Source organism: Methylobacterium mesophilicum (assembly GCF_036441335.1).
GTDB classification, from domain to species: domain Bacteria; phylum Pseudomonadota; class Alphaproteobacteria; order Rhizobiales; family Beijerinckiaceae; genus Methylobacterium; species Methylobacterium mesophilicum_B.
Genome location: NZ_MLBW01000007.1, coordinates 1 through 115,343 on the forward strand (window position 1 = coordinate 1; position 115,343 = coordinate 115,343).

General features: G+C 69.8%; 90 protein-coding genes, 1 tRNA gene, 1 other RNA gene and 13 pseudogenes (1 of these 105 running past the window's edge). 63 read left to right on the plus strand and 42 right to left on the minus strand.

Annotation, left to right across the window (positions count from 1 at the left end; genetic code table 11):
* Positions 1-477 (minus strand): SspB family protein (locus tag MMR14E_RS05235; protein ID WP_331313148.1); only part of this gene is annotated, 477 nt, incomplete at its 3' end.
* A gap of 64 nt (positions 478-541) precedes the next feature.
* Positions 542-923, minus strand: a transfer-messenger RNA (tmRNA) gene (gene ssrA, locus MMR14E_RS05240).
* Between ssrA and MMR14E_RS05245 the strand changes: the two genes are divergently transcribed.
* The 6 genes from MMR14E_RS05245 (at position 915) to MMR14E_RS05270 (ending at position 6,015) form a co-directional block, all read left to right on the plus strand.
* On the plus strand, positions 915-1,772 hold the full coding sequence (locus tag MMR14E_RS05245) for a CPBP family intramembrane glutamic endopeptidase (protein ID WP_419539303.1): 858 nt from the start codon (positions 915-917) through the stop codon (positions 1,770-1,772). The two genes, ssrA and MMR14E_RS05245, sit on opposite strands and share 9 nt — an antisense overlap.
* 118 nt (positions 1,773-1,890) lie before the next feature.
* Positions 1,891-2,685, plus strand: coding sequence for a thymidylate synthase (locus tag MMR14E_RS05250; protein WP_331313150.1), 795 nt, complete (start codon positions 1,891-1,893; stop codon positions 2,683-2,685).
* Complete coding sequence (locus MMR14E_RS05255; protein ID WP_331313151.1) at positions 2,682-3,182, plus strand: dihydrofolate reductase; 501 nt, start codon at positions 2,682-2,684, stop codon at positions 3,180-3,182. The genes MMR14E_RS05250 and MMR14E_RS05255 overlap by 4 nt, the downstream gene beginning before the upstream one ends.
* A gap of 282 nt (positions 3,183-3,464) precedes the next feature.
* Positions 3,465-3,695, plus strand: a complete 231-nt coding sequence (locus tag MMR14E_RS05260; RefSeq protein WP_331313152.1) for a protease modulator HflK N-terminal domain-containing protein — start codon at positions 3,465-3,467, stop codon at positions 3,693-3,695.
* 173 nt (positions 3,696-3,868) lie between these two features.
* On the plus strand, positions 3,869-5,410 hold the full coding sequence (locus MMR14E_RS05265) for a DegQ family serine endoprotease (RefSeq protein ID WP_331313153.1): 1,542 nt from the start codon (positions 3,869-3,871) through the stop codon (positions 5,408-5,410).
* A gap of 230 nt (positions 5,411-5,640) precedes the next feature.
* The gene (locus tag MMR14E_RS05270) at positions 5,641-6,015 is read left to right on the plus strand and encodes a hypothetical protein (RefSeq protein WP_331313154.1); all 375 of its coding nucleotides are present in this window, start codon (positions 5,641-5,643) and stop codon (positions 6,013-6,015) included.
* A 4-nt stretch (positions 6,016-6,019) separates the two neighbouring features.
* On the opposite strand, the gene serB is transcribed toward MMR14E_RS05270, so the two are convergent.
* Entirely contained in the window at positions 6,020-6,913 is an 894-nt protein-coding gene (serB, locus tag MMR14E_RS05275; RefSeq protein WP_331313155.1) for a phosphoserine phosphatase SerB, read from the minus strand.
* Positions 6,914-6,927: 14 nt separating this feature from the next.
* Here serB and miaA point away from each other — a divergent pair, with 14 nt between their 5' ends.
* Entirely contained in the window at positions 6,928-7,854 is a 927-nt protein-coding gene (gene miaA / locus MMR14E_RS05280; RefSeq protein ID WP_331313156.1) for a tRNA (adenosine(37)-N6)-dimethylallyltransferase MiaA, read from the plus strand.
* Between the two features lie 130 nt (positions 7,855-7,984).
* Here the strand turns inward: miaA and MMR14E_RS05285 are convergent, their stop codons facing one another.
* Positions 7,985-8,854 (minus strand): NAD(P)-dependent oxidoreductase, encoded by an 870-nt coding sequence (locus MMR14E_RS05285; RefSeq protein WP_331313157.1) that lies wholly within the window; start codon positions 8,852-8,854, stop codon positions 7,985-7,987.
* Between the two features lie 282 nt (positions 8,855-9,136).
* Between MMR14E_RS05285 and MMR14E_RS05290 the strand changes: the two genes are divergently transcribed.
* From MMR14E_RS05290 to MMR14E_RS05310, 5 genes are all read left to right on the plus strand, one after another.
* Positions 9,137-11,197 (plus strand): carbon starvation CstA family protein, encoded by a 2,061-nt coding sequence (locus MMR14E_RS05290; protein ID WP_331313158.1) that lies wholly within the window; start codon positions 9,137-9,139, stop codon positions 11,195-11,197.
* A gap of 8 nt (positions 11,198-11,205) precedes the next feature.
* On the plus strand, positions 11,206-11,427 hold the full coding sequence (locus MMR14E_RS05295; protein WP_273561037.1) for a YbdD/YjiX family protein: 222 nt from the start codon (positions 11,206-11,208) through the stop codon (positions 11,425-11,427).
* Positions 11,428-11,651: 224 nt separating this feature from the next.
* A complete protein-coding gene (locus MMR14E_RS05300) occupies positions 11,652-11,852 on the plus strand; it encodes a DUF3606 domain-containing protein (RefSeq protein ID WP_331313159.1) in 201 nt (66 codons plus the stop codon).
* 118 nt (positions 11,853-11,970) lie between these two features.
* Positions 11,971-12,405, plus strand: coding sequence for a tellurite resistance TerB family protein (locus tag MMR14E_RS05305; RefSeq protein WP_331313160.1), 435 nt, complete (start codon positions 11,971-11,973; stop codon positions 12,403-12,405).
* Positions 12,406-12,783: 378 nt separating this feature from the next.
* Entirely contained in the window at positions 12,784-16,056 is a 3,273-nt protein-coding gene (locus MMR14E_RS05310) for an efflux RND transporter permease subunit (protein WP_331313161.1), read from the plus strand.
* 148 nt (positions 16,057-16,204) lie between these two features.
* Here MMR14E_RS05310 and cynS read toward each other — a convergent pair whose 3' ends face one another.
* Positions 16,205-16,693: a cyanase gene (gene cynS / locus MMR14E_RS05315; protein ID WP_331313162.1), complete on the minus strand. Its 489-nt coding sequence runs from the start codon at positions 16,691-16,693 to the stop codon at positions 16,205-16,207.
* A 376-nt stretch (positions 16,694-17,069) separates the two neighbouring features.
* On the opposite strand from cynS, the pseudogene MMR14E_RS05320 reads away from it, so the two are divergent.
* From MMR14E_RS05320 to MMR14E_RS05340, 5 genes and pseudogenes are all read left to right on the plus strand, one after another.
* Positions 17,070-18,888 (plus strand): annotated as a pseudogene (locus MMR14E_RS05320) (sigma 54-interacting transcriptional regulator).
* 119 nt (positions 18,889-19,007) lie between these two features.
* Positions 19,008-20,255, plus strand: a pseudogene (locus tag MMR14E_RS05325) (EAL domain-containing protein); the annotation flags it as partial.
* 178 nt (positions 20,256-20,433) lie between these two features.
* The gene (tsaE, locus tag MMR14E_RS05330) at positions 20,434-21,996 is read left to right on the plus strand and encodes a tRNA (adenosine(37)-N6)-threonylcarbamoyltransferase complex ATPase subunit type 1 TsaE (protein ID WP_331313164.1); all 1,563 of its coding nucleotides are present in this window, start codon (positions 20,434-20,436) and stop codon (positions 21,994-21,996) included.
* A gap of 19 nt (positions 21,997-22,015) precedes the next feature.
* The gene (locus MMR14E_RS05335) at positions 22,016-22,768 is read left to right on the plus strand and encodes a nucleotidyltransferase family protein (RefSeq protein WP_331313165.1); all 753 of its coding nucleotides are present in this window, start codon (positions 22,016-22,018) and stop codon (positions 22,766-22,768) included.
* A 125-nt stretch (positions 22,769-22,893) separates the two neighbouring features.
* Positions 22,894-22,970: transfer RNA gene (locus MMR14E_RS05340), tRNA-Arg, on the plus strand.
* Positions 22,971-23,564: 594 nt separating this feature from the next.
* Here MMR14E_RS05340 and MMR14E_RS05345 read toward each other — a convergent pair.
* The 3 genes and pseudogenes from MMR14E_RS05345 to MMR14E_RS05355 form a co-directional block, all read right to left on the minus strand.
* Positions 23,565-23,925: pseudogene (locus MMR14E_RS05345) on the minus strand (transposase); the annotation flags it as partial.
* 6 nt (positions 23,926-23,931) lie between these two features.
* Positions 23,932-24,267, minus strand: a complete 336-nt coding sequence (locus MMR14E_RS05350; RefSeq protein WP_331313166.1) for a hypothetical protein — start codon at positions 24,265-24,267, stop codon at positions 23,932-23,934.
* 174 nt (positions 24,268-24,441) lie between these two features.
* Positions 24,442-25,134, minus strand: coding sequence for a hypothetical protein (locus MMR14E_RS05355; protein WP_331313167.1), 693 nt, complete (start codon positions 25,132-25,134; stop codon positions 24,442-24,444).
* 509 nt (positions 25,135-25,643) lie between these two features.
* On the opposite strand from MMR14E_RS05355, the gene MMR14E_RS05360 reads away from it, so the two are divergent.
* From MMR14E_RS05360 to MMR14E_RS05385, 6 genes are all read left to right on the plus strand, one after another.
* Positions 25,644-26,495: a hypothetical protein gene (locus MMR14E_RS05360; RefSeq protein WP_331313168.1), complete on the plus strand. Its 852-nt coding sequence runs from the start codon at positions 25,644-25,646 to the stop codon at positions 26,493-26,495.
* A gap of 120 nt (positions 26,496-26,615) precedes the next feature.
* Positions 26,616-26,936: a curli-like amyloid fiber formation chaperone CsgH gene (gene csgH, locus MMR14E_RS05365; protein ID WP_331313169.1), complete on the plus strand. Its 321-nt coding sequence runs from the start codon at positions 26,616-26,618 to the stop codon at positions 26,934-26,936.
* 239 nt (positions 26,937-27,175) lie between these two features.
* Entirely contained in the window at positions 27,176-27,748 is a 573-nt protein-coding gene (locus tag MMR14E_RS05370; protein ID WP_331313170.1) for a hypothetical protein, read from the plus strand.
* 4 nt (positions 27,749-27,752) lie between these two features.
* Complete coding sequence (locus MMR14E_RS05375; RefSeq protein ID WP_331313171.1) at positions 27,753-28,247, plus strand: curli assembly protein CsgF; 495 nt, start codon at positions 27,753-27,755, stop codon at positions 28,245-28,247.
* Positions 28,248-28,371: 124 nt separating this feature from the next.
* Positions 28,372-29,274 carry a CsgG/HfaB family protein gene (locus MMR14E_RS05380; RefSeq protein WP_331313172.1) on the plus strand — a complete coding sequence of 301 codons (903 nt, stop codon included), beginning with the start codon at positions 28,372-28,374 and terminating at the stop codon, positions 29,272-29,274.
* Between the two features lie 6 nt (positions 29,275-29,280).
* Positions 29,281-30,288 (plus strand): lytic transglycosylase domain-containing protein, encoded by a 1,008-nt coding sequence (locus tag MMR14E_RS05385; protein ID WP_331313173.1) that lies wholly within the window; start codon positions 29,281-29,283, stop codon positions 30,286-30,288.
* On the opposite strand, the gene MMR14E_RS05390 is transcribed toward MMR14E_RS05385, so the two are convergent.
* Positions 30,282-30,752 carry a hypothetical protein gene (locus tag MMR14E_RS05390; RefSeq protein WP_331313174.1) on the minus strand — a complete coding sequence of 157 codons (471 nt, stop codon included), beginning with the start codon at positions 30,750-30,752 and terminating at the stop codon, positions 30,282-30,284. The two genes, MMR14E_RS05385 and MMR14E_RS05390, sit on opposite strands and share 7 nt — an antisense overlap.
* A 429-nt stretch (positions 30,753-31,181) precedes the next feature.
* Between MMR14E_RS05390 and MMR14E_RS05395 the strand changes: the two are divergent.
* Positions 31,182-31,933, plus strand: a pseudogene (locus MMR14E_RS05395) (IS5 family transposase).
* A 456-nt stretch (positions 31,934-32,389) separates the two neighbouring features.
* Here the strand turns inward: MMR14E_RS05395 and MMR14E_RS05400 are convergent.
* From MMR14E_RS05400 to MMR14E_RS05435, 8 genes are all read right to left on the minus strand, one after another.
* Positions 32,390-33,484: a glycosyltransferase family A protein gene (locus MMR14E_RS05400; protein WP_331313175.1), complete on the minus strand. Its 1,095-nt coding sequence runs from the start codon at positions 33,482-33,484 to the stop codon at positions 32,390-32,392.
* A 434-nt stretch (positions 33,485-33,918) separates the two neighbouring features.
* Positions 33,919-34,863 carry a 1,3-beta-glucanase gene (locus tag MMR14E_RS05405; RefSeq protein ID WP_331313176.1) on the minus strand — a complete coding sequence of 315 codons (945 nt, stop codon included), beginning with the start codon at positions 34,861-34,863 and terminating at the stop codon, positions 33,919-33,921.
* A 145-nt stretch (positions 34,864-35,008) separates the two neighbouring features.
* The gene (locus MMR14E_RS05410; protein ID WP_331313177.1) at positions 35,009-37,639 is read right to left on the minus strand and encodes an FAD-dependent oxidoreductase; all 2,631 of its coding nucleotides are present in this window, start codon (positions 37,637-37,639) and stop codon (positions 35,009-35,011) included.
* Positions 37,640-37,989: 350 nt separating this feature from the next.
* Positions 37,990-39,102: a glycosyltransferase gene (locus MMR14E_RS05415; RefSeq protein ID WP_331313178.1), complete on the minus strand. Its 1,113-nt coding sequence runs from the start codon at positions 39,100-39,102 to the stop codon at positions 37,990-37,992.
* Between the two features lie 71 nt (positions 39,103-39,173).
* Positions 39,174-40,838 carry a Wzz/FepE/Etk N-terminal domain-containing protein gene (locus tag MMR14E_RS05420; RefSeq protein ID WP_331313179.1) on the minus strand — a complete coding sequence of 555 codons (1,665 nt, stop codon included), beginning with the start codon at positions 40,836-40,838 and terminating at the stop codon, positions 39,174-39,176.
* Position 40,839: 1 nt separating this feature from the next.
* Positions 40,840-42,846 (minus strand): glycosyltransferase, encoded by a 2,007-nt coding sequence (locus MMR14E_RS05425; protein WP_331313180.1) that lies wholly within the window; start codon positions 42,844-42,846, stop codon positions 40,840-40,842.
* Positions 42,847-43,116: 270 nt separating this feature from the next.
* Positions 43,117-44,421: a glycosyltransferase gene (locus MMR14E_RS05430; protein ID WP_331313181.1), complete on the minus strand. Its 1,305-nt coding sequence runs from the start codon at positions 44,419-44,421 to the stop codon at positions 43,117-43,119.
* Positions 44,422-44,448: 27 nt separating this feature from the next.
* On the minus strand, positions 44,449-45,213 hold the full coding sequence (locus tag MMR14E_RS05435; RefSeq protein WP_331313182.1) for a hydrolase: 765 nt from the start codon (positions 45,211-45,213) through the stop codon (positions 44,449-44,451).
* Between the two features lie 708 nt (positions 45,214-45,921).
* On the opposite strand from MMR14E_RS05435, the gene MMR14E_RS05440 reads away from it, so the two are divergent.
* The 6 genes from MMR14E_RS05440 to MMR14E_RS05465 all read left to right on the plus strand — a co-directional run bounded on the left by MMR14E_RS05440 (position 45,922) and on the right by MMR14E_RS05465 (position 55,037).
* Positions 45,922-46,944 (plus strand): glycosyltransferase family 2 protein, encoded by a 1,023-nt coding sequence (locus MMR14E_RS05440; RefSeq protein ID WP_331313183.1) that lies wholly within the window; start codon positions 45,922-45,924, stop codon positions 46,942-46,944.
* Between the two features lie 183 nt (positions 46,945-47,127).
* Positions 47,128-48,189, plus strand: coding sequence for a glycosyltransferase family 4 protein (locus tag MMR14E_RS05445; RefSeq protein ID WP_331313184.1), 1,062 nt, complete (start codon positions 47,128-47,130; stop codon positions 48,187-48,189).
* A gap of 249 nt (positions 48,190-48,438) precedes the next feature.
* On the plus strand, positions 48,439-49,854 hold the full coding sequence (locus tag MMR14E_RS05450; protein WP_331313185.1) for a lipopolysaccharide biosynthesis protein: 1,416 nt from the start codon (positions 48,439-48,441) through the stop codon (positions 49,852-49,854).
* A 253-nt stretch (positions 49,855-50,107) separates the two neighbouring features.
* Positions 50,108-51,490, plus strand: a complete 1,383-nt coding sequence (locus tag MMR14E_RS05455; protein ID WP_331313186.1) for a polysaccharide biosynthesis/export family protein — start codon at positions 50,108-50,110, stop codon at positions 51,488-51,490.
* Positions 51,491-51,634: 144 nt separating this feature from the next.
* Complete coding sequence (locus tag MMR14E_RS05460) at positions 51,635-53,110, plus strand: hypothetical protein (RefSeq protein ID WP_331313187.1); 1,476 nt, start codon at positions 51,635-51,637, stop codon at positions 53,108-53,110.
* 583 nt (positions 53,111-53,693) lie between these two features.
* The gene (locus MMR14E_RS05465) at positions 53,694-55,037 is read left to right on the plus strand and encodes an FAD-dependent oxidoreductase (RefSeq protein WP_331313188.1); all 1,344 of its coding nucleotides are present in this window, start codon (positions 53,694-53,696) and stop codon (positions 55,035-55,037) included.
* Between the two features lie 122 nt (positions 55,038-55,159).
* Here the strand turns inward: MMR14E_RS05465 and MMR14E_RS05470 are convergent, their stop codons facing one another.
* Complete coding sequence (locus tag MMR14E_RS05470) at positions 55,160-56,305, minus strand: glycosyltransferase (protein WP_331313189.1); 1,146 nt, start codon at positions 56,303-56,305, stop codon at positions 55,160-55,162.
* 1,190 nt (positions 56,306-57,495) lie between these two features.
* Here MMR14E_RS05470 and MMR14E_RS05475 point away from each other — a divergent pair.
* The 3 genes from MMR14E_RS05475 to MMR14E_RS05485 all read left to right on the plus strand — a co-directional run bounded on the left by MMR14E_RS05475 (position 57,496) and on the right by MMR14E_RS05485 (position 60,829).
* Positions 57,496-58,254, plus strand: a complete 759-nt coding sequence (locus MMR14E_RS05475) for a sugar transferase (protein ID WP_331313190.1) — start codon at positions 57,496-57,498, stop codon at positions 58,252-58,254.
* A gap of 318 nt (positions 58,255-58,572) precedes the next feature.
* Positions 58,573-58,797, plus strand: coding sequence for a hypothetical protein (locus tag MMR14E_RS05480; protein ID WP_331313191.1), 225 nt, complete (start codon positions 58,573-58,575; stop codon positions 58,795-58,797).
* Positions 58,798-60,316: 1,519 nt separating this feature from the next.
* On the plus strand, positions 60,317-60,829 hold the full coding sequence (locus tag MMR14E_RS05485; RefSeq protein ID WP_331313192.1) for a hypothetical protein: 513 nt from the start codon (positions 60,317-60,319) through the stop codon (positions 60,827-60,829).
* Positions 60,830-61,092: 263 nt separating this feature from the next.
* On the opposite strand, the gene MMR14E_RS05490 is transcribed toward MMR14E_RS05485, so the two are convergent.
* From MMR14E_RS05490 to MMR14E_RS05525, 8 genes and pseudogenes are all read right to left on the minus strand, one after another.
* Entirely contained in the window at positions 61,093-61,593 is a 501-nt protein-coding gene (locus MMR14E_RS05490) for a hypothetical protein (protein WP_331313193.1), read from the minus strand.
* Positions 61,594-62,486: 893 nt separating this feature from the next.
* A complete protein-coding gene (locus MMR14E_RS05495) occupies positions 62,487-63,578 on the minus strand; it encodes an acyltransferase (protein ID WP_331313194.1) in 1,092 nt (363 codons plus the stop codon).
* Between the two features lie 330 nt (positions 63,579-63,908).
* Complete coding sequence (locus tag MMR14E_RS05500) at positions 63,909-64,916, minus strand: dienelactone hydrolase family protein (RefSeq protein WP_331313195.1); 1,008 nt, start codon at positions 64,914-64,916, stop codon at positions 63,909-63,911.
* A gap of 115 nt (positions 64,917-65,031) precedes the next feature.
* Positions 65,032-66,623 (minus strand): annotated as a pseudogene (gene atzF, locus MMR14E_RS05505) (allophanate hydrolase).
* A 106-nt stretch (positions 66,624-66,729) separates the two neighbouring features.
* Entirely contained in the window at positions 66,730-67,644 is a 915-nt protein-coding gene (locus tag MMR14E_RS05510; RefSeq protein ID WP_331313196.1) for a polysaccharide deacetylase family protein, read from the minus strand.
* Positions 67,644-68,426 (minus strand): ABC transporter ATP-binding protein, encoded by a 783-nt coding sequence (locus MMR14E_RS05515; RefSeq protein ID WP_331313197.1) that lies wholly within the window; start codon positions 68,424-68,426, stop codon positions 67,644-67,646. The genes MMR14E_RS05510 and MMR14E_RS05515 overlap by 1 nt, the downstream gene beginning before the upstream one ends.
* Positions 68,419-69,283: pseudogene (locus MMR14E_RS05520) on the minus strand (ABC transporter permease). The gene MMR14E_RS05515 and the pseudogene MMR14E_RS05520 overlap by 8 nt, the downstream one beginning before the upstream one ends.
* A complete protein-coding gene (locus tag MMR14E_RS05525; RefSeq protein ID WP_331313198.1) occupies positions 69,280-70,230 on the minus strand; it encodes an ABC transporter substrate-binding protein in 951 nt (316 codons plus the stop codon). Before MMR14E_RS05525 ends, MMR14E_RS05520 begins: the two are co-directional and overlap by 4 nt.
* Before the next feature lie 117 nt (positions 70,231-70,347).
* On the opposite strand from MMR14E_RS05525, the gene MMR14E_RS05530 reads away from it, so the two are divergent.
* Positions 70,348-71,244 carry a LysR family transcriptional regulator gene (locus MMR14E_RS05530; protein ID WP_287080272.1) on the plus strand — a complete coding sequence of 299 codons (897 nt, stop codon included), beginning with the start codon at positions 70,348-70,350 and terminating at the stop codon, positions 71,242-71,244.
* A 44-nt stretch (positions 71,245-71,288) separates the two neighbouring features.
* Here MMR14E_RS05530 and MMR14E_RS05535 read toward each other — a convergent pair whose 3' ends face one another.
* Positions 71,289-72,866, minus strand: a complete 1,578-nt coding sequence (locus tag MMR14E_RS05535; protein WP_331313199.1) for a winged helix-turn-helix domain-containing tetratricopeptide repeat protein — start codon at positions 72,864-72,866, stop codon at positions 71,289-71,291.
* 203 nt (positions 72,867-73,069) lie between these two features.
* Between MMR14E_RS05535 and MMR14E_RS05540 the strand changes: the two genes are divergently transcribed.
* From MMR14E_RS05540 to phnE (MMR14E_RS05565), 6 genes are all read left to right on the plus strand, one after another.
* Positions 73,070-74,179 carry an alpha/beta hydrolase gene (locus MMR14E_RS05540; RefSeq protein WP_331313200.1) on the plus strand — a complete coding sequence of 370 codons (1,110 nt, stop codon included), beginning with the start codon at positions 73,070-73,072 and terminating at the stop codon, positions 74,177-74,179.
* A gap of 65 nt (positions 74,180-74,244) precedes the next feature.
* Complete coding sequence (locus MMR14E_RS05545) at positions 74,245-74,757, plus strand: cytochrome P460 family protein (protein ID WP_331313201.1); 513 nt, start codon at positions 74,245-74,247, stop codon at positions 74,755-74,757.
* 187 nt (positions 74,758-74,944) lie between these two features.
* Positions 74,945-75,967, plus strand: coding sequence for a phosphate/phosphite/phosphonate ABC transporter substrate-binding protein (phnD, locus tag MMR14E_RS05550; RefSeq protein ID WP_331313202.1), 1,023 nt, complete (start codon positions 74,945-74,947; stop codon positions 75,965-75,967).
* A complete protein-coding gene (gene phnC / locus MMR14E_RS05555; RefSeq protein WP_331313203.1) occupies positions 75,967-76,797 on the plus strand; it encodes a phosphonate ABC transporter ATP-binding protein in 831 nt (276 codons plus the stop codon). Before phnD ends, phnC begins: the two co-directional genes overlap by 1 nt.
* Positions 76,794-77,603 (plus strand): phosphonate ABC transporter, permease protein PhnE, encoded by an 810-nt coding sequence (gene phnE, locus MMR14E_RS05560; RefSeq protein WP_331313204.1) that lies wholly within the window; start codon positions 76,794-76,796, stop codon positions 77,601-77,603. Before phnC ends, phnE (MMR14E_RS05560) begins: the two co-directional genes overlap by 4 nt.
* Positions 77,600-78,415, plus strand: coding sequence for a phosphonate ABC transporter, permease protein PhnE (gene phnE, locus MMR14E_RS05565; RefSeq protein ID WP_331313205.1), 816 nt, complete (start codon positions 77,600-77,602; stop codon positions 78,413-78,415). The genes phnE (MMR14E_RS05560) and phnE (MMR14E_RS05565) overlap by 4 nt, the downstream gene beginning before the upstream one ends.
* Before the next feature lie 12 nt (positions 78,416-78,427).
* Here the strand turns inward: phnE (MMR14E_RS05565) and MMR14E_RS05570 are convergent, their stop codons facing one another.
* A complete protein-coding gene (locus tag MMR14E_RS05570) occupies positions 78,428-79,849 on the minus strand; it encodes a M20 family metallopeptidase (protein WP_331313206.1) in 1,422 nt (473 codons plus the stop codon).
* A gap of 329 nt (positions 79,850-80,178) precedes the next feature.
* On the opposite strand from MMR14E_RS05570, the gene MMR14E_RS05575 reads away from it, so the two are divergent.
* The 10 genes and pseudogenes from MMR14E_RS05575 (at position 80,179) to MMR14E_RS05620 (ending at position 89,942) form a co-directional block, all read left to right on the plus strand.
* Positions 80,179-81,969: a peptide ABC transporter substrate-binding protein gene (locus tag MMR14E_RS05575; protein WP_331313207.1), complete on the plus strand. Its 1,791-nt coding sequence runs from the start codon at positions 80,179-80,181 to the stop codon at positions 81,967-81,969.
* Between the two features lie 19 nt (positions 81,970-81,988).
* The gene (locus MMR14E_RS05580; RefSeq protein ID WP_331313208.1) at positions 81,989-82,948 is read left to right on the plus strand and encodes an ABC transporter permease; all 960 of its coding nucleotides are present in this window, start codon (positions 81,989-81,991) and stop codon (positions 82,946-82,948) included.
* A complete protein-coding gene (locus tag MMR14E_RS05585; protein WP_331313209.1) occupies positions 82,914-83,846 on the plus strand; it encodes an ABC transporter permease in 933 nt (310 codons plus the stop codon). Before MMR14E_RS05580 ends, MMR14E_RS05585 begins: the two co-directional genes overlap by 35 nt.
* Positions 83,847-83,848: 2 nt before the next feature.
* A complete protein-coding gene (locus tag MMR14E_RS05590) occupies positions 83,849-85,708 on the plus strand; it encodes an ABC transporter ATP-binding protein (protein ID WP_331313210.1) in 1,860 nt (619 codons plus the stop codon).
* A gap of 184 nt (positions 85,709-85,892) precedes the next feature.
* Positions 85,893-86,447, plus strand: a complete 555-nt coding sequence (locus MMR14E_RS05595) for a SiaB family protein kinase (RefSeq protein WP_331313211.1) — start codon at positions 85,893-85,895, stop codon at positions 86,445-86,447.
* 13 nt (positions 86,448-86,460) lie between these two features.
* Positions 86,461-86,850 (plus strand): DUF1987 domain-containing protein, encoded by a 390-nt coding sequence (locus tag MMR14E_RS05600; RefSeq protein WP_012321503.1) that lies wholly within the window; start codon positions 86,461-86,463, stop codon positions 86,848-86,850.
* The gene (locus tag MMR14E_RS05605) at positions 86,847-87,692 is read left to right on the plus strand and encodes a GGDEF domain-containing protein (RefSeq protein ID WP_331313212.1); all 846 of its coding nucleotides are present in this window, start codon (positions 86,847-86,849) and stop codon (positions 87,690-87,692) included. Before MMR14E_RS05600 ends, MMR14E_RS05605 begins: the two co-directional genes overlap by 4 nt.
* 241 nt (positions 87,693-87,933) lie before the next feature.
* Positions 87,934-88,224 (plus strand): annotated as a pseudogene (locus MMR14E_RS05610) (SpoIIE family protein phosphatase); the annotation flags it as partial.
* A gap of 201 nt (positions 88,225-88,425) precedes the next feature.
* Positions 88,426-89,556, plus strand: coding sequence for an L-talarate/galactarate dehydratase (locus MMR14E_RS05615; protein ID WP_331313214.1), 1,131 nt, complete (start codon positions 88,426-88,428; stop codon positions 89,554-89,556).
* Positions 89,557-89,771: 215 nt separating this feature from the next.
* Positions 89,772-89,942 (plus strand): hypothetical protein, encoded by a 171-nt coding sequence (locus tag MMR14E_RS05620; RefSeq protein WP_331313215.1) that lies wholly within the window; start codon positions 89,772-89,774, stop codon positions 89,940-89,942.
* 109 nt (positions 89,943-90,051) lie between these two features.
* Here the strand turns inward: MMR14E_RS05620 and MMR14E_RS05625 are convergent, their stop codons facing one another.
* From MMR14E_RS05625 to MMR14E_RS05635, 3 genes are all read right to left on the minus strand, one after another.
* Positions 90,052-90,984, minus strand: a complete 933-nt coding sequence (locus MMR14E_RS05625; RefSeq protein WP_331313216.1) for a glycosyltransferase family 2 protein — start codon at positions 90,982-90,984, stop codon at positions 90,052-90,054.
* A 4-nt stretch (positions 90,985-90,988) separates the two neighbouring features.
* The gene (locus MMR14E_RS05630; protein WP_331313217.1) at positions 90,989-92,023 is read right to left on the minus strand and encodes a glycosyltransferase family 2 protein; all 1,035 of its coding nucleotides are present in this window, start codon (positions 92,021-92,023) and stop codon (positions 90,989-90,991) included.
* A gap of 143 nt (positions 92,024-92,166) precedes the next feature.
* On the minus strand, positions 92,167-92,322 hold the full coding sequence (locus MMR14E_RS05635) for a hypothetical protein (RefSeq protein WP_331313218.1): 156 nt from the start codon (positions 92,320-92,322) through the stop codon (positions 92,167-92,169).
* A gap of 241 nt (positions 92,323-92,563) precedes the next feature.
* Between MMR14E_RS05635 and MMR14E_RS05640 the strand changes: the two genes are divergently transcribed.
* The gene (locus MMR14E_RS05640; RefSeq protein WP_331313219.1) at positions 92,564-92,785 is read left to right on the plus strand and encodes a DUF6894 family protein; all 222 of its coding nucleotides are present in this window, start codon (positions 92,564-92,566) and stop codon (positions 92,783-92,785) included.
* A gap of 47 nt (positions 92,786-92,832) precedes the next feature.
* Here MMR14E_RS05640 and MMR14E_RS05645 read toward each other — a convergent pair whose 3' ends face one another.
* Entirely contained in the window at positions 92,833-93,909 is a 1,077-nt protein-coding gene (locus MMR14E_RS05645; protein WP_331313220.1) for an acyltransferase, read from the minus strand.
* A 154-nt stretch (positions 93,910-94,063) separates the two neighbouring features.
* Positions 94,064-94,216 (minus strand): hypothetical protein, encoded by a 153-nt coding sequence (locus MMR14E_RS05650; protein WP_331313259.1) that lies wholly within the window; start codon positions 94,214-94,216, stop codon positions 94,064-94,066.
* Between the two features lie 211 nt (positions 94,217-94,427).
* Between MMR14E_RS05650 and MMR14E_RS05655 the strand changes: the two genes are divergently transcribed.
* Together MMR14E_RS05655 and MMR14E_RS05660 are read left to right on the plus strand one after the other, a co-directional pair.
* Positions 94,428-95,165 (plus strand): sugar transferase, encoded by a 738-nt coding sequence (locus MMR14E_RS05655; RefSeq protein ID WP_331313221.1) that lies wholly within the window; start codon positions 94,428-94,430, stop codon positions 95,163-95,165.
* Positions 95,166-95,219: 54 nt separating this feature from the next.
* Positions 95,220-95,450 (plus strand): hypothetical protein, encoded by a 231-nt coding sequence (locus tag MMR14E_RS05660; protein ID WP_331313222.1) that lies wholly within the window; start codon positions 95,220-95,222, stop codon positions 95,448-95,450.
* Positions 95,451-95,753: 303 nt separating this feature from the next.
* Here the strand turns inward: MMR14E_RS05660 and MMR14E_RS05665 are convergent, their stop codons facing one another.
* Positions 95,754-96,593 (minus strand): glycoside hydrolase family 16 protein, encoded by an 840-nt coding sequence (locus MMR14E_RS05665; protein WP_331313223.1) that lies wholly within the window; start codon positions 96,591-96,593, stop codon positions 95,754-95,756.
* A 206-nt stretch (positions 96,594-96,799) separates the two neighbouring features.
* Here MMR14E_RS05665 and MMR14E_RS05670 point away from each other — a divergent pair.
* A pseudogene (locus MMR14E_RS05670) lies at positions 96,800-97,120 on the plus strand (glycosyltransferase family 2 protein); the annotation flags it as partial.
* Positions 97,121-97,212: 92 nt separating this feature from the next.
* Here the strand turns inward: MMR14E_RS05670 and MMR14E_RS05675 are convergent.
* A complete protein-coding gene (locus MMR14E_RS05675) occupies positions 97,213-97,440 on the minus strand; it encodes a hypothetical protein (RefSeq protein ID WP_331313224.1) in 228 nt (75 codons plus the stop codon).
* A 102-nt stretch (positions 97,441-97,542) separates the two neighbouring features.
* Positions 97,543-97,764, minus strand: a complete 222-nt coding sequence (locus tag MMR14E_RS05680) for a DUF6894 family protein (RefSeq protein ID WP_020091195.1) — start codon at positions 97,762-97,764, stop codon at positions 97,543-97,545.
* A 396-nt stretch (positions 97,765-98,160) separates the two neighbouring features.
* Here MMR14E_RS05680 and MMR14E_RS05685 point away from each other — a divergent pair, with 396 nt between their 5' ends.
* Entirely contained in the window at positions 98,161-99,822 is a 1,662-nt protein-coding gene (locus tag MMR14E_RS05685) for a UDP-glucose/GDP-mannose dehydrogenase family protein (protein ID WP_331313225.1), read from the plus strand.
* An 18-nt stretch (positions 99,823-99,840) separates the two neighbouring features.
* Here the strand turns inward: MMR14E_RS05685 and MMR14E_RS29150 are convergent.
* Positions 99,841-100,182 (minus strand): annotated as a pseudogene (locus MMR14E_RS29150) (cation:dicarboxylate symporter family transporter); the annotation flags it as partial.
* Between the two features lie 30 nt (positions 100,183-100,212).
* Positions 100,213-101,040 (minus strand): response regulator transcription factor, encoded by an 828-nt coding sequence (locus tag MMR14E_RS05695; protein WP_331313226.1) that lies wholly within the window; start codon positions 101,038-101,040, stop codon positions 100,213-100,215.
* A 1,863-nt stretch (positions 101,041-102,903) separates the two neighbouring features.
* Here MMR14E_RS05695 and MMR14E_RS29155 point away from each other — a divergent pair.
* Positions 102,904-103,077: pseudogene (locus MMR14E_RS29155) on the plus strand (glutamate synthase central domain-containing protein); the annotation flags it as partial.
* An 873-nt stretch (positions 103,078-103,950) separates the two neighbouring features.
* Here the strand turns inward: MMR14E_RS29155 and MMR14E_RS29160 are convergent.
* Positions 103,951-105,399: pseudogene (locus tag MMR14E_RS29160) on the minus strand (GumC family protein); the annotation flags it as partial.
* Positions 105,400-105,496: 97 nt separating this feature from the next.
* Positions 105,497-106,795 (minus strand): polysaccharide biosynthesis/export family protein, encoded by a 1,299-nt coding sequence (locus MMR14E_RS05705; RefSeq protein ID WP_331313228.1) that lies wholly within the window; start codon positions 106,793-106,795, stop codon positions 105,497-105,499.
* A gap of 347 nt (positions 106,796-107,142) precedes the next feature.
* On the opposite strand from MMR14E_RS05705, the gene MMR14E_RS05710 reads away from it, so the two are divergent.
* The 7 genes and pseudogenes from MMR14E_RS05710 to MMR14E_RS05740 form a co-directional block, all read left to right on the plus strand.
* Positions 107,143-107,691 carry an acyltransferase gene (locus MMR14E_RS05710; RefSeq protein WP_331313229.1) on the plus strand — a complete coding sequence of 183 codons (549 nt, stop codon included), beginning with the start codon at positions 107,143-107,145 and terminating at the stop codon, positions 107,689-107,691.
* Positions 107,692-107,704: 13 nt separating this feature from the next.
* Positions 107,705-108,733: a Gfo/Idh/MocA family protein gene (locus MMR14E_RS05715; RefSeq protein WP_273561109.1), complete on the plus strand. Its 1,029-nt coding sequence runs from the start codon at positions 107,705-107,707 to the stop codon at positions 108,731-108,733.
* The gene (locus tag MMR14E_RS05720) at positions 108,730-109,845 is read left to right on the plus strand and encodes a DegT/DnrJ/EryC1/StrS family aminotransferase (protein ID WP_331313230.1); all 1,116 of its coding nucleotides are present in this window, start codon (positions 108,730-108,732) and stop codon (positions 109,843-109,845) included. The genes MMR14E_RS05715 and MMR14E_RS05720 overlap by 4 nt, the downstream gene beginning before the upstream one ends.
* Positions 109,829-110,860 carry an NAD-dependent epimerase/dehydratase family protein gene (locus tag MMR14E_RS05725; protein WP_331313231.1) on the plus strand — a complete coding sequence of 344 codons (1,032 nt, stop codon included), beginning with the start codon at positions 109,829-109,831 and terminating at the stop codon, positions 110,858-110,860. The genes MMR14E_RS05720 and MMR14E_RS05725 overlap by 17 nt, the downstream gene beginning before the upstream one ends.
* Entirely contained in the window at positions 110,857-111,993 is a 1,137-nt protein-coding gene (locus tag MMR14E_RS05730; protein WP_331313232.1) for a DegT/DnrJ/EryC1/StrS family aminotransferase, read from the plus strand. Before MMR14E_RS05725 ends, MMR14E_RS05730 begins: the two co-directional genes overlap by 4 nt.
* Complete coding sequence (locus MMR14E_RS05735; RefSeq protein WP_331313233.1) at positions 111,990-112,790, plus strand: polysaccharide deacetylase family protein; 801 nt, start codon at positions 111,990-111,992, stop codon at positions 112,788-112,790. Before MMR14E_RS05730 ends, MMR14E_RS05735 begins: the two co-directional genes overlap by 4 nt.
* Positions 112,787-113,374, plus strand: a pseudogene (locus MMR14E_RS05740) (glycosyltransferase family 2 protein); the annotation flags it as partial. The gene MMR14E_RS05735 and the pseudogene MMR14E_RS05740, both read left to right, overlap by 4 nt.
* 459 nt (positions 113,375-113,833) lie before the next feature.
* Here MMR14E_RS05740 and MMR14E_RS05745 read toward each other — a convergent pair.
* Both MMR14E_RS05745 and MMR14E_RS05750 read right to left on the minus strand, forming a co-directional pair.
* Positions 113,834-115,048 (minus strand): annotated as a pseudogene (locus MMR14E_RS05745) (glycosyltransferase); the annotation flags it as partial.
* Positions 115,049-115,063: 15 nt separating this feature from the next.
* On the minus strand, positions 115,064-115,343 hold the 3' end of the coding sequence (locus tag MMR14E_RS05750) for an ABC transporter ATP-binding protein (protein ID WP_331313234.1). 956 nt of this gene lie beyond the right edge of the window; the window shows 280 of its 1,236 coding nt (coding positions 957-1,236); its start codon lies beyond the right edge, outside the window; its stop codon occupies positions 115,064-115,066.

Sequence of the window (115,343 nt, forward strand, 5' to 3'; positions counted from 1 at the left end):
GCCCGCGCCGATCGTGGCGAGCCCGGCGCTCTTGGGCCGCACCTCGCCGGGCTCGGAGCCGGCGCCGCGGGGGCCGGGCTTGGCAGGGGCGGCGTTGGCCTCCTCGGGGGTCTCGCCGGCCTCGCTGAGGTCGAACTTCAGGCCGAACTGCACGGAGGGGTCGAAGAAGCCCGACAGGGCGTCGAACGGCACCAGCAGGCGCTCCGGCACGCCCGAGAAGGACAGGCCGACCTCGAAGGCGTGCTCGGTGACGTTGAGGTCCCAGAACTGGTGCTGCAGGACGATCGTCATGTCCTGCGGGTACTTCTCGCGCAGGGCCTGCGACATCCGCACGCCGGGGGCCTCCGTCCGGAACGAGACGTAGAAATGGTGCTCGCCCATCAGCCCCTCGCGGGCCGCGTCGGTCAGGACCTTGCGCACCACGCCGCGCAGGGCGTCCTGTACCAGGAGGTCGTAGCGGATCAGGTCGTCTGCCATCTGCGGTCGCGCTCTCGCCCGGTCTGCCCGGCGCCCCGCCGCGGATGGCCGGACCGAGGACTGAAGTGGAGGCTTCTGTTGCCAGGCGCCTCCGAACCCCGCCTATGCGGAGCTACCCGCTAGGACTTCAGGTCGATATTGGGGACCGCTTACGCGGCCACCGCCACCGGAGCAAAGTTGTCGTTGGCAACTATTGCAAAGGCCCGATAACGGCGGAACCATGCCGAGCGAAAGCTCAACCTTTACGCCCTCGTCGATCCTATTTCGCCCCCGCCGAAGCCCCGGTTCCGATCACGCCCCTTGCGGCAGCATGTCCTGGGCTCGGGTGGAGGCGCCGGGTACCGCCCCCGGGTCCGATAGGTTTATTGCGAAGAACGTTTATCGCCATAGCCGGCCTCGCGACCGGCTCCCGAGATATAGAGGGGATCGGTCCGGTTTTGAAGCCCGATCGTGTCGCGCCGCTGTCTCATTTGGAGCCTCCGGGCGAGGCTGTTGCCGGAAGTGCGCAGTCGCGCGCCACCGCATCCGACGCGCCGGGGCCCCTCGCGCGGGCCTGGGCCGCGACGTGGCGGCTCGGCGCCCTGGTCGCCCTCGTGGTCGTCTATCTCGGCGCGGCGAGCCTGCTGTCGCTGGCCACGGTGCGGGTCGGCTTCGACCTGTGGCGCGGGATCGACCCGTTCCTGCCCCCCGAGCGGCGCCCGTTCCTCGGCGCGGTGGAGCTCGCCCACCGGGCCTTCGCGATCGACGCCCTGCGCCAAGTCTATCTCGCCGCGCTGGTGGTCGGCGGCGCGTGGTGGCGCGACCGGGACGGCTGGCGGCGGCGCCTCGCCCTCGACCGCGAGCGGCCGAACGGGATGCGGCCGGTCGCGCTGCTGGGCCTCCTGCTGATCTGGCCGGTGCTGCACATCGCCTGGGTCACCGGCACGGCCGAGCTGTTCGGGGCGAGCTTCGGCCAGCACGTGCGGCTGTCGCCGTTCATGAGCCAGGCCGCGGTCGCGGCGTGGCTCGCCTACCTGGCGATCCTGGCGCCGGTGGCCGAGGAGCTGCTGCTGCGCGGCGAGGCCTTCGCCCGCGCCCGGGCGACGGTGGGGCCCGTCGGTGCGATCCTGGTCACCGCGCTCATCTTCGCCGCCGCCCACATCTCGTCCTGGGGGCTCGCCCGGCCGGTCTCGCTGCTGCCCCTCGCCCTGGCGCTGGGCTGGCTGCGCTGGCGCACCGGCCGGCTCTGGCCCGGCATCGCCCTGCACGGCTGGTCGAACCTCGCCCTGGTGACCTACCTGCTCTGGCCGGCGTGAGGGCCTGTCCGGGGGCGCCGCCCGGACGCCGCCCGCGGACCGGCGCCCGGCGCGACGGTGGTGGACAGATCGCGGCGGCGCGCTTGCCGGCCGGCGCGCCGGCGCGCAGGAATGGGCGATGGACGCTTATCACGACCTGCTCCGGCGCATCCTCGACGCGGGCGTCGCCAAGGACGACCGCACCGGCACCGGCACGCTGTCGGTCTTCGGTCACCAGATGCGCTTCGACCTGTCGGCGGGATTCCCGCTGGTCACCACGAAGCGGCTGCACCTGCGCTCGATCATCCACGAGCTGCTCTGGTTCCTGGCGGGCGACACCAACGTGGCCGCGCTGAAGGCGAACGGCGTGACGATCTGGGACGAGTGGGCGGACGCGAACGGCGACCTCGGCCCGGTCTACGGCAAGCAGTGGCGCTCCTGGGAGAAGCCCGGCGGCGGCACGGTCGACCAGATCGCCTGGGTGCTCGGCGAGATCCGGCGCAACCCCGAGTCCCGGCGCCTGATCGTCTCGGCCTGGAACCCGGCCGACCTCGACCGGATGGCGCTCGCCCCCTGCCACTGCCTGTTCCAGTTCTACGTCAGCGAGGGGCGGCTCTCCTGCCAGCTCTACCAGCGCTCGGCGGACGCCTTCCTCGGCGTGCCGTTCAACATCGCGAGCTACGCCCTCCTGACCCACATGATCGCCCAGGTGGCCGGCCTCGGGGTCGGCGACTTCGTCCACACCTTCGGCGACGCCCATCTCTACCGGAACCACCTGGAGCAGACCCGCGCCCTCCTGGCCCGGGAGCCGCGCCCGCTGCCGCGGCTGCGGCTCAACCCGGAGGTGCGCGACCTCTTCGCGTTCCGGTACGAGGACATCGCCATCGAGAATTACGACCCGCATCCCGCCATCGCGGCCCCGGTGGCGGTATGAGCCCGACCGTCTCGCCCATCGTCTCGCTGGTCGCCGCCGTCGCCCGCAACGGCGTGATCGGCCGCGACAACGGGCTCGCCTGGCATCTCTCCAGCGATCTCAAGCGCTTCAAGGCCCTGACCATGGGCAAGCCGATGCTGATGGGGCGGCGCACCTGGGATTCGATCGGCCGGCCCCTGCCGGGGCGCCGCACCCTGGTGCTCACCCGGGATACGGGCTTCCGCGCCGAGGGCGTCGAGACCGTCCACGACTGGGACTCGGCGCTGGCCGCCGCCGGGGCGGAGCTAATGGTGGTCGGCGGCGCCGAGATCTACGCGCTCGCGCTCCCGCACGCCGACCGGCTCCACCTCACCGAGGTCGAGGCGGAGCCCGCCGGCGACGTGCGATTCCCGGCCTTCGACCGCGCCCGCTTCCGGGAGACGTTCCGCGAGGCGCACCCCGCCGGCCCGCGGGACGAGCACGCCTTCGCCTTCGTCGACTGGGAGCGCGCACGCTGAGGCGCGCCGCCGCATTTGCGTTCCGCGCCGGGCATGCCCACCTGCCAGCCTTGACAGCACGGGGCGTGCGCCCGCAGGTGCCTGTCGGGTGCGCGCGCTCACGCCGGGCCTGCACATCCTGCGGGAAGATGCGCGTGCGGGCTCTCGAGGCCTCCAGCCGGGCGCGGTCGCGGTGCGATCGGCCCGAATGGTCGGGACTAGGCGGGCGAGCGTGGCCGTTCAGGCAGGGGGCGCCGGCCGGGATGTGGGCCGGGCGCGGACAGGCAGGAGACGACGGCTAGGATGCCTTGGAGCAATCAGAGCGGCGGCGGGGGGCCCTGGGGCCGGCCCGGCGGCAACGGCGGCGGTCCCTGGGGTGGTGGCGGTGGCGGCGGCGGCAAGACGCCGCCGAACCTCGAGGACCTGCTCCGGCGCGGGCAGGACCGGCTGCGCGGCCTGATCCCGGGCGGCGGCGGCTCGGGCGGCGGCTACGAGACCATGAACGCGGCCTCCGCCGACAGGCCCGCGGCGTAGGCGGTCAGCTGATAGACGTCTTCCTCCCGCAGGTCGACGCGGCCGTCCGGGCGGACGACCCGCTTCCACTTGGCGTCCCGGCGCCCGGGGACTATCGTGCAGGACAACCCGCGGGCGATCGGCCATCGGTCGAGGCCCGCGGGACCGGAAACGCGTTCTTGAAGAGGTCGACCATGCACCCCGTCGCGAGCGCCCCCGAGGCGCCGTTCGGCCGCGCCCCGGCGCGGCCCCGCTCCCGCGCCCGCGCCCTGATGGCCTCGATCCTGATCGGCGCCTCCGTCAGCGTCTCGGTGGTCGCTGCCGCCCTGCCGGTCCCGGCCCTCGCCAAGGGGCCGGCCTCCCTCGCCGACTTGGCCGAGCAGGTCACCGACGCGGTGGTGAACATCTCTGCGTCCACCACCGTCGAGGCCCGCGCCGGCCGTGCCGGGCCGCAGGTGCCCCCGGGGACCCCGTTCGAGGACCTGTTCGAGGAGTTCTTCAACCGGCGCGGCGGCCGCGGCGGCGAGAGCGACGGGCCGCGCCAGCAGCGCAAGTCGAACTCCCTGGGCTCCGGCTTCATCATCGATTCCGCCGGCCTCGTGGTGACGAACAACCACGTCATCGGCGACGCCAACGACATCCAGGTCATCCTGCACGACGGCACGAAGCTGAAGGCCGAGATCGTCGGCAAGGATTCGAAGATCGACCTCGCGGTCCTGCGGGTGAAGCCCCCGGCCGACCGCACGCTGAAGGCCGTCCCGTTCGGCGATTCCGACAAGATGCGGCCGGGCGACTGGGTCATCGCCATCGGCAACCCGTTCGGGCTCGGCGGCTCGGTCTCGGCCGGCATCGTCTCGGCGCGGGGCCGGAACATCGAGTCCGGACCCTACGACAACTACATCCAGACCGACGCGGCCATCAACAAGGGCAATTCCGGCGGTCCGCTGTTCAACATGGACGGCGAGGTGATCGGCATCAACACGGCGATCCTGTCGCCGACGGGCGGCTCGGTGGGCATCGGCTTCGCGGTCCCGTCGGGCACGGCCAAGCCCGTGATCGACCAGCTCCGCGACTTCGGCGAGGTCCGCCGCGGTTGGCTCGGCGTGCGCATCCAGAACGTGGACGACACCACCGCCGAGGCGCTCAACCTCAAGGGCGGCGCGCGCGGCGCCCTGGTGGCCGGCGTCGACGAGAAGGGACCGGCCAAGACCGCCGGGATCGAGGTCGGCGACGTGATCCTGAAGTTCAACGGCGCGCCCGTGAAGGCCTCGGGCGACCTGCCGCGCATCGTCGCCTCGACCCCGGTGGGCCAGAAGGTCGACGTGGTCGTCATGCGCAAGGGCGAGGAGGTGACGAAGCCGGTCACCCTCGGCCGCCTGGAGGACAGCGACAAGCCGCAGCTCGCCAACCTGCGCCAGCCGGAGCCGGAGAGCGCGACCCGGCAGGCGCTGGGCCTCAACCTCTCCGGCATGACCGACGAGCTGCGCAAGAAGTACGCGATCAAGGACACCGTGAAGGGCGTGGTCGTCACCCGCGTCGACCCGAACTCGACCGCTGCCGACAAGCGGATCCAGCCCGGCGAGGTGATCGTCGAGGTCGGCCAGGAGTCGGTCAGCACCCCCGCGGAGGTGACCAAGCGGATCGACGCCCTCAAGAAGGACGGGCGCAAGTCGGTGCTGCTGCTGGTGGCGGGCGCGACCGGCGACGTGCGCTTCGTGGCCGTCGGCCTCGACTGAGCGGCATCATACCGTTTCCGGTTGAACACTGCGGTCGGGGCAGCCCGCTCCGCTCGCAAAGACGGCGGAACCGGCCTGATCAACCGGAACCGGTATCATCTGCAACATCGAAGGCCGTCGCTCAGCGAGGAGCGGCGGCCTTCGTGCATTCGAAGAGCTCGCATTGACGGGGCGCCGAGGGGCGGCACACTGGTGCCGCGAGTCGGTGCGGCTCGGACGATCCTGGACCCATGACAGCCGTTGCGTTCGACACCCTGAAGTTCGCCCGCGCGCTGCGGGAGAAGGCCAAGCTGTCGCCGGAGCAGGCCGAGGGCTTGGCCGACGCGCTGGTCGATGTCTTCGACGGAAATCTCGCCACGAAGGCCGACATTCGTGACGTGCAAGCGGATATTCGGCTTGTCCGCGGCGAGCTGGAGACCTTGAAGGTCCAGACTCACGCCGACATCGAGGCGCTGCGGCTCACGACCAAGGCCGACATCGAAGCCGTCAAGGGCGCCATCGCCTCCGCGAAGGTCGAGACGGTGCGCTGGCTCGTCGGCGCGATCGGCTTTCAGACGCTGGCGGTGCTGGGTGCCGTGGTCGCTCTGACCCGGACGCTCCACTGAGCACTCACCCCGCGAACTCCGCCGCCGCGTAGCCCTGCAGGTACAGGAGCGCGGTGAGGTCGCCGTGCTCGACGCGGACATGCGCCGCGGCCGCGACCGCGGGCTTCGCCCGGAACGCCACGCCGAGGCCGGCCTCGCCCAGCATGGCGAGATCGTTGGCGCCGTCGCCCACGGCGAGCGTGTCTGCCTGACCGAGACCGAGCGTGCTGCGCAACGCCATCAGCGCCGCGCGCTTCTCGGCCTTCCCGACGATCGGGTCCTCCACGCGGCCGGTGAGCCGCCCGTCCGCCACGCCCAGCACGTTGGACCGGTGCTCGTCGAAGCCGATCATCGCGGCGATCGGGCCGGTGAACAGCGTGAAGCCCCCGGAGACCAGGCAGGTCCGGGCGCCGTGCGCCCGCATCGTCCGCACCAGCGTGCGGCCGCCCGGGGTCAGGGTCAGGTGCCCGGCGATCAGTCCGTCGACCGCCCCGACCGGGATGTCCTTCAGGAGCGCGACGCGCTCGCGGAGCGCCGGCTCGAAGGCGATCTCGCCCCGCATCGCCCGCTCGGTGATCGCCGCCACGTGGTCCTTGAGGCCGAGCGTCCCGGCGAGCTCGTCGATGCATTCCTGCTCGATCATGGTGGAATCCATGTCGGCCAGGAACAGGCGCTTGCGCCTGTGGGCGTCGGCGGGCAGCACCGCGACGTCGATCGGCTCGCCCGCCAGCGCCGTCCGCAGCCGCTCCGTGAGGGACGCCGCGGCCGCGGGCTCGGCCGGAACCAGCAGCTCGGCCGCGACCTCGCCGTGCAGGATCCGGGGCTGGTGCTCCGTCCGCAGCACGGCGCGCGCCTCGGCCAGCACCGCGTCGGTGATGGACGGCCGATCCGGGTTTGCTATCAGGACCGCGACCAGCATCGTGGAGTTTCGCCTTGCCGCCAGACCGGGAGGAGGCCGGGGGGCGCCCGGCCGCGATCCTCATCGCAGGGCCCACCGCCTCGGGCAAGTCGGCGCTGGCCGCCCGGCTGGCGGCGCGTCACGGCGGCGCGGTGATCAACACCGATTCCATGCAGGTCTACGCGGACCTGCGCCGCCTGACCGCCCGTCCGGACCCGGCCGAGGAGGCGCGGGTCCCCCACCGGCTCTACGGCCACGTCGACGGCGCCGTGAACTACTCCGCGGGGCATTTCTCGCGGGACGCGGCGGCGCTGCTGGCGACGCTCGGCGGGCGCCTGCCGGTCTTCGTGGGCGGCACCGGCCTGTACTTCCGGGCGCTGGAGCGGGGATTCTCGGAGCTGCCGCCCGTGCCCGAGGCGGTGCGGGCGCGGGTGCGGGACGCGGCGGAGGGGCGCCCGACCGAGGCGCTGCACGGCGAGCTCGCCCGGCACGATCCCGAGGGGGCCGCCCGCCTGCGCCCGAGCGACCGGATGCGGGTGATGCGCGCCCTGGAGATCTTTCTCGCGACGGGCCGACCGATCGCCAGCTTCTACGGCGACCCGGTGCCCGGCCCGCTGGCCGGATGGAAGTGCCAGAAGATCTTCCTGGCACCCGACCGGGCGGTGCTGCGCGCCCGGATCGACGCCCGCTTCCGGACCATGATCGCCGAGGGGGCGCTGGACGAGGTCGCCCGCCTGCGCGCGCGACGCCTCGACCCGTTGCTGCCGGTGATGCGCGCCCACGGCGTGCCGGGCCTGATCGCCCATCTCGACGGGGCGGTGAGCCTCGAGGACGCGATCGTCCGGGGGCAGGCGGACACGCGGGCCTACGCCAAGCGCCAGTTCACGTGGTTCCGCCACCAGATGGGGGCGGACTGGCGCTGGGTGGATCCGGAATCCGCGGAGGTCGAGGCGCTGTTCTGAGGAGGGCGTCCGGCCCGCCGGGCGCGATCGGCTCGCCCGGTGCCGCGACCGGTGCGGCCCCCTCCCGCACGGGGGAGGGAGCCTGCCGCGTCTCACCCTGGCCCCGAGTCCAGGGTGACGGCCGGAGGCGTCAGCGCTCCAGCCGCGCCACGAGGCTCGACGTGTCCCAGCGGTTGCCGCCCATGGCCTGCACCTCGGCGTAGAACTGGTCGACGAGGGCCGAGACCGGCAGCTTGGCGCCGTTGCGGCGGGCCTCGTCCAGCAGGATGCCCAGGTCCTTGCGCATCCAGTCGACCGCGAAGCCGAAGTCGAACTTCCCCTGGTTCATGGTCTTGCCGCGGTTCTCCATCTGCCAGGAGCCGGCGGCGCCCTTGGAGATCACGTCGAGCACCGCCTCGACGTCGAGGCCGGCCCGCTTGGCGAAGTGGACGCCCTCCGAGAGGCCCTGGACGAGGCCGGCGATGCAGATCTGGTTGACCATCTTGGTGAGCTGGCCGGCGCCGGCCGGGCCCATCAGCCGGCAGGCCCGCGCGAAGGACCCGATCGCGCCCTCGACCTTGGCGTAGGTCGCCGCGTCGCCGCCGCACATCACGGTGAGCACGCCGTTCTCGGCGCCCGCCTGGCCGCCGGAGACCGGCGCGTCGATGAAGCCGAGCCCCTTGGCCGCGGCCGCCGCGGCGAGTTCCCGGGCGACCTCGGCGGAGGCGGTGGTGTGGTCCACGAACACCGCGCCGGGCTTCATGCCGGCCAGCGCCCCGTCGTCGCCCAGCACGACGCTGCGCAGGTCGTCGTCGTTGCCCACGCAGGCGAACACGATCTCGGCGCCCTCGGCGGCCTGCCGGGGCGTGGGCGCGGAGGCGCCGCCGTAGGTCTTCACCCAGGCCTCGGCCTTCGGGGCGGTGCGGTTGTAGACGGTGACGTCGTGGCCACCCTTCTTGGCGAGGTGGCCGGCCATCGGGCCGCCCATGACGCCGAGACCCAGGAATGCGACCTTCGCCATTGTCGTGCGCTCCTCGCAGGCCCGGACCGCGCCGGCACCCTTCCTTCTCCGACGGCGGCGGAGCTCGGCAGCCGGTCCGTGAAGGGGGTCGGGGCCGTGCCGGGGACCCGATGTGACAGATTGGGCGTCGTGCCGCCGCCGACGCTGCATCACAGCTCGGATCGCTTGCGTCAACGGCGGACCAATAGGATAACCCGCCCGTGTAGCCCGGGACCACGAAGTCCCAGCCGGAGCCCCCCGCGCGTGGCCCCGCGCGCGAGGCGTTCGGTCAGGGAGTGGGACATGGGCACGGCGATCGGCAGGCACGGGCCCTGGGCCCTCGTGGGGGCGCTCGGCGCCGCGGCGCTGGCGATCGTGGCGAGCCAGCGCGGCGAGACGATCAACGCCCTCTGGATCGTGGTCGCGGCGGTCTGCGTCTACCTCATCGCCTACCGCTACTACTCGCAGTTCATCGCCGACAAGGTGATGCGGCTCGACCCGAAGCGCGCGACGCCGGCCGTGCGCCACAATGACGGGCTCGACTACGTGCCCACCAACCGCGGCGTCCTGTTCGGCCACCACTTCGCGGCGATCGCGGGCGCGGGCCCGCTGGTCGGCCCGGTGCTCGCCGCGCAGATGGGCTACCTGCCCGGCATGCTCTGGATCCTGGCCGGCGTGGTGCTGGCCGGCGCCGTGCAGGACTTCATGGTCCTGTTCGTGTCGATGCGCCGGGACGGGCGCTCCCTCGGCGAGCTGATCCGGGCCGAGCTCGGCACGATTCCCGGCATCATCGCCCTGTTCGGCACCTTCCTGATCATGGTGATCCTGCTCGCCGTGCTGGCGCTGATCGTCGTGAAGGCGCTGGCCGAGAGCCCCTGGGGCACCTTCACGGTGATGTCGACGATCCCGATCGCCATGCTGATGGGCGTCTATTCCCGCTACATCCGGCCGGGCAAGATCGGCGAGGTCTCGATCCTCGGCTTCGTCCTGCTGATGCTGGCGATCATGGCCGGCGGCTCCGTGGCGGCGAGCCCGGTCTGGGGTCCGGCCTTCACCTTCACCGGCCCGCAGCTCTGCTGGATGCTGATCGGCTACGGCTTCGTGGCCTCGATCCTGCCGGTCTGGCTGCTCCTCGCGCCGCGCGACTACCTGTCGACCTTCCTCAAGATCGGCACCATCGTGGGCCTCGCGCTCGGCATCGCCTTCGTGGCGCCGCACATGCAGATGCCGGCGGTCACCAAGTTCGTCGACGGCACCGGCCCGGTCTGGGCCGGCAGCCTGTTCCCGTTCCTGTTCATCACCATCGCGTGCGGCGCGGTCTCGGGCTTCCACGCCCTGATCTCGTCGGGCACCACCCCGAAGCTGATCGCCAGCGAGTCCGACGCCCGCTTCATCGGCTACGGCGGCATGCTGATGGAATCCTTCGTGGCGATCATGGCGCTGGTCTCGGCCTGCGTGATCGACCCGGGCGTCTACTTCACGATGAACTCGCCGGCCGCCCTGGTCGGCACGACGCCCGAGACGGCCGCCGCCGCGGTCACCAAGCTCGGCTTCGCCACGACGCCGGAGGTCATCACCCAGACCGCCGCCGACGTCGGCGAGCACACGATCATCTCGCGGGCCGGCGGCGCGCCGACGCTCGCGGTCGGCATGGCCCACATCATCTCGTCGGCCATCGGCGGCAAGGCGATGATGGCCTTCTGGTACCACTTCGCGATCCTGTTCGAGGCGCTGTTCATCCTCACGGCCGTGGACGCGGGCACCCGCGCCTGCCGGTTCATGGTGCAGGACCTCGTGGCGCTCGCGGTCCCATCCTTCAAGAACACCACGTCGTGGGGCCCGAGCATCGCGGCGACCGCCATCTCGGTGGGGGCCTGGGGCTACTTCCTGTACCAGGGCGTGACCGACCCGCTCGGCGGCATCAACACCCTGTGGCCGCTCTTCGGTATCTCGAACCAGATGCTGGCCGCGGTGGCGCTGACCCTCTGCACGGTGGTGATCTTCAAGATGAAGCGCGAGCGCTACGCGTTCGTGACCATCATCCCGACCGCGTGGCTGTGCATCTGCACCCTCACGGCCGGCTGGCAGAAGATCTTCTCGGCCGACCCGAAGATCGGCTTCCTGGCCCACGCCCAGCGCTACGCGGCGGCCGCCGCGGAGGGCAAGGTCCTGGCGCCGGCCAAGAACGCCGACCAGATGAGCCAGATCATCCTCAACGACCGCATCGACGCGGTGCTGGCGGCCCTGTTCATCGGCCTCGTCGTCGCCATCGCGGGCTTCGGCATCGCCGCCTGCCTGAAGGCGTGGCGCGCGGATCGCTGGACCGCGCTGGAGACCGAGCCGCACATGGTCCCGGCCGAGTAGGAGGTCCCATGCTGCCGTCGTCGAACCTGCGGGACCGGATCCGGACGCTGTCCAAATGCGTCTGCGACGGCGCCCGGCTGATGGTCGGGCAGGGGGACTACGCGGCCTACGCCGAGCATGTCCGCCGCACCCATCCCGACCAGGCGCCGATGACCGAGGTGGAGTTCTTCCGCAACCGGGAGAACGCCCGCTTCGGGGTCGGCAACACCGCGGGCTTCCGCTGCTGCTGACAGGCGGCCGCTGAGGCCGCTCGTCCTTGCGAGCGGAGCGAAGCGATCCGGGCAGCGCTGCGTCTTCCAACGTCGCGTTGCCCCGGGTCGCTTCGCTGCGCGCGCGATGACGGCGGCGTGTCATCGCCGCGGACCGGGCCCCGCCCGCTGCGCGGACCCGTTTCCCTTCGGCCGGCGTTCTCCACGCCGGAGGGCCGCGGGCCCTCGCCGGATGCGGAAGGCCAATGACCGACGACAGCGCGCAGGACTCGAAGGAACCCCGGGCCGTCAACACCGCCCATGCCTGGGAGCGGGCCTACTGGGCGCGCCGGTTCATGGTTCCGGTGGAGCAGGTCGCGGCCGCCGTGGCGGCGGTCGGCGACGACCCGGCCCGCGTCGCCGCCCATCTCGGGCGGGACTGGCCGGGCCACGAGCCCGCCACCTGAGCCGTCCCGCGAGCCCGCCGCGCGCGCCCTCGTCCTCCGCGATCCCGGGCTTAAGCTCGGCCGGATCTTGACTCGGCCGCCACAATATCCGCCATCTCAGGCCCGACGGGAGGTCGGCATGAGCATTTTCCAGGACGCCATCCTTCGGTTCGGCCGCACGATCATGTCGTACGCGGGCGACGCGGTCTTCCTGCAGGCCGCGGTCTCGTCCGCCGCCAACGTCATCGTGGCGGACGGGGACGTGGGCGAGGAGGAGATCGAGTCGGCGATCAGCGGCATCCGCGCCAACCCGATCCTCGAGAAGTCCTACGACACGCTGCGCGTCGAGCAGGAGCTCTACGAGGCGATCGCCCGGGCCAAGACCCGGGCCGGGCGGCTGGAGAACCTGCGCCACGTCGGCGCCATCGCGGAGCGGCCGATCGAGCAGCGCCAGGACGTGTTCCTGATCGGCGCGGACGTGGCCGATATCGACGGCATCAGCGCGGTCGAGCACAAGGCGCTCGACGAGATCGCCGGGGCGCTGCAGGTCGACAAGTCCGCGCTGCTGCGCTGACCCGGCCGGCGCGGCGCCCGGCAGGCCCGGAGTCGGCGCGCCGGGATCCCGCTCCGGCCCGCCCCCGCATCCCGATAGNGGCGGTCTCGATCGCGGCCGGCAGCCGGGTCGCGTCGCTCAGGAACTCCAGGTCGGCGCGGATCCCGCATCCCGATAGGCCGGAGCGCCGCGGAGGCCGCGACGGCGTTCTCCTGCGCGGCCCGCTGACGCGCGTGCCGGGAGGCGGGCGCGACGCGGGGCATGAGGCCCGCCGCGGCCCTGCGGCGACGCGGCCCGTCCTTTGCCTATCCGGACGTGATAGCGAAACATTCCGGGTTTAGCCGGTGAGCCGGTACACAACGCGGAGTTGCCGGCCCGGGGCCGGACGGCGGAGACCGCATGGGCCTCGTCCTCTACGCGCTCAAGTTCCGGATCACGACCTACGTGCTCGCGGTCCTGATGATGCTCGGCGGCGTCGGGGCGATGGTCGTCACCCCGAAGGACGTCCTCCCGGTCGTCGACATCCCGGTCGTCGTGGTGGTCTGGACCTATACCGGACTCTCGGCGCCGGAGATGGAGCAGCGCGTCACGACCTACGCCGAGTACGGCATCTCCAACAACGTCAACAACATCCGCCGCATGGAGTCGACGACGCTCCAGGGCACGGCGGTGCAGCGGATCTACTTCGACCCGTCGGTGAGCCTCGATCTCGCCATCGCCCAGGTGGTGTCCTCGACCAACTCGATCCGCGCCGTGATGCCCCCCGGCACGCAGCCGCCGGTGATCGTGCGCTACTCCGCGTCCTCGGTGCCGGTGATCCAGCTCGCGCTGACCTCGGCCAAGGAGAGCCTCAACCAAGTCTACGACTACGCCCAGTACCGGATCCGCCAGACCCTGGCGCAGGTCCCGGGCTCGACCCTGCCGTCGCCCTTCGGCGGCGCGCCCCGGCAGATCATGGTCGACCTCGACCTCAACGCCCTGCAGGCGCTCGGCCTGACGCCGCTGGACGTCACCAACGCCATGACGGCCCAGAACCTGACCGTGCCGTCCGGCCTCGCCAAGATCGGCGAGCAGCAGTACCCGATCCAGCTCAACGGCACCCCGCCGTCGATCGAGACCCTGAACCTCGCGCCGATCAAGGTGGTGGCCGGCCAGCCCGTGCTGGTGCGCGACGTCGCCTACGTCCGCGACGGCGGCCCGCCGCAGGTCAACGTGGTCGGCGCCGACGGCCAGCAGGCCGTGCTGATGCAGATCATCAAGAACGGCAACGCCTCGACCCTCAACGTGGTCAACAACGTCAAGAAGGCGATGCCGACGATCCGCGCCGCCGCGCCCGAGGGGCTGTCGATCAAGCAGCTGTTCGACCAGTCGGTCTTCGTCTCGAACGCCATCGAGGGCGTGCTGCACGAGGCGCTGACCGCGGCGGCCCTGACGGGGCTGGCCATCCTGCTGTTCCTCGGCTCCTGGCGCTCGACGATCATCGTGCTGATCTCGATCCCGCTCTGCGTCATGACCTCGCTCGCCGTGCTGGCGGCGCTCGGCGAGACCATCAACGTGATGACGCTGGGCGGGCTCGCGCTGGCGGTCGGCATCCTGGTGGACGACGCCACGGTGGCGATCGAGAACACCTACCGGCTGTTCGAGGAGGGCGAGGAGTTCCGCGAGAGCGTGGTCCACGGTGCCGCCGGCATCGCCAAGCCGGCGCTGATCTCGACGCTCGCGATCTGCGCGGCCTTCACGGCGGTCTTCGCGCTCACCGACACGCCGAAGTACCTGTTCACCCCGCAGGCGCTCGCGGTCGTGTTCGCGATGCTGACCTCCTACCTGCTGTCGCGCACCCTGGTGCCGCTCCTGATCGACGTGATCGTGGCGCCGGAATACCGGCAGAAGCACGCCAAGGACCGGGATCGGCACGGGGCTCCCCGGCGGGGCCGCATCGCCCGCGCCGTCGGCGTCGTCGGGGCACCGCTCATGCGGCTCGCCGGCTGGGTCCACGGCGGCTTCGAGCGCGGCTTCGCGCGGTTCCACCGGGGCTATGTCGGGCTGCTGCACGCGGTGCTGCGCCACCGGATCGTCACCCTGGGCGCCGTCGGCTTCGTGCTCGGCATGACCGGCGTCCTGTTCGTCTTCGTCGGCCAGGACTACTTCCCGCAGATCGAGGCGAGCCAGATGACCATGCATCTGCGCACCCGCGTCGGCATGCGCATCGAGACCGCCCGGCAGGTCTTCGCCGAGGTCGAGGACACCGTCCGCGAGGTGATCCCGGCGGCCGAGGTCGACCAGATCCTCCAGAACATCGGCCTGCCGTCGAACAACTACAACTTCGCGTTCTCGGACGGCTCGTTCGTCTCGTACAACGACGGGCAGATGCTGATCAGCCTGAAGGAGGGGCACGGCTCGGTGTCGGGCTACACGAAGCGCCTGCGCGACGTGCTGATGAAGCGCTTCCCCGACGTGATCGTCTATTTCCAGCCCGCCGACATGATCACCCAGATCCTGAACTTCGGCGTCCTCACGCCGATCGACGTGCAGGTCTCCGGCCGTCACAAGGAGAAGGACCTGGAGGTCGCCCAGCGCATCGTGCAGCGGCTGAAGCACACGAAGGGCCTCGTCGACGTCCACCTGCAGCAGATCGTCAACGAGCCGCAATTCTACGTCGACGTCGACCGGCGCCTCGCCTCCGAACTCGGGCTGACCGAGCAGCAGGTGGCGCAGAACATGAACATCTCGCTGTCCGGCAGCTACCAGGTCACGCCGAACTTCTGGCCCGACCCGAAGACCGGGATCCCCTACCAGCTCTGGGTGCAGACGCCCGAGTACCGCAACAGCTCGCTCACCGACCTGCGCAACACGCCCATGTTCGTGCGCGCCGCCGCGACCTCCGGCTCCGGTCCCGGGGTGCTGACCCTGCTGTCGAGCCTCGCCGACATCCGGCGGACGCCGACGCAGACCATGATCAGTCACGTCAACATCCAGCCGACCTTCGACATCTTCGCCTCGGTGCAGGACCGGGACCTCGGCTCGGTCGCCGGCGAGATCGACGCGATCGTCGAGGACGAGCAGAAGAACCTCGAGGCACCCGACAAGATCGTCGTCCGCGGCCAGATCGAGAACATGCGCTCGGCCTTCTTCCGCCTGGAGATCGGCCTCGGCATCGCGCTGATCGCCGTCTACCTGCTGATGGCGGTGAACTACCAGAGCTGGGGCGACCCGTTCGTGGTGATCGCCGCCCTGCCGATGGCGTTCTGCGGCATCACCTTCGCGCTGTTCGTGACCGGCACGCCGTTCTCGATCCCGTCGATCTTCGGGGCGATCATGTCGGTGGGCATCGCCTCGGCGAACTCGATCCTGCTCGTCACCTTCGCCAAGGAGCACCGGGAGGAGACCGGGTGCAGCGCCCTGGAGGCGGCGATCACCGCCGGCGAGACCCGGCTGCGCCCGGTGCTGATGACCGCCTCGGCGATGTTCCTGGGGCTCATCCCGATGGCGCTCGGCACCGGCGAGGGCGGCGAGCAGAACGCCGCCCTCGCCCGCGCGGTCATGGGCGGCATCGCCTTCGCGACGCCCGCGACCCTGCTGCTGGTCCCGTTCCTCTACGTGCTGATGCGCGGCGGCCCGGCGCAGCCGGTGCAGGATTACCTGGGGCCGGAGGGGCGACCGGCGACGGCCTAATCGTCAGCCGCGCGGGTCTCTCCTCCCCCTTGCGGGGAGGAGTTGGAGGTAGGGGTGGTGCAGGAGGCACCGCTGCGCCTCATCCTGAACCACCCCCACCCCTGACCCCACCCCGCAAGGGGGAGGGGAAATGGTCCGTCGAGCCTGCTCACCCCTCCTTGAAGCCGTATTCCGGGGTGTCGTCGTCGTTGCCGTAGTACTTGTACGGCAGGAACTTGCCCGACATGGTGAGCTTCACGCGGTCGCCCTTGTTGTTGGCCTCGCGGGCCATGTCCATGTTGAAGTCGATCGCCGACATGATGCCGTCGCCGAACTCCTCCTGAATCAGCTCCTTGAAGGTCGTGCCGTAGACCATCACCAGCTCGTAGAACCGGTAGATCAGCGGGTCGGTGGGCGGCATGGACGGGATCGAGCCGCGATAGGGCGGCTCGTTGAGCATCCGCTCCTCGGCGGCGGTGAGGCCGAAGAGCTCGGCCGCGCGCTTGGCCTGGGCCTTCGGCAGCTTCATCTGGCCCAGGCAGGCCGCGGTGATCAGGAACGGCGACAGCCCGCCGATCTCCTCGTGGATGTGCTTCCAGCTCCAGCCCTTCTCGCGCTTGATGTCGAGAAGCTTCTCGGTGAGGTCTTCGCGCTTCATCGTCGGCTCCCGGAGTTCGATCTGCGATGGGTCCGGTGAGGCCGCGCGGTCCGCGGCCCCACCCACCCGATGCGGGTGCGCGTCCGGATCGCGACCGGTGAGGGGGGACGGTCGCGTCCGGACGCGGACATCCGCCGGGCATCGTCGCGGCACGCTTTCGGGAGCGGCGCCGGCCGACGGGCGGACAGTCCCCCCTCGGCAAAGGGTGTGCCAGGCGGGGACCCGGGAAAAACGCTCCGTCTGCCAGTGATTTGGCTTGCCGGTTGCCGCTCACGACATCTCGTCGGAAACGAGATATCGTGAGCGGATGACGATATCTCGCGAGTCCCGTGCCGCCGGAACCTTCGGGCCGGTCTTCGAGGCGAGCCCGGATCCGATGCTGGTCCTCGCGCCGGAGGAGGACCGGGTCGCGGACGCCAACCCGGCGGCGGCGCGCCTCCTCGGCTACGGCCGCCCGGCGCTGCGCGGCGCGCGGGCGAGCGCGCTGTTCCCCGCCATCGCCGCGCTGGTCTCGTGCTACGGCCTCTTCGCCGACGCGGCGCTCACGGTCTTCACCGAGGCCGCGCTGGCCAGGGGGCACTGGTGGACGCGCATGCTGGCGCCGCGCGACGCGGCGGGCCGCGACCTGCGGGTCGAGACCGCGGCCTTCCCGCTGCCGGGCGACGCGATGCGCCTCCTCGTGACCCTGGCGGACCCGGACACGCTGCACCGCCGCCAGGTCGACGGCGAGGCCGAGGCCCACATGCGCGCCGGCCTCTCCGAGTGGCAGCGCGTGGAGCGCATCTTCCGCGACATCGAGCGGGGCAACCAGCTCATCCTGCGCGCGGCCGGGGAGGGGATCTACGGCGTCAACGCGGAGGGCGTGACCACCTTCGTCAACCCGGCCGCCGCGCGCATGCTCGGCTGCGAGGCCGCCGACCTCGTCGGCCGGGACATGCACGCCGCCGTGCACCACACCCGCCCGGACGGCAGCCACTACCCCCACCACGACTGCCCGATCTACGCGGCGTTCCGCGACGGGACCGTGCACCAAGTCGATCACGAGGTCTTCTGGCGCGCCGACGGGACCGCCTTCCCGGTCGAGTACACCTCGACGCCGATCCGCGACCGGGGGCGCCTGCTCGGCGCCGTCATCGTGTTCCGCGACATCAGCCAGCGCCGGGAGGCCGAGGCCCGGCTGACGAGCGCGCTCGCCGAGGTCGACTCCCTCCGGGAGCGCCTCGAGCTGGAGAACGCGTACCTCAAGGAGGAGATCCGGGCCGAGCGCCAGCACCAGGGCATCATCGGCCGCTCGCCCGCCATCGCGGCGACGCTCCGGCAGGTCGACCGCGTCGCGGCCACCGACGCCACGGTGCTGATCACCGGCGAGTCCGGCACCGGCAAGGAGCTGATCGCCCGGGCGATCCACGAGGCCAGCCGCCGCAGCGCCCGCCCGATGATCCGCGTCAACTGCGCCGCGATTCCCCGCGAACTGTTCGAGAGCGAGTTCTTCGGCCACGCCAAGGGCAGCTTCACGGGGGCGCTGCGCGACCGGGTCGGCCGGTTCGAACTCGCCGACGGCGGCACGCTATTCCTCGACGAGGTCGGCGAGATCCCCCTCGACCTTCAGGGCAAGCTGCTGCGCGTCCTGCAGGAGCGCTCGTTCGAGCGGGTCGGTGAGGCGCGCACCCGGGCGGTGGACGTGCGCGTGGTCGCGGCCACCAACCGGGACCTGCGCGCCGAGATCCGGGCGGGCCGCTTCCGGGAGGACCTCTACTTCCGCCTCAACGTCTTCCCGATCCAGGCGCGGCCCCTGCGCGAGCGGCCCGAGGACATCCCGCCGATCGCCCAGCACCTGCTCCGGGTCGCGGCGCGCCGCCTCACCGTGCCGGAGCCGCGCCTCACCGAGGGCGACGTCCGCCGCCTGTGCCGCTACCCCTGGCCCGGCAATGTCCGGGAGCTGGAGAACGTGATCGAGCGGGCGGTGATCCTCTCCGCCCGGGGCCGCCTCCGCCTCGACCTGCCCGACGGGGAGGCGGCCGGGCCCGCCGACCACCGAGGCCGAGCGCCGGGCGCGCGACCGCGCCGAGATCGTCGCGGCCCTGGCGCTGGCGGGCGGGCGGATCTCCGGGCCGGGCGGTGCGGCCGCGCTCCTCGGCCTGCGGCCGACGACGCTGGCCTCGCGGATCAAGGCCCACGGGATCCCGCGCGGCTGATCCGGCGAGCCCTTGATCCGATCTTAAGATCGCTCCGCCACGATGCGTGCCGGGCTTCCCCGTCGAAGTCGCAGCGTCCCCGGCCGATGCAGGACTTCTCCGATCCCGTCACCCTCCCGGCCGGCGCCGTCCTGTTCGAGGAGGGGGCGATCGGGCACTGCGCCTACCTGATCCTGAGCGGGCGCATCGCGATCTTCCGGCGGCGCGACGGCGGCGATGCCGTGCTTGCCCGGCGCGGCGCCGGCGAGATCTTCGGCGAGATGGCCATCCTCGACGCCCTCCCGCGTTCCGCCGGCGCGCGCGCCGAGGCGGATTGCGTGCTCGTCCCGGTGGACGCGGTGCAGATCCGCCAGAGGCTCGCCGGCGCCGATCCGATCTTGCGCCTCTGCCTGGAGGGGCTCATCGCCCGGTTCCGCGAGACCCTGCCCCGGCTCGGCCCGGCGGTCGCCGAGGGGGCTCCGGTGCCGCCGTCGCCCACCGCCCGCGCCGATTTCGACGCGACGGTCGCGTCGCTCGCGCAGGAGCGCGCCCTGCGGCGGGCCCTGGCCCGGGACGAGTTCGCGCTGTTCCTGCAGCCGATCGTGCGGCTCGCCACCGGGCGGCTCGCCGGCTTCGAGGCCCTGATCCGCTGGCACGATCCCGAGCGCGGGCTCGTGGCACCCGCGTCCTTCATCCCGGCCGCCGAGGCGAACGGCCAGATCCTGGCGATCACCGCCTGGGTGATCGGCGCGATCGGCCGGATCGTGCCCCGAATCCTGCAGGCTGGCCTGCCCGCGCCCGCCTCCGTCGAGCCGTCCCTGTTCGTGAGCTTCAACGTCACGGCCCAGGATCTCGCCCGCTCGGACATACCGGGCCTCGTCGACGCGATGCTGCGCCGGACCGGCCTCGCGCCCGGCGCCCTCAAGATCGAGGTCACCGAGAGCGCGCTGATGCAGGATCCGGCCGGGGCCGCGGCCGCCCTCGCGCGCTGCCGCGCCGCCGGCCTCGGCATCGCGGTGGACGATTTCGGCACCGGCTACTCCTCGCTCAGCCATCTCAGCACCCTGCCGATCACCACGCTCAAGGTGGACCGGGCCTTCGTCCGGGCGATGCTGGCGGAACCGCGGGATCGCCGGATCGTCCAGACCATCCTGCGGCTCGCCGAGGAGATCGGGGTGGCGGCGGTCGCGGAGGGCATCGAGGGCCGCGCCGAAGCGGAGGCCCTCGCGGCGATGGGCTGCGCCCTGGGCCAGGGCTACCATTTCGGCCGCCCGATGCCGGAGGTCGACGCCCTCGCGGCGGCGGCGGCCTGGAACGCCGAGGCATGGCGCATTGGGCCGACCCGCGGGGCCGGCCGGGACCGGCCGAGGGTCCGCGCCCAGGCCTGAGGGATTTGCGGGCCCCGGCGCGGTCTTTCGCCGCCTCCGCGAGCGTGGTTTCGATGCACCGGGCTGGCGGGAAGCGCGCGGCTCCGGGCGGAAACGCTTGCATCCGGTGCGTGTTTTCGGACCATGCGTCTTCGGGTCTCGGAGGCGGGCTTTGGGCGGAGACGAGCGGGACGGGCAGATGGCCGAAGGGGCTGCGGGGGCATCCGCGCATCCGGCGCCCTGGGAATTCGTGCTGCCGGAGGAGACGGCCACGGAGGATCTCGGCCTGTTCCTGTCCGAGTTCCTGATGCCCGGGGACGTGGTGGCGCTGTCCGGAGGACTGGGTGGCGGCAAGACCACGCTCGCCCGCGCCATCATCCGCGAACTCGCCGGCGACGCGCGCCTGGAGGTGCCGAGCCCGACCTTCACGCTGATCCAGCCCTACGCGGCCCGCGACGGCCGGCCGATCGTCCACGCCGACCTGTACCGGCTGCGCGACCCCGACGAGTTGGTGGAGCTCGGCTTCGACGAGATGGCCGAGGGCGCGATCACCCTGGTGGAGTGGCCCGACCGGCTGCCGCCCCGCGACGGCCCTGTGCTGACCGTGGACCTGTCGCTGCGGGCGGAGTTCGGCGCCGAGGCGCGTCTCGCCCGGATCGACGGCACCGGCGGCATGCGCGCCCGCCTCGACCGGGCCCGGGCGGTGCGCCGCCTGCTCGACCGCAGCGGCTGGGACATCGCCGAGCGGACCCTGATGCAGGGGGACGCCTCGTCCCGCGCCTACGAGCGCCTGACCAAGCCCGACGGCACCAGCGCCGTGCTGATGATCGCGCCGCCGCGTCCCGACGGGCCGCCGGTGCGGGACGGCAAGCCCTACAGCGCGATCGTGCACCTCGCCGAGAGCGTCCACGCCTTCGTCGCCCTCGACCGGGGCCTGCGGGCGCTCGGCTTCTCGGCCCCGAAGATCTACGGCGAGGACCTGACCGAGGGCCTGCTGATCCTGGAGGATCTCGGCACCGAGCCGGTGATCGAGGGGGGCGCCCCGCGGCCCGAGCGCTACGCCGAGGCCGTGCGCGTGCTGGCCAAGCTCCACGCCAACCCCCTGCCCCCGGTCCTGCCCGTGGCGGAGGGGATCGAGCACAGGCTGCCGCCCTACGACATGGAGGCGCTGCTGTTCGAGGCGGAGCTGATGCCCGAGTGGTACGCCCCGGCGATCCGGAACGTCAGCCTGTCGGCGGAGGCGCGGGCCGCCTTCGTCGATCTGTGGCGGGCGGCCCTCCAGGGCGCGGTCCCGGACCGGCCGACCTGGACCCTGCGCGACTACCATTCCCCGAACCTGATCTGGCTGCCCGAGCGCGACGGGCTGGAGCGGGTCGGGCTGATCGATTTCCAGGACGCCGTCATGGGCCACCCGGCCTACGACGTCGCCTCGCTGCTGCAGGATGCCCGGGTCGATTCCAGCGCGGAGTTCGAGCTGCGGCTGCTCGGCCTCTACGCCCGCGAGCGCCGCGGCCGGGACCCGGCCTTCGATGTCGGCGCCTTCGCCACCGCCTACGCGCTGCTGGCGGCCCAGCGGGCCACCAAGATCCTTGGCATCTTCGCGCGCCTCGACCGGCGCGACGGCAAGCCCGGCTACCTCGCCCACCTGCCGCGCATCGAGGGCTACCTCGCCCGCAACCTCGCCCATCCGGCGCTCTCCGGGCTGCGGGCGTGGCACGCGGACCACCTGCCGGGCTTCGTCGCCCCGGCGCCCGAACCCTGACCACCGGATTCCCGACCGCATGAGCGATCCCAGCCCCGCCGTCAGCCGCGCCTTCGTCCTGGCCGCGGGCCTGGGCAAGCGCATGCGGCCGGTGACCGCCACGGTGCCGAAACCCCTGGTCGAGGTGGCCGGCAAGGCCCTGCTCGACCACGCCCTGGACCGGGTCGCCGAGGCCGGGATCACCAACGCGGTCGTCAACGTCCACTACCTCGCCGACCTGATCGAGGGGCACCTCGCGCGCCGGGCCGAGGGGGCGGCCCCGGGACCGGCCACGACCGTGTCCGACGAGCGCGCTGCGCTGCTGGAGACGGGCGGCGGCATCCGCAAGGCGCTGCCGCTCCTGGGCGACGCGCCGTTCGTGGTGCTGAACTCGGATTCGTTCTGGCTCGAGGGGCCGGCCTCCAACCTGCGCCGGCTGATCGACACCTGGGACGGGGACCGCATGGACGGCCTGCTGCTGGTGGCGCCGACCGCCACCAGCCTCGGCTACGAGGGCGCCGGGGATTTCGTCATGGATCCGGACGGCCGCCTGGAGCGACGGGGCGAGCGCGCGGTGGCGCCGTTCATCTACGCGGGCGTGGCGATCCTGGCGCCGGGCCTCTTCGTCGACACGCCGGACGGCGCCTTCTCGCTCAACCTGCTGTTCGACCGGGCGATCGGGTCGGGGCGGCTGTTCGGGATGCGGCTCGACGGCCAGTGGCTGCATGTCGGCACGCCGGAGGCGATCCGGGCCGCGGAGGAGCGCGTCCGCGCCAGCGCCCGGGCTCCGTAGGCCGCGGGAGCCCGAGGCGCGCGCACGGGCCACGAAAGTCGTTGCCCGAAGTGTCTTGCCAAGCCGGATCCGACCCTCTAGAAGCCCCTTCACACCGGCGGGCCGAGAGGCCGCCGCCGTGTCAGGCGCCCGTAGCTCAGCTGGATAGAGCACCAGACTACGAATCTGGGGGTCAGAGGTTCGAATCCTTTCGGGCGCGCCATACATATCAAGTATTTACATAGAAAATCTGCGTGTCGTGCTTCCCGGGAAACCAAATTGGGAAGCGCATGGGAAGCGTTGCGCCGTTGAGACCTCCCAGGGGTTTTTGCGCCCAGGGCTGATTTTTGGCTCAGGTTTACGCTCATGGTACACGCTTCCGAGTTCCTCACGCTGGTAGGCGTTAAGCCCGCTCACCGGCCGAAAATCCCTCTGTAATTTTTCCGCGGCATGGCTTCCGCAGAAAAGGAACCGGTGGTGGGGGTATCGGCAAGGTTGCTTATATGCCGGGCACGTCGGCGCGATTGTGGAGCGCGACCACCGTTTTAGTAGCGGGCCATGGTTCCATCGGCGGGGCGTGGGGCTAAATCGCGGAAGGGGACCCTCGCGCGGCAGGACAGGCGAGTCCGAGTCCGAGGCGCTGGTCGTTCGCGAGATTACCGCGCCGTGCCGAAGTTGCCGAGCGGCAAGGGGCGACGCGTGCTGCTCTTGCGGCCGTTTCCCCCGTGAGCCTCGGCCACTCCCTCGGGGGCGGCCCTCTTTCAAGCCTGGGCCATGCTCGCCCCAGCGCCCGCTTGACCTGCACCACCGACCACGCGCCCAAGGCCAGGACACCGGCTTGCCGCAGGGCCGTGTCGCAGGCCGAGAACAGCACCTCGATCGCAGGATGACGCGCGATCTCGGCCCGGGTGAGCGCCTCGCGGAAGGTCCAGGTCGTCTTGGCGTCCGGCACCGGATCGGACAGCCCCAGCCCGAGGAAGCGCATGTACGAGAGCCGACCCTCGATCAGGATTGGGTCACGCTCGTCCGACAGCGAGTGGCTGGCCTGAAGGATCAGCACCTTGAACATGACCACGAGGTCGAACGGTGGGCGACCGCCCTTCGACCCGTCCGGGCACGGCACGGGCGAGGTTGTCCCGGTACAGCTCGCAGCCGACGATGTGGCTCAACCGCTCCAGCGTGCCTCACTCGAGCTCGATGACGTTCCGGGAGGACGGCTGGGCACTGCGCAGGGATGGCCCGCGGTTGCTGAGGAAATCGCCCGGCGGCGCGGTCGCTGGCTTCGCGGCGGGCGCGCCGCGCACGGACTGCGCCGGCTGTTCGGGCCGGTCGATCGAGGCCGGGTTCGCGACCGGCGGCAGCGGCGTGACGACGCGCCCCTCCGCCTGATCGAGGCAGCGCCGCAGGGCACCGGGATCGGGCAACAGCGTGCAGTCGTTCACCGAGAGCGGGCTTGGCTGGGCGCGGGCCGCCGTCGCGCCTGCCGCGAGGAGCGCGAGCGCGCCGAAGGCGGTTCGCACCGCGCGTCCCCGCGTCAGCGGTCCGGGGTTCATGGCTGCGCCTGCCGGATCCGCGGATTGACCTGTCGGACCTCGATCTCGCTCGGCTCCGACGGCAGCAGCTTGCGCGGGGCGGCCGTCCCGGTGCGGGCGGCCTGCTGCTGCGCCTGGGNTCCTGTCGCTGCTCTACGAGGCCTACGGCTTCGTCGGCGCGCCCGCGCGTGACGGGCAGGATGCGGGGAGCGCCATGCCGGCGCCCCAGGCGGCCCTGATGACCCAGATCGCCAGCGGCATCACGCACGGCGAATTGCCCTGGACCATGGTGCTGATCGGCGCCGGCGCGCTGGCCCGGCCCTGCTGCGCCGGCTGCGCGGGCGCGTCCGCCTTGTCGAGCCGGCCGAGCCGCACCCGCACGTACTCGACCGACCGCTTGGCCGCGTCGAACCCGCACTCGTAGGTCACCCGCACCCACTCCTTGGCGGGACTGAGGAAGCGGATCGAGTCGCCCCGGTAGCGGACCACCGTGGCGCCGCCCTCGGGCGCCTCGGCCTGCTGGAAGATCTTGGCGAAGGGCCGGGAGACCCACTCGAAATCCGTCGGCGCCTGTGCCTCGATCCGCGGCACGCAGATCTGCGAGGCGAGTTCGTTGTTGGCGCGCACGCAGGTGGCGTCGCAGCCCGGAGCGGCGGGGGCGGGCTGCCCCGTCCCGGGATTGGCAGTGTTGGCCTGCATCGGCGCGGCCTGCGCGGGCGCCGGCTGGGCCGGTGCCGGTTGAGGCGGCGGCGTGGGAGCCGCCGCAGATTGTGCCCCGGCCGACAGGATCCCGGCCGACCACACGGTCGCGGCGGCGAGCAGGATCTGCACGCGCGATGGCCCGCGCTGCCTCATCGTAGCCTCCCAATCAACACTCGGCGCAGACGGTTTCCGCCTTGCGCAGACATCGACCGCTCCGTCGCCCTCGAACCCGCGGGCTCACACCCGAGGAATCGCGCCGCAGACGACCATTCAGAACGGTCTTGCTTGCTCAATAGAATACCACTTTCGGCGATGACTGATGTGTCCAATTTAACACGCATATAGCTGCCCGCGAACCGGGTGGCGAAAACTGCCTAATCCGATCCGGGACACCGATTCCTGAGATCGTTAACGCGCCGTCTTAAATGATTGAGAGATTTCAGTTTTCTCCGCGCAGTTTGACAGACCACGTCGCGACTTTGTCGCATGAGACCTGATGAGAAATTCCGACAATTGTATTTTTTGTCTCAACCGGCGCTTGACACTCGTCTTCGGCTTATGGATACGCTTAACAAGCCGTTAAAGCGCCGCGACGACAGAGCGACTGCGATGGCATAGATTGTGTTCAAAAGAGCACATAAAATACAAGAGGGAGTGTATCTATGTTGAAATCAGTTGTTCTGGCTTCCGTCGCCGTCGCTAGCCTGACCGCCTTCGCGACCGGCGCCTCGGCGCAGTCGAGCACCCCTATTATGGGCACCGGCACGACTGCGAATGAAGCGTTCGTCATCCAGCGCGGTGGCGGCGGCGGCAATGCCGCGACTGTCGATCAATCCGGAACTAACAACAAAGCGGGGAAGCTCAACGGCGAGATCGACCTGTCGGTCCCGAATGTGTCGATCAGCAATTTCGATAATCAAGCGAACAACGCTTACACCGTTCTCCAGAACGGCACCGGGAACGAGCTGCACATCACGCAGTCCAATGCGAACAACTCGGTGATGACGACGAACGGGAACGTCTTCGGCAATCCCAGCGTCGGTGCGAACAGCGGATCGTTCCAGCAGGGCGACCGCAACTACGTCGATTCGAGGCAGAACGGAACCAACGGCGTAGTTCAGTTCCAGCAGAATTCCAGCAATAACCAAGCGCGCTTCAGCGTAGACGGCGGTGCCGATAAGACGTACGCGGGTATCTTCCAGTTCGGTGGCAACAGCAACGTTGCGGCCATCAATCAGGGATACGCCGCGAACAATGCGTATGCTGTCGTCGTTCAGGACGGTACGAGCAATAACGGCATCATTACTCAGAATGGCAGCACAAACTACGCTGCACTCCTTCAGGCGGGCAACAACAATACGGCTTCGATCGAGCAGACTGGCTCGTTCGTTGGTGCACTCGGCTACCAGAATGGCAGCTACAATAACGGCACCATCCAGCAGTACGGGAGTTCTGCAAACGCCGCCTTCGCGCAGTACGGCGCTGGCAACAGCATGCGGATCACGCAGCGTTAAGCCAGCAGTGCAGTTTTCTTTTTGCGGGATGTGTTGAGAACAAACGGAAAGGGCGCCCGCGCGGCGCCCTTTCCTAAACGATGTCGATCTTGTAGAAGCGTGCGCAGCAACGGTGCCGACATGCTTAGCATCAATGCCGATCCACCTGTGCTCTGCCGCGTGGTCGAGAACCGTTCGGCCGACGTCGCGCGCTTGGCCCTCCGCATCGAGGCTTCCCGCGGAATCGCGGGTCGATACAATCTTGTCGTGCGCAAGTCCGATCCGGCCGGCACCGCCACCATGCAGCAGGGCGGCGGTTTCGACCTCGCCGACGGCGCCGCCCGAGAGGTCGGTAAGCTGACGATCAGCGTCTGGCCGGACGCTCAGCTGAGCGTCGACGCCTCCGTGCAGGTGGCCGGTCGCAGGATCAGCTGCGCCTACGACAGCACGCAGGACCTGTGACACGCCGCTCGAGCCCTGCAAGCCGACAGGTCGAGCTACGTCATTCCTAATGGGACGAGTGTCTGCGGCTCCATTGACATTGCCGCACCCGAAAGACAGCTGCAGCGCGTCTCAGGCCGCGACAAGTGTGTCCAATTCACAACATAATAGATTTGACCATGTGTGGATAAACCCTGATACTATACAATCACACGGAGCACTGATTTAAAGTAGCCCAAAAGAGGCTAGGGAGGTAGATGATGCGCCGTACGCGTCGCAGCCGCGCTGCAGGTCGAGCGCTGTTCGTCGTCGTCCCGCTCGCCGTCGCGAATGTGGCCGGTTCCGCGGCGGCGCAGGACCGCGTCGCGATCGAGCAGATCCAGGCGGCCGCTCAGCGCCCCGCCGGCACTCAGGGACGGGGGATCCAGGAGAGCGATTACATACTCGGCAATCAGTCCGGCATCCTGCTGCTTAACCCGAGCGGCCCGCCCCAGTCGGCGCAGGCCAATCAGGCCCGGGCCCTGCAGATCGGATCGAACAATACCGGCTCGATCGACGTGGCGGGCTACGCGAACACGGCGATCCAGAACGTGATCGGCTCGCGCAACACGGTGACCCAGCAGCAGACGGGATCGTACAACCAGTCGACCGTGTCGGTCTTCGGCGAGTCCAACACGATCGGGACCCGGCAGGACGGCAGCGGCGCGGCGGCCACCATCACGGTCCGCGGCGACAACAACGCCATCTCGGCGCAGCAGCAGGGCAGCAACCCGACGCCGATCAGCATCACGCGGGTCGGCAACGGCCCCAGCGTCTCGGTCACCCAGAGGTAATCCCATGCGCCAGTCCCGCCTCCTCGGGCCCCTCGTCGGCGGCTGGGCGCTCCTCGCCGCGGCCGGCGCGCAGGCCGGCAGCCTCGTCTACCAGCCGGTCAACCCGTCCTTCGGAGGAAGTCCGCTGAACGGCTCCTGGCTGCAGGCCCAGGCCGCCGCCCAGAACGACGCGCAGCGGTCGGCCCAGCGCGACCAGCAGCTGTTCTCGGCCAACCAGAGCGCCGCCAACACCAAGACCCCGGGCCAGATTTTTGCCCAGCAGTTGCAGACGCAGATCTACAGCTCGCTGGCCAACCAGATCACCCAGGCGCTCTTCGGCGAGAACGCCCAGCAGAGCGGCAGCTACAGCTTCGGCGGATCGCAGGTGACCTTCCAGCGCCTGGGCGGCAACATCCAGCTTCAGATCTTCGACGGCCAGTCGACCACCACCATCGTCGTCCCGGCGACCGCGGCCGTGGGCGGCTCGAGTGGCGCGACGCCGCTCTTGGGCGCGCCCTGAGCGCGGCGCGCAGCGATGATCGTCGAGCATCGAAGGCGGAGCCGGCTCCGCCCTCCTCCGTCGCCCGGTCGGGCGCACGCGCGGGGGGCCGGAGCGCGGAAGCGGAACGGAGACGGCGTTGCCCGTGCGTAGCTTTCTGAAGAGCCTGGCCGGCGCCGTGCTGCTCTGCGCGGGTGTGGCCGCCTGCGCCCCGTGGGACCGAGAGCTGCTCGCGCAGGCGCCCGTGGTGACGCCGCCCTCTCCCACCGATCTCAATCTCGAGACGCTGCCGCCGCCAACCCGCAAGATCGACATCGCGATCTACAATTTCCCGGACCTGACCGGCCAGAACAAGCCGAACGACAACATCGCCGAGTATTCCCGCGCCGTCACCCAGGGCGGCGGCGCCTTCGTGGTCGACGCGCTGCGGCGCGCCGGGCGGGGCCAGTGGTTCTCGGTGGTCGAGCGCACCGGCCTCGCCAACTTGCTGCAGGAGCGGCAGCTGATCCGGGCGACCCGCCAGGAATTCGAGGGCACGGACGCGAAGCCGCTGCCGCCGATCCGCTTCGCGGGCCTGATCGTCGAGGGCGGCATCATCGGCTACGACGCCAACACGGTCACGGGCGGCGCCGGCGCCAACCTCCTGGGTATCGGCGGCGACACCAAGTACCGGCGCGACGAGGTGACGGTGGCGATGCGCATCGTCTCCGTACAGAGCGGCGAGGTGCTCAACAGCGTCACGGTGACGAAGACGATCTACTCGGTCGCCCTCAACGCCAACGCCTACCGCTACGTCGCGGTGGCCAAGCTGCTCCAGGTCGAGGCGGGCGTGACCCGGAACGAGCCGACCCAGATGGCGGTGCGCGAGGCGATCGACCTCGCCGTCTACGCGACGATCATCGAGGGCAGCCGCAAGAAGCTGTGGCGCTTCCGCGACCCGGTGCTCGGCACCCGCCTCGTGGACGAGTATCTCGCCCGCGATCGGCCGACGCCCCTCGAGGTTCCGGGACCGACGGTGGCGTCGGGCCCGCTGGTGGTGAAGTCCTGATCGATCATGGACCGGCCCGTCGCACCGACGCACATGTTCGGCCGCCGCCCGAGCGGTAAGCGGGGTACGCTGGCCCTGTGCCTCGTCGTGTCCGCCGCCCTGACGCCGGTGATCGCACCGCGGGCTTCCAGCACCGCCCGGAGCCCAGCGATCCCGGAGGTCGCCGCCCTCAAGCCGTTCGCGCCGATCGCGGCGCCGCCGCCACTCGGACTGCCGGACGGGCCCGCGGACGGACCGGCGTCACCGATCATCGCGCCGGTGAACGCCGACCTGATGATTCTGGGCCGCGGCGCGTTCCGGCCGATCGAGGCGACCGCCCTGCTATTCCCGCAGGCGGGGGACGGGATGCGCGCCCTGATCACCGCCGCGGCCGCCGCCAACGGCCTGCCCGGCGACTTCTTCCTGCGCCTGCTGCGTCAGGAGAGCGGCCTCAACCCCAACGCCGTGAGCCCAGTGGGGGCGCTCGGCATCGCCCAGTTCATGCCGGGCACCGCCGCGGAGCGCGGCCTGCGCAACCCGTTCGATCCGCTGGAGGCGATCCCGAAATCGGCCGAGCTGCTGCGGGAGCACAGGGTGCGCTTCGGCAATCTCGGATTGGCCGCGGCGGCCTACAACGCCGGGCCGCAGCGGGTGCGCGGCTGGCTCGAGGGTCGCTCGGGCCTGCCCACCGAGACGCGCGACTACGTGGTCCGGATCACCGGCCGCACCGTCGAGGAATGGGCGGCGGAGAGCGGCCGGTCCTTCCTGAGCGCCCCGTCGCTCTTCTCGAACCCTCGCAGTCTCGGCGCTGGCGCCGGCTGGCCCGTCGATTCGTCGGCGCGGCCTTCACCCCTGTTCGGGGCGCGGCCGGTCGCGCGCAGCGTGGCGGCTGCGAGCGACCGGTCAGCCAAGCCGGCTGCCAAGCGGGGTGCTGAGCACCTGTCGGCCCAGTCGCAGCAACCGCGATCCGAGCAGGCCCTCTGTGCGGTCCTGAACGGCCAGGGACGCACCTGTCTGGTCCAGGCGGTCTACTGAGCGGGCGCCAACTGCTCGACCTGGACGGCCTGGGCCGGCGTGGCCGGCCGGCGACTCTGCCGAAGCTTGCGCCGCTTCCCGCGCCGGGACACGCCGGTCGCCGGGATCGGGCCCGCCGCGTCGAGCAGGGATTGGTCGATCACGGGCGGCTGCAGAAAGGCCGCGGGCCGCGGGCCGGGCGCGAGGCGCTGGCCTTCGTAGAGCTCGATGCAATCGCGGAGCGCCGTCGGGTCGCGGATGAAGGTACAGTCGTTGACGTTCGGGACGGGGGCATCTTGTGCCAGGACGCCCGTGGCGCACGAGAAGGATGCGACGCCGAGCACGACCACCCTCAATCTCCATCCCGGCATGACGAACCTCGCGGGCGTGTAGGCGAGGCGCCGCACCGGCGCGAAGCCACATTCATTGACACCTAACAGAACAATGGCTCGATCAACCAGTTCCGAACTGCTGATTTCCGCCACACAGCCGCGCATCAGATCAAATTTCGAGGCTTCTGCCGATCATCTGCGCCCGGCCGATGCCGTCTCATCCTGCTCGGTGCATCGCCGACATATGTGGAGAGCGCCCTCGATCGCGCCGCCCTGAGCGCGAGCTCGGAATGGGCTGACAGCCGGAGGGTGAACGACAGGTGCGCCCTGCTGATGACGGAGCCCTCGGCCGTTACGCTGGAGCAGATAGAACGGAACCGATGTTGACCCGAGCGGTCAAGCGCGGCGACCGCACGGACTCAAGGAGAAGGATCCGTTCGTCCGGAACATGTCCAAGTGATGAGGAATGGCGGGTCATTCCTACCAATTATCTCGGATGATTTTGGACCGTTTTAGCGTCCGGCCCCATGAAGGTGGCGCGGACGGCTCGTGTGTGATTCACGGCTCCTGCGGGAGGGGCCGATGGATCAGTTCTGGCTGACGGACGAGCAAATCGCGGAGATCGCACCGCTTCTGCCGAACGACACGCGGGGCAAGGAGCGCGTGGACGACCGACGCGTGATCAGCGGCATCGTCCATGTCCTGAAGGCCGGCGGACGTTGGACGGACGCACCGCGCGATCTCTACGGGCCGAAGAAGACCCTCTACAATCGCTTCGTGCGCTGGGCGGCCAAGGGGGTCTGGGTCGGCTTGTTCGAGACGTTGGCCCAGGCCGGCGGACCGCCCTCGCAGGTGCTGATCGACTCCACGGCCGTGAAGGCGCACCGCTGCGCTGCAGGAGGCAAAGGGGGGAGCAGAGCCAGGCAATCGGCCGCTCGCGAGGCGGGCGCACGACCAAGATCCACGCCCTCACGGACCGCTTCTGCCGCCCGCTCGCCTTCCTGCTGACCGGCGGACAGGCCGCCGACTAAGGCCGGCGCGCACTTGCTCGAACGCCTACCGACTTGCCGCGTCGTGCTGGCCGACAAGGCTACGACAGCGATGCCATCCGCCGGCAGATCGAGGCGGCCGGGGCCGCGCCCAACATCCCGCCCAAGGTCGACCGCCGCTGGAAGCCGTGCTTCTCGCCCGCGCTCTATCGCGGGCGCAACGCCATCGAGCGCATGTTCGGCCGTCTGAAGGACTTCCGCCGCATCGCCACCCGCTACGACCGCCTGGCGACCAACTATCTCGCCGCCGTCTGCCTCGCCGCCACCGTCCGCTACTGGTTATGAGTCCGGACGCTAAGCTACTTAGCAGCGGGGCCTCAAAAATTATCGAGCCACCACAATGACATAAGTGTTCGCATTTTGTTCGAACTGGCGCGCCATTCCCTTCGGTTTCTTGCGGTTCAGGCTGGATTCGTCACGTCGAGTGCTGCATCGGCGTCAGGGTCGACGAATCCTCGTGTTGGCACTTCATCCTGCTGATTTGGCCCTCCGCACCTGCGCACCCGGTCTGTCCGTCACTTGCTCCGGGATCGGATCGATCAGCATTTCAGGGCCTGCACTGATCATGACGCTTCCTAGCCGCGCCCTTCGCGCGGTCCGGAGCAAAGCGGCGCTCGCCCATTTTGAAGCCGGTCTTCCCTGCAGCGTATCTGCGTTGATGGTACTGAAGATGGTACCGCGGCCGCGTCCGCCACTCTCGCGTCGCGGTCCATCGATCGGGCGGGCGCAGGGGCAAGGCGGTCAGCGTGGACTGCCGTGAACGGGTGAGCGGGGAGGCGATCGCTGCCCGACGGTCAGGGCCTGCACGCTCGCAAAAGATGAGATGAGGCGTGCGATAACAAAGCGCCATGAATTGATGAATCGGACATTGATCGCGTTTGGCAAAGCGGGAGCGATCAGGATCGCGACAGCCGTTGCTGTTCGCCTGAGCGGGCTGTACCAAGATGGGAGCTGCCTGATCGCGTCCACCGCTGTCCTGAACGGAACCCGTTTCCCCAAGATGATGTCTTGATTTATCTGATTAATATTGTAAAAATACATCGATTGAGGTTCTTCGACACGGTCATCTAAGTTGTTTTGTCGCAGCACCGATTTGAGGTGGGTGACACGATCGCTGAATCGGCGTTTATGCTTCTCGAGAAGAGCCAGTGAAAGTCCGTTCTGAACTCCAGATTTGTTCTTGCCATGTATTCGATAGCATCCGAGGGGCCGGTTCAGGCTGACGATGTCCCCAAAGAAGGGGGCCGCTGTGAGGATGACGCCATCGACGGCTGTATCGTAGGATGCGTGTCGCAGCAAAGTGCAGACATCTCTCCTGAATACATTGCCAGATGTCGGCGGCGAGACGTATGTGCCGGATTTATTCACATGCGCCTGGAACTTATCGCGTTCACGTCCCGCCGGGAAAACGGGAAACGCGGGTGCGATCACGGCGCCAGTCTCGTTGATCCGCACCAATTGGAACTGGATTTTAGAAATGCCCGAATCTAATGTATTCACGATCGTGTCTAGAGATCCGGGCAAAAGTTGATCATCGGCATCGAGAAACAGAACAAAGGGCGCGGTCGTCTTCTCAAGTCCTAGAAGGCAGGCGCTGACCTGTCCCCCATTCTCTTTTCGGAACGCGCGAACACCACTCCTCTGTATTATTGACCAAGACCCGTCGGTCGAGCCATCGTCTATGACGACAACTTCACAATCGCGATTGTTCTGGGAAACGACGCTCTGAATTGCGGATTGGATATAGCGTTCATAATTGAAACAATTGATGATGACTGCCAAGGCCGGTGGCCTTGTGCCTGTCGATTCTTTCGCTACAGCCGCATCGCTGCTCATGAATTTTTCGCAAGATCAAAACCGCAATTCATCGACGCGACCGATCTTTCTGCCGCTGAGCGGCTCTCGCCAGTAAATATATAGCGTGCATTTCAAATCAGATTTCGACGGATTTGTAAACCTCGGCCGCCGTGGAAATCTGATTATAGCTGGAACGTTTTTCAGGCGCCTCTATTCCGCGCCCAAGCCGGGAATAGGAACAGTATCGACGCGCGTGATGGCAAGAGTCTATCCCGTCCTTCGCGCTGCGAAGCATCTTTGGCTGATGTGCGGACGAAGTGCCCTGAACCGATCGGGCGCATGAACGGCGCCGCGTCTGACCGACAGTCGCGATTCGTCGCGCGCCGATGCGCTTCGCATCGCTGCCGCCACAGAGTCAGATTGCAGGCACACCTCCCGGCACCGTCGCGGCCGCGCCCGGCTTGCCCATGTGGCTACTCGTACACGCGAAAATAGTCGACGCGCATATGGACGAGCTTCTGATCCTCGGTCAGCTGGGGCGCCGGGACGTCCGTCCGTAACGCCAGTGTGAGAAGCGGCCAGAAGACGTCCCCAGTCTGCTCCATCTCCGACGCGCGGGTGAGTGGCCAAATATTTATCTGATTTGTTTTAGGATTGACGATGGGCTTGCGTTCGAAGAAAGGAATGCATTTGCCGTCTTGGATCAGCGCGCCGTAGCGGCAGTACCGCTCGGTCATGTCGATGGGTGTGGGCACGCCTGTCCCTTCGTTGTGCTCGCCCGGCTGTCCCCATTCATGCAGGTAAGCGCCGTAGAGCTTCGGCTCGAAACCCTTGTGCTCGACGATATCAACCTCTATGCTGCGCTTAGCATTGGTTATCCCGTCTCGATTGAGGAGCCAGAAGGCTGGCCATGTCAGCGGATGCCGTGGAAATCTCATCCGCGCTTCGAAATAGCCTCGGCGCCAGCCAACCGATACGACGCCGCTCCGGCTCCCGGTTTGCAAATTTCCGGAGATCCACTGATAGTCGGGTATGTTGTTGCCATAGTAGTTCACGACGCTCATATGACGTCCGATGTATTTTGCGGAAATCTGGAGGGCCGTGCCTCCCTCGGCATCCGGATCCCCGACGATCTCGTAGGGCTTGAATCCTTCCGCCCCGGCGAGGGGTGCGAAAGCGGAGCGGCCGTAGAATCCGGACGGACCCGTCGTGGCCTTCGGCCCCCCATTCCAGATCCGTCCGTTGATCTCCGCGAACGGCTCATCGAACACGAGCGCGCGGCCTTGCGTCGGATCCGCGGAAACGTCGATCGCCGCGCTCGCGCGGCCGGTAGGCAACAGGGATGCCGCCGCGCAGATCGGCAGATCCCGGAAGCACGATTTCAGCAGATCGCGGCGGATCCAGCGAGATTTGATCATGGCTCAAACTCCGAGTTGCGGCGTGGTCCGTGCTGGAAGACGTCGCGGCAGCGACGCCGTTGTCACTTCGAGACCGTGATCTGAATCGTGATCTGAGGCGCGCGGTTGCGCCGCGGCGCGCCGCCGGAAGTGAGGCTGACCGCTCTCAGGTCCGTGCTCGCTCCTGTGTCTCCGCGCGCAGGACCTCCAGCGCCGTGGCGCGGGCTTGGGCCATCCCGTAGCGGTGACGATACCCGGCCTGCCTCAGACGATCGTTGGGGAAGCGCATGCGCCACAGCGGATTGCGCAGGGGCAATGTCCGGTTGCGCAGGAAATCGTGGAGCCAGTCGACGATGGCGGGCATCGGGATGACCCGGAATCGGCGATCGTGGCTGATCGCGAACGCGCGTCGCATGAAGTCACCGATCCGCGCATCGCGCGTCTCGTGATCGGAGAGATTGAAGACCTGGACCTGGCCGGCGGGCCAAACCCCGCTCAGGGACTGCGTCATCGTCCAGATCGCCGCGTCCGTGACGTCCCGGACGTAGACGTGATGGGAGGGCCGATGCGCTGCGAAGAGGCGTTTCGAGAGCCCCCAGTCGCGCAGGCCGATGAGATTGTGGAGGTCGACCACGACTGTCGGTCGCAGGATCACGTAGGGAAGGGTCGCGGCGACCCGCGAGATGGCTTCCTCGCCGGCGAGCTTGGTTCGACCATAGGCGCGAACGTAGTCGAGAGCCCAGTACTCAGATTTGACGTCGACGCTGCTGGTGAGCACCGGGGCCGTCTCCGTCATGGTCCGCGAGCGGCCGCTGCCATAGACGGAGACGGTGCTCATGTAGCAGAAGGCCCTGACGCCTTCCTGCTCCGCGGCTTCGGCCAGGCGCCGCGTCGCCTCGACATTGATGGCCTGCATCCGGTCCTGCTTCCCGAGCTCGGCGGCGAGATGCATGACGGCCTGGCAGCCGCGGAGAAGGCCGGCGTAATCCTGATCCGCCGTGAAATCGAAGGTCCGCCATTCGACCCGACCCGTGCGCGGCTGCGCCTCGGTCAGCGGCCGGGACGTGACGGCCCGGACTGGGTAGCCGCGTTCCAGGAGGTCCTCCACCAGGATGCGGCCGATCCGCCCCGTCGCCCCCGTCACCAGGACGCGCAGATCCGCCGGGACGGGCGGAGACGCACGGAGGTCGGCGACCACCGTGTCGCGCTGCCCTCGGCCCTTCAGCGTGTCGGCGAGACGTATCGCCAGGGCGACGATCATCTGCGTGGGATTGCAGTGGCCTCCCGTCGGGAACACGGAGCTTCCCGTGACGTACAGTCCGTCGATCCCGTGAACCTGACCCTGCGCATCGACCACGCCCTTGGTGGCATCGTCGGACATGCGGGTGGTGCCGGTTGGATGCGCGACGTCGACGAAGCTGAGCGGGATCGGCGCCTCGTCGCGCACCCACTCCGCCAGCACGGGCGCGGGCAGGCCCAGGCGGCCGAATTCGGAGACGACGAGCCGCGCCGTCTCACGCATCGTGCGGCCCTCATCTTCGTGACTGCGCCAGTCGATCAGCGGCAGCCGGCTGCCCAAGTGGTCCCGCTGATCGGAGAGCATGACCCGGCTGTCGGGATCCGGCCGCTGCTCGACCATGCATTCGAGGCTCAACTCGGAGAGCTTCCGCGGAAAGCCGTTGCGGGCGATGAAGTGATCACGGCAGCCGCGTAGGAGCAGCGGCAGGTTCGACACCAGCGTCACGATGTCCTTCGCGCGCGGCTTACCGACCAGCATCCTCCGGATCGCGTCGCCCGGGTCGTCCGGAGCGAGCGTCTCGCCGAGCCAGACCGCGCAGTTCAGGAGCTGGCGGCTTCGTTGAATGCCCGGGCTCAGGCGGAGCCCGCCTCGGAACAGCCGATCCGCGATGGTGTAGCGGCCGAACCGTCGCTGCAGCGCGCGCGACCGGTGGACGTCGAACTGCGCGACCGGCCCGCGCAGATGATCCATGAGGTAGCGGCCCACGAGGTCGGCCTTGTTCCCGAGGCCGCCCGGGATCTGATGATCGGAGGCGAGGAGAAGCCGCGCATTCTCGATCCCGCCGGCACAGAGGACGACACGGCGCGCCGGCAGCGCGACGGTCGCGCCATCGGGCGCCGCGACCTGCACGCCCTGGACCCGGTCCCCCGCGTCCGTCACGTCGATCGCGACGACGGTGGCGCCGCTGATCAGCGTGACGTTCGCCCCCAGTTTCTCGTCCAGGTTCCGCCCGAAGCGCGTGTACTCAAACGGGTAGGATTCCGCATCGTCGCGGCTGAACTGCCAGAAGAAGGGCAGGAGCATCTGTGGATCCGGCTCGGACCAAGCCGGCTGCGAACCGAACAGCTCCCAGAAGCGCGCGTCGCTGAAATGGTTGCCGTAGGCGAGCCCGAGATATTTGGCGGTCCGCTCGAGATAGGGATCGAGCGCGTCGCGTTGGAACGGCCATCCGCTCTCCGGTACCCAGGGGCGCCGTTCGAAGTCGATGGCGTCGAAAGGCGCGCACCGGCCGCCCCAGGTGTGAGAGCTGCCGCCCACGACCCGGTTCCGGACCGCCCACTGCGTGGCGCGCGGTCGCCCGATATTCACGATGGCATCCAGCGCGTCCGCACGCTCCGTCCGGTCAGGGCCGCCGCTCTCGAGCAGCGCAATCCTCAGGCCGCTGCCGGACAACTCGCGGGCCAGGGTGCTCCCGGCCGGGCCCGTTCCGACAATGCAGACATCGTAAGCCGCATCCAGGAGATTCTCGATGTCACGTGCGGTACGCAGCTGGATCACGGTGGGCGGCTCCCGGGCTCAGTTCGTCGACGAGATCGTCGCGCAAACGGTCGATGCGCGGCGATAAGCTGTCAAAACGTCGGTAAGTGGCCTATTTTACCGGTCCTTTGCTGCAAACAACGGGTCATTGCATTCGGAAATGCCGGTACGAAGCGGCTGTGTGCCAGGGATCGATCCGCCTGCTTCCGGGCGCGATGGATGCGCGCGGTCCCGAGGGCAGCGGTCCATGATGGTCCGCGTCGCGGTCCGGGCGTCGATCGTCGCTGATGCGGTTCTCAGATGCGACGGACGTCTCACGACAAGGACCGACGATGCGCGGGGCCGCTGCTCGGCCAGGGGCAGACCGAGGTTCAGCATGCCGATTGCCGGATCGCGTCAGCGTGGATGTGCACGACCCTTTCGACGCTGTACTGGTCAATGTGGTTCTTCCTGAACTCGGAGAACGACCGTTCCAGCTCGATATTGTCGCAGTAGTACTCCATGGATTTGACGAGTCCGTCCTCGTCGTCGGGCGCGATCAGGCGCCCGAGGCGTTGATCGACCAAGATGTCGCTGGGACCGAATTCACAATCGGTGGATATGACCGGCAGCCCGCACCGCAGGGCTTCGCAGATGGCCAGCGACCAGCCCTCCCATCGAGACGTCGCGACGAAGACGTCGCTGAGGTAGAGCGCGCGCTGTGGGTCGTCCGGGTAATGGACGAGCCGGACGACGTCGGACAGGCCGAGCGTCCGAATCTGCTCGGCCAGCGCCGCTTTGTCAGATCCATGGCCGACCAGGTTGAGGCGCACGTTCCTGCGCCGCTCGTACAGTCTCGCGAATGCGCGAATCAGAAGGTCCTGACCTTTCTGGAAGGCGTAGCGTCCGACGTTCACGAAGGTGATGACGCCGGACTCGGGCCGCATGTCGGCGCCCGGAGCTTCGAAGTGCCGGACCGGATTGGGAACCCAATACATCGGACGCCTGCAATCGAAATCGGCTTCGAACGCTCTGAGCTGCCGCGGTGAAGTCCCGAAAACGGAGGCGATTCGTGGAAGGACATAATATTTCAGGACAAAGAACTTGAGTTTCGATTTCAGGCTGCCGGCTTCGCGCCGCGGGTTGCCGTGCAGATGCATCGTGATCCGCTGCGGAATACCCAGCCGGGCCAGCCAGAAGACGACGGTCGGCTCGATCTGCGGCACGATGATCAGATCGTAGCGCCCTCCTCTGCTCACCTCCCGAAAGATCCGCATCAGGTGCAGGCGCGAGGTGACCGGCCGGAAGATGCTTCTGTACGGTCGCGGCTCGGATGGATAATTCTCGTGTTGCGTCACGCGCAGCACGTCGATGGCGAACTCCGTGCCGCACTTCTGCGCGAGTTCTGCGCCGATCGTGTCGACCACCCGCTCGATGCCGGCGAAGACGGAGGTCCCAGGTTGTAGATAGAGGATCTGGAACGTCTTACGATCTCCGGCCGGCATCCAAACCAACTCCTCCCGTTCAGAGCCCCGACGATCCGGGCGCGGATCCGTCGACGATCCCGTGGCCCGCATCACGCGCGATTGAGAACGGCGCCGATCACGTTCGCGCCGGCACCGATCAGGCCGTTCACCGCGTCCGACAGCTCGTCGACGGTGGTCTGCCCGGCCTCGGCGACGATCACCACGACATCCGCCCGGCGGGCCGCGACGCGGGACTCGGCCGAGACGGAGAGCGGCGGCAGGTCGAGGATGACGTAGCCGCCCCGGCGCATCTGGTCGATGACGCTCTGGAAGACGGAGGAACTCAGCGACACGCCGGTGCCGACCGCCGTGTACGGCGACCGCGACGGCAGGACGGAGACGCCTCCGAAATCCACGAACTTGGCCAAAGCCAGATGGCTCGGATTGATGATCAGGTCGGCGAGACTCGCGCCGACGCCGGCCTTCGAATCCGGGGTCAGGAAGAAAGTCCCGGCGCCGTGAATATTCGTGTCGATCAGCCGCGCGGTCCGACCGCCTTCCTGTAGCAGGCGCGCCAGGCTCAGACCGATCAGGGTCGTGCCCGTGCGCGGCGTGCAGCCGACCAGGGCGATGACCCAGTCGGACTCGTGACCGCGCGCCGAGAGCGCCAGCTGGATCGACGTCCGCAGGTCGCGGACACCCGTGGAGAATTTGACGTTGAGGAACCACGGCGCGTTGACGTTGCGCAGATCCACGGTCTCGCGGCGCCCGTCGGCGGTCTTGCGCAGGACCTCGGGCATCACGGCGAGGCAGGGAAGGCCGGCCCGCTGGACGAGATCCTGCGAAGTCCGGATCCGGCGGTCGAAGGCCTGCAGCAGCGCCACGGCCAGCAATCCGCCCACGAGGCCGATCATCGCGCCGAGCCCGAGGATCAGGGTCTTCCGCGGGGCCGAGGGCTTGAGGGGCTGCAGCGCCGCGCCGATCACCCGCGCGTCGGCATCGGGCGTCGGCGCGTCCGGCAGCGTGCCCTCGGTGACGGCCGCCGCCGCGGACCGGGCCTGAGAAGCGAGGGCGTTGACGCGGCCCTGGAGGAACTCGGCGCCATTCTTGGCGGCGTCGGCCTTGGCCGCGATGGATTGCAGGAGATAGGCCGAGACGGCGGCGTTCGCGATGCGCCGCGCCAGGTTCGGATCTCTGGACGTGTACGAGACTTCAACAACGTACGATTGGCCCACCCGCCGGACGCTAAATCGCTCGGCGAAATTCTCGAACTTCCGCTGCTGCAGGATGGCCGCCGTCGACGGCGGGGCGGTCCGCAGCCCCGACAACTCCGAGGCATTCGGGCCCGGCTCTTTCGGGCTCTCGGTATCTGGAGCGCCGAATTCCGGATTGTTCGCGAGCTGGAGACTGTTGAAGACGTTCGCCAGCAGGCGTTCCGAGCGGAGAACCTGGAGCTCGCTCTCGGCGCGGCCCACATCGAGGCTCGGCAAGAGGGCGCCGTCGGAGGAGCCCGAGCCCACCGGGCGGCGCGGCTCGAGCAGGAGCACCGCGGTCGCCGTGTAGGAGGGGGTCGCGGTCACGGTGTAGAGCGCCGCGCAGCCGATGCAGAAGACCACCCAGATGGCCACCGCCAACTTGTGCCGGCGGGCCGCCTTGAGGGCCGCCGAGATGACGGCCAGCGGGCCGTCCTGCACGCCGACGGACATTGGTTCCGGAAAGTGGGTGACCGGTTGGGATTGGTCGGGCGGGATCCGGCCGGTGTTGTGAATGTTCATCTCACGCTTTCCGCCGGATCTGCAGGGCCCGCTCGGGTTCCAGCCGTCCCAGGAGCACGTCCGCGGCGCCGCGCAGATTGCCGCGCAGCCGGCCGCGCCGGTCGATGAACGGCTCGGGAGCCGGGAAGCGCGTCACGTTGCTGAGAACGTTGCGGGAGATCTGACCGAAGACTTGGGATAAGGTCATCGTGCCTTTTTGCAGCATGTACAAGGGGTTGACGATCTGGGAATAGCCGAGTCGATCGCCCGAGATACGGCCGCCCTTCACGCCCATATGGACGCCGCGGGCCTCCATGCATTTGACAAGCCGGCCGCCCTTGGCCGCCAGGGCCGCGCCGAAATCGCGGTCCTCGAGCCAGCCGTACAGGACGAGCCGCTCGTCGAATCGCAGCGCGCCGACGGCCGAGCGACGGAACGCCATGTTGCAGCCGTACGGGCTGAAGGCCTCGATCGGCGCCGCCGGCTCGACCGGACTCAGTGCGGCGAGCATCCGGTCGACCTCGGTGAAACTCAGCCCGGGCCCCTTGATGCCGTCCGCGATGACGTCGCCCGTCAGGCCGACGATGTCCGGCTCGTCGTGAAAGCGCTGCGCGGCCGCGGCGAGCCAGCCGGATTCCGGGACGAAGTCATCGTCGAAGAAGACTACGATATCGATCGCCTCGGGCAGCGCCGCGAGGGCGGCGTTCCTCTGGGTGGCGAGGCCGGGACGCCCCGTGACCACCGTCACGCCGGGCCACGCCGCCGCCTCGCCGGCGTCGTCCGGGGTGACGCACGAGATCAGGATGGCGGCGGGCTTCAGCGTCTGCCGATCCAGGATCCGCCTGAGAGTGCCGGTCACGACCTCGGGGCGGCCCAGCGTCGCGATGGCGACCGCGATGCTGGGCGGGGACGGCGCCGCCGCGGATCGCGCGACCGGCCGCGCCGTCGGCGCGCGCATGAGATCGAGGTAGCCCTGCGCCGAGGCCTCCCACGAGAAGAGCGCCGCTTGATCGCGACCGCGGCCGATCAGGTCTGATCGGAGGTCCGGGCTCGCGGCCAGGGCGCGGATCTGGGCGATCCAACGGTCCGGCCGGTCCGGCGGTGCGAGCAGGGCCGCCGACCCGCAGATCTCCGGCAGACTCGCGCGGTCGGTCGAAACGACGGGGCAGCCGCGCGCCATCGCTTCCAGGGCCGGTAGCCCGAACCCCTCCGTGAGAGAGGGGAAGGCCAGGCACAGGGCGCGCTCCATCAGGTAGGCGAGGTCGTGGTCGGTCACGAAGCCGAGGTGGCGGACGTTCTCGCCGCGCTGCAGATCCTCGGCGGCGTAGATGGTGGCTTGGCCGCCCGCCACCACGAGGTCGAGCCCGAGGTCGCCCAAGCTGGGCGCCAGTCTGAGCAGCAGATCGAGGTTCTTGTGGCGGGCGCGGGACCCGAGGGCCAGCACGAAGGGCCGTTCCAAGCCGTCGGCGTCCCGGTCCAGGCCCGCCGGTGCCCGGACGGCCTGTCGCGGGTCCCAGGCGTGCACGTGCTCGTGCCCGTTCGGGAGGACGACGATGTCGGAGGCCCTCACGGAGAGATGGTCCGCGATCTGACCGGCGGAGAATGTCGAGACGGTGGCGATCCGCGCGGCACGGCGGGCCAGGAGCGGCTGGAGTGTCCTGTAGAAGGCCCGGAAGGACGCGCTGTAGCTCTCCGGTGCGTTGAACACGTTCGCGTCGTGGATGCAGACGACCTGATCCGCCTTCAGCGCGGGGGCGGTGTTGCAGAGGTTGAGCAGTCGACCGGGCCACGCGCGCGGCAGCACGAGTTGCTCCCAGACATGTCCGCCCGCGGGGCCGGCAGTGCGGAGCGGCGTGCCCGCGAGCCGGGGATCATCCGCGCCGGGCACGGACAGCAAGGGGGCGCTCTCGCCCCGGGCAGCCAGGGCCGCGCTCATCGCCCGGGTGACGTTCATCGCGTAGCGCTGAACACCGGTCATCGGCTGGGTGAGGAACCGACCGTTGATTCCGAACGATCCGACTGCCGTCATGCCGTCGCTCTACTCCCGTCGCAGCCCAGGTTCGCCGATCGAATGCGAGAACAAGAGTGTTCCACCTCTCGCGAGAGCGGCGCGGTCGGGCCCGCGATACCAGGGGGTGGGATCACGCACATCCCCGTTCGCACGCAGAAGTCCCGTATGTAATATATGCAAAAAATCACGGCGCTAATTATTTTATAGCCAGCGCTTAGACTTTCTACAAGAAAATCCGAGTGCAGAAACGGTGGCCCGAGCGCTGCATTCGACGACACGCCGGAGACCTCAGTTCGCACCCGAAGCCTGCCGACGCCACAGAAGCGGCTCCGCGCGCGCCTCGCGCGCCGATTCGGGGCCGCGCTGGAGACGAGTCGTGGCTTCCCTGTGGAGGGCGCGTCCGGCGTAGACGGCCTCGATCACGGGAAGCAGCAGGCGGCCGGCCCGGGGAAAGCAGCGGAGAAGCGCGCCTTCGCGCCAGAGACTGTCGCGGATCTGCTGCACCGGCCGGGTCGGCCCGGGCGCGGCGTACTGCGCGCTCAACTCCACGCGGCCGAAATCCCGGGATCTGCCGCCGAGGCTCAAGGTTGCGACGGCCCGGTCATCCGGCCAGATGACCGCCCTCTTCAGGGCGGTCCACGCCCGCGCGGCATCGTCCGGGATCACCGGCACGCTCTCGGGGCCGAGGCCGTCGATGTGGGCCAGGACGCCGGCGAAGAGGTCCGGCCGCGTCGACGCGATCCGCGCCTCCCAGCCGTCTTCCTGGAGATTGGCCCGCGGCGGCGATCCCGAGGCGGCCTGGGCGAAGGTGCGGACGCTCGGCAGATCCGGTTCCAGGCAGTCCTCGATCAGGTGCCAGAAGCGCAGCACCGACGTGCGGGCGTCCCAGGGCTTGTACCAGTCGCTCTCGACACTCAGGCCGAGGGTCCGGCGGAAATGCGGTGTGGCGAGGCGCTTGTAGTTGCAGCGGGCGAACTGGAGCCCGGACCATGTCCGCTCCGGCAGCCCCTCCTGGAGCATGCGGACCGTGCTGCCGTAGAGCCCGGTATCGATCAGCACGCAGTGGCGCGCCGGGCCCGCGCAGGCATCGAGATGCGCGCGGAACCGGGTATCCTGCCGGGCGACCGCGGCACGAAGTCGGGCCACGCCGGGCTCCTTGCCGGCCAGCAGCGCGGTGAATGTCGCCTCCTCGAAGGGGGCATCCCAGGACGCCGGCAGTCCCAGATCGTCGCGTTGCGCCAGCGCCGCCGCGATCTCCGCCATCGACCGGCCGCTGAACTCCCGGCCGAGCTCGGAGAGAACGCCGGGGCTCGGCGGATCGAACGCCGTGCGGGCGGCCACGAGGCGCGAGACCATCAGGGCCGCGTGCGGGACGTTCTCTGGCAGGCCGGTTTGCCGGAGGAATCGCTCGTAGACGAGTTGCAGGCGCAGGCCGCCCCGCGCGCAGAACAGGAGCACGGTCCTGTCCGGCGCGAGGAAGCGTTCCACGAGCCAGAGGTTCAGGCAGAACTCGGCGAGGATCGGGCCCAGGACGCGCTGCCCGAACGCGACCGCGTCGTCGCCCGCGGCGCGTGCGGCGTCGGTGGCGCTCACGGCCCGGCCCTCCTGGCCCCGCCCCNCTCACGGCCCGGCCCTCCTGGCCCCGCCCCGCGCGGCGCGGATCCAGTGTCGATGCATCACGCGGGCGCGGACGGCATCCAGGCGGCGACGCAGCACCACGTGGCGTGGGCGGAGCAACTGTGCCGTGCGCAGGCCCGCGGCGGCGGCCATCGTCACGTCCGCCAGCGTGTCATCGCCGAGGTGGAGGATCTCGGCAGGGGCGACCTTCTCGCTCCGGAGAACGACATCGAAGAGGGCCCGTGTCCGCTTGGTCGCGTCGTGATCGGCGCTGGTGTAGATATGGGCGACGGGATGACCGGGGGCCAGCGTGTCCAGCAGATGCGCGATCGTCTCGCCGCGGTGGTAGGTATCGCTCACCGCGATGATCCTGCCCCCGGCCTGCGCCCGCCGCTCCAGCCACGTCATCAGCCGGGTGTTCGCGCGCAACTGGGCGAGCTCGACCGTGATCTCGGCCCGGTGCAGGAGCTCCGCGGCGCGATCTTCGAGGCTGAGAACCCGCGTCATGGCCGCGAGCATGTCGGCGAAGCGCACGTCGCCCGAAGGATTGGCCAAGTCGAGCGCGCGGTAAGCCGCCCGCTGGACCTGCAGGCGCGCGGCGTAGATCGCGCCCGGACGGCGCGCCGTGCCGTGCTCCGCCGCGAGCAGCTGCGACGCGACCGTCGCGATATCGTGGAAGCGGCAGCGCTCCGACCGGTGATCGCGATAGAGCAGCGTGTCGAAGACGTCGCAGGATACGATTCGGGTCGCCGTCTCGGGTAGGTGCATGATGGCTAGATCTCTCCCGATCGGTGGCGATCGAACCTGATATCAGGCCGCGGGGCCGCGTCCGGCATGTCCCTTCCGCGATGACGGTGCCGTGTCGGCGCGACGCCGCACGCGATGTCCGTGCCCTGCCCAGTATAACAATAATCTGTCCCGTCGGACATGAATGAAGACGTGCTGCCGCAGCCATAAGCATTGACAAGGCGGCAACGCACCCCCGGAAAGGCGGGTTGACCGGCCCGGCCGAGGAGCCCGTCCTCCGGAGGCAAGGGCCCTTACGAAGCCTGGAAGCGTCCAGCAAGACCGCCGTTTGGTGGAGGCGCGGGGATCAAAGGTGCACCCGCTTCCTCGGAGGTGGGTGGGCGGGCCGCCGTCGCCGGCCGCGACGGATCGACCGGCATGCTTGACGTCCCTGGATGACACCGCGATCTCTCCGCCGGTCGGGCTCCGCAGAACTCCGTCGGCGCTGGTCTCGGCCGATAGGGATGGTCGTCGGCCAATCTGCGATCACGGAGAATTGATTTCAATCCCTGTTTCAATGTCAAACGGTCGGGTATTCAGTAAAAAATTCAGCAATCGGGCGGGTTTTCGCCGCTATTTTGAGGCGTTGATTGTGGATTTCAATCGGTTGCCGTGCTAGCCACCTCGCGACCGGCGCTCGATGCGGTGAGATACGGGAGCGCGGAGCGGCGAGCGAGAAAGACATCTGTCGTGATCACGGATCCTAAACTCGCAGTCATCATTACGTGCTTCAACTACGCAAATTTCATTGGTCGAGCGATCAAGAGTGTCGTCGATCAGTGCAACGACTCTTGTGAGATGGTTGTGATCGACGATGGGTCGACGGACGACTCGTGGTCAATCATCGAGCGGTCTGGCATCACCGCGTTTCGGATCCCGAACGGTGGCCAGAGGGCGGCCTGCCTCTACGGATTGGCCAAGACACGGGCCCCGTTCCTGCTGTTTCTCGATGCGGATGACGAGCTCCTGCCGGGCGCTCTCGACCGCATTCTGTCGGAGCTGGACCCGAGCGTCGCCAAACTTCAGTATTGCCTGCGGTGCGTCGATTCGACGGGGGCGGTCCTGGCAGACCCTTACCCCGCGCTCGAGGCGTTCCGCGGGCAGGACCGAACTGTCAACGACATCCTGCGGTCCGGAGTCTACCAGACCCCGCCCACGTCCGGGAACGTGTTCCGTCGCGACGTCTGCGGCCTGCTCGATCAATGTGACTACGACCAGGCTGTCGACGGTGTAATCCTGCTGGCCGCTCCGTTCATGGGTGAGATCGTCAGCCTGTCCGACAGTCTCGGGCTCTACCGTGTCCATGGCCGGAATGATTCGGGCTTGGGGCGTGTCCCGCAGGCGGCAACCTTCGAGCGGGACCTCCAGCGCTTCCAGTCGCGTTTGACACATCTGCGAAATCTGCTCCGGAATTGGCGCCCGGGAGTCTCGCTCATCGAGCCAGAGAGGACCTACTATTTTCAGTTCCTCGAGTTCTGCATGGCGATCCTCCGGGGCGTCCGGGTCGGTGGCAGACCGTTCCTGAGTCTGCTCGGATCTGTCATGACCGAGCCGCGTTCGCTGAAATGGAAGGTGGCGAATGCGCTCTTCATCGTCGCGACCTTCGTCGCGCCCGTTCGGTGGGCGCAGGCGCTGCTCGCGTTTCGGTTCTCGATCAAGCGCCGGCCGGTCCGACAGATCCTGCGCGCCAGGATCGGTGCGGGGCATTGTTGAAAATCAGTACTTCGTCAGATTTTTCTCTTGCGTCGAGCCGCATCTTTAATCTTAGATGCCTGCTAAATATATAGCGGCTCTCCTGTCCGGCCAGGGTCGTATCGCCCGCCCTCATCAGCGCCGCGGCTTGCGCGGGCTCCAGCGCAGGCCGAGGCTCGGATCCGACACGAGCGCTCGTCCGTCATGCGTATTCTCCACCTGCTGAATCACACGCGCCGGCTGAACGGCCATGTTCACGCGGCCGTCGATCTCGCGTGTCAGCAGGCGCAGGCCGGGCATCAGGTCGCCATTGCCAGCCAGGGCGGGGATTTCGATGCTCTGCTCCGGTCCAACGGCATCGAGTCGATCTTCGCGAGCCACGCGCGCGCGCCGGCCCAGATCCTGAGGTCGCTCGTCGGATGTGGCGGCGTGCTTCGGCGTTGGCGTCCCGATGTCGTCCACGCCCACATGATGACGAGCGCCGTCCTGGCTTGGCCGACCTGCAAGCTGTTGCGCATTCCCCTCGTGACGACCGTCCACAATGAGTTCGAGAAGGGCGCCGTCCTCATGGGCCTGGGAAACAGGGTCATCGCCGTGAGCGGCGCGGTCGCCGCCTCGATGCGGAAGCGCGGGATCGCGAATTCCCGCATCGACGTCGTGCTCAACGGGACGATCGGCTCAGCCCGCATGCGCGGCCGCTCCGAGGAGCCGCAGGTCCTGGATCATCCCGCCATCGTCTTCGTCGGAGGCCTGCATCCCCGGAAGGGCTTGCCCGATCTGCTTCAGGCCTTCGATACGGCGTTCCCCCACAATCGCGCCATGCGGCTCTACGTCGTCGGCGGCGGTCCTCATCAGGACGCCTACGTACAGGCCGCGCGCGCGCTGGCCAGCGCGGACGCCATCACCTTCGCCGGTCCGCGGGACGATCCCTACCGCTGGATGCTGGGCGCCGACATCTTCGTGCTGCCGTCCCACGCCGATCCGGCTCCGCTCGTTCTCTCCGAGGCCCGGGAGGCGGGTTGCGCCATCGTCGGCACCGACGTCGACGGGATCCCCGAGATGCTCGATGGGGGAAGGGCCGGCGTGCTGGTCCCGTCCGGGGATCCGGACAGGCTCGCTCAAGCGCTGATCGCGCTCGCGACCGACCCCGCGGAGCTGAGCGCGTGGAGAGCGAAGAGCCAGATCAACCTGGATCACCTGCGGATCGCGCGGGTGGCTGAGGAAACCTTGGCCGTCTACCGGCGCGCGGCCGGCCTCGCAGGATGATGCGCCTTCCGGTGCGCAGAGGCTGGACGCCGCCGCGCGGCCGCACCGCATCGCGACCGCGGTTCGCTCGCAAGCTGACCGAATTGGCTAGATTGATGCCGCCGCCGGATGCTGCTCCAGGACTCCCTTGCGGTGCGGGTCAGGATCGGAATCGCCATGTTGCCCAGATCCGGATCCTTGTCGTGAGCCCGGGGCGCGGCGTCGCTGCGGGCCGGTGCGGCGCCGGCCATCGCTCCGTGGGACACGTTCATGCTCGCCACTAAGACACTGCGCGGCGCCGGATGGAGTGTCGCTGCACGGATCTCCGCGCGCGCGATCGATCTCGGCACGCTGCTCGTCCTCGCGCGGGTCCTGTCACCCGCCGATTTCGGCCTGACGGCCATCGCCGCGTCCCTGGTCTCGATCGTCGAGATGATCCTCGAGATCCCGCTCGTTCAGGCCCTGTTGCGTCTACAGAAGATCGAGAAATCGCATCTGGACACGGCATTCACGTTGGGGCTTCTCCGGGGCGGGGTGATCGCCGTCCTGATGATGGCTGCTGCGTGGCCCGTCGCCCACATCTACGACGATGCCCGACTGATCCCCATCACGCTCGCGCTCGCGTCGGCCCCGATCGCGCGAAGCCTCTACAGCCCGGCCATGGTGCATCTGTTCCGCAAGATCGACTTCCGTGCGTCGTTCCTGGCGGATTTCTCGGGCAAGGCGATCGCCGCCCTGATCTCCATCGGATCGCTCTATATGGGGGCCGGCTACTGGGCCCTGGTAATCAACCCGGCTGCGTCCGCGATCCTGCCGACTATCGTGTCCTACGTGCTGGCGCCCTACCGCCCGGGGCTCTCCCTGGAGAGACTGGGCGCCTTCTCGGCGTTCACGGGCTGGTTCACGTCCTCTCAGATCCTCGCCGCCTTCAGCTGGCAGTACGATCGCATGTTCCTCGGCTACCATGTCGACAAGGCCGTACTCGGCCGCTACGGGGTTGCGAGCGACTTCTCCGTCCTCCCGACCCAGAGCGTCATTGGCCCCGCCATGCGGCCCGTCATGGCCGCCTTCGCGACCATCGCCGACGACCGCCTCCGCCTGCAATCTGCCTTCCTGAAGGCGGCCCGGCTGACTATGATCATCGCGCTCCCGGCCGGAGTGGGGATCGCACTGACCGCCGACCAGATCGTGAGCGTCGTCCTCGGTTCACAATGGAGTTCCGCGGCCCCCTATCTGCGCTGGCTGTCGCTGGCGATCATGTTCACGGCCTATTATCAACCCGTCTCATCTCTCTGTCTGGCGATGGACGAGCCGAACGTGATGCTCAAGATCACGCTCTTCGAGTCGATGGCGAAGGTCTTGAGCATGACACTGGGATTTTATCTCGGCGGCGTGATGATGATGATCTACGCGCGCCTCGCCACGGCCGTGTTCCATTTCTTGATCAGCGCGATCTATGCGCGGCGTCTGGTCGGCGCGGGGGTGGGGAGGCAGATCCGCAATCTCTGGCAGGTCGGCCTCTCGTGCGCGGTGATGACGGCGGCCGTTCTCGCGCTGCAGGCCGTCTTGAGCCGCGTCGATATCGGGTTGGTCGGGCTTCTGACCGCCATGATCTTCAGCGGCGTGGCGGCCTACGGCGTGAGCATGCTTCTGCTCGGCTTTCGTCTGCGGACCCTGCGTCCTTGAGGCGGATCTCGGGAGCCGCAGGCGTCACACGATGAACGCATCAGCGTCATTGGTCTGGTACAGGAGGCCGTATGCCCTGAACTTCCGGCGGAACGCACGCCAGTGGCGGGGCAAGGCTCCGGCCGCGAGGCAGACCTGGGATCTATAAATCTTGGCTGATCTGACTGAATCCGCTACGATTTAATGCGTCTCGCGGAACTCTGTGCTACAGATACCGTAGGGCGATCGCGGCGCGCGGATCTGTACTCAAGATTTGGCCCTGGTCGAGGAGAATTTGATGCGTCTGCGTCTAGCTGCGGCGGGTTGCATTTTGCTGTTCGGCAGCCCGCTCGCAAATGCGGCCGCCGACGAAGCCGGTCGATACGTGCTCGGCCCCCAGGATCATCTGACGATCCGCGTCTATGATTTGCGTCGCAACACCGGCGAAGCGTACTCGTGGACCGCACTGAATGGTCAGTTCGTCGTCGCGGCGGATGGAACAGTGTCCATGCCCCTGATCGGCCAGATCAGGGCCGCGGGCGGCACGCCGGTCGATCTTGCGAACGCTATCGGGGTCGCACTGAAGCAGGTTGCCGACCTCGCGGAGAAGCCCGCGGCCTCCGTCGAGGTCGCGACCTACCGGCCATTTTACATCATCGGCGCGGTCCAGCAGCCCGGCAAGTACGAGTATCAACCTGGCTTGACCGTACTGCAGGCCGTGAGCACGGCTCAGGGTCTGATGCGCGGCACCGACCCGCGCAGCATCCAGCGCGACGCGGTCACTTCGCGCGGCGAGTTGCGAACCTTGGCCGCAGAGCGTGTCGGTTTGGCCGCCAAGCTGGCCCGCCTCGAAGCCGAGATCGGGGGCACCGAGACGATCGCGTTCGGGGGCGATCTGAAAGGTACGGCGGACAGGACCTATGCGGAACAGGCCGTCCGCGGCGAACAACTCCTGTTCGACACGCGGCGGAACGCGCTGAAAGCCGAGATCAAGACGATTGAACAGTCGATAACCAGCTTCCAGAATGAGATGAGTACGCTGGATAACAAGTCCAAAACGCTGGACCGCCAGATCGAGCTCAGCCGCGGTGAACTCGGCCTGATCAACGATCTGGTTTCGAAGGGCCTCACGATCGCGCCGCGCAAGCTCGCTGCCGAGCAGAGCCAGGCCTCGTTCGAGAGCAGCCGGCTCGACGTGCAGGTTGCCATGCTGCGCGCGCAGCAAAGCCTCACGCGCGCCGAGCGCGACATCATCGATCTCAAGGCCCGTTTTCGCCGCGAAGCTCTGTCGGAGGCCGCGGATGTCCGTCAGAAGCTCGCCTCGATCGACGAGAAGACGCGCACGGCCGAACGGCTCTCGGCCGATGCCGAGTCCCAGATGGTCGGCAACACCGATGACGCGTCCGAAACCTTGAGTCCGCGCTACGAGATCACCCGGAAGCAGGGGGTGAAGGCCGGTACATGGCTCGCGTCGGAGGAGGCTGCCGTCGAGCCCGGCGACGTCGTGCGCGTGACGCTCGTGCGTCAGCCGGCCGACAGGTCCGGGGAGACGCGGCAATCCCCGACGTCGCGGCCCGGGTTGGCGGACGCTCCGGTGAGCCGCGGTCCGGCCGCATCGGATGCGCCGCACCGGCCGACCGACAGCGCCAAGCGCTGAGATGACCCGTGCGGGCGCATCGCATCGATCCTGGCGGCGGTCAGGCACGCGATCACCCGACTTGGTCGCGGCTCGTCGGCCTGGCGATGCATCACCCGAGCGCCACGGCCGATCCGCCGCCGATCATGCCCGGACCAGCCTGACATGAGCTTCGAGCCAATAGGTGCCATCACGGTCGTCGCGGGCCTGTTCTGTCTGCTGTTCGGCCGGGAATCGGTCGTGATCGCTTTCGTGGTCTTCTGCAATCTCGGATCCGCCGCGGCACTTCTGCTGGGCGGCGCTAACGTGCAGCCGGCGCACCTGTTCCTCGTCTTCCTGATGATCGCGACGCTGTTCCACCGCAAGATCTCGACGCTGGTCCTGAGTTCGCTCCGGTTGCCGGAGGCGGGCTTCTGGCTCCTCTGCCTCACGCTCTACGGAGTGGCGAGCAGCTACATCCTGCCACGGCTCTTCGCGGGTCAGACATACATCGTGCCGCTGGGAACCTCGTCGCATCTGATCACCAGCGACGGCGTCGTTCCCCTGGGGCCGGTCTCGAGCAATTTCACGCAGCCGATCTATCTCATCGGTGATCTCGTCTGTTTCAGCGTCATCACCGCTTTCGGCTCCACGAAGAACGGGATCGAGACGCTCGCGAAGGCGCTCATCCTCTACGCGGCCGCCAATATCTGCTTCGGCATCGTCGACGTGCTGACCGCGGCCACGGGCACTCAGGAGGTCCTGCAATTCATCCGGAATGCTCAGTACACGTTCCACGATGAGGAGAGCGTCGGCAGCATGCGGCGGATCATCGGGGCTTGGCCGGAGGCCTCCGCCTTCGCGGGCATGACGCTGGGAGGTTGCGGGTTCACCGGAATGCTCTGGCTGTGCGGCCGCAAGCCCTCGGTGACGGGACCTCTGGCGTTGATCTCGCTGCTGTTCGTGATCCTGTCGACATCCTCGACCGGCCTGGTCGGCGCCGCCGTGCTGATCGCGATCCTCTATACGATCGCACTGATGCGGTGCAGCACGCGTCGGCAGGACCGTTTCAGTGCCGGACTGGTGGTGGCCGGTCCACTGGTCCTCTGCGTCCTCGTGCTCCTGGCCCTGTCCATCGGCGGTGTCGCCGAGCGCGTCTACGATTACGTCGATACGCTCGTCCTGAGCAAAGCCGAGACAAGTTCGGGCGTTCAGCGCTCGGCCTGGAACGCCTATGCGTGGCGGAACTTCGTCGACTCGAACGGCCTGGGCGTCGGCCTCGGGACCAATCGCACATCGAGCTTTCCTCTCGCGGTGCTGTCGAATGTCGGGATCCCGGGAGCCGTCTTCTACGCGCTGTTCCTGGCGTCGGTGTTCGGATTTCGGCGCGGCGCGCCGCGCACCTACGCGAGCGATATCCGCGCTGCCGGCCGCGTCGCCTGCCTCTGCCTGCTTTCCGGCAGCATCATCGCGGGTCCTACGGTCGATCAGGGCTTGATGTTCTACATCTTTGCCGCCACCGCGTGCGCCTATCCCGCGCGTCATCCGGTCGGGTATATCGGTGTTTCGGTGGCTCCGATCGAACCGGCCGCAGCCGCGACGCGGTCGCGGCTCCCTGAACCCGCTCGCCAGCAGCCTCGGCCTGCATCACTCGTCACGTGAGCGCTCCTGGGGCCGATCCGCAGGAACGACGGGACGGTGAACGTCCACAGGCGCGCGGTGGGTTCATCCGTACATGATGCGCAACACGCGGCAATGCCGTCACGCCCAGCAGAAAACTTCTGTCCGCGCAGTCGCGCCGCGACGGCCGTGCTGCACCATGGCATTGGCTCGTAGTCCTACAGGGACGACACAGGATGACGATCGGACTGGAGCAGCGCCCTATAAGTGTTAAGATTATTTCGCGCGCGTTTCGGTATCAATGATGGTTTTTCGCTAAAATATTCGACGCTTGCTGTCTCCCGATATCGCGAAGCGAACAGCGCCGGTCGGATGAATTTAGTTACCTGCAATATCCGTATTTCGACCGCGGGCAATGCCCCGGTCCGCGCGCGATGGCCTGTTTACAAACCCGCAATCTTTGGCAATAGTGATGATTAGATCCTGCCCGGAGTCGATGGCAGCAATGCAGAAATCTCGATGTGATTCGAGCTGTCGACGATGATCACCATTTTCCGGCCGGCGGACCACCATGCTCCGGTATAGTCGTTCATCATCTGACGTCGCCGCCGGCGCGATGCGAGTCATGGCCGAATCTTCAGACTTCGACAGTCGCGGACAGTCGGAGGACGAGTGTTTTGATGCTATTATATTAGGAGCCGGTATAACCGGTCTCGTCTCGGCTTCGATACTTCACGATCTCGGCTGCCGTAGGGTCGCCGTCATCGACGAATTTCAAAATCTCGGCGGCAATCATATAGACCGATCGATCAACGAATATACTTTCGACATCGGAAGTCTCGTATTTCAGGACGATTCTCCTCTGCTGAAATACTTCCCAGAACTACTTGAGCATTACGTCCCGATCAAGCCGACCTGGGGGAAGCTGACGCCTCAGGCTTTCGTGACCTCCTACCCGCTCTCGATCCGTGACGACATCGTCCGGGCCGGTCCGTGGGGAATCGTGAGGATCGTGCTGTCGGCCGCTCTGTCGCGCCTGGCGCGGCGCAAGATCGGGAATGCGCGGGAGTTCGCGCGCTACTGGATCGGCGATTATCTGCTCCGACGGTCCGGCCTCGAGAGCTACATGAAGCGGTTCTTCGGCGTGCCGGCCGACTGGGTTGATCTGGAATTCGCCGAGAAGCGGATGCTCTGGATCAAGGAGCACGCATCGCCCCGCGTCCTGTTGCGCTATGTCCGCCGGCATCGCGCGCCGGGTCCGACCAACCGGCAGCTGGCGCGGCCGCGCGAGGGCTTCAATGCCCTCTACGAGGTGGCCGCGCGGACCCTTCGACAGCGCGGCTCGGACTTTCATCTCGGTCAGCGGATCGTATCGATCACGCGGCGCGGGACGCAATTCGATGTCCGCACGGAGAGCGGACGATTCACCGCCAATCGCCTCATCTCGACGATCCCGATTCCTCGGGCGCTGTCCCTCTGCGGCATTCAGGAGGATCCCGGTCTCGAGTCGGTGACGCTCATCAGCTTGTATTTCAGCTTCAGCGGGACTCGCGGCTTCGACTGTTCGATCCTCTACAACTTCGCCCATGACGGTGCGTGGAAACGGCTCACCATGTACTCCGATTTCTACGGTCGGGTGGAGGGGCGCGAGTATTTCGGAGTCGAGGTCATTGCCGGACATGCGGGCGACTCCGTGACGATCGCCGAGCAGGACTTTCGCGCCCATGTCGCCAAGAACGGGCTCTTCACCGGCGACCTGGTTTGCGAGGGCAGCCAGATGGTGCCCTGTGCCTATCCCATCTACACGGGACAGGCGCATCAGCGGGTGGCGCGCGCGCGCGCGCAACTCAGTGATCTCGGAATCGAGTCGTTCGGACGACAGGGTGGCTTCGACTACCAGCCGACCGCCCGGGTCTCGACCCTGAACGCCGCGGCCCACCTGATGCCGACCGGGACATCGGACGCCTAGTCGAACCGATCCGATTGGGGCGCCGCGTCGCGCTTTGAGATCCGGCGCCGCCCGCTCGTCGATGGTCCCTTCGGCGGCTCCGCACAGCCCCAGAACCGCCGCCCGTTAGTTTCGCGAGCGTCTCACTGAACCAGATAGGCGCGGTTCGGCTCGCGCGGGGAGCGAGGCGTCGTCCGGCGCTCGCGAGCCAGGATTCCGTCGACGAAACGGCTGATCTCGTCCGCGAAGCGATCGACGCCGAAATCGGCGGCGCGGCGAACGAGGCGCTCGGGCTCCATCCCGATCGCCCGGCAGCGCTGAACGGCATCGATCAGCGCGTCGACGGATTGCTCGTGGAAGAAGGTCCCCGTCACCCCGTCGATGACCGTCTCGGTGACACCGCCCTTGCCGAACGCGACGACCGGCCGCCCGCTCGCCATGGCCTCGACTGGAACGATGCCGAAATCTTCCTCTCCGGGGAATATCAGGGCTTGGCACCGTGCGTAGTGGTGCTTCAAGACCTCGAAGGGCTGCGGACCGAGGATCTTGATGTGGGGGCCGGCCATGCTGCGCAACTCGCGCAGCATCTCGCCGCCTCCGATCACGACGAGCGGCTGCTCCAACCGGTTGAAGGCCTGGACCGCCAGTTCTGGCCGCTTGTAGCGGACCATTTCGCCGACCATCAGATGGTAGTCGCCACGCTCGCCACTCGGGGCGATCTCGAAAGCCGCCGTATCCACGGGCGGGTGGATGACCTTGGCTTGGCGGCGATAGTAGGTCTCGATCCGCCGTGCGACCGTGTCCGAGTTGGCGATGAACTCGTGGACCCGGCCCGCCGAGACCGCGTCCCAGTTGCGCACGTAGTGGGCGACTGGCGGCATCAGCAGGCGCGTGAGCAGCCCCGTCCGCTCGCGATAATCGTGGTACATATTCCAGACATACCGCATCGGCGAGTGGCAGTAACAGATGTGGAGGGCGTCGGAAGGCGGGATGATCCCCTTCGCCGGCCCCGATTCGCTGCTGATGATCAGATCGTATCCCCGCAGATCGAGCTGCTCGAGCGCCATCGGCATCAGGGGCAGATAGGATTTGTAACGGCTCGTCGCGAACGGCAACCTGCCGATGAACGAGGTTCTGACCCGGTGCGCCCTGATGGTCGGCGACATGGAGCCGGGCGCGTAGGCGTGCGTGAAGATGTCGGCTTCCGGATAGAGATCGCAGAGGGCTTCGACGACCTTCTCGCCGCCTCGCATCCCGATGAGCCAGTAATGGACGATCGCGACTCTCATCGATCAGACCCTGCGTCCCCGGTCAATGCGCAGATCGGCCTGGGCCACCCGGCAGGGGTTTGGCTGGTCGCTGTCAGGCGGCTGCTCCATAGGCAAGGGACCATGATTGCGATGTTCTCGGCTCGATCGGAAACGGGCGTCATCGGCTGAAACAGGGAGAGCCGAGCCTGGGGCGCTGCCGGGGTCGACGAATTTCGAAGGTCTCAACGGGTCTCACGATATCCCCTGAGGCTCGGCGTTGCAGGCGGGGCGAGCCGGCTTGCCCGATACGATCGGGATCCGCATCAGGCTTTGCCCTCGCCGCGGCCGGCCGAGCAGGCGGAGATCGCTCTGCGCGCCGCTCCGATCGGCATCATGTTCCCTCTCGACGCCTGCATCATAAGCCGCCCCAACCCGTACTGACTTCGGCATTGTGGCCGCTCCTGCACGTTGGATGCCGCTTAGCCATCCGCAGGATACTGACTTCGGCCATCCGGGTCACGCCGATGGACCCGCCGCCATAGTGATTAGTCCTACGGCGTCGGAACATGGCCGCACCTGCGCGTTCTGCTGCGGCGCGGGAGGCCGATGCCGCCGATGCGGCACGCCCCGCATCCCGTCGGCAGCGTCTGACGCACTGTAACGGCGGTCTACCCGTCGAGTCCGCACCCCGCTGTGTCATGGTCGTGTCCGGCGCGGAATTGATTTCGCGGAGTCATTCCGCGGCGATCCCGGCGATCGCCGCGGCGGCGGTGGCCCGGATGCCTGCGCCGGGCACCCTGGATATTGCACAGCGTTCCCCCAGGAGGTCGTCCCGATCCGGATGGACGGCCCGCCCGCGCGGAAAAGCACAGAGGCGGGAGTCGCTCAGCTCTCGACCATCAACCGGTGGAATGCGCGGCCTTCCTCGGCCGCGACGCACGCAGTGCACAATGATCCGCGAGCATCCGGCCAGGGTGGATGTCTCTCGACATTGCGGGGATCGGGGAATCGAGCCGGATTCGTGGCCATGTCGTGAACCAGAGGCGCCGCGCCACTGTACTTCAACCTGCAAGATCCAGATCTATTCTTACAATTTCCATGGAAAAATATACTGACATATAGGCTGTGGCTCAGCTTGAAACAGGCCAGATGATTTGATATCGGAGTGTTAACAATTGATTAACCGTTGCTGCCCCGGCGGCCGCCTGCCGTCACGAGGAGCCCGAACCATGCTGCGCGACGTCGGTCCACCGCTTCAGCCCGCCTTGCGTGCACCGCAGTACGGGGTCGAGCTGGCGGACCAAGTCGGTGAGGCCGCAGAGGCTGTCGCAGAGGCCGTGCTGCCGACGGCGCCGTTCGTGGCGCGCGGTCTGCGACTGGGCTGGGCCGCCAAGCGCGGCCTCGACGTCACGGTGGCGGCCACGGCCTTGCTGCTGCTCCTGCCGCTGCTGCTGCTGATCGCCGCGCTGGTCTATGCCGGCGATCGCAGGGCGCCGATCTTCCGCCACATGCGCGTCGGACGGGACGGGCGCCGCTTCGGCTGCCTGAAGTTCCGCTCCATGGTGACCAATGGCGACGCCGTCCTGGCGGCGCATCTGGCCGCCAATCCTCAGGCCCGGGCCGAGTGGGCGGCCACACACAAGCTCAGCGACGACCCGCGCGTCACCGCCATCGGCTACGTGCTGCGCAAGACGTCGCTGGACGAGCTGCCGCAGCTCTGGAACGTGCTGCGCGGTGAGATGAGCCTCGTCGGTCCGCGCCCGATCGTGCCGGCCGAAGTCGCCCGCTACGGGCGGGCATTCCCCACCTGTTTCGCCGTGCCACCGGGTGTGACCGGGCTTTGGCAGGTCTCGGGCCGCTCGGACACGACCTATGCCGAGCGCGTCGCGCTGGATTTGGACTATGCCACCCGGTGGACCCTGCATCGGGATCTCGCCATCATGCTGCGCACCGTTCCCGCGGTCCTGGCGCAGCGCGGAAGCCGATGAGGGACGGGCGGGGCGGCCCGCGGCCCCGTTCCTCGTCGGATCGCCGCTGGACCTGGGGCGCTCGGAGCGCGGATCGCTCTCCCGCCGCTGACCGTGGCCCGGTTCGACGGCGCAGCCCGAGCCAGGCCGCGCGAGCGGGATCGGTGGGACGACCGTCGAAGGGGCGTGCCGCGCATCCTGGTCCGACGCCGGCGACATCGCGATCGACAGCGGGCGCGGGGCTTGAAATTCGGGTTTCGGCCACGGCAGGACCGATCCCGGTCGACCCCTTGCTACTCCACGAATGAGCGCCGGATCGGGCTGTTGAGGGTTCCAGCGATGGCCGAACATGACCCGTGCCGGCACGAGGATCCGATCTGGTATGACCGGATCGAGCCGGATGAGCCGCCCGGCTGGATCCTCGATCTTCTCGCACGCGCGTATGTGTTGATCGGCGCAGGCCTCGGCGTGGCAGGGGCGCTGTACTGGCTTCCCACTCGGCTGTGGTGCCAGTGCTCGCACTTGATCCTGCGCTGTCGATCCGCCGCGGCGAAGCGCTCCTGACACGCGCACCATCTCCCCAGCCGAACGCCTGTCCGGTTCGAGCGGCGCATCCTGAGGCACGACCATCCGATGGGCCCGTGAGGCGGGAGCCACCCTTCAGGCTCCCGATCGCCGCAGTGATAGATCGGTCCTGCGTCGACCGCTGCCGCGGGTGAGCCAGACCTCAACCGCGGGCGTGATCGCAGCCGGTCCTATCGAGAGCGCCGACGGGTTCGATCGCTCGGAAGCCTGTCCTGTGCCAACGGCCCTGCCGATTACCGGTCGTCGCTATGAGCACTGGATCTCGCGGCTCGATGCAGGCGGCGACCTGCCTTCGATTCGTGACGTCGAGCGGAACTTCCACCTGGGCGCCCGTTCAAGATCGGGCTCCGGGAGGTCCAGGCGCCTCGCGGGTGCACGATCTCCGACGTGCCTCAGCTGGCGTTCGGACCCCGTGGCGCAGTTCAAGCGATATTGACAATATTCGCATCTCGATGTAATTTCTTTATTTGCATCCAGATCTGGCGAAGCGCGACGTATCCTCAATTGGATCCACTGTAATTTGCCGATGCGGAACGGTGTGTGCTTGGATGAGATTTTGGGAGACAGGAGCTTCCGTCCGGCGCTGGCATCTTGGCCGGCCTCTGCGCCCGCGCAGAATGACGGCCAACGAGCGCTCCCTCTCAATCGGTGCCTGCCAAACGTGTGGGGCAAAAGTGGAGAGTTCGAAGATCTACTGCGTTCCCTGTGCCACAAACTATGCCGATTGCGACGTCGCGTATTTTGATCGTTCGTTATTGGTGTTGATCTGGTTTTCTGCCGCCGCGATGCTCTCCGGTGCGGCTTACTATATATTGAAATATCTAAATGTTGTGTCTTAGCGATGCTCTGATTTTCGACCCTGCGCTGCCTTTGCCGCGTCATCGGCTCGGTTGAGTCTGAGGGCGTGTGAAGCGCACGCCGATCGGCGCCGGAGCGCCGCCCGTGGCTTGCTCGAGGCGCCGAGCGTCGTCGATCTCACGTGCGACCGGCCGGCATTGTTGTTGAGACGACTCCCGTCGGAGCGGACCGCCTCCATCCCGTTCGAGCGCGCACGGATCGCGGCGCCGCTACCGGAGGCAATATGGGGCGAGCATCGTCGCGTTGACTTCCGCGCTCGCCGACAGCCCAGGCAAGTGCGCGCGTCGACGGACCCGGCGGGCAGGGTTCGACCATCGATCTGGGAGGTGGCGAATCCCGGTATCGGAAGGCGACCCGAACGATGCTCCGGCTGATCGACGCGCGTAAGCATCCACCGCGTCTGCGAGATCTTGGCTCCGCGACCATGCGCGGGTCAGCGCTCGGATTCCGGGGCTGCGATCCGGTGAGTTCGATATTCCGGTGGATGAGAGGTCGAGGTACCTCTATCGAGTGATGGTCACCGGTCATCGCTAGGTAGGATGTCCGTGGGACCCGCTGTTCAGAGAGTGACCGCGGCTCGCGATATACGCGATACAATTGCGTAGGGTCTGAAAAGGCCACGGGTTGGGGTGAGGGCAGGATGCTCGGCTCGGTTTCGACTGCGGCGCTCTCCGGAGTGTTGACGCTTGTCTTCAGCATGTCCGCCTCGGCGGCCTCCGATATCACGGTCGCTGCCATCACCACCGGCCGGCTCTATGTCGTCGGTACGACCGACCGGCCCAACACGGTGGTCGTCCTGGACAACCGGTTCCGAACCGAGTCCGACGGGAGCAGGAAGTTCCAGTACGAGTTGGTGTACCACCCCGCCAGTTGTGTGGTGTCCGCCGCGATCGACGGGACGATGCACGAGGCGGTCGTCAGCAATTGTGGGCAGCAGGTGATGCCCGGAACGTGGCTGGATCCGAAACCCGCGATGACGAGACCGGCTCTTCTGGAGCGGGTGCTCTCACCGAAGGCCGAACTGCCGTCTGCCGTGTTCTGCCCCTCGGTTCAGACAGAGCGGTCGCAAGATCCCGCTCGCATTGAACTCGCTGACCGCACGCCACCGGTGTTCACCGTCGTGACGGGAATGAATTTCTCGCCGCGCTTCTGAGGTCTCGCCGCGCGTCGAAAAGTGCCGGAGCAGGCTGGTGCGGCATCCACGGCGCGGGCGCGATCGCCGGCATCTTCCGCGGAAAGAATTCGTGGGCAGGCCTCGGGATAGCGTCGGCGACGGGGATCCACGGCGAAAGGGATCGCCGCTTCACCGGCCTGAGGCGTCGCCGGCAGGACGGCCGGGGCGGTGAAGCGTCCCCGTGCTTCCCGCTCGGTCCAGAGACGTCGCCGGTTGCCCGGGGGCTGCGTCCCGGAGGGATGCTAGCAGCCTGAGCAGACGCTCTTCGCAGCGTCGCGGCCGCCCTTCAGGAGCGCTGCCATCGCCGCTTCGCGATTGTATTCCGACATAATCCTCTTCGTGGCGAGCTCTCTATCGAAGCCGGGGATGTTGTCTTTCCGTGTGGCTGAGGTCTCTCCGACGTCGACACCGTTCGCCATCCGGGACAGGCCGGGATAGATCGCTGGTTTCGACAGGTTCTCCGGGTGGAGACTCTTCCAGGTCATGCGGTTGCGAACCGAGGCGTCGAGTGCCGCCAGAGGGTTCACGCCGCGCTGGCCGGTCTCTGCATCCTTGAGCTTCAGCGTGCCGGGGATGACGACGGGCAGGGGACCGATATCGGCTTCAGCACGCGGTGCGGCGGCGTCCACGAGCGCCCCCGTCGATGGGGCTGCGGCCGGCATCGCTGTGGGAGGCGGCAAGGCGCTGTAGGCGGTCGGCATCAGCGGCGCATGCGAGCACGCGCTCGATGTCAGAACCACCATGAGCGTTCCGATCCGTCTGAAAGCCATGGCCGCCCTCGCGCTGCGCCGGGCCATTCTAGCCAAGCTCGGACCCGACATACCAGTGTTGGGCTACCCGAGTCCAACCCTTATAAACTGCTCATAGCAGTCTCCGAAGCCCGCGTTAGCCGAAAGTAGTATGGGGTCCGGAGCGCCGTTCTTCGCGGAAGCAGATTTGCCGAGTGCTGGCCGCCGATATCGAATTCCAAGACTGGTTCCCGATTTGGGCCTTGGCTGCTGCGTTGCTGTAGGACAATCCTAAAAATCGGGATGTGGCCGAACTTTTGAAGGTGCCGAATGGATTCGAGTTCTCCTTCTGCTCGAAGCAGAAAGGTTCGGCACATCGCGGCGGACGATTTCATGTTGGGTGAGAACGGGCCCGCGCGCGGCGGGCGGGTCAAAAGCTGCCCCGATGGGCCGGCTCTGTGTCGAAACACATGCGTGTACTGGCCTCGCTCGGCACGGGATCAGCACTCGTCCGGGAGGCACAGGTCGTGGAGCTGGGAAGGCGATGTGGTCTGCTGGGATGGATGACGCACTGCACACATGCGGAGGGCGCCGGCACGGTCGACGTGCTTGGCGTCGGGGGCTCGTCTACCTCTCGAGGTTTCGACCGGGTCCGAGTTGTCTCACTCGGATGACCCGAGGGCTCCACGCGCGATCACGCTCGGTGTTGATCCCTGCCATCGCGCCATCGAGCGGCTCGGCTCAGCCAGCGCTCAGGGGCGCCACGACGGAGCCCCCGGAAAGAGTTCGGCTCAGCTTCGCGATGGGGATTGTCCCGCGCGCGGCGCCGCTTTCCGGTGCAACAACGCCCCACTCGGATCCGCGCATCGTGCCTGACGCGTGACCGGGGACATCGGCACGGCCGTCTCCTAGCGGAGCCTCGGGAGCAGAACATCCGGGTCGGCATATCCGGCGTTCGGCTGGCGCGCCTCATTCCGATGGACGAAGCGCCGCTCGATACAGTGCCAACTCGCGATCCCGAAGCAGAAAGCGATCGGAATGGTCATGATGATCAATAAAAGCGGCGTGATCCCGGGCATTTTCTGAATGAGGAGATTCTGTGTGGGCCACGCGTAGAGATACAGGCCGTAGCTCGGGTCCGTGCGGTCGACCCACTGGCTCAGATGATTGGCCGGCGTTGCCAGCGCATACCAGAAGATCAGGTATCCGCCGAAGATCGCGAAGGCCGGCTCCGCGAGACGGGGGACAAACAGGAGCCCCGTGCACGCGATCAGCGCCAGAAGAGCTCCGCGGTGCGTCAGACGAATGACGTCCCGCCAGATGTAGAACGCAGATCCCACGAGGAAGATGAAGGTCAGTCGGATCGTTGCGCTCGAACTGCCGAAGATGGGACTTCCGTGCGGTATATCCGGCATCGCGTGACGAAGGCCGTAGAGGACGCCGATCCCGACGATGATCCGGAGGCAGTAACGCCGTCCGGCAAACGTCGAGAGCGCGCCGATCCCGATCACGAACAAGTAGCAGCGGAACTCGTACGAGATCGTCCACATCGACCCGTTGAGGTCTGGATGGGGCAGGCCGGCAAACGCTCCGGGGACGACAGGCAAGCCGAGAATGAAGAGCTTCGTGACACTCTTGACGACCGGAATGTCGCTCAGCGTCCCGCCCGCCAAGCTTCCGAAAAGCAGCATCGAGACGATGAACGCGGCTATGAAACCCGGATAGATGCGCGCGACGCGCCGGGATAGATAAGTCTTCAGCGAGCGTGAGGACTGGAGGCTCTTCGTGATCAGGTAGCCGCTGATCAGGAAGAAGCCGTCAACGGCCAAGTCTCCCGAGAAGAAGCTGCCGGTCATCCGGACCAGGAAGTCGCGCCCGCGATCGCCGTCAATGAGTTCCGGTGCGTGTCCGATTATGACCAGCAACGCGAATGCGATCCGGAGGGAGCCGAAATTATTCCCTCGATCACCTCTCTCGACACGCGGGGTAGGGATACTCATGAGAGAGGGAACTCACATTTCGGTCCGCCGATGATCGGTCGTGTCACGTGGCGCACGGGAACATCCGATCGTCTCAGCGAATGCAGTCAGCCGCGACGATCACCGGATTCCGTGCCGCGCAGAGTCACCTTTTTGGGCGGTTCCGCACTTATGGAGTCACAATTTGCATTAGGTTTGGGCTTTGTGGCCATCGCGTGTCGACGGCCCGTCCGCTCTCGATCCGCTGGATCTGGAGCGGGCTGGCTGGCGCCGGATCCGGGCGCGGTCCCGGATCGACCGGGATCGCCGATGTTCAGACAGGGAATGCTGTCCCCGGTCTGCCAGCGTCGGTCACCGGGCCCGGAAGGCCGCCTCGAGGGCGTCCGACACCCCCGCCAGGGCCGCGGCGCGCGCGGCGGCGTCGGAGCCGATATGCGGGTCGCGCTGCACGCACGGGTCCGCGTAGGTGAACGGCGCGGCGTTCGCGCCCTCCACGAGGACGCCGTCCGCCGCCTCGCGGATCGCGCAGGCGCGGACGGTCTGCGCGCCCTTGGCGACCACGGGCTGGCTCGGCCCGGTCGGATTGTCGAAGACGTGCTGCGCCCCGGGATAGACGGTCAGGTCGACATCGGAACCAGCCGCTTTCAGACGCTCCGCGTAGGCGGCGCAGGTCGCGGCGGGATTGTAGTCGTCGCCGCTGCCCCCGAACATCCGGATCGGCCGGTCCACGACGGCGATGTCGTCGCGGAACCGGATCGAGCAGTCCGGATAGACCGGCAGGTAGAGGGCCGGCGTGACGCCGGAGCGGTTCCAGGCCGCGTCGAAGCGCTTGAGGCTCGCGTAGAGCGCGGCCTGACCGCCGCGCGAGAAGCCCATCACGGCGATCCGCGCCGGGTCGACCCGCGGATGCCGGGCCAGCACGCCCAGCGCCCGGTAGATGTCGAGGATCAGGTTCGTGCGCGCCAGGAGACCCTGGTCGGTGTTGACGCTGGTCAGGCCGCGCCCGGTGAAGCCGTCGATGGCGAAGGTCGAGATCCCGCGCGCCGCCAGCGCCCGCTGCCAGAACTCGATGTTGCCGCCCAGGCCCCCGGAGCCGTGCATCAGGATCACGGTCGGCAGGCGCTCCGTCCCCGCCTTGGCGACGCGCAGGAGTCCCGCGACCGTGACGGGCTTCGCTCCCTCGGACGTGCCGGTGAGGAACTGCCGGTCGGTCAGCGTCAGGCTCTCGAAGGGGTGAACCTCCACGCGGGCGGCGTAGCTGCCGAGATCGGCGACGCCGTCCGGCGCGGGCTCGGCAGAGGCCACCCGCGGGATGCCGGCCAGCAGGCAGGCCGCCAGGAACAGGATCGATCGCCGCATCGGAGCCCTCCGCCACCGTCCGGCAGCCTAGCAGCGGCGCGGGCGCCCTGTCGCCGCGGGAGGGACCGGAACCGGTTTCCCATCGGGGGCCGATGTCAGTCCCGGGGACGCTGGGCTACGCGGCCGCGCGATCGGCCAGGTAGGCGCGCCAGCCGCCGAAGCGCGTGATGTCGGCCGCCCCGTCGAGGCCGGCCGGCTCGACGAGGAAGCCCTTGGGCGCCGTGCCGTCGGCGAGCCGCAGCGTGCCGATGCCGAGCGGCGCCGGGATGGCGGCGACGAAGCGTCCGAACGCGGCGGGCGGCAGGGCCCACACCTCGGTCTCCGCGCCCCGGTTGCGCCGGGCGTACTCGGCGAGGAACCAGCGGCCGCGCTCGCTGGCGCTGATNGCGCGCCCAGGGCGGCGAGCAGCCCGTCCGAGCCGCGCGGCGCCAGCAGGGTGATCCCGGCGGGGAAGCCGTCGGCGCGGGGCCGCCCCGGCACCGCCAGGGCGCACCAGTCCAGCAGGTTGACGAAGTTGGTGTAGGTGCCGAGCTCGCTGTTCGGCCCGATCGGGTCGGCCGCCAGGGCCGCGCAGGTCTGCGGGCGCGGGTAGGTCGGCACGGCGAGGACGTCGATCCGGTCCCAGACCGCGTCCGCGGCCCGGCGCAGCGCCGCGAGGCGGTAGAGGCCCGCGAAGGCGTCCGCCGCGCTGTGGCGCTCGGCGGCGGCGATGACCGCCCGCGTCGTCGGGTGCAGGATCCCGGGGCGCGTCTCCATCACCGGGCGGATCGCCGCGTAGCGCTCGGCGACCCACGGGCCGTCGTAGAGCAGGGCCGCGACGGCGAACATCGGCGCGAGATCCACCGGTGCCGCCGCCCCGGCGAGCGCTTCGAGATCGGCGACCGTCGCCGCGAAGGCCGCCTCCGAGAGCCTGTCGCCGCCGAAACGGAGGCTCGCCGCGTCCGGGAGCCCGAGACGCAGGCCCGGCGGGAGGCCGGTGGGCGCCGCGGGCACCGGCAGGGCCCGCGACCAGGGATCGGCCCCGTCCGGACCCAGCATGACCCGGAAGGCCGCGTCGGCGTCCGCGACGGTGCCGGCGAAGACCGAGAGCGTGTCGAGGGTCCGGCAGGCCGGCAGCATCCCGCGGCTGGAGACCGCCCCCAGGGAGGGCTTCAGGCCGACGACGTTGTTGAGCGCGGCCGGCACCCGGCCCGAGCCCGCGGTGTCGGTGCCGAGGGCGAAGGCGACGATCCCGTGGGCCACCGCCACGGCCGAGCCGCTGCTGGACCCGCCGGGCACGTAGGCCGGATCGATCGCGTTGCGCGGGGCCGGGTAGGGGGTGCGCAGGCCGACCAGCCCGGTGGCGAACTGGTCGAGATTGGTCTTGCCGATCAGGATCGCGCCGGCCGCGAGGAGACGCGCCACCGCGGGCGCGGTCTCGGCGGGGGTGTGGGCGAAGTCCGGGCAGGCAGCGGTGGTCGGCAGCCCGGCAACGTCGATGTTGTCCTTCACGGCGAAGGGCACACCCCAGAGCGGCATCGCCGCGGGGTCGAAGGGCGGGAGCGCCGCCGCGGCTTCCTGCGCCTCCGCTTCCGGGACGAGCGCGAGGAAGATGCCGGGATCGCTGACCGCGGCGAGCCGCCGGTAGGCCTCGGCCACGACGGCGCGCGGGTCGAGGCCGTCGGCGTAGGCCGCGTGCAGGAGCGGGATCGTCGGGAAGGGGGGCACGGCGGCTCCTCGTTCTCAGGTCGGCGGAACAGGTTCGCGAGCGCGACGGGATACGGCGGTGGACCGGACGGCTTTTCTCGCTCGGGGCCCGACGCGGCCGGACGGCTCAGGACGCGTCGCCGGTGGCGCGGTACCAGTCGAGGATCTCGGTCCCCTGCATGAACACCGCGTCGCTGCGCGCCAGGATGGCGTCGAGCAGCCGCTCCAGCAGGCCGATCCGGTGCGGGACGCCGGTGATGTAGGGGTGGATCGCGAAGCTCATCACCTTGGCGCCGCCGAGCGGGCCGGCGCCGGCGGCCTCGGCGGCGAGCCGGTCGAGATGGGCGAGCGCCCGCTCCACGAACTCGTCGGCCCGATGGTGCTGGATGGCCAGAAGCGGGATGTCATTGAGCTCGACCGAGTAGGGGAGGGCGACGAGGTCGCCCGTGCGCGTCGCCACCCGGCAGGGGCGGTCGTCGACCACGAAGTCGCCGACGTACGCGAGGCCGGCCGCGCGCAGGTGGTCGGGCGTGTCGAGGGTCTCGGTGAGGCCCGGTCCCAGCCAGCCGCGCGGCGGGCGCCCCGTGGTCTCGGTGATCGCGGCGATCGTGCGGGCGATCATCTCGGGCTGGTCCGCGACCCTGTGGGTCGGGACCTGGTGGAAGCCGTGGGCCATGAATTCCCAGCCGGCCGCGTGGGCGGCCTCGGCAATGCGGGGATAGGCCTTGCAGACCGAGCCGTTGATCGACAGCGTCGGGCGGATTCCGCGGCGCTCGAACGCCTCGAGGAAGCGCCAGAACCCGACCCGCATCCCGTACTCGTGCCACGCCCAGTTCGGGATGTCCGGCAGCAGGCTGGCCGCGGTCGGCGGCACCAGGATCTGGCGCGGCATCGGGTTATCGATCAGCCAGTGCTCGACGTTGACCACCGGCCAGACGGCGACGTGCTTGCCCCCGGGCAGGGTCAGGCGCGGCCGGTCCACGGCGGCGCGGTAGGCGAGGCGATTCTCGGGCCGGCGGGGATCGTCGGGCGCGGTGTCCATCAGGCGGCGGCCCGCGGGGCGTGGTGGCTGTGGAGCTGGGCCGCGAGCATCCGGCGCAGGTCGTTGAAGGCCGGGCTCGACACGTCGCGCCGCCGCGGCAGCTCGACCGGGTGGATCGCCTCGATCCGGCCGGGGCCGGGCGACATCATCACGATGCGGTCGGCCAGGAAGATCGCCTCCTCGATGGCGTGGGTGACGAACAGGATCGTCAGCCCGGTCCGCGACCAGAGGTCGAGCAGCTCGTCCTGCAGGCGCTCGCGAGTCATGGCGTCGAGCGCCCCGAAGGGCTCGTCCATCAGCACGACCTCGGCCTCGTTGGCGAGCACCCGGGCGATGGCGACGCGCTGCTTCATCCCGCCCGAGAGCTGGTGCGGGTAGGCGTCGGCGAAGGCCTGGAGGCCGACCAGGGCGACATAGCGCTCAGCGATGTCGCGCACCTCGGCGGCGGGCCGCCCGCGGGATTTCGGGCCGAAGCCGATATTGTCGCGCACGCTGAGCCAGGGGAACAGGCCGTAATCCTGGAAGACCATGCCGCGGCTCGGTCCCGGCCCGGCGATCGGTTTGCCCCACATCAGGGCTTCCCCGGCGCTCGGCGCCTCGAAGCCGGCGGCGACCCGCAGCAGCGTCGACTTCCCGCAGCCCGAGGCGCCGAGCAGGCAGACGAATTCGCCCCGGGCGACCGTGAGGTTCGCCTCGCGCAGGGCCTCGGTCCGGCGCCCGCCCGCCGCGTAGGTCTTGGAGACCCCCCTCATGTCGAGGATCGGGATCGTGGGGTCAGCCATGGGTGGGGCTCCAGGCGAGCAGCCGGCGGCCGAGCTGCATGACCAGCCAGTCGGAGACGAAGCCCGCGACTCCGATCACCGCCATGCCGCAGATCACGATCTCGGTGCGCGAGAGCTGGCGCGCCTCCATGATGATCGCGCCGAGGCCGGTCTGGACGCCGGTCATCTCGCCGACCACGATCACCACCCAGGCGAAGCCCAGCCCCAGCCTCAGGCCGGTGAAGATCGACGGCAGCGCCGCCGGCAGCACCACGCGGACGAACTGCGCCGGCCCGGTGCAGCCGAGCATCGCGGCCGCCTCGAACAGGCGCGGCTCCACCGAGCGGACCCCGAACACGGTGTTGACCAGGATCGGGTAGAACGCCCCGAGGAATACGAGGAAGAAGGCCGAGCGCGGCCCCAGGCCGAACAGGATCATGGCGAGCGGCAGCCATGCGGTGACCGGCACGGGCCGCAGCACCTGCAGGACGGGGTCGAGCAGCGCCCGGATCAGGGGCACGCGGCCGATCAGCAGGCCGAGCGGCAGGGCGGCCGCGGCCGCCAGCGCGAAGCCGCCATAGACCCGGCTCAGCGAGGCCGCGAGATGGGTCCAGAGCGTGCCGCTGAAGGCGTCGTCGTTGACGCCGCCGACGGCGAGGTCCCGCATCTCGGCCCAGACCTCCGCGGGCGGCGGGATCAGGCTGTAGGGCCGGCCCGCGGTGGTGACCTGCCAGACCGCGACGAGCGCAGCCGGCACCACGCAGGCGAGCGCCAGCCGGCGCAGGTGGGCGAGCCCGGGCCCGGATCCGGCCCGGCCGGCGGGCGGGCGCCGGCGTCACCGCCGCCGGCAGGGCGCCGGCCTCGATGCCGGTGCTCACGCCCGCCCCAGCGCGTCGACGAAGCGGGTGTCGATGAAGCCGGGCTCCGGCAGCCGCTTGATCTGCTTGAGCGCGAGCATGTGCTGCGCGTAGGCGTCGGCCTGCCGGATCTCGTTCGGCCCGAGGCGCCAGGTCAGCTCGACGTTCGGGGCCGAGAGCTCGAGCGCCTCGCGCTTCTGCCCGAGCTTCGCCACCGCCATGGCGATCATCGCGTCGCGGTCGCCGGCCGCGAAGTCCGTCGCCTTGCGGTGGATCTCCAGCATGGTCCGGACGAGGTCCGGCCGCTCGGCCAACGTGTCGCGGTGGGCGCCGAACACCATGTTCAGCGCGCCCATCTCGGTGCCGTAGGGGTACTCGACGAGCTGGCCGACGCCCGAGGCGAGGCTGACGCCGGGGCCCGGCTCGGCGCCGACATAGGCGTCGACGTCGCCGCGGGCGAGCGCGATGTGCATCTCCGAGAACGATACGCGCACCGGGGTGATGTCCTTCACGGACAGGCCCTCCATGCGCATCCGCTCCAGGACGAAGACCTCCTGGGTGCTGCCGGGCCAGATCGCGACGCGCTTGCCGCGCAGGTCTTTGATGGCGTGGATGTCGGAGCCCTTCTTGGCGATCACCGCCATCCCGCGGTTGCAGGTGGAAGCGATCACCACGAGCGGCTCGCCGGCGGCGGCGCCCAGCGTCGCGGCGGCGATGCCGAAGGTGCCGAAATCCACCGACTTGGTGACCACGGCGTTCTTGCACTCGGTCGGGCTCTCGAAGGGCACCACCTCCACGTTCACCCCGGGCGGGGTGAAGCGCGCGTAGAAGCTCGGCGCGATCGAGTGGATCAGCTTGAGCGAGCCCATCCGGATCGTGACGGGCGCGCCCTGGGCGCGGGCCCGGTCCAGGGGCCCGAGGGCGAGGCCGGCCCCGAGACCGGCCAGGAGGGTGCGGCGGCGGATCATCGAACGGCTCCTGAAGGGTCCCGATGTGCCGACGCTACGGGCGGCGCCTGTTGCGAGGAAGTGCTATTTTTTGAGCGTGCTGTTGCCTTGCGGGCAACGGCCGGGCAGGGTGTGGGCGTGAAGCACCTGCGCACCGTCACCTACGTCGCCGAAGTCGCCCGCGCCGGCTCGATCCGGCGCGCTGCGGAGCGGCTGAATCTGACGCCCTCGGCCCTGACGCGGCAGATCCAGGATCTCGAATACGAGCTCGGCACGCCGATCTTCGAGCGCCTGCCGCAGGGGATGCGGCTCAACGCGGCCGGCGAGCTCTTCGCCCGGCACATCCGTGACCAGGCGGCCGATCTCGACCGGGTCCGCTCGCAGATCGCCGATCTGTCGGGGGTGCGCCGGGGTCACGTGGCGCTCGCCTGCAGCCAGGCCTTCGTCACCCAGGTGGTGCCCGAGGAGGTCGAGGCCTACCGCGCCCGCTTCCCGCAAGTCGGCTTCACCGTGCAGGTCCGCGACCATGCCCAGGCGGTCACCGCGCTCGCGGCCTTTGAGGCCGACCTCGCCCTGATCCTGCAGCCGCCGCCCTCGGCGGAGCTGCACCCGCTCTATTCCGGCCACCAGACCCTGTGCGCGCTGATGCGCCGGGGCCACGCGCTGGCGGCGGAGAGCGGGCCGGTGCGGCTGCGCGACTGTCTCGCGCACGCCTTGGCGCTGCCCGACCGATCGCTCGCCATCCGCCACCACATCGAGCACGCGCTGGCCCGGCGGGGCGTCGAGCTGCGGCCGGTCGTGGAGTCGGGCTCGCTGGAGTTCCTGCGCAACCTCACCCTGCGGGAGGACGTGGTCAGCCTGCAGGTGCCCAGCGGCATCCCGGAGGATCCGCGCCTGCACAGCCGGCCGATCGACACCCGCGACCTCACCCCGATGACGCTGGTCCTGGCGCAGCTGCGCGGGCGCTCGCTTTCGGTGGCCGCCGCCAAGTTCGCCGATCAGCTCGTCGTCCGGCTGAACCGGGAAGGGGCCTGACCGGGAAGAGGCCTCACCGGGACGGGGCCTGACCGGCGCCCCGCTCAGGCGGGCAGGCCGGCTTCGGCCAGCGCCGCGGCGTATCGCTGCCCCAGGGCGGCGACCGGGAAGGGGATCCGCGCCAGGAAGCCCGAGACCGTCAATCCGGGCTCGATCGCCAGGAGCTCGGCGACCGCCTGCCGGGCGCGCTCCGGCTGGCCGAGCCCGACATGGGCCACGGCGAGCGCCCGCAGGGCGACGGCCAAGCGCCGGTTCTGCGCCAGCGCCCGCTCGGCCCACCGGATCGCCTCGGGATAGTCGGCCTCGCTGACCGCCGCGACCGCCATCACGCCCGACATCAGCCAGCCGCGCGGATCCCGCGGGTTGAGCTGCAGCGCCCGCTCGACCATGGCGCGCCCCGCCTCCGCGCGGCCGCACATGGTCTCGATCCAGCCCGCGAGGGTGAGCGCCAGGGCGGAGTTCGGGTTGACGAGCAGCGCGCGGCCGAACAGGTCGCGCGCCCGGTCCCGCCCGGTCTCCGACATGTTCCAGACCGCGAAGGCCGCCATCCACAGCACCTGCGCGTCCCCGGGCGCGCGCTCGACCGCGCCCCAGGCCAGCCGCACGGCCGCCGCGCGCTCCGCGTCGCCCTGCGCGATCCAGCCCTGGACATGGCACTGCGCCCGGCAATAGGCCGCCGCGGCCATCGCCGGTGCGTAGCCCGGATCGAGCGCCAGGGCCTCGTCCAGGTGATCGAGCGCGGCCGCCATGCCGGCGGCGGTGAAGTCGGCCAGCCGGGCATTGGCCCGGAGCAGCCGGTCGTAGGCGTCCGGATGGGCCGGCGCGTCGCGCCCGAGCCGGCCGATCTCCGCCAGCTGGAGGGTGGGCTCGATCGCGGCGGCGGCGCGCGCGGCGACCCGCTCCTGCAGGGCGAAGACGTCGTCGAGCCCGCCGTCGAAGCTGTCGGCCCAGAGATGGGCGCCGGTCCCGGCATCGACCAACTGGCCGGTGATCCGCAGGCGCGACCCGCCGCGGCGCACGCTGCCGGCGACCACGTAGCCGACGCCGAGCTCCTGCCCGACCCGGCGCACGTCGATCGCCGCGCCCCGGTAGGTGAAGGTCGAGTTGCGCGCGATCACGAACAGGCCGCTGACGCGGGACAGCGCCGTGATGATCTCCTCGGTGATCCCGTCGGCGAAGTAGGCCTGATCCGGATCCGCGCTCATGTTGGTGAAGGGCAGGACCGCCACCGCGGGCAGGCGCGGCCCGGTGCGCCACGTGACGTCCGGCTCCGCCGCGTCTTCCGGAGCGATCCCGGGCGAGACCTCCGATGCGGCCTCCCGCACGGCGCCGACGAAGCGCACGCCCTTGCGCGGGAGCGTCCGGATCCAGCGCTGCTCGGTTCCGGTGTCGCCGATCGCCGACCGGGCCGCATTGATCCGGCTGCCGAGGGTCGCCTCGGAGACGATGCGCCCGTTCCAGACCGCCTCCAGCAGGTCGTCGCGGCTGACCACCCTGTCGCGCCGCTCGATCAGCACCCGCAGGAGGTCGAAGACCTGCGGCTCGACGGCGATCTCGGCGCCGTCCCGGCTGAGCTCGCGCCGGGCGGCATCTAGGGTGAAGGGTCCGAACCGGTAGATCACGGGGCGTTCCTGGGCGGGGCCATGTCCGCGTTCCGCGCCCTGCTCACCGAACCGGTCTCCGCGGCGGAGGGCGCTCTAGCACGGGCCCGGGCGGGCATAAATCATGGGCCTCTGAAGGTGTCCTCAAGGCCCTCTCAAAGCGCGGTGTCGAGCATCGGGATAGGTTTCGCTCCATCGAAGTCTTTCCGACGAGGGAGCCGTCCATGGCCCGCGAGACCGATCCCGACACAGCCGCCTGGAGCCGCCGCCGCCTCCTGAAGAGCGCGGTGGCCACCGCCGCCCTCGCCGAGCTCGGCCTCGGCGGGACCGCGCGGGCGCAGGGTGCCCCGGCCCCCGGCGCCCCGGTCCCCGGCGCCCTGGTCCCCGGCGCCCTGGTCCCCGGCGCCCTGGTCCCCGGCGCCCTGGTCCCCGGCGCCATGCCGGGCGTCCTGAAGCAGGTCGAGGCCGGCGTGCTCGACGTCGGCTACGTCGAGGCCGGTCCCGCCGACGGGCCGGCGGTCATCCTGCTTCACGGCTGGCCCTACGACATCCACGCCTTCGCGGAGGTCGTGCCGATCCTCGCGGCGGCCGGGCACCGGGTGATCGTGCCGTACCTGCGCGGCTACGGCACCACCCGCTTCCTGGCATCGGACACGGTCCGGAACGGCGAGCAGGCGGCACTCGCGGTGGACGTCATCGCCCTGATGGACGCCCTGAAGATCCCCCAGGCCGTCCTGGGCGGCTTCGACTGGGGCGCGCGGACGGCCGACATCGTCGCGGCGCTGTGGCCGGAGCGGTGCCGGGCGCTGGTGGCGGTCAGCGGCTACCTGATCGGCAACCAGGAGGCCGGCAAGAAGCCGCTGCCGCCGCGGGCCGAGCTGTCCTGGTGGTACCAGTTCTACTTCGCCACCAGCCGGGGACGGGCCGGCTACGAGGCCTACCGCGCCGACTTCGCCAAGCTGATCTGGCAGACCGCCTCGCCGCGCTGGCGCTTCGACGACGCCACCTTCGCGCGGAGCGCCCCGGCCCTCGACAACCCGGATCACGTCAGCATCGTCATCCACAATTACCGCTGGCGGATGGGCCTCGCCGAGGGCGAGCGCCGGTACGACGCGCTGGAGAGCCGCCTCGCGCAGGCGCCCACGATCGGCGTGCCGACCATCACCCTGGAGGGCGACGCGAACGGCGCCCCGCATCCGGACCCCGCCAGCTACGCGGCCAAGTTCACCGGGCGCTACGCGCACCGGCTGATCACCGGTGGGATCGGCCACAACCTCCCGCAGGAGGCCCCGCGCGTCTTCGCGCAGGCCGTGATCGACGCGGCCGCGGCCTGACCGCGCCGGCGCGGCCGGATCATCCCCGGACACACGATCATCCCGAGACGATGACGGAGGTTGCCATGCGGTTCCTGGCTGTCGCGCTGCCGGCCCTGCTCGCTGGCGGCCTGCTTCTGGAAGGCTCCGCGGCGCGCGCCGTGGATCCCGGGACCGCCCCGTCGGCCTCGCCGATCTACGGCGTCACCGTCCCGGACGGGTACCGCGACTGGCAGCTCGTCGGCGTCGCGCAGGAGACCGGGGCCCTCGACGAGCTGCGCGCCGTCGTCGGCAACGCGCGGGCGCTGGACGCCTACCGGTCCGGCACCCTGCCGTTCCCGGACGGGACGGTGCTGGTGAAGCGCGCCTGGTCCCGGGTGCCGTCCGCGGAGTTCGCCCCGGCCTTCGTGCCCGGTGGCGCCACGACGGTCCAGGTCATGGTGAAGGATTCGCGGCGCTACGCGGCGACGGGGGGCTGGGGGTTCGGCCGCTTCGTCGACGGCAAGCCCGCGGACGCGGCCCAGCACGAGACCTGCTTCGCCTGCCACAGCGCGAATGTCCGGGACCACGACTACGTGTTCACGCGGCTCGCGCCCTGACGCGGGCCGCCGCCCGGACGGCCGCAGCGGCCTGTCAGCGCGCCGCTTCCCTCAACTTCCGCTCGATGCCGCGCCTTGCGTCTCCCGTCAGCCGGCGCCTACACCTTTGCCGGCTCAAGCTCGGCCCGGACCGGGCGGGGACATGACGGCGCCGGCCCGAGGCACGGCCCCGCAGGGAGGATAGCGCGTGACGATCGCCCGATATGGCGCAGCCCTGGCGCTGCTCTGCGGCTTCGGTTCCCTCTCGCCCCTCAGGGCCGACGAGTGCCCCAATCGCGGCCAGCTCGACGACGCCTACTGCGACGCCAACAAGGACCTCGTCGCCGATGTCCCGGCCAAGACCCGCGACCCGAGCGTGATCGTCTTCGCCTACACGCCGGTGGAGGATCCCGCGGTCTACGAGAACTCGTTCAAGCCGTTCACGACCTACCTGAGCCAGTGCACGGGCAAGCGCGTCGTCTACTACCCGGTCCAGTCGAACTCGGCCGAGATCGAGGCGATGCGCTCCGGCCGGCTCACGGTGGCGGGCTTCTCGACCGGGCCCCTCGGCTTCGCCGTGAACATGGCCGGCGCGGTCCCGTTCGCCGCCAAGGGCACCGAGAAGGGGCCTGAGGGCTACAACCTCATCGTCGTGGTCAAGGCGAGCAGCCCCTACAAGACGCTGGCCGACCTCAAGGGTAAGCGCGTGGCCCACACGGCGCCGTCGTCGAATTCCGGCAACCTCGCGCCCAAGGCGCTGTTCCCCGAGCAGGGGCTGAAGCCCGGCGAGGACTACACGCTCATCTACTCGGGCGGCCACGACAAGTCGGCGCTGGGCGTCGGCACCGGAGACTACGACGCCGCCCCGGTGGCCTCGGACGTGTTCTACCGGATGGTCGCCCGTGGCACGATCAAGGGCGACGATTACCGGGTGATCTACACGAGCGAGAAGTTCCCGACCTCGGGCTTCGCCTACGCCCACGATCTGAAGCCGGAACTCGCCGAGAAGCTGAAGCAGTGCTTCTACGATTTCCGGTTCCCGCCCGACATGGTCAAGGATTTCGAGGGCGACGACCGGTTCGCGCCGATCACCTACCTCAAGGACTGGGCGATCGTCCGCAAGGTCGCGGAGGAATCGGGCACGCCGTACAACAAGGTCGCCTACGAGCGCGAGGCCGCCCGCGAGGCCGAGGCGGCCCGCAAGAAGGCCGCGGGCGCGCCCAAACCGTGATGCAAGCGGTGACGGCGGGGAGTGCGGCGCGCGCGGTCGCGGCCGGACCCGAGGGCGATCCCCGGGCGGAGGATCCCCGCGCCCTGGTGATCCGCGGGCTGACCAAGGCGTACCGGGCCGGCCAGCCGGTCCTGAAGGGTATCGACCTCGTGGTGCCGGGCACCGGGCTCACGGCGATCATCGGGCCGTCCGGCACCGGCAAGAGCACCCTGATCCGCTGCATCAACCGGCTGGTCCAGCCGACCTCGGGGGAGATCCTGTTCCGCGGGGAGGACCTCGCCCGGCTCTCCGGCCCCGCCCTGCGCCGGGCGCGGCGCCGGATCGGGATGGTGTTCCAGGAGTACAATCTGGTCGAGCGCCTCTCGGTGATGGAGAACCTGCTCTGCGGCCGCCTCGGCTACGTGCCGGCGTGGCGCGCGTGGCTGCGGCGCTTCCCGGAGGCGGACGTCGCCCGCGCCTTCGACCTCCTCGACGCGGTCGGCCTAGCGGGCTTCGCCACCCGCCGGGCCGACGCCCTGTCGGGCGGGCAGCGCCAGCGCGTCGGCATCGCCCGGGCGATCATGCAGGAGCCCGAGATCGTGCTCGCCGACGAGCCGACCTCGTCCCTCGACCCGAAGAGCTCCGTCGAGATCATGGAGATCCTGTCCCGGCTCGCGGCCGAGCGCGGCGTACCGGTGGTGGTCAACATCCACAACGTGGCGCTCGCCCAGCGCTTCGCCGCCCGGGTCGTCGGCATGTCGGGCGGGCACGTGGTCTATGACGGGCCGCCGGACCGGCTGAGCGAGGCCGACCTGCGCGGCATCTACGGCGGCGAGAACTGGCTCGAATGAGCGCGCCCGCCCGCCCGGCCTCCCCGGACGCTTCCCCCGACCGCGTCGCGTTCCGGCCCAACTGGACCGCCCGCGCCGGCTGGGCGCTCCTCGCCGTCTACGCGGTCTACGCGGCGACCCAGCTCGGCTTCTCGCCCGAGCGCTTCGCCGGCGGCCTCGCCCACGGGCAGCGATTCCTGGCCCGGATGTTCCCGCCGAACTTCTCCCGCTGGGAGCTGATCCAGTCGGGTATCGTCGAGAGCCTGCAGATCGCCGTGATCGCCACGGTGGCCGGCATCGCGGTCGCCCTGCCGATCGGCTTCATGGCGGCCCGCAACCTGATGCCGGCCTGGGTGACGTGGCCGACCCGGATCCTGATCGCGCTCTGCCGGTCGTTCCACCCGATCATCGTGGCGATCCTGTTCGTGAAGGCGATCGGCTTCGGGGCGCTCGCCGGCGTCATGGCGCTGATCGTCGCCTCGGTGGGCTTCATCGCCAAGCTGTTCGCCGAGGCGATCGAGGAGATCTCCCTGAAGCAGGTCGAGGCGGTGCGGGCGACCGGCGCCGGCTTCCTGTCGACCCTGATCATGGGCGTGCAACCACAGGTGCTGCCGCGCTTCATCGGCTTCGCCACCTACCAGCTCGATTCCAACCTGCGGAACTCGACCATGGTGGGCATCGTCGGCGGCGGCGGCATCGGCGCGACGCTGTTCACCGCCTACCAGCGCTTCGACTTCGACGTGGTGCTGGCGATCCTGATCGTCATCGTCGCCCTGATCATGGTGGCCGAGATCGTCTCCGGCTGGGCCCGCAAGGTGTTCCAGTGAGCGTCGCCCTCGCGTCCGCTCCCGCCCCTCCGCGCCGCTGGCAGCGCTTCCCCCTGTGGAAGCGACTGGCGCGGCTCGCCTTCACGCTCTGCGCGGTGGCGGCCTTCGTGGCGAGCCTGCGCACCATCGAGGTGATCCCGGAATTCCTCTACGACGCCCCCGACCAGCTCGCCGACCTGTTCGGCCGGATGTGGCCGATGGATGCCGGCTATGTCGGGCCGACCCTGCGGGCGCTGGTGGAGACGCTCCACATCGCGACGCTCGGCACCCTGATCGCCATCGCGATCGCGGTGCCGATCGGGCTGATGGCGGCCCGCAACGTCACGCCCAGCCGCGCGCTGAACCTGTTCGCCAAGTTCGTGTTCGTGACCTCGCGCTCGGTGAATTCCCTGGTCTGGGCGCTGCTGTTCGTGGCGGTGTTCGGACCGGGGCCGCTCGCCGGGACCCTGGCGATCGCGCTCCGCTCCGTCGGCTTCACCGGCAAGCTGTTCGCCGAGGCGCTGGAGGAGGCCAATCGCGGCTCGATCGAGGCCCTGCAGGCCGCGGGCGCCGGCCGGATGTCGACGCTGCTGCTCGGCTACTGGCCGCAGGTGAAGCCGGCCTTCTGGTCGATCGCGCTGTTCCGCTGGGACATCAACATCCGCGAATCCGCCGTGCTGGGGCTGGTCGGCGCGGGCGGCATCGGCGTCGCGCTCGATACCGCCCTGAACCTGCTCTACTGGGACCAGGTTGCCGTGGTGCTCGCCGCGATCTTCGGCGTCGTCATCCTGGCCGAGATCGTCGTGACGGCGCTCCGCGCCCGGACACTCTGAGCCGCCACCCCGTCAGCGCCCCAGCGACATGCCGAGGGGCGGCTCGACCTCCGGCGGCAGCGGCGAGACGTAGCCCGCCGCGCCGACCCGGCGGGCGAGGTCCGCCTTGGCGGCGTCGCGCAGGGCCGCGTCGGTCACCGCCCGGGCGCCGGTCGCGGCCATCGCCTTGGCGACCTGCACCATCGCCTTGTGAGCCGCCGGGGTCTTCCCCTGCGCCACCACCTGCCAGGTGTGGAACGGCGTGCCGATCGCCACCGTGGGCGCGTGGGCCTGGACGGTCGGCACGACCCAGCTGACGTCGCCGACGTCGGTGGAGCCCACCGCCGGGTTGCGCGGCGCGTCGAGGGGCACGAGGAAATCGGCGAGCGGTGCCTCGGTGCGGGGCATCCCGATGGCGCGGAACACGGCATCGAGGTCGCCGTCGGTGAGCGTCGCCCGGATCTTGCCGGCGAAGGCCCGGTCGGCTTCATCGAAATGCGGTGGCCCGAGCTCCTCCATCACGCCGTGCAGCGCCCGCTCCAGGGGATCGTTGCCCAGCAGGTTCGACACCGCGCTGACGATCCGCACCTCGACCGCGGTCTCGGTCATCAGGGCGGCGCCCTCGGCGATCTTCTTCACCCGCTCGACCAGCGCCAGCATGCCCGGCAGGTCGCGGGCCCGGATCGAGTAGCGCACCGTCGCGCCGGCCTGAACGACGTTCGGCGCGATGCCGCCGGCGTCGAGATAGGCGTAATGCACCCGCGCGTCGGACGGCATGTGCTCGCGCATGTAGTTCACGCCGACGCTCATCAGCTCGACCGCGTCCAGCGCCGAGCGCCCGAGATGGGGCGCGGCCGCCGCGTGGGCGGTGCGGCCGGTGAAGACGAAGTCGGCCCGGGTGTTGGCGAGCGCCACCGGCGGCGCCACCTCCCAGAAGCTGCCCGGATGCCAGGTGATCGCGATGTCGGCATCCGCGAAAGCGCCGGCGCGGACCATGAACGCCTTGGCGGCGCCGCCTTCCTCCGCGGGACAGCCGTAGTAGCGCACGCGGCCGGGCGTGCCGGTCTCGGCGAGCCAGTCCTTCAGGGCGGTGGCGGCGAGCAGCGCGGCCGAGCCGAGGAGGTTGTGCCCGCAGCCGTGGCCGTGGCCGCCCGCCTCCACCGGCCGGTGCTCGGCGACGCCCGCCTCCTGCGACAGGCCCGGGAGGGCGTCGTACTCGCCCAAGAAGGCGATGACCGGCCCGCCGTCCCCGGCCTCGCCCATCACGGCGGTGGGGATGCCGGCGACCGCTTCCGTGACCCGGAAGCCCTGGTGGCGCAGCTCGGCGACGTGCTCGGCGCAGGAGCGCTCTTCCGTGTAGCAGACCTCCGGCATGCCCCAGACCCGCTCGGACAGGGCGATCAGTCGCTCCGACTGCGCGTCGACGTGGCGCCACACGGCGTTGCGGTTGTCCATCGTGTCGTCTCCGGGAAGGCCGGTGGTCGGCTTCGCGCCACCATAGCGGGCTCGGCGCCGTCATCGCGAGCGCAGCGAAGCGACCCAGGGTTGCGCGCCCTCGGGAAGCGTGGCGCTGCTGGATCGCTTCGCTCCGCTCGCAAAGACGGTGGTGTGGCGCTTCGGGCAGAGTGCCGCATCGGGTCCGCGGACGCAGAGCCGCGGCCATCCGACCATCCGGATCGGATCCCCGACATCACGTTTCGGTTGAACCGTCACTGGCCCGCCCCTTGCCAAGGCCGCCACCGGAATGTTGCTGTGCCGCGCGTGGCGGTCAACGGGATGCGTACATGGACGAGCGGGATCTGCGCGGCCTCATCGGGCGGGTGAAGGACGGCCGCCTGTCGCGGCGCGCCTTCGTGCAGCGGATGGTGGCCGTCGGCCTCACCGCGCCGATGGCCGGTCTGATGCTGGCCGGGAACGGCGTCGCGATGGCGGCCGATATCCGGGCCGGCTACAAGCCGGCCAAGGCCGGCGGCGGCGGCGCACTCAAGCTGCTCTGGTGGCAGGCGCCGACCCTGATCAACCCGCATTTCGCCGTCGGCACCAAGGACCAGGACGCGTCGCGGATCTTCTACGAGCCGCTCGCCGCCTGGGATCCGGACGGCAACCTCGTGCCGGTGCTCGCCGCCTCGATCCCGTCCAAGGAGAACGGCGCGCTCGCCGCCGACGGCCGCTCGGTGGTCTGGACGCTCAAGCCGGGCGTCAAGTGGCACGACGGCAAGCCGCTCACCGCCGACGACCTCGTCTTCACCTGGGAATATGCCCGCGACCCCGCCACCGCGGCGGTGACGGCCGGCTCCTACAAGGATTGCAAGGTCGAGAAGATCGACGACCTCAGCGTTCGGGTCCTGTTCGACAAGCCGACGCCCTACTGGTGCGACGCTTACGTCGGCATCGTCGGGATGGTGCTGCCCAAGCACCTGTTCGGGCCCTACAGCGGCGCCAAGTCCCGGGACGCGCCCCAGAACCTCGCCCCGGTGGGCACCGGCCCGTACCGGTTCGTGGAGTTCCGGCCCGGCGACATCGTCCGCGGCGCGCTTAACCCCGACTACCACCTGCCGAACCGGCCCTACTTCGACACGGTCGAGATGAAGGGCGGCGGCGACGCGGTCTCGGCCGCCCGGGCCGTGCTCCAGACCGGCGAGTACGACTACGCCTGGAACATGCTGATCGAGGACGAGGTGTTGAAGCGCCTGGAGACCGGCGGCAAGGGCCGGGTCGACGTGGTCTACGGCGGCAAGCTCGAGTTCCTGCTCCTCAACGCCGCCGACCCGAACGTCGAGGTGGACGGCGAGCGCGCCGCGATCACCACCAAGCACCCCGCCTTCTCCGACCCGAAGGTGTGCCAGGCGATGAACCTGCTGGTCGACCGCAAGTCGATCCAGACCTACATCTACGGACGCACCGGCAAGCCCACCGCCAACACGGTCAACGGCCCGGAGCGCTTCGTCTCGAAGACCACGAGCTTCGCCTTCGACCCGGCCAAGGCCAACGCGCTCCTCGACGAGGCCGGCTGGACGAAGGGCTCCGACGGCATCCGCGCCAAGGACGGCAAGAAGCTTAAGCTCCTCTTCCAGACCTCGATCAACGCCCCGCGCCAGAAGACCCAGGCGATCATCAAGCAGGCGGCCGCCAAGGCCGGCATCGAGATCGAGCTGAAATCGGTGACCGGCTCGGTGTTCTTCTCCTCCGACCCGGCCAACCCCGACACCTGCACGCATTTCTACGCCGACATGGAGATGTACGCCTACAGCATGACGCAGGCCGATCCGGCGATCTGGCTGCTCATGTACGCCTCCTGGGAGGTGGCCCAGAAGGCCAACAAGTGGCAGGGCCGCAACGTCGTGCGCTGGCGCAACGCCGCCTACGACGAGGCCTACAGCGCCGCCCAGAGCGAGCTCGACCCGGTCAAGCGGGCGGCGCTGTTGATCAAGTGCAACGACCTCGCGGTCTCCGAGAACGTGCTGCCGCTGATCCACCGCGCCGAGGTCTCGGCGGTGGGCGCGACGCTCACGGCGCCCCGCAGCGGCTGGGACAACGACCTGTCGTTCCTGCCCGACTGGTATCGGGAGGCCTGAGCGGCAGGGGAAGCGCCCGATGGGCGCCTACATCCTGCGACGCCTCCTGATCGCGATCCCGAGCCTGCTCGGCATCAGCCTGATCCTGTTCACCGTCCTGGCGCTCGCGCCGGGCGACCCGTTCGGCGAGCTCGCCAGCAACCCGAACGTGCCCCCCGAGGTCCGGGCGGCGCTCCGCGTCAAGTTCGGCCTCGATGACCCGATCCTCACCCGCTACCTGCACTGGCTCACCGCCATGCTGCAGGGCGACTGGGGCTTCTCGTTCGCGAGCCGGGTCAACGTCGACACCCTGATCCTGCAGCGGCTGCCCACGACCCTGTTCGTGGTCGGCTCCTCGCAGGTCCTGGCGCTGCTGATCGCCGTGCCGGTGGGCCTCTACGCCGCGCGCCGGCCCTACTCGCTCGCCGACCAGGTCGCCAACACCCTGGCCTTCGTGGGCTTCTCGCTGCCGACCTTCTTCACCGGCCTGCTGTTCATCCTGCTGTTCTCGATCAAGCTCGGCTGGCTGCCCTTCGTCTACCAGGCCGACCTGCCGGGCTCCGGCCTGCCCTGGATCTGGGCGAATGTCCGACAGGCAATCATGCCGGTGGCGGTGCTGGGCTTCTTCCAGGCCGCCTCCTACACCCGGTACGTGCGCGCCTCGGCGCTGGACGTCGCCCGCCTCGACTACGTCACCACGGCCCGCGCCAAGGGCCTGACCGAGGGCACGGTGACCCGCCGGCACATCGCCCGCAATGCGCTGATCCCGGTGGTGACGCTCGTCGCCCTCCAGATCCCGGCGGTGTTCGGCGGCGCCATCGTCACCGAGCAGATCTTCCGGATCCCCGGCATCGGCTCGCTGCTGATCGACGCGATGCTGGCCAACGACACGCCGGTGGTGATGGCGGTGACCTTCGTGTTCGCCGGCCTTGTCATCCTGTTCAACCTCGTCGCGGACCTGCTCTATGGCTGGCTCGACCCTCGCATCGCCCTCCGATGAGGCGGTGCCCGTCGCCCGCGCGCCGGCCTCGCCGGGGCGGGAGACGTGGCGGCGCTTCCGGCGGCACCGGCTGGCGCTCGCCAGCGTCGGCGTGCTGGCGCTCCTCGTCGCCGGCGTGGTGTTCGGCGGCCTGATCTGGCCGGTCGCCATCGACGACATCGACTTCGCGGCCCAGCTCCAGGGCCCGTCCTGGGACCACCCGTTCGGCACCGACGATCTCGGCCAGGACCTGCTCGCCCGGATGATCTACGGCGGCCGGATCTCGCTCGCGGTCGGCTTCGCCGCGATGGCGGTGGCGAGCCTGATCGGCGTGCTGGTCGGCGCGCTCGCCGGCATGTCGCGCCGGTTCCTCGACCCGGTGCTGATGTGGCTGACCGACCTGTTCCTGTCCCTGCCGCAACTGCCGCTGCTGCTCCTCGTGATCTACCTGTTCCGCGACAGCCTGAAGGCCGTGTTCGGCAGCCAGGGCGGCGTGTTCCTGATGATCGTCGCGGTGATCGGGGGCCTGCGCTGGATGCCGGTCGCCCGGCTGGTGCGGGCGCAGTTCCTGAGCTTGCGCGAGAAGGAGTTCGTGGAGGCGGCCCGCTCGCAGGGGGCGACGACCGGGCACCTCGTGCGCCGCCACATCCTGCCGAACGCGCTGGGACCGGTGATCGTGGCGGCCTCGATCGAGGTCTCGTCCGCGATCATCGCGGAATCGACGCTGTCCTTCCTGGGGCTCGGCTTCCCGCCCGACATCCCGACCTGGGGGCGGCTGCTGTTCGACGCCAAGGACCACCTCGACGTCGCGCCCCACTGGGCGCTGTTTCCCGGCGGCGCGATCTTCCTGACGGTGCTGTCGATCAACTTCATCGGCGACGGTTTGCGCGACGCCCTCGATCCGCGGCGGGTCCTCTAGCGATGGCAGATCCGGTGGACCCGATCCTCTCGGTCTCCGACCTCACCGTGTCCTTCCGCTCGGACGGGCGCTGGCGCGAGGTCGTGCACGGCGTCTCGTTCGACGTGGGCCCCCGCGAGACGGTGGCGCTCGTGGGCGAATCCGGCTCCGGCAAGAGCGTCAGCGCCCTGTCGATCCTGCGCCTCCTGCCGCGGGACGCGAGCCGCATCGGCGGGCGCGTGCGCTTCGAAGGCCGCGAGCTCCTCGCCGCCCCCGAGTCCGAGATGCGGCGGGTGCGCGGCGATTCCATCGCCATGATCTTCCAGGAGCCGATGACCTCCCTGAACCCGGTCCTGACCATCGGCTTCCAGATCGCCGAGGCTCTGATCCGGCACCGGGGCCTGTCGCGGAGCGCCGCCGAGGCGGAGGCGCTCCGGCTCCTCGACAAGGTCCGGATCCCGGCCGCCCGGTCGCGCCTGCACGAGTACCCGCACCGCTTCTCGGGCGGCATGCGCCAGCGGGTGATGATCGCCATGGCGCTCGCCTGCCGGCCGAAGCTCCTCATCGCCGACGAGCCAACCACCGCGCTCGACGTCACGATCCAGGCCCAGATCCTCGACCTCATCAAGAGCCTGCAGGACGCGGAGGGCATGTCGGTCCTGTTCATCACCCACGACATGGGGGTGGTCGCCGAGATCGCCGACCGCACCGTGGTGATGTACCGGGGCCGCGCCGTGGAGGCCGGCCCGACCGCGCGGATCTTCGACGCCCCCGCCGAGCCCTACACGCGGGCGCTGCTGGCCGCGGTCCCGCGGCTCGGGACCATGGCGGGCCGGCCCCGCCCGATGCGCTTCCCGGTGGTCGACCGGGCCACCGGCCTGGCCGCGCCGACGCCCGAGACCCCCGACACCGTCAGGGCCGCCGAGCGCCCGGTGCTGGAGGTGCGCGACCTGACCACCCGGTTCGACATCCGCTCCGGCCTCCTCGGCCGCGTGACCGGCCGCGTGCACGCGGTGGAGCGGGTCTCGTTCAGCCTCGCGGCCGGCGAGACCCTGGCGCTCGTCGGCGAATCCGGCTGCGGCAAGTCCACCACCGGCCGGTCGATCCTGCGCCTCGTCGAGCCGCTCTCGGGCTCGGTCCTGCTCGACGGCGAGGACGTCACCGGCCTCGATCCGAAGACCCTGCGCGCCCGCCGCCAGCGCATGCAGATGATCTTCCAGGACCCGTTCGCCAGCCTCGACCCGCGCCTGAGCGTCGGCGCGGCGGTGGCGGAGCCGCTGCTGATCAACCGCCTCGCGCCGCCCCGCGAGGCCCGGCGGCGGGCGGAGGACCTGCTGGCCCGGGTCGGGCTTCCCCCCGAGACCGCCGGGCGCTTCCCGCACGAGTTCTCCGGCGGCCAGCGCCAGCGCATCTGCATCGCCCGGGCGCTCGCCCTGAATCCCCGCCTGATCGTCGCCGACGAGGCGGTCTCGGCGCTCGACGTCTCGGTGAAGGCGCAGGTCGTGAACCTGATGCTCGACCTCCAGGCGGAGTTCGGCCTCGCCTACCTGTTCATCTCGCACGACATGGCGGTGGTGGAGCGGGTGAGCCACCGGGTGGCGGTGATGTATCTCGGCGAGATCGTGGAGATCGGCCCCCGGGCCGCGATCTTCGGCGACCCGCGGCACCCCTACACCAAGAAGCTTCTGGCCGCCGTGCCGGTCCCGGACCCGGCCCGGCGCGGCGAGCGGCACGCCCTGCCGGACGACGAGATCCGCAGCCCGATCCGCGCGCCCGACTACGTGGCGCCGGAGCGGCTCTACCGGGAGGTCGCGCCCGGCCACGTCGTGCAGGACTGCGGCGACGACTGGGACGCGGGTTCCCGCCAGGGCGCGGCCGCCTGAAGCCGGCGGCCCGGAAGCACGCCCGGCGACGGGACCCATCGTAAAGCTTGCGGTTGTGCTCGATATACGTGCAATCTTGCTCAGAAAGCGATCAGTACCAGTAAGAAATCTTTGATTATTTCCGCATTAATGTAGGCGCTACACACGCGGTGTGTTGCCGCGATCGAGCGGTCGAGAGGCTTCCTTGCGCGCGAGCGATTTCAGATCCTTCCACGAGGCGTCGAAGCGCAGCGGCGTGATCCTGTCGTTCGGCGGAGATCTGTCGGAGAACATCCTGTTCTCGCTCGGGGAAGTGCTGAAGCTGCGCATGCGGCACGAGGAGACCGACGCTGCCGTCGCCAAGCGCGTCTTCTCGATCTTCGTCGAGCAGGCCCAGAACGTGATCCGCTACTCGGCCGACAGGGTCGCGCCCGCCGAGCCGCCGGGCCCCGCCCGGGTCAGCGCCGGCATGATCGCTGTCGGCACCGAGGAGGGCCGGTTCTTCGTGGTCTGCGGCAACGAGGTCGGCAGGACCGAGGTGCCGCGGCTGCGCGAGCGGCTCGACGAGATCGCCACCCTGTCGAGCGACGAGCTCAGGAAGGTCTACCGCGAGAAGCTGCGCCAGCCGCCGGACGAGGGCAGCCTCGGCGGCAGCATCGGGCTGATCGAGATCGCCCGCCGGTCGAGCGCCCCAGTCGAGTACGACTTCCAGGATCTGGGCGCGGAGCGCAGCCTGTTCTGCCTCAAAGCCTTCATCTGAGGACCGCACGGACATGGACCGCATCACGCTGCCCCGGACCGAGCGCTCGCCCGAGGTCGATTTCGACTTCGCGTCGGGGCGGCTCGTCCTGCGCGGCGAATCCTACCCGGAGGACGCCGCCGCGTTCTTCGGCCCGCTGCTGCAGGCCCTGCGCGGCCACCTCGCGGCGACCGAGGCGAGCCCGATCACCTTCGACGTCGCGCTCGCCTACTTCAACTCGTCGAGCGCCAAGGCGCTGATGAATCTGTTCATGCCGCTCGAGGACGCCGCCGCCGAGGGGCGCCCGGTGACGATCCGCTGGATGTTCGGCGCCGACGACGACGTGATCCAGGAGGCCGGCGAGGATTTCGCGGCCGACTTCGCGCATGCCCGGTTCGAGATGATCGCGAGCGTCCCCGCGTGAGCCCGCACCGGGCGCCGGCCCACGATCTCCTGTCCGAGCCCGCGGATGCCTTCAGCCTGTTCGACACCGAGGAGGCCGTCCTCGGCCGGTCCGAGGTGATGCTGGCCCGCCTCGCCGAGGTCGGTGACGGGGTGCGCGAGCTCGCCGGCGCCTACCGGCGCAGCTACCACGAGCAGCGCCGGCTGGTGCGGCTCAGCGACCGGATGCAGCTCGACCTGCACCGCGCCAACCAGCGCCTCGCCGAGCAGCAGCGCGCCCTGCGCCACCTCAACGACGCCCTCTCGGCCGAGATCGAGCACCGGGCGCGCCTCGAGGGCGAACTCCGCCGCCTCGCCGACACCGACCACCTCACCGACGCCCTGTCGCGCCGCCGCTTCCTGCAGATCTGCGAGGAGGTCTGGGCCCGGACCCAGTCGGGCGACACGCCCTCCAGCGTGCTGATGCTCGACCTCGACCGCTTCAAGCTGATCAACGACCGCTACGGCCACAGCGCGGGCGACACGGTCCTCAAGGCCTTCGTCGAGACCTGCCGCGACAGCCTGCGCGCGGTCGACGTGATCGGCCGCATGGGCGGCGAAGAATTCGCCATCCTCGTCACCGGCACCGTGCTGGCCGAGGCGCAGGTCATCGCCGAGGCGCTCCGCCACGCGGTGGCGCAGCGGCCGGTGCGCCTGGAGCACGGGCCGCTGCCGATCTCGGTGAGCATCGGCCTCGCGGCGTTCGGCCCGAGCGAGTCGATGTCGGCGACGCTCCGGCGGGCCGACGCGGCGCTCTACGCCGCCAAGCATGCCGGTCGCGACTGCGTGCGCTGCGCGGCAGAGCCGGGCGCGTCCCTGACCTGAGGCGCCGCCCGTCCCTCGCGCGGAACCGCTGTGACATGGAGTGACGTCGCGTGAGCGGACCTGACACGGCCCTGGACAGCCCGCGTCCCGTCGGGGGGCTCCGCGGCGCGCGACCCCTGCGGACCGGGGATGCCCTGGCGCGGCTCGGCTTCGCCGACATCGACCCCGTCCCNCGGGCACGCGGCTGTCGTTCTACGGCCATGTCGGTGACGGCAACATCCACTTCAATCTGCTGGTGCCGGAGGACGTCGTCGCGGACATCGCCGTGCCGGTGGCGGGCGCCACCTTCTACCTGATGACGGACGGCATCACCGACCAGATGGGCCGCGCGGCGCCGGACCGGGCACCGCGACTCCTCGGCCAGCGCGGCGTGGCCGACAGCCTCCTGCGCCACGCCGCCCTGCCGCTCGCCGAACAGGCCGCCGCCCTCGAGGCCGATCTCGACGCCTATCGCGGCGCTGAGGCCCGACGGGACGACATGACCCTCGTGGCATTCCGGTTTCCCTCCGAGACGGCGACGGCCGCCGGCTGAGACCGGCCGTCTCCCCGGCGCCATTGATGCCAGGTGCGCATCGATCGATCCAACGATGGCGTTGGACAGGCCGTCCGGCCTGCGCCACTCCTGGTCCCGGTCCCGGGAGAGCCGTCGCGGTCGCCGCCGAGAGGCACCGCCAAGAGCCGCCTCCGGAGCCTCCGGCGCGCGCCCGCGCGCGGACAAGACGTGGAGGAAGCCATGGCCGAGGACGCCGTCACCGGGATCCGCCTGCGGTCCGTCGCCCTGCCGCTGAAGACCCCGATCAGCGACGCCAAGGTGCTCACCGGCCGCCAGAAGCCGATGACCGAGATCGCGATCCTGTTCTGCGAGGTCGAGAGCCGAGAGGGCCATCGCGGCCTCGGAATCAGCTATTCCAAGCGCGCCGGCGGGCCGGCCCAGTTCGCCCACGCCCGCGAGATCGCCCCGGCGCTCCTCGGGGCGGATCCGAGCGACATCGCCAAGGCCTGGGACACGCTGGCCTGGGCCGGCGCCTCGGCTGGCCGCAGCGGCCTCGCCGTCCAGGCGATCGGCGCCTTCGACGTGGCCCTGTGGGACCTCAAGGCGCGGCGGGCCGGCCTGTCGCTCGCGAAACTCCTCGGGGCGCAGCGCGACTCGGTGCGCTGCTACAACACCTCGGGCGGCTTCCTCCACACGCCGCTGGAGGAACTGCTCGTCAACACCGACCGCGCCCGGGCGAAGGGCATCGGCGGCATCAAGCTGAAGGTCGGCCAGCCGGACTGGGCCGAGGATATCCGCCGGGTCACGCGGGTGCGCGAGCATCTGGGCGACGCCTTCCCGCTCATGGTCGACGCCAACCAGCAATGGGACCGGCCGACCGCCACGCGGATGGGCCGGACCTTCGAGCGCTTCAACCTGATCTGGATCGAGGAGCCCCTCGACTGCCTGGACGCCGCCGGGCACGCGGCCCTGGCCGCCGCCCTCGACACGCCGATCGCCACCGGCGAGATGCTGACGAGCGTCGCCGAGCACTGGGACTTCATCCGCCAGGGCGGCGCCGACTTCCTGATGCCCGACGCGCCGCGGGTCGGCGGCATCACGCCCTTCCTCAAGGTGGCGGCGCTCGCCGAGTTCGCCGGTCTGACGATCGCGCCGCACTTCTCGATGGAGCTGCACATCCACCTCGCCGCCGCGCTGCAGCGGGAGCCCTGGGTCGAGCATTTCGAGTGGCTGGAGCCGCTGTTCAACGAGCGGCTGGAGCTGGAGGACGGCCGCATGCGCGTGCCGACCCGGCCGGGCCTCGGCCTCTCCCTGAGCGAGCAGGCGCTGGCCTGGACGCGCGAGACCGCCGGGTTCGGCAGTCTGGGCTGAGCGCGCGGGGAGGGGCCCGGCGCGACGCGCCTATGACGGCGCGCCCGTGGAGACGATCCCGCCCTGGCGCCTCGCCTTCCCGTTCGCGGCGGCCGAGGTCGCCCGGATCGGCCTCGACGGCATCGGTCGGGGCCTCGCGGCCCGCGACCGGGCGTCTCCACGGGCGCGCCGTCATAGGCGCGTCGCGCCGGGCCCCTCCCCGCGCGCGGGCCGACGTGGCGCATCTCGCCGACCGGGCCTACCCGACCCTCTCGGGCGGCGAGCAGGCGCGGGTGCAGTTCGCCCGCGTGCTCTGCCAGCTGGAGGCCGGCCGCACGGTCGCGGACCGGCAGGTGCTGGTCCTCGACGGGGGCGGGCTGGTCGCCGGCGGGCGGCCGAGGTCCTGACCGACGACCTCATCGCCGGGGTCTTCGGCGTCCGCTGGCCGGTCGGGCGCGTGCCCGCGGGCGGCCAGCCCGTCCTGCTGCCGCGCCCGGGTACGGCCGGTCGGCGCGGCTAGCGATAGCGCGACGGGTGGTATTCCCGGTAGCTCAGGCCGATCACGGCCGCGAGCAGCCCGGCCCCGCGGCACAGCGTGTAGCCGCCGCCGATCAGGGTTGCCGGCCTGAGGGACAGGCCGGCGACCCCGAGCCGTAGCAGGCCGCCGCCGAGGCGCACGAAGCCGCGGCCCGCGTTGGCGAGCCGGCCGCCCACGGTTTCCGGGCGGAGCCGGCCGAGATAGGCCTCGACGCTGCCGCTGCGGTACCAGCGGGCCAGCAGCCAGCGCACCCGCATCCGGTGCGTCGGGATGCTGTCGTAGACCACGGCCGTCTCGGCCCAGGCGATCCGGTGCCCGGCGAGCATCAGGGCCCGGAAGAAGAACGTGTCCTCGCCGCCCATGGTGTTGAAGCGCATGTCGAAGGACAGGCCCAGCGCCCGGATCACCCGCAGGTCCAGGAGCGCGTTGGCGGTGTAGCCGTCCTCCACGAAGCCGTCGCGGACCGGGAGTCGCTTGGCGAAGAAGCCCCCGGCGGCCGCCCAGGCGGGCGGAACCCGATCGAAGAACGGCACGACCGGCCCGACGCAGGCCGCGACACCCGCGGTGAGGGCGGTCTCGAGCAGGTTGCGGAGCCAGTCGCGGTCGGGAAACTCGTCGTCGTCGATCAGCGCGACCCACTCGGCGCCGGCCGCGGAGGCCTCCGCGAGGCTGCGGTTGCGGACCGCCGCGAGGCCGCGGGTCTCCTCCCGGGCGTAGGTGACGGGAAAGCGGCCGGTCGCCCGGTAGGCCTCGACCACCGGGACGGCGGCGCGGCTGCGCCCGTTGTCGATGATCAGGATGCGCAGGGCGGTCTCGGCGAGGCTGCCGAGCCGCTGCTGGTCCAGGGCCTTGAGCAGGCGCGCCAGCCCGACGGGCCGCTCGCAGGTGCAGATGCAGATGCACAGGCGCATCGTCTTACCTCTGTCCGATCGGGAGGGCGTGCGGCCGCGGCCGCAGGCGCTTGCCCGCCGCCGCCAGCAGCGTCGCGGCCAGGAACCGCCAGATCCGGGGATGCCGGAGCGCCAGCACGGCGCCCTCGACCCAGCGGCCGGCCTGGGCCGCCTCGATGACCTGGGCGATGAGCTGCGTCATCGCGAGGCCGTCGCGGTAGGCGCGGCTGCCGTGGCGCACCTCGGCGGAACGGGACCGCGCCTCCGCGAGGCGGCCGTGCTCGGCCCGGGCCGCGAAGGCCGCGTCGAGGCGCGCGATGTCGGCCTGGCGCAGCCGGTGCGACAGGGAGGTGGGCCCGCGCCGATAGCCGTAGCCCGCGTAGGTGGTGACCACGAACCGCGCCCCGGCCGCGAGCGCTTCCAGGCACAGCAGGAAATCCTCGCCGATCCGGACGCCCTCGTCGTACCGGATACCGTGCCGGCGCAGGATCTCGGCGCGCATCATGGGCTTGAGGTAGCCGAGCTTGGTCACCCGACTAAGCAGCTGGTTGCTGGCGATGTACTTGGCGAGGTCGATCTCGAACAGGTACGGCTCCCGGCCGCCCTCCAGCATGCCCGGCCCCTGCGGGTCGAACATGTCGGTGAACGGGATCGGGTTGTCGGCGACGATGTCGGCATCCGCCGCCAGCGCGAGATCGAGCAGGGTCCGGGTGCGGTCGGGCAGGATCAGGTCGTCGGCGTCGAGGATCGCGATCCACCGGCCGCGGGCGGCGTTCAGCGCCGCGTTCCGGGCGCTCGACGGGCCCCGGGGGGCGCCCGGTCCGGCCTCGGCGAGGGGAATCACGCGGACCCGCGGGTCCGCCTCCGCCAGGCGCGCCAGCACGGAGGCGGTCCCGTCCCGCGAGCCGTCATCGACCGCCACGACCTCCACGGCGACGCCGGTCTGGGCCAGGGCGGACCGGACGGCCGTCTCGATCCAGGGCGCCGCATCGTGCGCGGCCATGATGAACGAGACGTCCACGAACGTGCCCCGAGCATCGGACAAGAGTTGATCCGCCATCGCGCTTCCTGGACCGCCGGGCGCGGCCTTCGAGACCGCCGCCGACTTTGGCCGGAAGCGATCGGCGCGCACGACGCTCAAAGGGCGTAGGGCGGCGGCCATCCCCTCCCATTGCGGGGGATGGTTCCGGCGGCCGTCCGCGGTCAGTGCTCGTCCGAGGCCGCGTCGCCGGCGGAGCGGGAAGTCCGGACGGCGAGGCCGTTTTCCAGAATCATCCGGACGTGCGCGCGTAATTTTTGTTTTCTCTCCGCCGATGCGGGAGAATCCTTTTTGAGGCTCGAATCGCCGGAGGCTGCCATGTCGAACGCCCCTGAGGCCCGTCACCGCGCGTCGCCAGTGCCGACGCGGCCGGAAGGGTGATCGGCGATACCTATAATGGATTATTTGGTTGGAATCTCGACATTATTGCAACGCAACCGACGAAAACAGTTTTGATGTTTGTTAAGGTTTATGTCTCCTACTGAGCATTGTCGGACGTGGGCGAACTACGTAGGTAGTATCCAGGGGCCCTCCCGAGGGCAGCATTCAGGGAGGAGATGAGTGCCCAGTCGCTTCTATTTCGATATCGAGAACGGCGAGGAGACGATCCGCGACGCGCAGGGCGTGGAAGCCGAGGACCTGGCCGAGGCGCTGGCGGAGGCCCGCAGCGTGATCGACGAAATGGCGGGTGAACTGGAGGCCGCGGGGCCGGACGGCGCGTGGACGCTCGTCGTGCGCGACGCCACCGGCGCGGAGGTCGGCCGGGTCCCGATCAAGAGCTGAGATCGGGGACGCGCGGGTAAGATCCCGGCTGCCGTCGCGCGACGGGATCACGGGCCGACCAGCGCGGAGGCGCCGACCCGCCGGCGCGGGGCCCGCAGCAGCCGGCGTGCGGGCCGCTCCAGGAGCCGCCACGACAGGTCCGCCAGCAGCAGCGTCAACATCAGGTCGAGCGCCATGGAGACCGAGCGCGGTCCGGCGACGTCGATGCCGACGACGGCCAGCATCCGCTCCGCGTGCAGCGGCACGTGGAACAGGTAGGCGGCGTAGCTGATCACGCCGATCCGGCGCAGCCACGGGATCTCCAAGAGGGCGACCGCGCGGCCCTCCCGCGCCTGGGCCACCTGCAGCAGCAGCAGCGCCGCCAGGACGCCGCTGAGGCGCCCGACGATCAGCCACCAGCCGGTCGGCGCGATCAGCAGCGGCAGGGTGACGAACAGGATCAGCACGCCGGCCAGGGCGGCGTCGCGGGCGAGCCAAGCCGGGAGCGGCCGGGTGCGCAGGCCGGCGAGGCCGCCCAGCGCGATCAGCCCGAGATTGGCCAGGGTGTCGACGTCGAAGCACCGCGGCGCGGCGCCCGCCCACCACAGGGCGCCGTGCGTCAGGGCGCTGATCCCGACCAGGATCCAGCACAGCGTGCCGAGATGGCGCCGCGGCAGGAACAGGGCCGCCGGCGCGAACAGCAGGTAGAATTGCTGCTCGACGGCGAGGCTCCAGAGATGGCCGAGCTCGGTCCCCCAGCCGTTCTGCTCGATGTAGATGTTCGTGACGTAGAACCACGTCGCGAGCTTGAACGCGTCGTTTCCGAGACTGGCCGGGTCGCCGGGCCGGATTGTGTAGAGCACGAACAGGAAGGCGTAGTAGACCGGCACGATCCGGGCGACGCGGTTCCGGTAGAACAGCCCGAGGCTGCCGAGCGGCGTCGACGCGCCCGCCTCCACGGACTCGCGGGCGGCGGCGAGGATCCGCACGATCAGGAAGCCGCTCAGGACGAAGAACAGCCACACGCCGGTCGTGCCGAGAGCCTCGCTCCTCGGGGTCGGCGCCTTGTGGCTGACGAAGACCATCAGGAACGCCAGGGCCCGCAGGCCGTCGAACCCGATGATGCGGCGCTCTGAAGGGGCCACGGCGCGTCCCGTCCGGTGATCGACCGCGCCGCGTCGGGCAGAACGCGCCCGCGCGGCCGGACACCCCGCCTTAGACCGGGCCTCGCGCGGGCGCCCCTACCTCGATCGGCGGAGTCGACCACCCCGAAAGCGGTCCCGCCGCCCGGCCAGGCCGTCAGCGGCGCCGGATCAGCAGAACGACGAGACCGACCGAGACGGCCGCCCCGGCCTGGGCAGCCAGCAGCGCGAGCAGGAAACCCTTCGGTAGAACAACCGCGAAGCCGATCGCTCCTCCAATCAGCGCAGCGAAGACCAGCACGACCAGCAACGCCTTACCTCCATTGATGGATCGGCGGCCGTCTTGTTGCCGAACCTGTCGTGGGCCCAGTGTTGTCGCAAGGGTTCCGCCCGCGATCGACGCCCCTTCGGACCGGCCGAGAGCCGCCGAAGCCGGCCGCGCCGACGCTGGCCGAACCGGCCGGGTGCGCACGTCGCTCCGCAAGTTCCGACCCCGTCTCGCCCCGAGTCAAGGAGCCGACATGTTGCGCCCGGCTGGGACCCCGACGCCGATCGAGTCGTCGACGCCGCAGGATATGGTCGAGACGCTGAACGAGGCGTTGGTCAAGACATTGCCGGCCCCGCGTCAGGCCGGTCCCGGCCTCCGGGTGGGCTGGGCGATGAAGCGCGTCCTCGACGCGAGCGTCGCGCTGACGGCGCTGTTCCTGCTGCTGCCCCTGCTGCTGTTCATCGCCCTGCTGATCTGGGGCAGCGACGGCCGGTCGCCGATCTTCCGCCACAAGCGCCTCGGTCGGTACGGGCGCCCCTTCGGATGCCTGAAGTTCCGGTCCATGGTCGCGGACGGCGACGCGGTGCTGGCGCGGCACTTCGCCGAGAATCCCGAGGCCCGGGCCGAGTGGGAGGCGTCCTTCAAGCTCACCCACGATCCCCGCGTGACGGCGCTCGGCCACGTCCTGCGCAAGACCTCCCTCGACGAGCTGCCGCAGCTCTGGAACGTGCTGCGCGGCGAGATGAGTCTCGTCGGACCGCGGCCGATCGTCCAGGCCGAGGTCGTGCGCTACGGCGCCGACTTCACCGCCTGCTTCTCGGTCCCGCCCGGCCTGACCGGCCTGTGGCAGGTCTCCGGACGCAGCGACACGGGCTACGCGGAGCGCGTTGCTCTCGACTGCGCCTATGCCCGCCAGTGGAGCCTCGGCCGCGACCTCGCCATCCTGCTCAAGACGGTTCCGGCCGTGCTGAGCCAGCGCGGCAGCCGCTAGGGCCATGGCCGGGCGGCCGCGCCGCGCTCGCCGCGCCCGCCGCGGAGCGCGCCGATGAAGGGCATGATGCTCAACGCCCTGCTGGGCGTGATGCTGGGCCGTTTCGGCTCGGTCTGGCGGCTGCTGGTCTTCGTGCCGATCGTGGCGGCCGAGGTCGGCTACGGCGTCCTCGTCTACAACCTGAGCGCGGGCGCGTGCCTCCGGCGCGGCACGGCGCTGCTGATCTGCGGGCAGCTGGCCTTCCTGCTCGGCGCCCTGCTGCGGCCCATCGCCAACGAGCGCTGAACCGCCCGGGCCAGGCGCGGCCCGGCGCGGCGGTGCGGACACGTCAGGCCGGATCCTCCTCGGCGGCCGGCGCCTGAAGGCAGAGCCGCCAGAACTCCACGAAGCCCGCGGCGTACGCGGCGATGACGAGGCTCGACCAATGCATCGCGTGGCTCCGGGCGCGTTCGAGGGCCCAGCCTGCCGCGAAGACGTTAAGATTCAGCCCCGCCGGGTCTCGGTTCCGGTGTCCGGGGCCCTGCGCGGAGCCGTGTGTGGGGCGGTCTCGGGGGCGGTCTCGGGAGCGAGGTCCGCCCGCCGTCGCGCCTACCGGCAGACGATCGATTCCTTGAAGCCGCACGGATCGCCCATCCGGGTGAACGCGACCCGCTCGAACAGCGCGGTGACCGGCTGCCCCGAATACTGCGTCGGTCCGAGCCAGGACGCGAAGTCCGGGCCCTGTCCCGACCAGACGCTGAGCATGATCTTGCTCGGATGCGAGGGGATCGGCCGGTCGGGCGTGCCGATCACCTCGCGCAGCAGGCGTCCGTTGACGTACCAGCGCAGGCGGTCGGGCAGCCACTCGAAGGCGTAGTCCGCGGTGGTGGTCGCGGAGTCGAAGCCGAGGGCGTCGAGGCTGACGTGCTCGCCGACGCCGCCGACGAAGTAGTTGAGCTGGACCTTGCTCGTGTCCTTGCCGAGCCACTCGAAGTCGATCTCGTCGTTCGTCCGCCGGTCGCCGTTCTCGGCGCCGTTGTAGGTGAAGAACGCCGAGACCATGCCGGACCCGGTCCCGGCCCGCATCCGGACCTCGTAGGTGCCGTAGCCGTAGCGCTCGCGGGTCTGGATCTCGGCGCAGCTGAACGGGCGCTCCTTGTAGGTGATGTCCGTCAGGGACAGCGTCAGTTCGCCGGGCGTCGTGATCTGGGCACGATGCTTCGACCACGTGCAGCCCTGCCAGTCGCCGTTGACCCAGCCGTCCGAGACGTACCAGCGGCGGTCGTTCAGGGTGTTGAAGAGCTCCACGAAGGATGGGCCGCCCTGAGCGGCCGGAGCGGCGGCCGGGGCCGGCGGCGTGGCGGTCTCGCCCGCGCTCGCCGGATAGGCCTGCAGGAGAAGCGTCGCCGCCACGCAGAGGCGGCGGCCCGGGCCGGACCAGATCGTCATGCGCACGTCCTCAAACCAGTCGCCGCAGGGGCGCGGCGGCGCCCATCGTAGCGGCCGGGGCGCCGCGGGCCGGGGATCATTCGGACGATCCGCCCCGCGGCCGGACCCCTCCTTTCGGACGATCTCGCGCGCGGTGCCGGGCTCGCCCTACCGTGCCGGCGGACCGGCCGCGGCGCGGATCGGCCGGAGAGTCGCGGAGTCGTCCGGTGCGCAGCTTAGAGGCCCCATCCCCCGTTCCGGAGGTCTGCGTCATCATCGCGGCCCGGGACGCCGCGGACACGATCGCGACCGCGGTCGCCTCGGCGCTCCGGCAACCGGAGGTCGCCGAGGTCATCGTCGTGGACGACGCCTCCGCGGACCCGACCGGCGCGGCCGCCGCGGCGGCCGACGACGGCTCGGGCCGCCTGCAGGTGATCCGGCTCGCCGAGAATGTCGGGCCCGCCGAGGCCCGCAACCGCGCCATCGCGGCCGCCTCCGCCCCGCTGCTCTGCGTCCTCGACGCCGACGACTACTTTCTCGACGGCCGCGCGACCTTCACGATCGGGCGCGGGATCAAGCCNCGCCTCGCCCGGCACGGGCGCGGCGACCGTCCCCCGTCCCCGGGCGATCGGCGACAGCCCTAGCGGCCGGCGGCGGCCTGGCGGTCGGCGCGGTCCCGGCGCGGGGCCAGATCCTGCGCGATCCGCAGCTTGAGCCCGAGGATCCGGTTGTGTCGCGCCATCGCGAGAAGCGACTCGGCGGTCCCGACATCGCCGCGCATCCGCAGCGCGTGGGCGGCCAGCGCCATCTGGGCGGCCATCGCGTCCGCCTGCAGGGCGGCGTGCGGGACGTTCTGAGAGAGGGGCATACCGGCCATGGCCACGGTTCGAGGGCAGGGCCGATCCTCCGGACGATCCGTTAACGATATCTTAACGGCCGCGCCTCGGGACCGGCCGCGCGGCGCGGGCCGTCACTTCCGGATGGGCAGGCGGCCGACCAGCCAGCCCTCCTCGTTGCGCACCAGGAGGGTCCAGGGCGGCTCCCGGCCGTTTCCCGTAATCTCGTCGGCCATCTCGGCGATCACGCTACGCGCCTCGATCAGGGCTTCCTCGAGGCCGGCCGCCTCCACCCCCACGTGGTCGTGGATCGTCTCCTCGGCATTTGCGATCTCGAAGTAGAAACGCGCCGCCAACAGGGTTCTCCTCCGCCGGAACTCTTCGGGGAGTTCAGTTCTATAGATCGCTATTAGCATCTTGGTCGGTCGCGTTCCCCGACAAAGCGGTCGGGAAAAAGCGCTCCGTCTCTGACAATTCGGGGGATGCGGCGGGGAAATGTTCGTACGATCGTCGACCGGCGGCGCCGGGTAAGCCGAATGGCGTAGCCGCCCGGCCGCCGCCATGGCCGGATGGCGATGCCCGGCGCGACCCGGTGGCCGGTTCGGGCGGGGCCGCGGCGGGTTCGGGCCGGTCCGGCCGAATCGTCGCCGCTACGCCGGATCGGCAGAGGCGCGTACGCCTAAGATATGATGTTGGTGGCCCTGCCGGGCCGCCGTAGACCCGAGCGTCGGTGCGCTCGCGGCGAGGATCCCATGAACATCACGATGGTCGGGTCGGGCTATGTCGGTCTGGTCTCTGGCGCGTGCTTCGCGGATTTCGGCCACACCGTCGTGTGTGTCGACAGCAATCCCGGCCGGATCGACGCGCTGAACGCCGGCCGCATGCCGATCTACGAGCCGGGACTCGAGGCCCTCGTCGCCGAGAACGTCCGCCAGGATCGCCTGTCCTTCATCACCGACCTGGAGGCGGCGGTCGGGCGGGCGGACGCGGTGTTCATCGCGGTCGGCACGCCCTCCCGCCGCGGCGACGGCTTCGCCGACCTGAGCTTCGTCTACGCGGCTGCCCGGAGCATCGCGCGCGCCCTGCGCGGCTTCACGGTGGTGGTGACGAAGTCGACCGTGCCGGTGGGCACCGGCGACGAGGTCGAGCGCATCATCCGCGAGACCAACCCCGCGGCGCAGTTCGCGGTCGTGTCGAACCCCGAGTTCCTGCGCGAGGGCGCGGCCATCGCCGACTTCAAGCGGCCCGACCGCATCGTCGTCGGGACCGACGAGCCGCGCGCCGTGGCGGTCATGGAGCAGATCTACCGCCCGCTCTACCTCAACGCCGCGCCGATCGTCGCGATGAGCCGCCGGACCGCCGAGCTGACCAAGTACGCGGCGAACGCGTTCCTGGCGGCGAAGATCACGTTCATCAACGAGGTGGCGGACCTGTGCGAGGCGGTGGGCGCCGACGTCCAGGCGGTGGCGCGGGGCATCGGTCTGGACAACCGGATCGGGTCGAAGTTCCTGCATGCCGGGCCGGGCTACGGCGGCTCGTGCTTCCCCAAGGACACGCTGGCGCTGGTCAAGACCGCCCAGGATGCCGGCACGCCGCTGCGGCTGGTCGAGACGGTTGTGGCGGTCAACGACCAGCGCAAGCGCGCGATGGCGCGCAAGGTGATCAGGGCCTGCGGCGGGTCGGTGCGGGGCCGGACGGTGGCGCTGCTCGGCCTGACCTTCAAGCCGAACACCGACGACATGCGCGACGCGCCCTCGCTGGCGATCGTGGCCGGCCTCCAGGACGCCGGCGCCGTCGTCCGCGCCTACGATCCNGGCTCGTGCTTCCCCAAGGACACGCTGGCGCTGGTCAAGACCGCCCAGGATGCCGGCACGCCGCTGCGGCTGGTCGAGACGGTTGTGGCGGTCAACGACCAGCGCAAGCGCGCGATGGCGCGCAAGGTGATCAGGGCCTGCGGCGGGTCGGTGCGGGGCCGGACGGTGGCGCTGCTCGGCCTGACCTTCAAGCCGAACACCGACGACATGCGCGACGCGCCCTCGCTGGCGATCGTGGCCGGCCTCCAGGACGCCGGCGCCGTCGTCCGCGCCTACGATCCCGAGGGCATGGAGCAGGCGCGACCGCTCCTGCCCGGCGTCGCCTTCGCGGAGGATGCCTATCACTGCGCCGAGGGCGCCGACGTGCTGGTTCTCGTCACCGAGTGGGACGCGTTCCGGGCCCTCGACCTCGCTCGGCTGCGGGCGGCGATGCAGCGACCGGTCCTGGTGGATCTCCGCAACGTCTACCGGGCCGACGACGTCCGGGCTCACGGCTTCGCGTACAGCAGCGTCGGCCGCCCCGCCGCCCCCGGCGACGAGGCCGAGAGCCAGCCGGCTCCGCTCTCCGCGGAGACCGTCGCCGCGGCCGGGACGGCCTGAGGCGCAACCGGTCTCGCAGACCGCGCGCCCGTCGCCGAGCACGTTGGCGACGACGAGGCCGACGATCAGCGCCAGCGTCGAGAACGTCAGGAAGTAGATCAGCGCCTTGCCGCCGACCCGGCCGACCTTCTCGAGGTTGGTCATGCCGGCGATGCCGGACACGACGGTCAGGAAGATCACCGGGGCGATGATCATCTTCACGAGCTTGATGAAGGCCCTACCGGTCGGCGGATCGGCACGCTTCAGGGCGGGGCAGGGCAGGGGCGGAAAAAAAGGGTCCCCTCGCGGACCGCCCGAACAGGCGGCCCGCGAGGGGACCCCGAAGCTCCGTCCGGCGGCGCCGGGCCGAGGCTCTGCCAGGGCGGCCCCGCCGCGGCGGAGCCGGAGCGATCAGGCCGCCGGGGCCTTCACGTTCGCCAGGCTGGAATCTTCCCGGAGGAAGTACTTGTTGGTCAGGTAGGCGACTTCGGTCCGGTTCTTGGCCTTGAGCTTCTTCATGATGTTGCGGACGTGAACCTTCACGGTGCTCTCGCACATGTTGAGTTCGTACGCGATGATCTTGTTCGGCGTCCCCTTCCGGAGCGCCCGGGCCACGCAGAGCTGCCGCGGCGAGAAGATCTCGTCGTCGCCGGCCTCGACCGGCTCGTCCATCTTGATGTTGGCCAGCAGGGGGAGGAGGCACTCGGCCGGGATGTAGACGCCGCCGGCCTGCACGAGCTGCAGTGCCTGGAGGGCGATGTCCACGGAGGTCGTCGTCGGGATGTAGCCTTTGACGCCGAGCTTGATGATCCGCACGATCTGGTCGAGGTTCTCGCCGTCGGAGATGACGGCCACCGGCGGAGCGCCGGCCTCGCCCTGCAGGAACGCCAGCTCCCGCGTGATCTCGGTCCACTCGGTCTCGGTCAGGTTGCCGTCGGGTCGGCAGAGCACGACCACGCTCGCGGGGACGAACGGCTTCTGCCGCTTCCACGATTCGATGTCCGCGAAGACTTCGAACGAAGTCTGCCGGTCGGCCTCGCTGAGCGAGGCGGCGAGGCATCGGCCGACGAGTTGGCGTCGATCGATGATGACGATGCGGCTGGAGCGGCTCCGGGACTGGTCCCGTTGCTCGACGACGACCGGGTTGTCACCGGCATGTGCACCCGAAAAGCCGCCGCGGCTTTCGGCCGTGTCCCGCTCAACGAGGGTGAGCGCGTCTCGAGTCCCAAGACTGGCCATAGAAAATTACCTCCTTTCGAAGGAAGCCGAATGTCAGCGATGACGGGATACCCAATGCGCTCGCCGACGGCGTGACACTGAGATACGCGGTGGCGCCGGTCGCCTTGAGGCGATTGCCGATGACCACGGATACAATGCTAGCTTTCGTAAAATCGTCTGTAAATACCCTATCTGAATCTAAACGCTCAAATTGCAGGGTTAAATACAATCATCGCGCACTACGTACGTAGATGGTGATTTGTTTTATTACGCGCGGCGATGCTGGTGGAGAAATGCATTCGCAAGAGCAGTCCCTGCCGGTTGGTGCGCTGCCACAAGATCTCTCACAATGTAATCGACCAGATCTAACAATTCAGAAACGAGATACGTTGTCTGCTTTGCCGCTGCTTGTTGCCAAGGTGTCTTGGTAAGGCTTCGATCGCGGTCCAATGACCGGATCGCGAGTTCGGTATTCCATTGCGGAGTATTCGGGGGATGAAGGGGCGCTGTACCTGACTGAGGCTAAAAGGCAACGTACGTATACGGTCGTTTACCCTGTTGGGGTCCGAGTACTGATTTCGGGGATGCGGCTCTGTACCAAACGGCACGCGCCGCCGGGGAGAGGCGATCCCGTGCGCCGTCCAGCGCTGCCGGCGAATCACCGGCGGGCCTCCGGGGCGGCCTCCGGAGCCGGCCGGAGATGACGGTCTAGTCGAGCCGGACCAGGAGATCGCGCATGCCGCCGACATCGACGAACGTGGCGAGGTCGCGGGCGAGCAGGCCGGCATGGCGCTCCGCGTAGGTCTCCGGCGTGAGCGTCCGCAGGAACGCCGTCACCGAGTCCGCGAGCGGCTCGGGAAACGCCCAGCCCAGGCGCTCCGACACCGCGTAGCGTCCGGTGGCCGTCGTGGCGCGCGCCAGCGTCAGGGCGCCGCACAGGCCGCCCTCGTAGAGCCGGTTCGGCAGGAGCCAGTCCGAATTAAGTCCATCATCGAGGTAATCGACGGCCCAACTGAAGTGAATCCCGCTGTAGATCTCCGGAAGATCCCGGGGATTGGCGTAGGGCCCCCGGAACGACATGTTCGGGCGGCCATCCAGCGTGTCCGCCAGAACGCGCGGGGCGATATCCTCCTCGGAGAGGCGCCCGGCCAGGACGATCCGCACGGAGTCGCCGAGGGCGTCCGCGATGGCGGCGAGGATCGTCAGGCTCCGGCGGCAGCGCAGCGTCCCGAACCAGCCGATCACCCAGGGCGGTTCCGCCGTCCGCGCGCGGTCGAGCCGGGTCGCCACCTCGCCCAGGCGGTGGCCCATGACCTTGTTCTCGAGGAGGTGCCACGCGCCGGCGAAGCCCTGGACCGGCCGGAAGTACCGGTCGATGAAGTCCGGGGCGCTGACGACGAGGAGGTCGCTGCGGCTGAGGATCCAGCGCTCGACCGCGCGGGCGACCCGCCCCGGGGCGTCCGGCCGGACCATCAGCCGCTGGATGTCGAGCACCTCGTAGACGAGGCGCGCGCGGCTGCCGGCGAGGCGCGCCGCGGTCCAGGCCACGAGGGCCATGTCGAGGTTGCGCACGTAGATCACGTCCGCCGCGCGCAGGTCGCGGCGGCGGCGCAGCGCCCGGACGATGCCGACGGCGAGGCGCGGCAGGCGACGGGCGTAGTTACGGTCGACGGTCAGGCCGAGGGGGACGATGTCGTCCGCCGCCGGAGGCTCGGCCGGCATCCCGCCGGCGCGGTCCCGCTCGAAGGCGTACACGACGACAGACCAGCCGGCTTCCCGGATGGCGTCGATCCGCTTCCGGACCGTGGGCTCGGCCCTGTCGTGTCCGAAGAAGGCGACGCGGCGGCCGCGGGCGGTCGCATGGGCGGTGGCCGGCGCGGACATCGCGACGTGAGCCTGCTCGATCGCCAGCAGGCCTTCGGCTACACGCAGGAGGACCTCAAGCTGCTGATGCAGCCCATGGCGGTGACCGGCCAGGAGGCGGTCGGTTCCATGGGCACGGACACGCCGCTCTCGGCCCTCTCCGAGAAGTCGAAGCTGCTCTACACCTATTTCAAGCCGGGCCGCGGTCCAGCGGGTCAGCGCGCTGCGCGGGCCGCCGCGCCGGACCGTCGGCCCGTCGCTGGTCTTGTTGAGCACGATGCCCAGGACGGTGCTGCCGCTCGACTCGAGGTCATGCACGGCGGCGGCGACCTCGTCGATGCTCGTCCGGCCCGCCTCGACCACGATGATCAGGCCGTCGAGCCCGTCGAGGAGCGGACGGAGGGTGGGGAGCTCGTCCACCGGAGGCAGGTCGACGACGACGCGGTCGAGGGCGGGGCGTCCGTCCCCCACCACCGCGGCGACGCCCTCCGGGGTCATCAGATCGCTGAAATGGGGATCGTTCGGGTGGCGGTTGCCGCAGGCGAGCAGGCGGACCTCGCCGGGCTGGGGCCGGACCGCCTCGGTGGCGCAGCAGCGGCCGGCGAGCACGTCGAGGAGGCCGCGCTGCTCGGTGGCCTGGCTGAGCCGCGAGAGCGTCCCCTGCCGGACGTCGGCGTCGATCATGAGCACCCGCCCGGAGCTCGACCGGACGCGGGCGAGGAGCTGGCCGAGATTGCTCGCGAACAGGGTCTTGCCCGCGCCGGCCCCCACGGACGTGACGCCGATCGCGAAGACCGGGCCGCGGCGGTCGCTGCCCAGGACGTGGGTCTTCAGGCTGTGCAGGCGCTCGACGAACACCGATTGCGGCATGAACCGCACGGCGCTCGCCCGGAACGCCTCGACGCTGGCGGGGCGCTGCGCCTCGTTGGCATGGGCCTGCGCCAGCGCCAGGGCCGCCCGGAAGCCGGGCTCGCGCCGCAGCTCGGGGAGGGCGGCGAGGCAGGTCAGTCCGTGGCCGGTCAGCTGCCGGGGCGTGCGGATCGTCCGGTCGAACCAGTGCCGCGCGAAGGCGCCGCTCACGCCGAACCCGGTGCCGACCAGCAGACCGAGCAGCATGATCAGGCTGCCGCGGGGCGCGCTCGGGGAGTCCGGCACGGTCGCGGGCGTGATCACGTGGGCGGAGGGCTGCGGATAGGATTGCTGGTTGACGGCGTCGATGTAGCGCTGGAGCAGGTTCGTGTAGATCTGGTCGTAGGTCTCGGCGGTGCGGTCGAGCTCCTTCGCCTTGACCCGGGCGTTGCTCATGATCAGCGTCTTCGAGATCAGGGCGTCGAAGGCCGCCGTCATGCTGTCCTCGCGCGCCTTGGCGACCTCGTAATCGTGGTCGAGGGACACGGCGAGGCGCTCGAGTTCGGTGCGCAGCGACTGCTTGGCAGCCTGGATGTCCCGCTGGATCGCCTGGACCGCCTCGTGGTCGGGGCCGAGGCGGCGCTTCAGGTCGTCGGCGCGCTGCACGAGGTCGACGTACTGCCGGCGCAGCTGGATGATCACGCTGTCCTTGAAGGCCTCGGTGATCCCCGGGTCGGCGATGTCGGAGTCGAGGAGCCCGCGGATCTGGTCGCGCACCGCGCGGGCGTCGACGGTCTTGGACCGCGCGGCGGCCACGGCCGTGTTGAGCTCCTCGACCTGCTGCTCGCCCACGAGGCCGCGCTTGCCGAGGTCGATGATGGTGTGCTCGGCCTTGTAGGTCTGGGCCTCGCGCGAGGCCTGGCTGGCGCGCTGCTGGAGTTCCTTCAGCCGCGGCAGCATCCACTCGCCGGCGACCTTCCAGACCTGGGCCCGGTTCTCCAGCTCGGTGCTGACATAGGCCTCGGCCACCGCGTTCGCGACGGCGGCCGCCGTCGCGGGATGGTCGGCGCTGTAGCCGACCTCGATGACGTAGGCGGCGCCGATGCGGCTGGCCTCCACGTTCTCGCGCAGCGTCCGCGCCTGACGGAGGTCCGGGCTGACGGGGGCGGATTCCTGGACCGGCCGCTGGGCCCCGACCAGCCGGAGGGGCAGCGCCTTGGCGGCCTTCAGGAACTCCCGGACCTTCGCGACCAGCGGGTGCGTCGGCACCGCCAGATCCTCCAGGGCCGCCGCGTCGAGCCTGTGCACGGCGGCCAGGGCGATCTTCTCCGAGCGCATGTACTCGACCTGGCTCTCGACCTCGGCGATCTCGAGCGGGGTCCCGGCATTGGGCGTGTCGCGGGCCGTCACCGGGCTGGAGCGGCTCTCGATGTAGACGCGGGCCCGGGCCGTGAAGATGGCCGGCGCGGTCGCGACGTAGATCCCGGCGCAGACCAGGCCGACGGCCGCGAAGGCCAGGATCGACCGCCAGTTCTGCCGCGCGATGGTCAGGATCGAGACCTGGGATTCCGTCTCCGGCGAGAAGGGCTGGCCGCGCCAGGCTCCGGTCCCACCGGGGCGGGTCGCACCGATCGGCAGGAAGGACGCGCTGGTCGAGTGTCGGTTCATGGATCTCTCCTCACCGCGGCGGTCACCGCCCCGGAGCGCTCTCCGTCAAAGGGACGCCGGCTCGGCCCGATGGGCGCGTCGAGCCGGGGTGGGTGGGTCAGTTCTGGCCGGCCCCGTCGCCGACGCCCCGCATGGCGGGGTCCGGCTTGAGCGCGATTTCCACGACGTCGCCCGGCTGGAGCTCCGTGTCCTCGGCGGCGTCGATCTGCGTCTTGGTCGGTCCGCTCTGCCGGAAGACCGCGATCGCCGCCTGCGCGCGGCTTCCGGACAGGAGCTGCGCCCGGAGGGCGCCGGTGTAGACCAGCTTGTCGTTGATGCTGTTCAGGCGCGACCGGTACGTCGCCAGGTTGTTCTCCGCGACCTGGAGCTTCTCCAGGGCGTCCATGGCCTGCACGTCGTCGACCCGCTCGAGCTTGCGGGCGACGTCGCTCTTGTCGCGCTCGAGCTGGGTGAGCTGGACCGTCGTCTGCAGGGCGCGGGTCGAGGAGAGCAGGACGGCGCGGCGCGCATCGGTCAGGCGGGTCGTGACCACGGCGCCGCGCTGGAAGAGCGCCCGCACCGTGTCGTAATCCTCGGCGTCGGCGGTGACGCCCTCCTTCTCCTTGACCTGCTGCTCGCTGAGGCTGGCGAACTGCGTCTGCGTCCGGCTGAGGGAGCGCTGCAGGTGGTCCTTCTCCTTGGCGATGTCGGTCATCTGCACCCGGAGCTGCTGCTCGGCGAGCTTCTGCGCCGGGGTCGCGCGGCTGCCCGGGGCGACGTCCGCCGGCGGCGGGGACTTGTCGCCCCGCGACGCGGCGATGACCGCCTTCAGGCGCCAGATCGTGGCGGATTCCCGCTGGATGCTCGCCCAGGTGCTGTCGTACTCGGCGCGCAGGTTCGCCGTCTCGACGACGGGGTTCTCCATCCTGAACCGCAGGAGGTTGTAGCCGCCCGCCAGGGCGATGGCCTGCCGCACGGTCATGCCCGGATGGAACGGGTGCTCGCCCTGCTTGGTCACGTCGCCGCTCAGGTAGACCGGCTGATACTTCGAGATCCGCACCCCGATCTCGTCCGGCTCGAGCACGGCGATCGATTCCTTGCCCTCGGAGTTGCGCTGCCGCACCGCCTTGGCGGGCAGCGACTTCTGCAGGCTCTGGCGCAGCTCCGCGACGGTGAGCCCGGCGGCCGGCACGTCCCCGAGCAGCGGGACCATGACGGTGCCGTCGGTGGAGACCGTCGCCTCCTGCTTGAAGGTCGGGATGCTGAGGGCCGTGACCTCGATCGTGTCGCCGGGCCCGATGCGGTACTCCGCGGCCGCCGGCAGCGCCGACACGGCGAGCAGGCACGCCGCGAGTCCGGCGCGGGCGGCGCGGGTGGTGGCGCGTGTTCCCGCGGTCTTCGTCGAAATCTTCGACACGCATCGTCCCCTTAAGGCTCGCCCTCGGAGCCCGGGCGCGGCGATCGCGCGGCAGGACCGCGCGCCGGCCTCACGGGCTCATGAGGGCTGAGACGGCATGATGCGTAACGGCCGAGCCGGCCGGGACTCCTCCAAATGGCGGGCGCGGGCATCCATGCCGGGGCGGGGGCTTCGCCTTTCGAGGTAGGCCCCCTGGCCCGAGCGGCGCGCCGGGGGCGGGAGGGGCCACCTCGGATGGGCGCCGTTCGCCTTTCGACGGACGAACCGCATCGAAAGCCTGGGTTCCCGTCGGTCCGCAGCTCTGTGCAGTTTTGACGCACAGAATTTCGGCGGAAGGAGCGGCGGGTATGCCGATTACCGATGCGGATATTGGACCGGATGTGGGCATCTTCTACCCGGATCTAGTCAATATTTATGGATGTCGGATCGAAAGCGGTTCGCGGATCGGCCCCTTCGTCGAGATCCAGCGCGGCAGCCGGATCGGCCCGCGCTGCAAGATCTCCTCGCACAGCTTCATCTGCGCGGGCGTCTCGATCGGGGCCGAGGTGTTCGTCGGCCACGGCGTGGTCTTCACCAACGAGCTCTATCCGGAAGCCACCAACGCGGACGGCAGCCTGAAGCGGGACGGCGAGTGGGAGCTCGTCGAGACCGTGGTCGAGGCCCGCGCCTCCATCGGCTCCAACGCCACCATCGTGGCGGGGATCACCATCGGCGAGGGTGCCCTGGTCGGCGCCGGTGCGGTCGTCACCCGGGACGTCCCGGCCTTCGCCATCGTCGCCGGATGCCCCGCGCGGGTCGTCGGCGACACGCGCACCAAGCGCGCCGAGAGCGCCGCGCGCGCCCGTTCCGTCCAGTCGCCGCGGCCCGAGCCGGCCGAGCCTCTGAAGGTTGCTTGAGGGGAATGCAGTCATGATCTCGATCGGAATCGTCGGATACGGCTACTGGGGGCCGAACCTCGCCCGGTGCACCTCGGAGAGCGAGCGCTGCCAGCTGGTGGCCATCGCCGACCAGTCGCCCGCCGCGCTCGCCCGGGCCGGCAAGCGCTACCCCGCCGTCCAGCTCCATCAGGACTGGCGCGACCTCGTGGCCGATCCCGCGATCGACGCCGTCATGGTGGCGACGCCGGTGAGCTCCCACTTCGAGATCGCCATCAACGCGCTGCGGGCCGGCAAGCACGTCTTCATCGAGAAGCCGATCACGCCCTCGGCCTTCGAGGCCCGGCTGCTGATCGAGGAGGCGGCCAAGCGCAACCTGCGGCTGATGGTCGACCACACCTTCGTCTACACGGGCGCGGTCGAGAAGATCCACGAACTCATCACGACCGACGCGATCGGCGACGTGTTCTACTACGACTCGACCCGGGTGAACCTCGGCCTGTTCCAGCGCGACGTGAACGTGATCTGGGACCTGGCGGTCCACGACCTCGCCATCCTCGACCACATCCTGGACCTCGCCCCGGTGGCGATCTCGGCGAGCGGCACCGGCCATTTCAGCGGCCGCCCCGAGAACATGGCCCACCTGACCGTCTTCTACCCGCGCGGCGTCGTCGCGCAGATCAACGTCAACTGGCTCGCGCCCGTGAAGGTGCGGCAGACGCTGATCGGCGGCAGCAAGAAGATGATCGTCTACAACGACCTCGACCCGATCGAGAAGGTCAAGGTCTACGACCGCGGCGTCACCGTCGGCGGCGGCTCGGACGACATCACCGAGTTGATGGTCTCCTACCGGACCGGCGACATGTGGTCGCCGCACCTGTCCTTCCGCGAGGCGCTGATCGTCGAGATCGAGCACTTCGCCGACTCCATCGAGAACGGCACCGCGCCCATGACCGACGGCCACAGCGGCCTGCGCGTCGTCGAGATGCTCGAAGCCGCCATGCGCTCCCTGCGCCAGAACGGCACCCCCATCGACCTCATGCCACTTGCGAGGGCCTCGTGATCCCCTTCCTCGACCTCAAGGCGCAGTACGCGGCGATCGGCGGCGACGTCGAGACCGCGGTCCTCAACGTCCTGCGCAGCGGCGACTTCGTCCTCGGCCCGGCGGTCAGCGCCTTCGAGGCGGCCTTCGCCGAGGCCTGCGGCGCCCGCCACGCGGTCGCCGTCAGCAGCGGCACCGCGGCCCTGCACCTCGCCCTCCTGGCCCTCGACATCGGTCCGGGCGACGAGGTGATCACGGTCTCGTCGACCTTCGTGGCGACGGTGGCGGCGGTGCTGTACGCCGGCGCGACCCCGGTCCTCGTCGACATCGACCCGGTCGGCTGGACCATGGACCCGGCCCTGGTCGAGGCGGCGATCACGCCCCGCACCAAGGCGATCCTGCCGGTGCACCTCCACGGCCGGATGGCCGATCTCGACGCGCTCGGCGCCATCGCCAAGCGCCACGGGATCGCCCTGGTCGAGGACGCCGCCCAGGCGCACCTCGCCGAGCGCGGCGGCCGCAAGGCCGGCACGATCGGGGATCTCGGCTGCTTCAGCTTCTACCCCGGCAAGAATCTCGGGGCCTACGGCGAGGGCGGCGCCATCGTCACGGACCGGGACGACCTCGCCGCTGCGGCCCGCTGCCTGCGCGACTGGGGCCAGCAGGGCAAGTACAACCACGTCCGCCACGGCTTCAATCTGCGCATGGACGGCGTCCAGGGCGCGGTGCTCGGGGTGAAGCTCCCGCACCTGGAGGCCTGGACCCGCGCCCGCCAGGCGGTGGCGGCGGAGTACGGCGCCCGGCTCGCGGGCCTCGGCCTGGAGCTGCCGGCTCCCGCCGGGCTCGACCACGTGTTCCACGTCTACGCCGTGTCGACCGCGGACCGCGAGGGGCTGCGCCAGTACCTCAACGCCGCCGGCATCGCCACCGGCATCCACTACCCCGTCCCGGTCCACCGGCAGCCCGCCTACAGCCACCTCGACGACGGTACCGGCCGCCTGCCGGTCACCGAGCGGCTGGCCGCCCGGACCCTGTCCCTCCCGATGTTCCCCGAGATGACGTCCGCGCAGATCGACACCGTCTGCCGGGCCGTCGCCAGCTACTGCGAGGTCGCCGATGCCCAAGCTGCGTGAGGTCACCAAGGGAAGCCGGTTCAGCGGCGACCTGCGCGGAACCCGGATCCTGGTCACGGGCGGATCGGGCTTCATCGGCTCGCACATCATCGACCTGCTGGTCGAGGCCGGCTGCGACGAGATCGTGGCCATCGACAACATGATCCGCGGCCGTCCCGAGAATCTCGGGGACGCCCTCGGCTCCGGCCGCGTCCGCCTCGTCCAGGGCGATATCCGCGACCGCGCCCTGATGGACACGCTGGTCAAGGGCACCGACGTGGTGTTCCACCAAGCGGCCCTCCGGATCACGCAGTGCGCCGCGGAGCCGCGCCACGCCTTCGAGGTGATGGCCGCCGCGACCTTCAACCTGCTGGAGAGCTGCGTCGAGGCCGGCGTCGCCAAGGTGGTGATGGCCTCCTCGGCCTCCGTGTACGGGATGGCGGAGGTCTTCCCGACGACCGAGAAGCACCATCCCTACGACAACCGGACCCTGTACGGCGCCGCCAAGTCCTTCGGCGAGGGTCTGCTGCGCTCGTTCAACGACATGCACGGGCTCGACTACGTCGCGCTCCGGTACTTCAACGCCTACGGCCCGCGGATGGACCTGACCGGCCGCTACACCGAGGTCATGGTCCGCTGGATGCAGCGCCTGGCCGAGGGGCAGTCGCCGATCGTGTTCGGCGACGGCATGCAGACCATGGACCTCGTCCATGTCCGCGACATCGCCCGGGCCAACATCCTGTCGGCGATCTCGCCCGCCACCGACGTGGTGCTCAACGTCGGCACCGGCGTCGAGACCTCGCTGGTCGACCTCGCCGGCCACCTCACCCGGATCATGGGCCGGGACGGCACGCCGCTGATCCACGAGGCCGAGCGCGCCGTGAACCCGGTGCCCCGGCGCCTCTGCGACACGAGCCTCGCCAAGGAGCTGATCGGCTTCGAGGCGAAGATCGGGGCCGCCGAGGGCCTCGCCGACCTCGTCGCCTGGTGGCAGGACGAGTCCCGCTCCGAGCATCTGCGGCGGGCGATGGCATGATCCCGATCGCCAAGCCCGAAGTCGGCGACCCCGAGGCCGAGGCCGCCGCCGCCGTCGTCCGCTCCGGATGGCTCACCCAGGGGCCGCAGGTCGCGGCCTTCGAGACGGAGTTCGCCGCGACCGTCGGCGCGCCCCACGCCTGCGCGGTCTCGAACTGCACGACCGCGCTGCATCTGGCGCTGCTCGCCGTCGGGGTCGGCCCCGGCGACGAGGTGGTGACGGTGAGCCACAGCTTCATCGCCACCGCCAACGCCATCGCCCAGTGCGGGGCCACGCCGATCTTCGTCGACATCGACCCGTCGACCTACAACATGGCCCCGGACGCCGCCGCGGCGGCGATCACCGAGAGGACGAAGGCGATCGTCTGCGTCCACCAGATGGGCATGCCCTGCGACCTGGAGGCGATCGCCGCGATCGGGCGCCGCTCGGGCATCCCGGTGATCGAGGACGCGGCCTGCGCCATCGGCTCCGAGCGGCTCCAGGGCGACGTCTGGCGGCCGATCGGCAGCCCGGCGGGCGACATCGCCTGCTTCTCGTTCCACCCGCGCAAGGTGCTGACCACCGGCGACGGCGGCATGATCACCACCGCCAACGCCGCGTGGGACCGAACCTTCCGGCTGCTGCGCCAGCACGGGATGAGCGTCTCCGACATCGCCCGCCACGGCAGCGCCCGGGTGGTGGTCGAGGAATACGCCATCGCGGGCTTCAACTACCGGATGACGGACGTGCAGGCGGCCATCGGCCGGGAGCAGCTCAAGCGGCTGCCCGACCTGATCGCCCGGCGCCGCGCCCTCGCCGACGGCTACCGCGCGCGGCTGGCCGACCTCCCCGGGGTGACGCCGCCGTCCGAGCCGATGGGGCTGCGCAGCAACTGGCAGAGCTACTGCGTGCGCCTCCCGGACGACGCGGACCAGCTGGCCGTGATGCAGGCGATGCTCGACCGCGGCATCGCCACCCGCCGGGGCATCATGTGCGCGCATCTGGAGCCGCCCTACGCGGAGGCGCCGCGGCGGTTCGCGCTGCCCGAATCCGAGCGGGCGCGCGACCACGCGATCCTGCTGCCGCTCTACGCGGCGATGACGGAGGCGGAGCAGGACCAGGTCGTCGACGGCCTGCGCGACGCCCTGCGATGATTCCCGCACCGGTCAAGAGCCTCGCCCGGACGGTCGGCCTGACGCGCCCGCGCGTCGCCGCCGCCCGGATGGCCTGCGAGCGCACGACGCTCGCCCTCGCAAGGATCCGGCGGCCGGCGCCGGGCGGCCGCATCCTCTGCTACCATTCGGTCGGCCAGTCGGAATGCGGCGTCAACGACGTCAGCCCCGCGCGCTTCCGCCACCAGCTCGAGCGCGCGCTCGGTCTCGGCTACCGCTTCGTGCCGGCGGCCACGATCGCCGACGGGCGCGGCGGCGCGCGGGACCTCGCCATCACCTTCGACGACGGCTGGCGCAGCGTCCTCGGCGGGGCGGCGCCGATCCTCAGCGATCTCGGGATCCCCTGGACCCTGTTCGTCGTGTCGGGCTGGCTCGACCGGCCCGAGAGCGCGCCGCCGGGCGTCCTGGGCTGGAACGCCATCGAGGCGCTCGCCGCCAACGGGGTCGAGATCGGCAGCCATTCCGTGACCCACCCGGATTTCGGGCGCCTCAGCGCGGAAGAGGCGGCCGAGGAGCTGGAGGAATCCCGGCGCGCCATCGGGGCCCGCCTCGGTGTGCGGCCGGACAGCTTCGCGATCCCGCTCGGGCAATCGGGCAACTGGACCAAGGTGGCCGCCCACGCCGCCCGGGAGGCGGGCTACCGGATCGTCTACGCGCAGGCGGTGGAGACCCGTCCCGCCGGGACGGTGGCGCGCAGCTTCGTCACGCAGTTCGACAACGATCTCGTCTTCGGTGCCCTGCTCCGGGGCGCCTACGACGCCTGGGAGGAGTGGGTATGAACCGACCCGCGCGGCGCCGCGTCTCCGTCGTGGTGCCCACCTGCAACCGGCCCGCGTTCCTGCGCGAGGCCCTGGCGAGCATCCGCGCTCTGGAAGGCCCCGACCTCGCCTTCGAGATCATCGTGGGCGACAACGGCGAGGCGGGGCCGGCCGCCGAGGTCGCCGCCGCGTTCGGCGCCATCCACGTCCCGGTCGACCGGCCCGGCGCCGGCGCGGCCCGCAATGCCGGCCTGACCCGGGCGAGCGCGCCCTACGTGGCGTTCCTCGACGACGACGACGTCTGGCAGCCGGCGCATATCCGGGAGCATCTGCGCCTGTTCGAGGCCGATCCGGAGCTGGGTATCGTGTTCGGGCAGATCGTCACCGCCGACCACGACCTCGTGCCGACCTACGGCCCTTGGCCGCCGGATCTCCCGTCCGAGAAGGGCGCGCTGCTGCGCCGCATGCTGAGCGGCTACTTCCCGCAGATCGGCGCGACGGTCGTGCGCCGGACCGTCGTGGACGCGATCGGCCTGTTCGACGAGGCCCTGCTCGGCGATCAGGACTGGGACTGGCAGCTGCGGGCCGTCCGCGGCCACGGCGTCGGCTTCGTCGCCGCGCCCTGCGTGCATTTCCGGCAGCGGCCGGCGGGGACCTTCGACCGCCTGATCGCCCGCCGGATCCACTTCACCCGCGTGGTCTTCCGACGCCACGCGCCGGCGCTCGGCGTCTCGCGTCTCGCCGCCCTGCGGCTCTATTTCGGGAGCGTGCAGGGCTACTACGACGCCCTGCTGGACGCCACCGAGGCCCACACGGCCCGCGGCGACCGCCGCGCCGCCGCGGGGGCGTTCCTCACGGCATTCCGCCTGATGCCGCACCGGGCGATCCGGCAGGCCTTCCGGCCGACGCGCGTGCGCGCCGCCCTGCTGGCCNCAGGCGGCCGGCGCGTAGAGGCCGGCGACCGCGGCGGCGCTCTCGGCGCCCGCGGCGTCCCGCGCCGCGGCGTCGGTGATGAGCGCCGTGAGGTGGGCCTCGTAGGCGGCCTGGTCGTGGGCGACCCGGGCCGTGGCGTCGAGCCCCGGATGGTTGATCGCCACGATCTCCGCCGCCGCGGGGGCCTCGAAGCGCGTGACCAGCGGCAGCCCGTAGGCGGCGGCCTCCAGCATCGAGGTCGACGACACGAACGGGTAGGAATCGACGTAGATGTCGGCCGCCTCGAAGAAGACCCGCGGGTCCGACAGCTCGGCATGGGCCGCGATGCGCCCGCCGGTGGCGGCCCGGGCCCGCTCCCAGTCGGCCCGCTCGCCGGGGCCGACCACGATGAGCCGGGCCTGGGGATGCGCCGCGAGGAGGTCGACGTGGCGGTCCGCGTAGGTGACCGGCCCGACGTTGCGGTACTTCGCCCCGCGGGCCACCGAGACCAGGAGGACGCTGTCCTCCGGGACGCCCAGGGCCTGCTTGGCCGCGCTGCGCGCGCGCTGGCGCTCGGGCAGGGTGATGAGGGTCGGCAGCAGGAGGCTGCGGGCCGGATCGACGCCGCGCCGCGCGACCGCCAGCCGGCGCGCGGCCTCGCGCAGGTTGATGACCGCGTGGCTGATCCGCGTCCCGATCCAGAACAGGTGGTCGGCGTGGTTGAGGAGCAGGACCGGCGGGCTCTTCGCCGGATCCGCGAAGGCGATCAGCGGGACCACGTCCTCGCAATGGATGTGCAGGACGACGACGTCGTAGCCGCGCGCGATCTGCCGCAGCTCCCGGGCCCAGGCGAGCTTGTCGCCCTTGTGGTGGTTCAGGTGGTGGATCCCGCCGCCGCTCTCGCGCACGGCGGCGATGATCCGCCCGTCGACCGGGCCGCGATGCTGGGTCAGGGCGACGCCGTTGACCCGGTCGCGGTCGGCGCCGATCCAGAGCGCGAGCATCTTGGTGAGGCCGCCGACCGGGGCGAGCTGCGTGCAGACGTGGAGGACGCGCCGGTACGGAGCCCCGTCGGCCCGCGCGCCGTCCGGGCCGCCGCCGTCGAGGGTCCGGCCGATCCCGGTCATCAACCGTTCGAGGCGCGGGCTCGCGAACACGCCGCAGTGCCGGTGCGCCGCCAGGGTCGCCGCGATGGCGGTCTCGACGGCCGCGCCGGCCTGATCGCCGGCCGCCGCGAGACGCTCCGCGTGCCGCACCCGGGCATCGAAGGCCGCGAAGTTCGACCGGATCCGCCCGGCGCGGGACGCCGTCCCGCCCGCGGTTTCCCCATCGCCGTCACGGACGGGTTCAAACGCGCCTCTGACCATCACGCCCTCCGGGCCTCAGCGCTGCGACGCGGCGCCGTTCGTTGTCCAGGTCCCCGCCTCGTGGAACACGCCGAAGACGTCCGGCGCGAAGACGGGGTGCTCGATGTGGAAGCGGCCGCCGATCTTGGCCGCGAGGAGCCGCTCGAAGTCGCGCTGCCGGACCACCATCGAGACCGTGTAGGTGTCGGCGGTCAGGGTCAGCGGCGGCGTCAGCAGCTCCACCTCGCCCTCGCCCGCGAGGGCGGTCAGGCCGGCGCCGTCCGCCTGGGTGCTGAAATTGCAGCAGAGCAGCTCG

Excerpts from the sequence above, each read along its gene's own strand:
- MMR14E_RS05370 (WP_331313170.1), top strand. The coding sequence starts at position 27,176 with ATGCGCCGTACGCGTCGCAGCCGCGCTGCAGGTCGAGCGCTGTTCGTC.
- MMR14E_RS05540 (WP_331313200.1), top strand. The coding sequence starts at position 73,070 with ATGGCCCGCGAGACCGATCCCGACACAGCCGCCTGGAGCCGCCGCCGC.
- MMR14E_RS05515 (WP_331313197.1), bottom strand. The coding sequence starts at position 68,426 with ATGGCTGACCCCACGATCCCGATCCTCGACATGAGGGGGGTCTCCAAG.
- phnE (WP_331313204.1), top strand. The coding sequence starts at position 76,794 with ATGAGCGCGCCCGCCCGCCCGGCCTCCCCGGACGCTTCCCCCGACCGC.
- MMR14E_RS05580 (WP_331313208.1), top strand. The coding sequence starts at position 81,989 with ATGGGCGCCTACATCCTGCGACGCCTCCTGATCGCGATCCCGAGCCTG.
- MMR14E_RS05500 (WP_331313195.1), bottom strand. The coding sequence starts at position 64,916 with ATGCGGCGATCGATCCTGTTCCTGGCGGCCTGCCTGCTGGCCGGCATC.
- MMR14E_RS05435 (WP_331313182.1), bottom strand. The coding sequence starts at position 45,213 with ATGCACCTACCCGAGACGGCGACCCGAATCGTATCCTGCGACGTCTTC.
- MMR14E_RS05570 (WP_331313206.1), bottom strand. The coding sequence starts at position 79,849 with ATGGACAACCGCAACGCCGTGTGGCGCCACGTCGACGCGCAGTCGGAG.
- MMR14E_RS05360 (WP_331313168.1), top strand. The coding sequence starts at position 25,644 with ATGTTGAAATCAGTTGTTCTGGCTTCCGTCGCCGTCGCTAGCCTGACC.
- MMR14E_RS05600 (WP_012321503.1), top strand. The coding sequence starts at position 86,461 with ATGGACCGCATCACGCTGCCCCGGACCGAGCGCTCGCCCGAGGTCGAT.
- MMR14E_RS05420 (WP_331313179.1), bottom strand. The coding sequence starts at position 40,838 with ATGAACATTCACAACACCGGCCGGATCCCGCCCGACCAATCCCAACCG.
- MMR14E_RS05465 (WP_331313188.1), top strand. The coding sequence starts at position 53,694 with ATGGCCGAATCTTCAGACTTCGACAGTCGCGGACAGTCGGAGGACGAG.
- phnC (WP_331313203.1), top strand. The coding sequence starts at position 75,967 with ATGCAAGCGGTGACGGCGGGGAGTGCGGCGCGCGCGGTCGCGGCCGGA.
- MMR14E_RS05715 (WP_273561109.1), top strand. The coding sequence starts at position 107,705 with ATGATCTCGATCGGAATCGTCGGATACGGCTACTGGGGGCCGAACCTC.
- MMR14E_RS05405 (WP_331313176.1), bottom strand. The coding sequence starts at position 34,863 with ATGATCAAATCTCGCTGGATCCGCCGCGATCTGCTGAAATCGTGCTTC.
- MMR14E_RS05400 (WP_331313175.1), bottom strand. The coding sequence starts at position 33,484 with ATGAGCAGCGATGCGGCTGTAGCGAAAGAATCGACAGGCACAAGGCCA.
- serB (WP_331313155.1), bottom strand. The coding sequence starts at position 6,913 with ATGCTGGTCGCGGTCCTGATAGCAAACCCGGATCGGCCGTCCATCACC.
- MMR14E_RS05265 (WP_331313153.1), top strand. The coding sequence starts at position 3,869 with ATGCACCCCGTCGCGAGCGCCCCCGAGGCGCCGTTCGGCCGCGCCCCG.
- MMR14E_RS05495 (WP_331313194.1), bottom strand. The coding sequence starts at position 63,578 with ATGAGTATCCCTACCCCGCGTGTCGAGAGAGGTGATCGAGGGAATAAT.
- MMR14E_RS05445 (WP_331313184.1), top strand. The coding sequence starts at position 47,128 with ATGCGTATTCTCCACCTGCTGAATCACACGCGCCGGCTGAACGGCCAT.
- csgH (WP_331313169.1), top strand. The coding sequence starts at position 26,616 with ATGCTTAGCATCAATGCCGATCCACCTGTGCTCTGCCGCGTGGTCGAG.
- MMR14E_RS05250 (WP_331313150.1), top strand. The coding sequence starts at position 1,891 with ATGGACGCTTATCACGACCTGCTCCGGCGCATCCTCGACGCGGGCGTC.
- MMR14E_RS05590 (WP_331313210.1), top strand. The coding sequence starts at position 83,849 with ATGGCAGATCCGGTGGACCCGATCCTCTCGGTCTCCGACCTCACCGTG.
- MMR14E_RS05545 (WP_331313201.1), top strand. The coding sequence starts at position 74,245 with ATGCGGTTCCTGGCTGTCGCGCTGCCGGCCCTGCTCGCTGGCGGCCTG.
- MMR14E_RS05625 (WP_331313216.1), bottom strand. The coding sequence starts at position 90,984 with ATGCGCCTGTGCATCTGCATCTGCACCTGCGAGCGGCCCGTCGGGCTG.
- MMR14E_RS05525 (WP_331313198.1), bottom strand. The coding sequence starts at position 70,230 with ATGATCCGCCGCCGCACCCTCCTGGCCGGTCTCGGGGCCGGCCTCGCC.
- MMR14E_RS05675 (WP_331313224.1), bottom strand. The coding sequence starts at position 97,440 with ATGCCCCTCTCTCAGAACGTCCCGCACGCCGCCCTGCAGGCGGACGCG.
- MMR14E_RS05295 (WP_273561037.1), top strand. The coding sequence starts at position 11,206 with ATGCTGCCGTCGTCGAACCTGCGGGACCGGATCCGGACGCTGTCCAAA.
- MMR14E_RS05425 (WP_331313180.1), bottom strand. The coding sequence starts at position 42,846 with ATGACGGCAGTCGGATCGTTCGGAATCAACGGTCGGTTCCTCACCCAG.
- MMR14E_RS05450 (WP_331313185.1), top strand. The coding sequence starts at position 48,439 with ATGCTCGCCACTAAGACACTGCGCGGCGCCGGATGGAGTGTCGCTGCA.
- MMR14E_RS05285 (WP_331313157.1), bottom strand. The coding sequence starts at position 8,854 with ATGGCGAAGGTCGCATTCCTGGGTCTCGGCGTCATGGGCGGCCCGATG.
- MMR14E_RS05385 (WP_331313173.1), top strand. The coding sequence starts at position 29,281 with ATGGACCGGCCCGTCGCACCGACGCACATGTTCGGCCGCCGCCCGAGC.
- MMR14E_RS05510 (WP_331313196.1), bottom strand. The coding sequence starts at position 67,644 with ATGGACACCGCGCCCGACGATCCCCGCCGGCCCGAGAATCGCCTCGCC.
- MMR14E_RS05655 (WP_331313221.1), top strand. The coding sequence starts at position 94,428 with ATGTTGCGCCCGGCTGGGACCCCGACGCCGATCGAGTCGTCGACGCCG.
- tsaE (WP_331313164.1), top strand. The coding sequence starts at position 20,434 with ATGGCCGAAGGGGCTGCGGGGGCATCCGCGCATCCGGCGCCCTGGGAA.
- MMR14E_RS05255 (WP_331313151.1), top strand. The coding sequence starts at position 2,682 with ATGAGCCCGACCGTCTCGCCCATCGTCTCGCTGGTCGCCGCCGTCGCC.
- MMR14E_RS05305 (WP_331313160.1), top strand. The coding sequence starts at position 11,971 with ATGAGCATTTTCCAGGACGCCATCCTTCGGTTCGGCCGCACGATCATG.
- MMR14E_RS05660 (WP_331313222.1), top strand. The coding sequence starts at position 95,220 with ATGAAGGGCATGATGCTCAACGCCCTGCTGGGCGTGATGCTGGGCCGT.
- MMR14E_RS05725 (WP_331313231.1), top strand. The coding sequence starts at position 109,829 with ATGCCCAAGCTGCGTGAGGTCACCAAGGGAAGCCGGTTCAGCGGCGAC.
- MMR14E_RS05335 (WP_331313165.1), top strand. The coding sequence starts at position 22,016 with ATGAGCGATCCCAGCCCCGCCGTCAGCCGCGCCTTCGTCCTGGCCGCG.
- MMR14E_RS05290 (WP_331313158.1), top strand. The coding sequence starts at position 9,137 with ATGGGCACGGCGATCGGCAGGCACGGGCCCTGGGCCCTCGTGGGGGCG.
- MMR14E_RS05270 (WP_331313154.1), top strand. The coding sequence starts at position 5,641 with ATGACAGCCGTTGCGTTCGACACCCTGAAGTTCGCCCGCGCGCTGCGG.
- MMR14E_RS05575 (WP_331313207.1), top strand. The coding sequence starts at position 80,179 with ATGGACGAGCGGGATCTGCGCGGCCTCATCGGGCGGGTGAAGGACGGC.
- MMR14E_RS05615 (WP_331313214.1), top strand. The coding sequence starts at position 88,426 with ATGGCCGAGGACGCCGTCACCGGGATCCGCCTGCGGTCCGTCGCCCTG.
- MMR14E_RS05665 (WP_331313223.1), bottom strand. The coding sequence starts at position 96,593 with ATGACGATCTGGTCCGGCCCGGGCCGCCGCCTCTGCGTGGCGGCGACG.
- MMR14E_RS05635 (WP_331313218.1), bottom strand. The coding sequence starts at position 92,322 with ATGGCAGCCTCCGGCGATTCGAGCCTCAAAAAGGATTCTCCCGCATCG.
- MMR14E_RS05310 (WP_331313161.1), top strand. The coding sequence starts at position 12,784 with ATGGGCCTCGTCCTCTACGCGCTCAAGTTCCGGATCACGACCTACGTG.
- MMR14E_RS05300 (WP_331313159.1), top strand. The coding sequence starts at position 11,652 with ATGACCGACGACAGCGCGCAGGACTCGAAGGAACCCCGGGCCGTCAAC.
- cynS (WP_331313162.1), bottom strand. The coding sequence starts at position 16,693 with ATGAAGCGCGAAGACCTCACCGAGAAGCTTCTCGACATCAAGCGCGAG.
- MMR14E_RS05585 (WP_331313209.1), top strand. The coding sequence starts at position 82,914 with ATGGCTGGCTCGACCCTCGCATCGCCCTCCGATGAGGCGGTGCCCGTC.
- MMR14E_RS05460 (WP_331313187.1), top strand. The coding sequence starts at position 51,635 with ATGAGCTTCGAGCCAATAGGTGCCATCACGGTCGTCGCGGGCCTGTTC.
- MMR14E_RS05470 (WP_331313189.1), bottom strand. The coding sequence starts at position 56,305 with ATGAGAGTCGCGATCGTCCATTACTGGCTCATCGGGATGCGAGGCGGC.
- MMR14E_RS05475 (WP_331313190.1), top strand. The coding sequence starts at position 57,496 with ATGCTGCGCGACGTCGGTCCACCGCTTCAGCCCGCCTTGCGTGCACCG.
- MMR14E_RS05730 (WP_331313232.1), top strand. The coding sequence starts at position 110,857 with ATGATCCCGATCGCCAAGCCCGAAGTCGGCGACCCCGAGGCCGAGGCC.
- MMR14E_RS05490 (WP_331313193.1), bottom strand. The coding sequence starts at position 61,593 with ATGGTGGTTCTGACATCGAGCGCGTGCTCGCATGCGCCGCTGATGCCG.
- MMR14E_RS05415 (WP_331313178.1), bottom strand. The coding sequence starts at position 39,102 with ATGCCGGCCGGAGATCGTAAGACGTTCCAGATCCTCTATCTACAACCT.
- MMR14E_RS05735 (WP_331313233.1), top strand. The coding sequence starts at position 111,990 with ATGATTCCCGCACCGGTCAAGAGCCTCGCCCGGACGGTCGGCCTGACG.
- MMR14E_RS05630 (WP_331313217.1), bottom strand. The coding sequence starts at position 92,023 with ATGGCGGATCAACTCTTGTCCGATGCTCGGGGCACGTTCGTGGACGTC.
- MMR14E_RS05485 (WP_331313192.1), top strand. The coding sequence starts at position 60,317 with ATGCTCGGCTCGGTTTCGACTGCGGCGCTCTCCGGAGTGTTGACGCTT.
- MMR14E_RS05375 (WP_331313171.1), top strand. The coding sequence starts at position 27,753 with ATGCGCCAGTCCCGCCTCCTCGGGCCCCTCGTCGGCGGCTGGGCGCTC.
- MMR14E_RS05695 (WP_331313226.1), bottom strand. The coding sequence starts at position 101,040 with ATGGCCAGTCTTGGGACTCGAGACGCGCTCACCCTCGTTGAGCGGGAC.
- MMR14E_RS05355 (WP_331313167.1), bottom strand. The coding sequence starts at position 25,134 with ATGAGGCAGCGCGGGCCATCGCGCGTGCAGATCCTGCTCGCCGCCGCG.
- MMR14E_RS05710 (WP_331313229.1), top strand. The coding sequence starts at position 107,143 with ATGCCGATTACCGATGCGGATATTGGACCGGATGTGGGCATCTTCTAC.
- MMR14E_RS05260 (WP_331313152.1), top strand. The coding sequence starts at position 3,465 with ATGCCTTGGAGCAATCAGAGCGGCGGCGGGGGGCCCTGGGGCCGGCCC.
- MMR14E_RS05480 (WP_331313191.1), top strand. The coding sequence starts at position 58,573 with ATGGCCGAACATGACCCGTGCCGGCACGAGGATCCGATCTGGTATGAC.